This is a genomic window from Trinickia terrae, from assembly GCF_005144415.1.
In the GTDB taxonomy this organism is placed as follows: domain Bacteria; phylum Pseudomonadota; class Gammaproteobacteria; order Burkholderiales; family Burkholderiaceae; genus Trinickia_A; species Trinickia_A terrae.
In genome coordinates, this window is record NZ_SWJE01000004.1 from 167826 (window position 1) to 282913 (window position 115088).

A 115088-nucleotide genomic window follows, 5' to 3' on the forward strand; every position below is an offset into this window, starting at 1 on the left:
TGGTGGTCTCGAGAATGCGCTTGGACAGGTGGTGGCCGATGAAGCCATTGACGCCCAGAATCAGGACTTTTTTACCGGAACCTTCGATTTTCATGGAGTGCGGGAAGAGTGAATGAGCTGGACGAACTGCGAAGGGGTGACGACGGGTTGATCGCCGTCGCGCTGGTGGCGCAGTTCGGAAATGGCGACGGTCCGGCCGTCGCCGCAGACGCCGAAAAATGCATTATCGCTTACGTGCAGTCCCGGCGGCAAATCCGCCAGGCTCGCCGTGTGCGGCACGCCGGGACCTTCCAGGCGCGCCCTCGCGACGATGAAGCGCTCGCCGCCGATGTCGGTGAAGGCGCCGGGATAGGGCGGCGCGACCGCGCGGATCAGGTTGTAGACGCGTTGCGCCGGCTGTGACCAATCGATGCGGCCGTCCTCGGGCTTGCGTCCGCCGAAGTAGCTGCCGTGCGCGAGGTCGTTCGGCAGATGCGGCGCTTCGCCCTTGATGAGCGCGGGCAGCACGCGCCAGAGCGTCTGCTCGGCGGCGACCGTGACCTTGTCGAACACTTGCGCAGCGGTGTCGTCGGGCAGGATCGGCACCGGCGTCTGCGCGACGATCGCGCCGGCGTCGGGTTTGGCGGCCATCTCGTGCAGCGTCGCGCCCGTTTCGTTTTCGCCGTTGAGCACCGCCCAGTTGGTCGGCACCCGGCCGCGATACTTCGGCAAGAGCGAGCCGTGCATGTTGTACGCGCCGCGCGAGGCGATCGCGAGCAGGTCGGCCGGCAGCATGTGCCGGTAGTAGAACGAGAAGATGAAATCGGGCTGGGTGCGGCTCACGGCTTCGCGCAGCTCGGCGCTCTTTGGATCGGCGGGCGTGATCGTGGGGATGCCGTGCTCGGCCGCCACGGCGGCGACGCTGCCGAACCAGATGTTCTCGGCGGCGCTGTCTTCGTGCGTGACGACGAGCGCCACGTCGACGCCGCCCGCCAGCAGCACCTGCAGGCAGCGCACGCCGACGTTGTGATAGGCGAAGACGACGGCGCGCGGTTTCATCGGTTGACCCCTTGATCGGCGACGTTGGCGGCGACGGTCTGCGCGGGAATCCCCGCGACGTGCTCGCCGTTGCGCTCTTCGAGGATCGTCTGCACGAGATAGCGCGGACGGGCGCGCACTTGCTGGTAGATGCGTCCGATGTACTCGCCGAGCAGGCCGAGCGCGAAGATGATCACGCCGAGCAGGAAGAATGTGATGGCGAACAGCGTGAACACGCCCTGGACTTCCGCGCCGATCACGAAGCGGCGAATCAGGAGCAGCACGAACAGGCCCGCCGAGCCCAGCGACAGGATCACGCCGATGAACGACAGCCATTGCAGCGGCACGACCGAGAAGCCCGTCACAAGGTCGAAATTGAGGCGGATCAGGCTGTAGAGCGAGTACTTCGACTCGCCCGCGAAACGCTCCTCGTGCGCGACCTCGACCTCGATCGGGTTCTGCGCGAACGTGTAGGCGAGCGCGGGAATGAAGGTGTTGATCTCGCCGCAGCGGTTGATCGTGTCGATGATGTGGCGGCTGTAGGCGCGCAGCATGCAGCCCTGGTCGGTCATCTTGATGCGCGTGATGCGCTCGCGCAGGCGGTTCATCGCGCGCGACGCCTTGCGCCGCCACAGGCTGTCCTGGCGCTGCAGGCGGATCGAGCCGACGTAGTCGTAGCCCTCGCGCATCTTCGCGACGAGCTTGCCGATCTCCTCGGGCGGGTTCTGCAAATCGGCGTCGAGCGTGATGACGACGTTGCCGCGCGACTGCTCGAAGCCCGCGAGGATCGCCATGTGCTGGCCGTAGTTGCCGTTCAGCAGGATCACGCGCGTCGTGTCCGGCCGGGCGCGGAACTGTTCGGCGAGCATCGCCGCGGATCTGTCGCGGCTGCCGTCGTTGATGAGGATGACCTCGTAGGTCGTGCCGAGCGCATCGAGCGCTGGATAGAGGCGCGCGAAGAGCGCGGCAAGCCCCGCCTCCTCGTTGTATACGGGGATGACGATCGAGACTTCGGGGGGCGCCAAGCGATGTTCCGTGTGACTCATTTCCGCTTATTTTCCGTATCGTTCGCAAATTTCATTGACGGCGGCCGCCACGCGCGCCACATCGGCTTCGGTCATCTGCGTGAAGAGCGGCAGCGTGACCGTCGTTGCCCCGAAGCGCTCAGCGTGCGGGAACATGCCCGGCTTGAAGCCGCGCTCGCGGTACAGCGTGAAGAGATGGATCGCCGGGTAGTGCACGCCCGAGCCGATGCCGCGTTGTTTCAATTGCTCCATGAAGCCCGCGCGATCGAGCGTGAGGCGCGCTAGCGGCAGCGTGATCTGGAACATGTGCCAGTTGCTGTTCTCGAAGTCGGCGACCGGCAGCCCGGCGCCGAGCTTCACCGCCGCACCGCCTTCGAGCTGCGCGAAATAGGCGCGCGCGAGCTCCCGGCGCCGCGCGTTGAAGCGTTCGATGTGCGCGAGCTGGCCGAGTCCGACGCGCGCCGCGACGTCAGTGAGGTTGTACTTGCCGCCGAGCACGTCGCAGTCCATGCCGTCGAAGCCGGTGCGCGTGATGCCTTGCAGACGGTACTTGGCCGCGAGCAGCGCCTCTTCCTCGTTGTTGAGCACGAGCGCGCCGCCTTCGATCGAAGTCAGGTTCTTGTTCGGATGGAAGCTGAACGAGACGATGTCGCCGAACGCGCCGATGCGCTTGCCTTTCCAGGTCGAGCCGAGCGCCTGCGCGGCGTCCTCGATCACGCGCAGCTTATGGGTGCGGGCGATCTCGTAGAGCCTGTCCATGTCGACGGGCAGGCCTGCGAGATAGACCGGGATGATCGCCTTCGTGCGCGGCGTGATCGCTTTCTCGACGAGATCGAGGTCGATGTTGCGGGTGACGGGATCGATGTCCGCGAACACGGGGGTCGCCCCGACTTCGTAGATGACGTTGCTCGTCGCGACCCACGACGCCGGCGTCGTGATCACTTCGTCTCCCGGGCCGACGCCGGCGATCCGCAAGCCGATTTCGAGCGTCGCGGTGCCGGAGTTGAACGCGCGCACCGGGCGCCCGCCGAAGTACCCGGACAGCGCCGCCTCGAACTTCTGGTTCTGCGGGCCGGTCGTGATCCAGCCCGAGCGCAGCACGTCGGCTACGCCTTGAATCGTTTCCTCGTCGATCTCGGGCCGCACGAACGGCAAAAAGGGGAGTGATTCCTGACTCATGAGTGCCTGGCTCGTGTAAGGGTTGGCAAGCAATGCCCGCACCGCTTGTGGCGGCGCGGCAACGGTTTATGCATTTGCTTAAAGCACTGGCGGCCGAAACAGCGTTCCAGGCCGCCTTTCAATTTATACGCGCGAATCGCGTCCGGGAGCGCGCCACGCGCGCGGCCGTGCGCATGAATGGCGTGCATCAACTGCGCGCCAGCACGAACACGCCGATCAGGATGATGCCGATGCCGACGAGCCGCTGTATCGACAACACTTCGCCGAACAGGTACCAGGCCGCGAAGGCGTTGACGACGTAGCCGAGCGAGAGCATCGGATACGCAATCGACACGTCGACCCGCGACAGCCCGACGACCCACACGCCCACGCTGATCACATAGCACGCGAGACCGCCGATGATCGGCAATTGCGTCGCGAGCCTGAACCCGATGGGCAGAATGTTCGCACGGGTGAATTCGAAGTGTCCAACGGCATTCACGCCGGCCTTCAGGAGCAGTTGTGCGCCGGCGTTCAGGGCCACGCCGGTCAGGATGCAGATGAGTGAGATCGGGTTCATCGGTTAGATGGCGTCAGGCGAAGTGGAATCAAGGCTGGGCATTGGCGGCCGGCTTTTCGACGATCACGCGCCGCGCGTCCTGGGCGATCACGTGCATCGGCAGGCCGTCGGCGGCGAATCGCGGATAGAGGTTGGCCGGAATCAGCGCGAGCGCGTACTTGTCGGCCTTCCAGCGCGCTTCCCATTCGGCGATCGTGGGCACCCATTTCTGCGGCTCCTCCGTGACGCCGAAGCGCAGTTCGTCGGCATTCTCGACCATGATCATCGTGTGACCGACGTAGAACGGCACCGTATGGTCGAGCACGCCGACCGAGTAGAACGGCGTATCGGGCGGCAGCTTCGCGAGCGCGGCCTTGACGGGCGGCGCGAGCAGGGCGCCCGAGCTCTGGCGTCCGAACGCGTCGTGGCCGGTGCCGGCGATCGTGCCGAGCATGAGCCAGGCCGTGCCGAATACGATGACGGCGGGCAGCACGCCGGCGCGCTTGCAGCGGGTCATGGCGACGGCGGCGAGCGTCAGCGCGAGCGCGGCGCCGATGGCCGCCCACACCCACACCTGGTAGGCGCGATAGAGCGCGTTCGGCGTGCGCGCGTCGCCTTGCATGCCGAGGAAGATCGTCCCGAAGGCGGCGATCACGAGGAAGACCGCGTAGCCGATCCAATGGCGGCGCAGCGACTCGCGCTCGATGAGCGGCAGGTACATGCCGAGGATCAGCGCGAGCGCGGGCGCGACGGGCAGCACGTACGAAATCAGCTTCGAGTGCGAGGCGCTGAAGAACAGGAAGATGAAGGCGGACCAGAGAAGCAGCATCGTCGCCGGCGCGAAGCCGTTCGGCTGGCGCGGCAGCAGCACCGCATGGCGGATGCTTTTCCAGCTGATCGACAGCCATGGCAGGAAGCCGACCAGGATCACGATCGCGAAGTAGTAGAACGGACCGGGCCGGTTCTGCTCGGGCGTCAGGTAGCGCTGGAACTGCTGGACGATGAAGAAGAAGTTGAAGAACTCGGGATTGCGCTCCTGCACGAGCAGGAACCAGGGCGTCGCGATGGCGAAGAAGACGACGAGCCCGCTCACGAGATACAAACGCCTCCAGATCGCCCAATCGCGCGCGATCAGCGTATAGAGGACGAGCACCGCGCCCGGCAGGATCAGGCCGATCAGTCCTTTGGAGAGCACCGCGAGCGCCATCGACGCCCAGCAGGCCCACATCCAGAGCCGCGCCTTGGATGCCGGCAGCCCTGGCCGCTGCGCGAGCAGCAGCGAGCAGAGCGAGAGCTCCATCCAGAACGACAGGGCCATGTCGAGCGAATTGAAGTGGCCCATCAGGTTCCAGTACGGCGAGCAGGCGAGGATGGCCGCCGCGGCGAGGCCCGCTGCCGCGTTGAACACGCGCGCACCGGTGAAGCCCACGAGCAGCACGCCGGCAAAGCCGGTGAGCGCCGTATAGAGGCGCGCCTGCCAGTCGCCGATGCCGAACCACGCGAACGTGAGCGCGTTGGCCCAGGTTTGCAGCGGCGGCTTTTCGAAATACTTGTAGCCGTTGTAGCGGGGCGTGATCCAGTCGCCCGTGACGAACATCTCGCGTGCCATTTCGGCGTAGCGGCCTTCGTCGCTCGGCAGCAGGTGGCGCCAGCCGAGCGGCACGAACCAGACGGCGGCGAGCGCGAGGATGAGCAGCAGCAGGGTGGTGCGATTGAGCGGTAGCCGGTTAGGCGTATCGTTCATTTTGGTATGAGCCTGTCAGTCGATGCCGCGCGAGGCGGCGTGGTGGGCACGGTACTGCGCGAGCAGGTCCAGGGCGTGGGCGCCACGGACGGCGGGCGCAGCGAGGCCGGCGCCGGGCCGGGTGCGAGCCGCAATCGTCAGTCGGCGGCGCGGATGATACACGCGCCGGCTTAGCCGTGGCTTATGCCTCGATCAAGAGCGCGGCCGCCACCTTGCGGCCTTCGGCCATCAGGATGTTGTAGGTCCGGCAGGCCGCCATGAAATCCATGCTCTCGACGCCGATGCGCCTGGCGGCGAGCGCGGCGGTCAGGCGCGGATGCGGAAAGCGCAGGCGCGATCCGGTGCCGAACACGACGACTTCCGGGGCCGGCGCGATCAGATATTCGAAGTGCTCGGACGTGAGCGCATCGAACGACGACACGGGCCAGGGGATGACGGGGGCTTCGGGCAGCACGATGATGCTGCCTTCGTAGCGCTGCAGATTGACTTCGACATAGCCGGCGCCATAACCGGTCACGGTGTTGAGGGCGCCGCTCGAATCCTGATGTAGTTTCAAATTGGTTTTCCGTTGTGCCGATGGGTCTCGCGCCCGCCGGGTCCGCGTGCCGGACAGCCGGTCTCCCGGACCCGCGCGGCCGGGCCACGCAATAGGATGCCGGGGGGGCGAAGCACCGCGTACGGGACGAAGTCGAGCCGGGGAAAGATCAAAAGCAGGCCGAAAGCACTTGCCGCGCGCCGTTGGTGCATTGCGGAAGTCGGCCAAAATCCGCTAAATTATAGCTTTTTAGCCGCCTGGCTGCGGCTATTGCCTTGCGCGACGCCATAAGCGGCGCGCAACCCCATCAGACAAGTCCGACTTCGCATCAGACAAGTCCACCGTGAGCGTGCGCGGACCGGCCGCTCGCAGTGCCGCGCAGCACCGCCTAGCATCACCCAGCGCTTCCCCGTCTTCAGGCTTTCCCAGGAATAGTGCCCGCCGTGAAACCGATTCTGAAATCGAACAAGCTGCTCAACGTCTGCTACGACATCCGCGGGCCCGTGCTCGAGCACGCCAAGCGCCTCGAGGAAGAGGGCCACCGCATCATCAAGCTGAACATCGGCAACCTCGCGCCGTTCGGCTTCGACGCTCCGGACGAGATCATCCAGGACATGATCCGCAACCTGCCCATGTCGTCGGGCTATTCGGACTCGAAGGGCGTGTTCGCGGCGCGCAAGGCGATCATGCACGAGACGCAGCAGAAGGGCGTGCAGGGCGTCGAGCTCGACGATATTTACATCGGCAACGGCGCGTCCGAGCTGATCGTGATGGCGACCCAGGGGCTGCTCAACGACGGCGACGAGGTGCTGCTGCCGGCGCCCGACTACCCGCTCTGGACCGCCGCCGTGAGCCTGTCGGGCGGCACGCCCGTGCACTACCTGTGCGACGAGTCGAACGGCTGGATGCCCGATCTCGACGACATCCGCGCGAAGATCACGCCGAACACGCGCGCGCTCGTCATCATCAACCCGAACAACCCCACGGGCGCCCTTTATTCCGACGAACTGCTGCTGGACCTGATCGAGATCGCGCGCCGGCACGGCCTCGTGATCTTCGCCGACGAGGTCTACGACAAGATCGTCTACGACGGCAAGAAGCACACGTCGATCGCGGCGCTTTCCGAAGATGTGCTCACGGTCACCTTCAACAGCCTCTCGAAGAGCTACCGCTCGTGCGGCTATCGCGCGGGCTGGATGTTCCTCTCGGGCCTGACGGGCGAGAACCGCCGCCGCGCGAAGGACTATTTCGAAGGGCTCGGCATCCTCGCGTCGATGCGCCTGTGCCCGAACGTGCCGGGCCAGTACGCGATCCAGACCGCGCTCGGCGGCTACCAGAGCATCAACGACCTGATCGTGCCGGCGGGCCGCCTCTACAAGCAGCGCCAGATCGCCTACGACATGCTCACGTCGATCCCCGGCGTCACCTGCGTGAAGCCCGAGGCGGCGCTCTATATGTTCCCGCGTCTCGACCCGAAGATGTATCCGATCGAGAACGACCAGCAGTTCATCCTCGACCTGCTGCTCGAGGAGCGCGTGCTGCTCGTGCAGGGCACGGGCTTCAACTGGCCGAAGCCGGATCATTTCCGCGTCGTGTTCCTGCCGAACGCGGACGATCTCGCCGATTCGATCAACCGCATCGCGCGCTTCCTGGACGGCTATCGCAAGCGCCATTTCACCTGACGCGCCGGCTTCCGGCTTTCGCCCGGCAACGGTCCCTTATCATCAACGCTTCACTCACATAGAACACACACGCTGCATGGAACCGATCAAAGTTGGCCTGTTGGGCTTCGGCACGGTGGGCAGCGGCACCTTCACGGTACTGCGCCGCAACCAGGAAGAAATCAAACGACGCGCGGGCCGCGGCATCGAGGTCGCGCGCATCGCGGTGCGCAATCCGGCCAAGGCGCAGGCGGCGCTCGGCGATAGCGCGCTGTTTCCGCTCATTACCGATGACTTCGCCGCTGTCGTCGACGATCCGTCGATCGGCATCGTCGCCGAGATGATCGGCGGCACGACGATCGCGCGCGAACTGGTGCTGCGCGCGATCGCCAACGGCAAGCACGTGGTGACGGCCAACAAGGCGCTCCTCGCGGTGCACGGCACCGAGATCTTCGAGGCGGCGCGCGCCAAGGGCGTGATGGTCGCGTTCGAGGCGGCCGTGGCTGGCGGCATCCCGATCATCAAGGCGCTGCGCGAGGGGCTGACGGCCAATCGCATCCAGTACATCGCCGGCATCATCAACGGCACGACGAACTACATCCTCTCCGAGATGCGCGAGCGCGGGCTCGATTTCGCGACGGCCCTGAAGGGCGCGCAGGAGCTCGGCTACGCGGAAGCCGATCCGACCTTCGACATCGAGGGCGTCGACGCCGCGCACAAGGTCACGATCATGAGCGCGATCGCGTTCGGCGTGCCGGTGCAGTTCGAGCGCGCCTACATCGAAGGCATCAGCAAGCTCGCCGCGATCGACATCAAGTACGCGGAAGACCTCGGCTACCGCATCAAGCTCCTCGGCATCACGCGCCGCACCGAGCGCGGCATCGAGCTGCGCGTGCATCCCACGCTGATTCCGGCCAAGCGTCTGCTTGCGAACGTCGAAGGCGCGATGAACGCGGTCGTCGTGCACGGCGACGCGGTCGGCGCGACGCTGTACTACGGCAAGGGCGCGGGCGCGGAGCCGACGGCTTCGGCGGTGGTCGCCGATCTCGTCGACGTCACGCGCCTGCACACGGCGGACCCCGAGCATCGCGTGCCGCACCTCGCGTTCCAGCCCGAGAGCCTGTCGAACACGCCGATTCTCCCGATCGAAGAGGTGACGAGCGGCTACTACCTGCGTCTGCGCGTGGCCGACGTGACCGGCGTGCTCGCCGACATCACGCGCATCCTCGCCGATTCGGGCATCTCGATCGATGCGCTCCTGCAGAAGGAATCGGAGCAGGTCGACGACGGCGGCGAGACCGACGTCATCATCATCACGCACGAAACGCTCGAGAAGAACGTCAACGCGTCGATCGTCCAGATCGAAGCGCTCTCGACGGTCGTCTCGAAGGTCACGAAGCTGCGCATGGAAGCGCTGAACTAGGTCTGCGACATGAACTACATCTCCACGCGCGGCGCCGGCATCGGCGAGCGCCATACGTTCTCCGACATCCTTCTGGGCGGTCTCGCGAAGGATGGCGGCCTGTACCTGCCCGCCGACTATCCGCGCGTTTCGGCCGACGAGCTCGCGCGCTGGCGCACGCTGTCGTACGCGGACCTCGCGTTCGAAGTGCTGTCGAAGTTCAGCGACGACATCCCGGCGGAAGACCTGCGCGCGCTCGCGCGCCGCACCTACACGGCCGACGTCTATTGCAACGTGCGCGACGGCGAAAGCGCCGCGCAGATCACGCCGCTCAAGCCGCTCGGCGTCGAGTCGGGCGCGCCGCTGTCGCTGCTCGAGCTGTCGAACGGCCCCACGCTCGCGTTCAAGGACATGGCGATGCAGCTGCTCGGCAACCTGTTCGAGTACGCGCTGGCGAAGACGGGCCGCACGCTCAACATCCTCGGCGCGACCTCCGGCGACACGGGCAGCGCCGCCGAATACGCGATGCGCGGCAAGCAGGGCGTTCGCGTCTTCATGCTCTCTCCGCACAAGAAGATGAGCGCGTTCCAGACCGCGCAGATGTACAGCCTGCAAGATCCGAACATCTTCAACATCGCCGTGGAAGGCGTGTTCGACGACTGCCAGGACATCGTCAAGGCCGTCTCGAACGATCACGCGTTCAAGGCGAACTACAAGATCGGCACGGTCAATTCGATCAACTGGGCACGCGTCGTCGCGCAGGTCGTCTACTACTTCAAGGGCTATTTTGCGGCCACGAAGTCGAACGACGAGCGTGTGTCGTTCACCGTGCCGTCGGGCAATTTCGGCAACGTCTGCGCGGGCCACATCGCGCGCATGATGGGGCTGCCGATCGAAAAGCTCGTTGTTGCAACCAACGAGAACGACGTGCTCGACGAGTTCTTCAAGAGCGGCGTCTACCGCGTGCGCGGCTCGGCCGAGACCTATCACACGAGCAGCCCGAGCATGGACATCTCGAAGGCGTCGAACTTCGAGCGCTTCGTGTTCGACCTGCTCGGGCGCGATCCGGCGCGCGTGCTGCAGCTGTTCCGCGACGTCGAGGAGAAGGGCGGCTTCGATCTGGCCGCGAGCGGCGATTTCGCGCGCGTGCGCGAGTTCGGCTTCGTGTCGGGCAGCAGCACGCACGCGGACCGCGTCGGTGTGATTCGCGACGTCTATCAGCGTTATCACACGATGATCGACACGCATACCGCCGACGGTCTCAAGGTCGCGCGCGAGCACCTGCAAGCCGGGGTCCCGATGGTCGTGCTCGAAACGGCGCAGCCGCTCAAGTTCGGCGAAACGATTCGCGAAGCGCTCGCGCGCGAGCCCGAGCGGCCCGCCGCGTTCGCCGGGCTCGAAGCGCTGCCGCAGCGGTTCGAGGTCCTGCCGGGCGATGCCGGGCAGGTCAAGGCGTTCATCGCTGCGAACGTGCGCGGCTGAACGTCGGGTTGATCCCCCGGGTTGATCTCCCGGGCGATCCCCATGTCGAAGCGATCAAAACGGGCGCAGGCGCAGCTTCTCTATAAGCTGCGCCTTGCGCGGCCCGTCTGGCAGGCCGCTACAATGCTCTTTTAAGACTTGCCCGTCAGATCGATGTCCACGCCTTCCTCTCCGGCGCCGCGCGCGCCGATGCTGTCGACCGCCGAGGCGCTCGCCACGCTCCTCGCCGCAGCCCGTCCCCTCGCCGAAACGGAAACGGTCTCCACGCTCGATGCCTTGAATCGCGTGCTCGCCGTGGATGTCGTGTCGCCGCTCGACGTCCCGCCAATGCACACGAGTGCGATGGACGGCTACGCGGTGCGCACGGCGGACCTGTCGCACGGCGACCGGCGTCTGCCCGTCTCGCAGCGCATTCCGGCAGGCCATGCGCCCCAGCCGCTCGCAGCAGGCACGGCGGCGCGCATTTTCACGGGCGCGACGCTGCCGCCGGGCGCCGACGCCGTGGTGATGCAGGAGCAGACCCAGGCTGCGGGCGACGAAGTCGAAATCCTGCACACGCCGAAAGCGGGCGAATGGATCACCGCGCAAGGCGCCGACATCCGGCGCGGCGCCGTGATCCTGCCGGCCGGCACGCGTCTCGCGCCGCAGGCGCTGGGCCTTGCCGCGTCGATCGGCTGCGCGCAATTGACAGTCACGCGGCGCGTGAAAGTGGCCGTGTTCTTTACTGGCGACGAACTGACGATGCCGGGCGAACCGCTCAAGCCCGGCGCGATCTACAACTCGAGCCGCTTCACGCTGCGCGGCCTGCTCGAGAGGCTCGGCTGCGAGGTGACCGACTACGGCATCGTCCCCGACGATCGCGAGGCGACGCGCGCGACGCTGCGCGAAGCCGCTCGTGAGCACGATTTGATCCTGACCTCGGGCGGCGTCTCGGTCGGCGAGGAAGACCACGTGAAGCCGGCGGTCGAGGCCGAAGGGCGGCTCGCGATGTGGCAGATTGCGATGAAGCCGGGCAAGCCGCTTGCCTTCGGCGCGGTTCGCCGCGGGGACGGGGTAGGCGAAGCGTTCTTCATCGGCCTGCCCGGCAACCCGGTGTCGAGCTTCGTGACGTTCCTGCTGTTCGTGCGGCCGTTCCTGCTGCGCGTCGCGGGTGTCAAGCACGTCGCGCCGCGCGCCTTGTCGTTGCGCGCCGATTTTTCGCAGACGAAGGGGGATCGCCGCAACGAGTTCCTGCGCGCGCGCGTGAACCCGGCGGGCGGCCTCGACCTGTTCCCGAATCAGAGCTCGGCGGTGCTGACCTCGACGGTCTGGGGCGACGGCTTGATCGACAACCCGCCCAATCACGCGATCAGCGCGGGCGAAACCGTGCGATTCATTCCCTTTTCCGAGTTGCTGGGCTGACGAACGAGATGAAGATTCAACTGAGATATTTCGCCAGCGTGCGCGAGGCGCTGGGCGTGGCCGAGGAGTCGGCCGAGGCGCCTGAAGGCGTCGCGACCGTCGGCGACGTGCGCGCCTGGCTGCGCACGCGCGGCGGCGCCTGGGCCGACGCGCTCGCGGAAGGCCGTGCGCTGCGCATGGCCTGCAATCACGAGATGACCGACGCCGGCACCCGTATCACGGAAGGCTGCGAGGTCGCTTTCTTTCCGCCCGTCACGGGCGGCTGACGCGCAACAACCAGAGGCCGACGATGACAGTCCGAGTCCAAACCGCCGATTTCGACCTGACCGCCGAAGTGGCGGGCCTGCGCGCCGACAATCCGAAAGTCGGCGCGATCGCCTGCTTCGTCGGCACCGTGCGCGACTTGAACGAAGGCGAGCGTGTCGAGGCGATGGAGCTCGAGCACTATCCGGGCATGACCGAAAAGGCGCTCGAAGCGATCGCCGCCGAGTCGCGCCGCCGCTGGCCGGGGTCGGATGTCCTGATCGTCCACCGGGTCGGCAAGCTCTATCCGCTCGACCAGATCGTGCTCGTTGCCACGACGGCCGCGCATCGGGGCGATGCGTTTGCCTCGTGCGAGTTCGTGATGGACTACCTGAAGACCCAGGCGCCGTTCTGGAAGAAGGAAAAGACCGATGCGGGTGAGCGCTGGGTCGACGCCCGCTCGACCGACGATGCTGCGCTCGCGCGCTGGGGTATCGAGCCGGGCAATTCGGGCGCCGGCGCTTCGCCGAGCAACGCGGACCGCGCCGAATACGACGAGTAGAGCGCTGGCGCGCCAGCCGCGGCAGCAGTTAATCGCGGCGGAAGGGCGAGTCTACGACTCGCTGTCGTTGGCCGAACGGCCGATGATTTTCGCGGGAAACGGCTCGCCGCGCGGACGCGCGTCGTGCGCGTCGTCCCTGCCGCCGCGCTTGGGCGCGATCAGGTCGAGCAGCGCCTGCTGCTCCGGCGGCACCACGTAATCCCAGCCGAAGCGGCTCAACTGCAGGCTTTGCGCGATCCGCAGCGCGGGCTCCATGAAGCGCACGGCCGCCGCTGGCTCATAGCGGTTTTCGACGGTATCCAGAAACAGATGCAGCCAGCGGCTGAAATGGCGCGGCTCAACGCCTTCGAGCGGGGCATGCGCCTGTTGCACGTTGCCGCGGTATTGCTTCGCGCCGAGCACGAGACTGCCCCAGAAAATACACATCTTGGGCAGATGATCGTCCCAGCGGCCCGCGAGGACCGCGTCGAACACCGGGCCCAGCAGCGCATCGGCGCGCACGCGGCCGTAGAACGCGTACACGAGCTCGCGGATATTGGCCTCGGTGGGCTCGGCATAGCGGGCGGGCGAAGGAAGGTCGGAAGGCTGCGGAATGGACGTCGAATTCATCTGGCGAATCGCGCGAATCCGGTGAGCGGCCGCGCGCAGTAAAAAGGGTGAAAGCGGTGTTGACAATCGTTGAAACGAATTTCGCGCTTTCGAAACGTTAAATTGCGACACTAATCGCTCGATTGGGCGAAATTTGAAGCACAATGGCGTTCGGATCTCCGGATAACGTGTATATAAAATGCATGTTATGGCGAAGTCAGACCGTCGGCAACCCCGAGGCCGTTGCGGTCTTTTGCCCGATTTCATTGGCGCACCCGGGCGCACGCGGACGTCGGGGGCCTAGTCACCATTGCACTCATGAGACTAACCGACTATACCGATTACGCGTTGCGCGTAATGCTCTACCTCGCGGTGCGCGAAGACGGCCTGGCGACCATTCAGGATATTTCGGATGCGTACGGCATTTCGAAAAATCATTTGATGAAAGTCGTGCAGCGGCTCGGCGAATTGGGCTGGATCGAAACGATCCGCGGCCGCAACGGCGGTCTGCGGTTGTTTGAGACGTCGCTGCAATTGAGTGTCGGCGAAGTGGTGCGTGCCACCGAGAGCGATTTCGCGCTCGTCGGCTGCCTCGCGGATGAGGGCGTCGCGTCGCGCACCTGCGTCATCGAGCCGCACTGCCGGCTCAAGCATGTTTTTCAGGAGGCGCGCGGCGCGTTTCTCGCAGAGCTGGACCGCCACACGCTCGCCGAGCTGGCGCAGCCGGCGGCTCCGCTCTCAGCGCTGCTCGCCATCCGGACCGTGGTGCCGATCGCCGTCGACGACGCAGCGCCGTCCGGCTGAGCGGGCTTCACTCCCGCCTGTGTCGCTTCTAAATAAAAGCTGCCTGTCCGTGTGAAAAAACGACAAAAAAGCGCTTGAAACACGCGGCGAACGCCTCATTTTGGTGATATTCGAAAATTGGAGATCTCTTGATGAGAATCGACAAACTCACCACCAAATTCCAAGAGGCACTGGCCGACGCTCAGAGCCTGGCCGTCGGCCGCAACAATCAGTACATGGAACCGGTGCACGTGCTCGCCGCGCTCGTCGCGCAAGAGGACGGCTCCGCGCGCTCGCTGCTCTCGCGCTCCGGCGTTCACGTCCAGGCGCTGCAAACGGCGCTGAACGAGGCGATCTCGCGCCTGCCGCAAGTGCAGGGCACCGACGGCAACGTGCAGCTGAGCCGCGAGCTCAACGGCTTGCTGAACCAGGCCGACAAGGAAGCGCAGCAGCTTAACGACACCTATATCGCGAGCGAAATGTTCCTGCTCGCGGTGGCCGACGACAAAGGCGACGTGGGCAAGCTCGCGCGCCAGTACGGTCTCACTCGCAAGGCGCTGGAAGCGGCGATCGCCGCCGTGCGCGGCGGCGCGCAGGTGCACAGCCAGGATGCCGAGAGCCAACGCGAGGCGCTCAAGAAATACACCATCGATCTGACCGAGCGCGCCCGCGCGGGCAAGCTCGATCCCGTGATCGGCCGCGACGACGAGATCCGCCGCTCGATCCAGATCCTGCAGCGCCGCACCAAGAACAACCCGGTGCTGATCGGCGAGCCGGGCGTCGGCAAGACGGCGATCGTCGAAGGGCTCGCGCAGCGGATCGTCAACGGCGAGGTGCCGGATTCGCTCAAGAGCAAGCGCGTGCTGTCGCTCGACATGGCGGGGCTGCTCGCCGGCGCGAAGTATCGCGGCGAGTTCGAGGAGCGTCTGAAGGCCGTGCTGCACGACATCGCCAAGGACGAAGGCCAGACCATCGTCTTCATCGACGAAATCCATACGATGGTCGGCGCTGGCAAGGCCGAAGGCGCGATGGACGCGGGCAACATGCTGAAGCCGGCGCTCTCGCGCGGCGAGCTGCATTGCATCGGCGCGACCACGCTCGACGAGTACCGCAAGTACATCGAGAAGGACGCGGCGCTCGAGCGCCGGTTCCAGAAGGTGCTCGTCGACGAGCCGTCGGTCGAGGCGACGATCGCGATCCTGCGCGGCCTGCAGGAGAAGTACGAGCTGCACCACGGCGTCGAGATCACCGACCCGGCGATCGTCGCCGCGGCCGAGCTGTCGCATCGCTACATCACAGACCGCTTCCTGCCGGACAAGGCCATCGACCTGATCGACGAAGCCGCGTCGAAGATCAAGATGGAGATCGATTCGAAGCCGGAAGAGATGGACAAGCTCGATCGCCGCCTGATCCAGTTGAAGATCGAGCGCGAAGCCGTCAAGAAGGAGAAGGACGAAGCATCGCAGAAGCGCCTGCAGCTGATCGAGGAAGAGATCGATCGCCTGAACCGCGAATATTCGGATCTCGAAGAAATCTGGACCGCCGAGAAAGCGGCGGTGCAGGGCAGCGCGCAGTTGAAGGAAGAGATCGACAAGATTCGCGCGGAAATCACGCGGCTGCAGCGCGAGGGCAAGCTCGAGAAGGTCGCGGAGCTGCAGTACGGCAAGCTGCCGGAGCTCGAGGCGCGCCTGAAGCAGGTGACGCAGGCCGAGGCGAAGGAGCAGAACAACCCGACGCGTCCGCGTCTGTTGCGCACGCAGGTCGGCGCCGAGGAGATCGCGGAGGTCGTGTCGCGTTCGACAGGCATCCCGGTGTCGCGGATGATGCAGGGCGAGCGCGAAAAGCTGCTGCAGATCGAAGAGAAGCTGCATGAGCGCGTGATCGGCCAGGACGAGGCGATCAACGCGGTGGCCGATGCGATCCGCCGTTCGCGCGCGGGGCTGTCCGATCCGAACCGCCCGTATGGCTCGTTCCTGTTCCTCGGGCCGACGGGCGTCGGCAAGACGGAGCTGTGCAAGGCGCTGGCGTCGTTCCTGTTCGATTCGGAGGACCACCTGATCCGCATCGACATGAGCGAGTTCATGGAGAAGCACAGCGTCGCGCGTCTGATCGGTGCGCCGCCGGGCTACGTCGGCTATGAGGAAGGCGGCTATCTGACCGAGGCCGTGCGTCGCAAGCCGTACAGCGTGATTCTGCTCGACGAGGTCGAGAAGGCGCACCCGGATGTGTTCAACGTGCTCCTGCAAGTGCTCGACGACGGCCGCATGACCGATGGCCAGGGCCGCACCGTGGACTTCAAGAACACGGTGATCGTGATGACGTCGAACCTGGGCTCGCAAGTGATCCAGGCGATGGTCGGCGAGCCGCAGGAAGCGGTGAAGGAAGCGGTCTGGGTCGAGGTGAAGCAGCAGTTCCGGCCCGAGTTCCTGAACCGGATCGACGATGTCGTCGTGTTCCATTCGCTCGATCGCTCGAACATCGAATCGATCGCGAAGATCCAGTTGCAGCGACTGCATGACCGTCTTGCGAAGCTCGACATGCAGCTTGTCGTGTCGGATGAGGCGCTCGAGCAGATCGCCAAGGTCGGCTACGATCCGCTGTTCGGCGCGCGGCCGCTGAAGCGCGCGATCCAGCAGGAGATCGAGAATCCGGTCGCGAAGCTGATCCTCTCCGGCAAGTTCGGTCCGAAGGACGTGATTCCGGTCGAAGCGGAAGACGGCAAGCTCGTGTTCGAGCGCGTCGTGCACTAAGCGGAACGCCGCTGGCGTCAGCGTCCGACCTTAAAGCAAACACCCCGCGCGAGCGGGGTGTTTGCCATTCACGCAGCGAACGCGTCCGATCGGGCGCCCGCCGCGTTGCTGAAGTGCGGCGCTATCAGGCGTCCTTCTTGCCGAACAGGCTGCCCGCAAGCGAAGCCAGACCGCCGGCGCCGCCGAGCGAGCCCAGCACGCTCGACACATCGAGCTGGCCGCCCTCCGGGACTTGGCCATCCGGCGTCGCGCTGTTGACGACGTGCGGCAGCACTTGCGCGAGCAGTCCCGACACTTGGTCGGGCGACACCCCGGCCTTCTGCGCGATGCCGGAGAGCGCGTCGGAGCCGAGCACGTTCTGCAGCGTTTCCGGCGAAATGGCCTGGTTCGCGCCGTTGCTGATCCACGAGCTGACGATCTCGCCGGCGCCGTTTTCGTGGAACTTCTGGACCAGGCCGCTCAAGCCGCCGGGCTGGTTGTTGACGAATTCCAGGGCGGCCTGGATCAGGTTCTGGCTGCCTTCCGGCGACGCATTGTTGCCGAGCAGGGAGGAGACGGTGTCGAGCAAGCTCATGACGGACTCTCTTGGGGAGCGGCATCGCGCGTGGCGTTGGATGCCGGTGGGTGGAAGGCGCCGCGCGGGGCGGCGCGGCGGGATCGAGCGACTATCGGCAGTGGGCGATCAGCCGGCCGACGCGGCCGAAGCCGCCTTGCCCTTCTTCTTCGAGGCTTTGCCGCCCGATGCGGCCATCGGCGCGCTCGCGGCGGCGCTGGATGCCGCGGCCGTCGCCGACGGCGCAGCACTCTTCGACGCGGCTTTGGCGGCCGGCGCCGAAGTAGCTGTGGCGCTCGTGCTCTTGGCGCCCGCGCCGGTCGGCGGCGCCGACGATCCGCCGATCGTCAAACCTTCCGCTTCGAGCTTCGTCACCGATTTCGTGCCGAGACCCTTGACGCGGTTGGCGAGGTCGTCGGCGTCCTTGAACGGACCGTTCTTGGTGCGCTCGTCGATGATCGCCTTCGACTTGACGGGACCCAGGCCCTTCAGGCTTTCGAGCGTGGTCTGATCGGCCGTGTTGACGTCGACGGAGGCCGCGAACGCCGCGGACATCGTCAGGAAGCAAGCAACGCACAGCAATAACAGCTTCTTCAGCATGGCAATGACTCCATTGAGGGCAACGGAAAAAACGGCCGGGAACGGACGACGCATTGCAGCAGGCGCTGCCGATAAGCATAGGACAAAGTGCGGGCCCTTTTTGTGACGCGGTCAGAGTTTGCCCGCGCCGTATGAGCGGTGTAAAGATCTTCTGACAATTCCTGAGGTTTTCTTCGGCTGGCGTATCGGCATTAGAGAGGCATCAGCGCGGCGTCGGCGCCGATGCGCCGGCAAGCGGCTTTGCGCCTTTTGCACCATGGGAGCCGCCGCTCGCGGCGGCTCGCTTGACGTTCGCTCCGCGCACCTCGAAGCGCACGGTGTCGGCGACGTTGCCGCGCGCATCGATCAGTTCCAGCTTGTGCATTCCCGGCCACGGCAGCCAGGCGACGCGCGCCGCGCCGCCGAGCGCGCGGCCGTCGAGCCGCCAGGCGCTGCGCGCCGGCGAGCCCGGTGCGCGCTCGAACCAGACGCGCTGGCGCTCCACAGGGATGTCCGGGTCGAGCGCGAAGATCGTGCCGTCGGTCGGGCCGGCGATTTGGGGCGCGGCGGCTTGGGCGTTGCCTTTGGCATCGGCCGCATTTGCGGCAAGGCCGACGAACGGCATTTGCGTGCCAGCGAGGAACCAGTCGTCCCGCGCGGGCTCGAGCGCATTTTCGAACACGACGCGTGTGCGCACGACGCCCGGCGGCGCAGCGGGCGCGATGCTCGGCGCATTCCGGTGCAGATAGCCGGCGATCGCCGCCCACACGGGCGCCGCGCCGGAGACGCCGGAGACGTCCCACATCGGCGTGCCGTCCGCATTGCCGACCCACACGCCGATCGTGTAGCGCGACGTGAAGCCGACGGTCCAGTTGTCGCGCATGTCCTTGCTGGTGCCGGTCTTCACGGCCGAGAAGAAGCGCGTCGCGAGCGGGCTGTCGAAGCCGAAGGTGCGCGTGCGGGCGTTGTTGTCCGAGAGCACGGTCGTGACGATGAAGCTCGCGTCGCGGCTGAAAACGCGCGTTTCCGGCTGGTTTGCCGAAACGCGCGCGGGTTGCGAGCCGCGCGGCAGATCGTACGTCGGCCGCGGCACGCCGCCGTTGGCGAGCGCGCGATACGCGTTGGCGAGCGTGATCAGGCTCACGTCCGCGCTGCCGAGCGCGAGACTGTAGCCGTAGTAGTCGCCTTCCTGCGTCAGCGGCAGGCCGAGCGCGGTGAGTGTCTTCGCGAAGCGGTGCGGCGTGACCATCACGAGCGTGCGCACCGCCGGCACATTCAGCGACGAGCCGAGCGCCGTGCGTACGCTCACCCAGCCCTTGAAGCCTTTGTCGTAGTTCTGCGGCATGTAGAGGCCGCCGCCGGCGGCGAGGTCGAGCGGCGCGTCGTCGAGGAGCGAAGCGGTCGTCACGCGCCGCTCGTCGATCGCCTCGGCGTAGAGGAACGGCTTGAGCGTCGAGCCGGCCTGCCGCAGCGCGAGCACCGCGTCGACGTCGCGCGCCTTCGACAGCGCGCCTGACGAGCCGACATAGGCGAGGATCTCGCCCGAGACGTTGTCGATGACGATGGCCGCACCGTCCTGCACGTTGCGCCGGTGCGGCGGGGCGTTCAGCTCGATCAGCGTGCGCGTGAGCGTGTCGCGCGCGAAGCGTTGCAGGCGCGCGTCGAGCGTCGAGCGCACGCGCATGCCCGCGCCCGGGTGGAGCTCGTTCGCGATGCGCCGTGCGAAGTGGGGGGCGAGGGTGTCGGAATCGGTTGCCGAGGACGTGGCGGACGCCGCCAACGAGGCCGCCGGCCGCGCGAATGCCAACTGCACGAAGCCGTCGAGATTCGCGCAGCCGCTCGCCGAGTCCATGTCGCGCAGGATGCGGCAGGCGCGCTCGGCCACTTTCCGGTAAGGGGCGTTCGGCGCGCGGATCAGCGCGGCGGCGATGGCCGCTTCGCGCTCGTCGAGGCCGGACGGCGCCTTGCCGAAGAGCGTCTGCGAGATCGCCGCGAGACCGACCGTCTCGCCTCGGAACGGCACGAGGTTCAAGTACGCCTCGAGGATCTGGTCCTTACGCCAGCTTCGCTCGAGCCAAAGCGCGTTCGCGGCCTGGACGGCCTTTTGCGCGATCGATCGTTGTCCCGAGCGTTTCGGGTCGTCGTCGAGCAGGCCGGTGAGCTGCATCGTGACCGTCGACGCGCCGCGAGTGCGCGTGTTCCACAGGTTGCCCCACGCCGCGCCCGCGACGCCGCGCCAGTCCACGCCGCTGTGCGCGTAGAAGCGCTTGTCCTCGGAGACGACGATCGCCTCGCGCAGCGCGGGCGATACATCGGCGAGCGCGACCCAGTCGCCGCGCCGCTCGCTGCGATCGGCGCGCGTGCGCGCAAGCGGCTCGCCGTCGCGGGCGAGCAGGATCCAATCGGAGCTGCGCCAGTCGTTTTTGACGGTGTCGAAGGTGGGCAGTGCGTGAGCGCAAAGTGGGAGCACGGCGAGCGCGGCCGTTGCAGCCCAGCGCGACATGGACCGCAACGGCATGCGCAAGCGCTTCCTCGCAACGCATGAGAGCGCGTCTTGCAACGGCTGCGCAACAGCGAACATCGATCTCGACATCACGCGCTCACTTCACACTTCGGTCTCACTTCGCCGCCGGCGCCGGTTGCACGACGAGCTGCGCATTCGGCAGCACGCCGAACGTCGACGGCGCATACAGCGCCTCGACGCGCGTCGGCGGCAGGCCGAACGTGCCGACGTTGTTGAGCCGCGCCGTGTACTCGACCGAGAACTTGCCCTTCGGCACGTACTCGTAATACGCGCGATAGCCGTCGAAGCCGCGCTCGACGAACGCCGGCCACGTGTCGCCGCGCTGCTTTTCGCCTTGTGCCGCCGACTCCGAATCGCGCCCGAGGCCCGAGCCGAGGATCGTCGCGCCTGCCGGCACCGGATCGTTGACGACGACCCAGGTCATGTCGGTCTGCGCGTCGATGTCGAGGTGTACGCGCACGATGTCGCCGCGCGTGTAAGCGCCCTTGACCGCTGGTTCGAGCGCCGTCACCGTCTTGGTGATCCGGTACCCGGCCGCGAACGGCGCCTTCAGCGCGACGGCGGCGAGGCTTTCGATCGTCGCCCACGGCTTGCCCGTGCCTTCCTGCGTCAAGGTGAGCGGCGTCGCGGCGTTTTGCGCCGCCGGCCACGGAAGCAGCTCGCTGCGGACATTCACGGTACGGGTGACGGGCGAAGCGGCGACGCTCGAAGCCGCCGAAGCGGCGGCCGCGCCCCAGCCGATCGTCCTGGTCGCGCCGTCGAGCTGGATCTTCGTCTGCCCCGTGACCGGCGCGCTCTCGAACGCGCGCGAGAAGCGCTCGACCGCGAGCGATCCGTAGACGTTGGCCGTCGTCGTCTGCCATGCGCCGTTGCGTTGCAGCGCGAGCATGCCCGCCACGAGCCGTGGCATCTCGTCCTTCCAGCCGGGGTTGTCGACGAACGCGAGCGCCATGCGCGCGGCGTTGACCTCGTTGTCGGTCATCAGCCACCACAGGTTGTCGTCCGTTTCGGTCGAGAACGTCAGGCGCGTGCCCTGATAGGTGAGCCGCGCGCGCAGGATCTGCTCGGCCTGCGCGAGCTTGGCGTCACGGTCGGGCGCGTTCTTCAGCCGCGACAGGATCTGGTAGTAGTCGAGCACCGCCGAGGTCGGCCACTGGTTCGGCGCGATTTCGATCGAGCCGAGCATGCGCGCGTTGGCCGCGCCGTAGCGCGAGAGCGCTTCGATCGCCGCGAGCTTGCGCAGGTCTAGATCCTTGCGCGGCGCCCAGAAGTTGCGCGCGATGCGGCCCTCGACAAAGCCCGTCAGGCCCGCTTCCAGCTTGCTGCGCAAGTCGTCGGAGAGGGCGAGGCGCGCATCGAGCTTCGACGCCTCGTCGGTGACGGCGAGCAGGTAGGCGGAGAGAGCCGGGCTGCCGCGATTGTCCGCGTCGTCGGCGGGCGGGAAGTAGTTGGCGAGGCCGTCGCGGTCGAGATAGACGGGCATCCGCGCGAGCATCGCCTGCCATTGCGCCGCGTCGCGCAGGCCGATCGCGCGCGAGGTCTGCTGCTCGAGGCAGCTGTACGGATAGCGCTGGAACCAGCGCGTGACGCCCGGCATGCCGTCGGAGAGCTTCGGCTGCAGCGAGACGGCTATGCCCCCGCGCAGCACGCCTGCTTGCGCTGGGGTTGTGTATGCGGCGGCGTTTGCGGGGGCCGCAATCGGGATCGACAGCGTGCCGTCCACCTGCGCGAGCGTCGCCTGCTGGACCGTGACGGGGACCGCCGCGGTCACGCGTTGCGAGAGCTTCATCGCATCGGCCGCGTGGGCGCCGCCTTGCTCGGCGGCGTTCACGGTCCAGGCGAGCGCGGGCGTCGGCGCATCGGCGAGGCCGTCGGGCGCCGTGACGGTCCAGGCGATTTCCTGAGCCGAATCGGGCGCGAGCTCGACGGTTTGCGGCGAGAGCGCGAGCGGCGCGGCATTCGGGGTGACGACGACCTTCATCGCGCGCGCGGTCGTATTGCGCACCGTGAACTGCGCGCGGAACTGGTCGCCCTCGCGCACGAGCGGCGGCAGGCCCGAGATCAGCTGCAAGTCCTGCGTGCTGCGGATCGATGCGCTGCCGGTGCCGAACTGGCCCGTGCCGACCGCGCCGATCGCGACGATGCGGAAGCTCGTCAGCGAGTCGTTGAGCGGCACTTCGACGCTCGCCTGGCCGTTCGCATCGAGCGTCACGCGCGGATTCCACAGGAGCAGCGTGTCGAACAGCTCGCGCGTTGCGCTGTGTCCGCCGCCGCCGCCCGCCGGCACCGCCTTGCGGCCGAAGTGGCGGCGTCCGACGATCTCCATTTGCGCGGTCGACGTCTCGACGCCATAGGCGCGCCGCTGCAGCATGGCATCGAGCACCTCCCAGCTTTGGTTCGGCATCAGCTCGAGGAGCGCTTCGTCGACCGCCGCGACCGCGATCTGCGTGCCCGCCGGCGCGGGCTTGCCGCCCGGCAGCTGCACGCGCACGGTGACGCGCGCCTTGTCGCGCACGGGGTAGGACTTCGCATCGGGCGTGACCGTTACCGCGAGCCGGTGCGCCGCGGTGCCGACCTTGATCTCGGCGAGCCCGTAGCGGAACGCGGGCTTCGAGAGATCGACGAGCGGCGTCGGCGCCTCGTATTGGCGGCCTTCGTACCAGAACGCGCGCACCCATTCGAGCGGCGCCTTCCAGCCCCAGGTGAAGAACGAGTACCAGGGCACCTCGTGGATGCGTCCGCGCAGCGCCAGCACCGACACGTACACGTTCGGCCCCCACGCTTCGTTGACCTTGAGCTCGACGGTCGGGTCCTTGCCGTCGAGCTGCACGACGTGCGTCTCGACGATGCCTTCGCGCTCGATGGCGACGAGCGCCGTCGCGAAGCGGAACGGCATGCGCACCTGGAAGCGCGCGGTCTCGCCGGGCTCGTAGCTGGTCTTCTCCGGGAGGACGTCGATGCGGTCGGTGTTCTCGCCGCCGAACCAGAGCTCGTCCTCGCGCGTGACCCAGACCGACGTGCTCGCCGTCGACTGATGTCCGTCGCCGTCCTTCGCGATGGCGATCAGGTCGACGTTGCCGGCTTCGCGCAGCTTGGCGTCGCAGGCGAGCAGGCCGTGGTCATCGCTCTTGCCGCTGCACAGCGTGCCGAGGTCGCGCGTTTCGGTGTGGTTGTCGTACGCATAGAAGCCGCCGACCATGCGCTTGCGCGAGGTCGTCATGATGCGCGCGACGCCGCGCACTTCGAGGGCGACGCCTGCGCGCGGCTTGCCTTGCAGGTCGACGGCGAGCGCCGTGACGGGCACCGTGTTGCCGACCGACACCCAGCGTCCCGACTTGATCCCGGCGACGACCGCCGCGGGCCACAGCGTGGCGTTGCCGCCGATCGTCTGCACTTCGCCGTTCGGGTCGGCGAAGGTGGCCTCGAGCGCGAGGCGCTTGGGCGCGTCCACCTCGGGCAGGTTCTTCAAGACGAGGCTGCCCGAGCCGTTGCGATCGAGCGTGAGGGGCGCCTTGTCGGCGACGAGCTTGGCGACTTCCTCGGCCTCCTGCGTGTCGCTGTTTTCGTCGGAGGAGGCGTTCTCGTCGCCTGAGGCATTCTGGTCCGCGTGACGGCGGTAGGGGACGAAGCTGAAATCGGGGAAGCGGTCGGTGAAGGCGGGCGTCGTGGGCTTGACGAGCGCCGACACCTGCACGGGCAGATTCGATGCCGCACCGCCCGAGACGTAGTCGATCTGCACCGCAACCGGCGCTTCCTTCGCGGCGACGAGCGGGCTCGGTTTCTCGTTGCGCACCGCGATCGAGCCTTTGAACACCGGCAGGCGGAATTCCTCGACGCGGAAGCTGCCGCTGTCGTAGCTCATATGCGGGGCGTCTGCGTTGCTGCTGTCGTCGTCGTCGTTTTTATCGCTTTGGCCGCCGCCGGCGCTCGTGTCTGCTTTCGCGCCGCCGTCGTCGAGCGACACGCTGTATTCGCCGAGCTTGGCCGCCGCTGGAATCGTGAACGTCGAATCCGCGGTGTGATCGGCGGCCCACGTGAGCGGCAGACTGTAGGTCTGCCCGCTGCCGAGATGGCGGATCGTGACGCGCGTCGGGTACTGCTTTGGAAACGCGAAGCCATGCAGCGTCTCGACGCGGATCATGTGCTTCATCGACACCGTCTCGCCCGCGCGCAACAGCGTGCGGTCGAACACCGTATGCGCGCGCACGCTCTGCTCGGCGCTGAAATCGGTCGGCACGTTGAAGCGCCACGATTCGATGCCTCGATTCCAGTCCGATTGGACGAAGGCCATGTCGGGGCCGGTCTTGGGATCGTCGATGCGCGCCGACGCGAAGAAGCCATAGAAGCGTGAATCATCGCAGCGCTTGGCCGGCTCGAGCGGCCCGTCGATGGTCAAGAGGCCATGCGCGTCGGTCTTGCCCGCGGCGACCTGGTCGCCGTTGCAATCGGAGACGCGCACGTCGGCGTTCGGCACGGGCTGGCCTTTATCGAGCGTCGTCACCCAGACGACGCTGTTCTCGCGGCCTTGCTTGAAATGCACGCCGAGGTTCGTGACGAGCACCGCGGTGCGCACGTACATCGGCACGCGCTTGCCGAGCAGCGACGCGCCCAACGCGGGCGACGCCAGCTCGATCACGTAGAAGCCCGGCTTCGCGACCGGCACGCCGACGACCTCGAATGGCCGCAGCGTCTTCGGATCGGCCTTCGGCAGGCTCAGCGTCTCGACGCCTTGTTGCCCGGCGAGCAAGGACAGCGAGCGGACGTCGATCTGCGGGTTCTTGCGGTTTTCGCGAGCGCCGGCATTGGCGGCTTGGTCGCCCTCCGCATCGTCGCCGTTGCGCGGCGGCGGAATGATCACCGCGTTCTTGTTGCGCGCGAGCAGGCCGGGCATCAGCTTGTCGATCGACGACTTGTCCATGCCGTAGCTGTCGAAGCGCTCGACGAGCTGCATCCAGCGGCGGATGTCGCTGTCCGCGCCGACCTGCAGCGTCGCGAACTGCGCGAGGCCGCCCGAGTTGAGGCCGGCGACATGCAGGTCCGCTTCGACGTTGCGCAAGGTGACCGGCACGAGCGGGGGCATGTGCGGTTCCGCGTAGCGCTCGATGATGCCGAATGTCGACGAGGAGAACTTGGCGAGCGGCGGCATTGGCGCCGTGCGCGTTTTCAGCGGGAACAGGTCGGCGTTGACGAGCGGCCTGCCGCTCACGTCGTGCAGCGATTTGGGGACGTCGACGGTGAGCTCCGCGCTCTCGGGCAGCGGCGCGGCGAATTCGACCGCCGCGGTTTCCGGGTCCTTGTCGTCGGGCGCGAAGGTCGGGGCGATCGCGCCGTTGGGGCCTTGCACGCGGATCTGCTCGGCGTCGGCGCGCTTGATCGGCGCGTTGAATTGCAGGCGGATCGGCCGCAACGGCGTGCAGGGCGCTTTCGCGTTCTCGCGCTCGCACGAAAAACTCGCGGCAAACGGCTCGCGCACCGTGTAGTCGAAGCGCCGCTCGACATCGTTCGCGATGCCGCTCGGACTGGCGACACCCTTGCCGTACACGAGCTGCATCTTCGTGTTCGACGGCAGGGCTTGCTGGCAGGCGAGCGTCAGCAAGCGGTCGCTTTCTTTCTTCAAGCGAAAGCGCTCGATGAGCGCACGGCGCGTCGCCGCATCGGCGTATTGGACGGGAATGCGATTGCCGAGACCGTTCGATTCGCACCAGACATGCTCGCGCACCGACGCTTCGTTCGCCGGGCCGTTGAGCGTCAGGATGAAGACCTGGTTCTCTTCGATCTCTCCGCTGCCCGGCCTCACGTCGACAGGAAAGGGGCCGCCCGTCTCGAACATGAAGCGGCGCGTGCCTGTCACGGCATTGCCGGCGCTCGACTTCAGGCCGCCGTTGAGGTCGAGCGTGCAGCGCACGCCGGGCGGCAGGTCGCTGGCGAAGTCGTAGGCCCAGGTTTTCTCGTCGATCCAGCGGCCCTGGCCGCTCGTCGCCGCCGCGTCGCTGCAATGAAGCTGCGCTGGGTTCGGCAAATCAGGCGCGCCGAACGGGACCATCGCCTCATCGAACTTGACGACGGCCTGCCGCACTTGCGTGACCTTGCCCTGCGGCGACACGCTGACGGTGCGCGCTGCATCGGCGCGCCACGCCGTGGCGCCGAGGAGACCGATGACCGCGGCCGCCGCGACGGCCCACATGCATGCTTGTTTTGATTGACTGCTTCGCATCGACCGCGCTCCTGAAGGCTTTCAGAGTGGGGCGATTCTACCTGAGCGCAGTAAGCGCCTGTAAGGCAGACAAGTGACACGCTGACAAGCGAAGGCGCTTGACTTAGAGTGCACTCGAACTCCTAACCTTGGTGCTGTCATGTCAAACGCACTCACGATCGGCCAGATGGCCGCGGCCACCGGCGTCTCGACGCATACGCTGCGCTACTACGAGCAGGCCGGCTTGATCCGGGCTGTCGCACGCACGGAGGCGGGGCACCGGCTCTATTCGGGCGCCGACCGCGACTGGCTCCTGTTCCTGATGCGCCTGAAGGCGACCGGCATGCCGATCGCGGGGATGCAGGCCTTCGCGGAACTGCGTGCCCGCGGCGACGCGACGGTGCACGAGCGGCGCGAGATGCTGGCCGCGCATCGCGATGCGGTGCTGGCGCAGATCGAGCAGTTGCGGACCAATCTCGAGGCGATCGACGAAAAGATCGTGTATTACGCCGCGCTCGAGGCGGACATGACAGGTACGAACGACAACCCTCAAACCGTCAAGGATTCGCCATGGAAAACACGAATGCACACGCTCAAGCCGACCGCTACTCACGAGGATGGGACAAGCTGAAGGAGATCGACGGCGCGGCCGGCGAGCGCGTCGCCGCGGCGCTCGCGCCGATCGCGCCGGATTTCGCCCGCCTCATGGTCGAGTTTGCGTTCGGCGACATCTACAGCCGGCCGCAACTCGACTTGAAAGCGCGTGAGATCGCGACGATCGCCGCGCTCGCGGCGCTCGGCAATGCGCTGCCGCAGTTGAAGATCCATATCGAAGCCGCGCTGAACGTCGGCTGCACGCGCGACGAGATCGTCGAGGTGTTCATGCAGATGGCCGTCTACGCGGGTTTTCCGGCGGCGCTGAACGCGTTGTTCGCGGCGCACGAGGTGTTCGAGCGGCGCGACGAACGCGAACGGGTGTGATGCGTGCACCGCGCCGCGTGGGCAATGCTCAGGCGGCGTCTGTCGATGCTGCCTGAGCGGCATGCACGTGGCGCGAGCTGACGCGGCGCCAGTAGAGAAAGAGCCCGCCGCCCGCCACCGCGAGGCTGGCGGCGTTGGCGGCCCAGAAGCCGCGCGCGCCGGTGAGCCAGTGCGGCACGCCGCCGCCGATGTCGAAGCCGAGCCAGTAACCGCCGCCGAGCCCGACGCCCCATAGCGCGACCGCATAGATGATCGTCGGCACGATCACGACCTTGTACGCGCGCAGCACGAATGCGGTGCTGACCTGCAGCGCGTCGAACAGGTGATAGACGGTCACGATCAAGACGAGCGGCATCGCCGCCTCCGCGACGTTGGCGTTCGGCGTATAGCCCGAGACGATGAGCGGCCGCAGCAGCGCCACCGCGAGACCGAAGCAGCAGGCGATCGCGCAGGCCATCGCGATGCCGTGCCGCGAGAGCGTGCGCGCCGCTTCGGGCTTGCGGGCGCCGAGTGCCTGCGCGACGAGTGTGGAAGCGGCGATGCCGATCGACAGCGGCATCATGTAGAGCACGGCGCCGATGTTGCCGGCGATCTGGTGCCCGGCGAGCGTGGTCGTGCCGAAGCGCGCGATGAAAAGCGCCATGAAGGTATAGGACGTCACTTCGATCAGGTACGACAGGCCCATCGGCAAGCCGAGCTTCAGAAGCTCCGCCTGGCGCCGCCAGACCGGCCAGCAAAAGCGCGAGAAGATCGCGAACGGCCGGAACACATCGAGCCGCGCGAGGAGCGCCATGCCGGTCGCGGCGAGCGCCCAGTTGATCGCGATGCTCGCGAGCGCGCAGCCGGGGCCGCCGAGCGCCGGCACGCCGAGCCCGCCGAAGATGAACCACGTATTGAGCGGAAACTTGACGATGAGCGCTGCGACTTGCAGGAACATCACGAGCCGCGGCTTGCCGACGGCGTTCGTGAGCGAGTTGTAGATGCGGAACACGAGTGCGGCCGGCAGGCCGAACGCGAGGATGCGCAGATAGGCGACCGTGCGGTCGTGGAGCGCTTGCGGCGCACGCGCGATGCGCAGCAGCGGCTCGGGCGAGTAGAGAATCCAGAAGCCGACGGCGGCGAGCGCCGCGGCGAGCCACAGCGCCTGCCGGACTTCCTCGCCGATCTCGGCCTCGCGGCGCGCGCCGAAGAGCTGCGCGGCCACCGGCTGCAGCGCAACGAGGATGCCGGTCAGGCCGATGTAGACCGAGACGTAGATCGACGCGCCGAGCCCGAGCGCGGCGAGATCGATGGCGGAGTAGCGGCCGACCATCGCCGTGTCGATCACGCCGAACGCGATGATCGCAAGCTGGCCGACCAGCACCGGCCATGCGAGATTCGAGATCTTGCGCACGTCGGCGAGCATGGCCGGCATCAATCCTTCGGATGACGGTAGAGGCGGCGCTTGATGGTCGCCGGCGGCGGCTTCGGACGGTCGACGCGCACGTAGAGGCGGAAGCGCTCATCGCGGTCGGCCGCGCGCCGGCCTTCCCAGACGAGCTTCCAGACGTAGCTCAGCATCGGGCTCGGGGCGCTGAAATCCTGCGTGTCCTGGCGCAGGATCACGTCGCAATCGTCGGCGAACGAGAACTGCATGTCGCCGAAGTAGGCGAAGGTGGCGATTTGCGCGTCGCCGAGGCGGATCGGCGAGATGCAGGTGTAGTCCTCGGGCAGGTGCGCGGCGATTTGCAGCGCGACGTCGCGATAGGTCCGGCTGTAGTTGACGATCGGCAGCCACAGTGTCATCAGGAGCACCCACATCAGCGTCGTGCCGGCGCTCGAGAGCACCACGCTGCGCCATAGCACCTTCGGATGCCGCGCCAGCCGCCAGCGCACGAGCGCGAACCAGCTGAGCGTCACGGCCACGGCGCAGGCGAAGCTGATCGCGCTGAATTGTCCCGTGTAGCCAGGCACGAGCCGCGCGAGGTTGTGCGCGAGCTGTTGCGGGTGGCCCGTCAGGCTGGCGAGCCACACGAGCCAGACGAAGGTGCCGAGGATCGTGAAGGAGAGCAGCGCGAACCAGTCGATCGCGTTGATGGCGCCGCGCTTCAAGGTGGGCAGCGCGAAGGCCGCGAGCGTCGCGAGAGGCGGCAGCAGCAGCATGTAGAGCAGGTTGCTCTGGTGGCTTTGCAGCACGACCAGCACGAGGAGCGGCGCGATCACGAGCAGCGGGATCGCCACGTGCGGTTTGCGGCGCAGGCCGCTCCAGCTGAACCATGTCCAGATCGCGAGCGGCCACGCGGGCCAGGTGAAGAGCGGCAGGTTCTTCAGCGCGTAGACGAGCACGTAGCCGGGCGGCGCGGAGAAGCGGTAGAAGCTGCCGTTCACCCATTGGTTCAGGAACCAGGTGGCGTCGGCGGGATAGGTGGAGAGCGCGGCGATCGGCCACGAAATCGCGAGCGCGACCGCGAGCGGCAGGCCGACCAGTGGCCGCCAGACGGTGCGTACTTCGGGCACGATGACGACCATCGCGAACGTGCCGACGAGGAGTGCGCCGACCACGAGCGGATTGCTCGTCAGCGCGGTGAGCCCAAGCGCTGCACCCCACCAGAGCGCGCCTTGCAGGGGCTTGTCGATGCCGCGCACGAGCCCGTAGACGAGCATCCCGATGCAGACGAACTGCGCGAGCTGCGGCGTCGTTTCGTGGCCGCGCTCGGCGAGCCCGAAGCAGGCGAGCAGGATCAGGAGCGCGCCGTCGGCGAGCGTGCGGCCATAGTCGCGCGGCTCCGGCTCGCCGCCGAACGCGTACTTGAACGGCTGCACCTCCGCGCGGCGGCCGAGCAGGTAGGCCGTGTACCAGACGAACGCGCAGGCCGCGCAAAAGAGCAGGCCCGTGAAGACGCGCGAGGCGTTGCTCGCATCGACCCACGGACTGAGCGCGCGGATCGACGCGGCGCCGAGCCAGTAGCCGAGCGGGCCGTTGTCGGTAATGTACTTGCCGACGAGATTCGGCAGCAGCCAGTCGTGCGTGCCGCCGTTGGCCATCGTCCACATCACGCCGAAGCCGGCCGCGTCTTCGTTCTTCCACGGATCACGGCCGAAGAGGCCGAATGCGGCATAGACGATGGTCAGCGTGAGCAGGAGCCAGCGCGGCAGCGCGCGGGTGGCGGAGGCAGTGAGGCGGACAACGGGTCTCATGCAGATCGGGCGGATATCGGTAGGCGGTTCTTCCCGCCTGAAGTGCGGCGCGGGCTTTTTTGAGCATCCGGCATTGTAGACGGGGCGGCTCTTCTGGGGCAGCACACCTTACAGCCCGCAATGAAAGGATGCGTTTGGCAATGCCTGGAAAGGTCCGGAAACAGGAAAGCGGGACAACCTGCGGATATCGCACCTTGCCGGGCGCGATATGCGTATTTGTGTTTGCAATGTGCGACAAAAAGGGCAGCCCGAAGCTGCCCTTTTCTGTTTCGAGCCGGAGCGGGCCTGCCGTGAGCGAGTGCCCGAACCTGCTGCGGTATTACTTCGCTGCCTTGGCGGAAGCGCGTGCACCGAACTTCTTGTTGAACTTCTCGACGCGGCCTGCCGTGTCCATGATCTTTTGCTGGCCGGTGTAGAACGGGTGCGATTCCGACGACACTTCGATCTTCGCGAGCGGGTAGGTCTTGCCGTTGAATTCGGCCGTTTCCTTGGTCACGATGGTCGAGCGCGTCACGAACTTGAAGTCGTTCGACATGTCGATGAACAGGACTTCGCGGTAATTCGGGTGAATGCCTTCTTTCATGGTCTTTCCTTTTAGTCTGGCGGTAGCCAGCCCGCTGACGCCTGTGTGACGTTCCCGCGCGAGCCACTTGCCTAAGGTCGAAAAACCGCGATTATGCCACAAAATCAGGTGGTTGACGAATTTTTGGGGCCTGTGCCGATTTCGCCGCCTGGCGTGCCCGGCGCCGCGCCCAGCACGCCGGTGCGGGCCGGGTCCTGCCGGTAATAGCGCGCGAGCAGCCGGTACAGCTCGGGGTATTCGGCTTCGAACTGTCGCGGCTTCACGAACAGCGCCTCCGTGCAGACGGCAAAGAATTCCGACGGATGGTCGGTCGCGTACGGATCGATCAGCGATTCGCGCTCGAAGCGCGCCCAGCGCCGCTCGGGCACGGCGTCGACGCGGGCGCAGAACTGGTCGTAGGCGTGATCGAACACGTCGGCCCAGCCGGCGGCGTCGAGCGGTGCGTGCCAGCGTCTGAAGAGCGGAGGATGGCCGTCGGTCTCGCCCGTCAGCATGTCGATCTTGTGCGCGAACTCGTGGATAACGACGTTGTAGGCGTCCTGGCCGTCGGTCATCTGCGCGTCCTCCCACGACAGGATCACCGGACCGCCTTCCCAGGCCTCGCCGCTCGCGTCGTGCTCGACTTCGTGCACGACGCCGTCCTCGTCCTCGACGGTCTTGCGGATGACGAATTCGCCCGGATACACGACCACGCCGACCCAGCCGCGATACAAGTCTAGGCTCAGGTTAAGCACCGGCAGGCACGCCTGCACGGCGATCGCGACCGTCATCGCGTCGGTCAGCTCGAGCTCGTGCGCCGTCGAAAACTCCTTCTGCGCGATGAAGAGGCTCGTCAGTTCGCGCAGGCGCGCGAGATCGGCTGCATCGAGGTGCGAGAGGAAGGGCAGGCCGTCGAGCGTTGCCTGCCAAATGTCGTCGGCAATGGCGTGTTCGCGAAGCGCACGGCTGCGGCGCCGGTCGCCGAACCACTGGGTGAGTTTGGATAGCATCGTCGAAGCGAAACGTAACTCAATTGATCTGCTTTTGCCACGCTGTGTATAGACCGGGGACATGGTTGACACACGTGCGAGGACATCGTTGACACATTAGGTTGTGGTGTCCAGTCGGCGCAAGTCAAGTGTCATGAGCCGGTGGTGGGCGAGATAAAAGTCGTAGATGCCGTCAGCACCGGCGCGTTCGCGCGCGGCGATATCGAGCTGGTAGAGCGCCTTTATTTGCTCGGCCAAGGCGTCGCGGATCTGCCGCAGCGACTGCGTCGGATAGCGATTGCGTCCGCCTTCGACGCTCTCCAGCGGCCGCTTGAGCATCTCGACGATGCCGGTCAGTGAAAATCCGAGCGAGCGCAGCCGCAGGATGCGCCCGAAGCGTTCGAGATCGCGCTCGTCGTAGAGCCGGTAGCGTCCTTCGCTGCGAGACGGCGTGACAAGCCCGCGTTCTTCGTAATACTTGAGGGTTCGAGGTGTGACGCCGAGCCGTTCGGCGGCGTCGCGAACCGTGAGGAGCGTGGCGGGTTCTTTGTCCATGGATGGCGTGCCGATATGAACGAGTGTCGGCAGTTTGGCGGAACGTGAACGTTCACGTACAGGTTGGCGCATGCCTTGGCGAGACAATGAACCATTGCGCACAGGCGAAAAAAAACCGCCCGCTGTGCGGACGGTTTCGTGTTGCGAGCGGGGCGGGGAGTATCAGCCGCCGCGGCGCATCAGATCGAAGAACTCGGAATTGCCCTTCGTCTGGCGGATCTTGTCGAGCAGGAATTCCATCGCCTCGACTTCGTCCATGTCGTGGATGAACTTGCGTAGCACCCAGATCTTCTGCAGCACTTCGGGCTTGATCAGCAGCTCTTCGCGGCGCGTGCCCGACTTGTTCAGGTTGATCGACGGGTACACGCGCTTTTCCGCGAGACGCCGTTCGAGGTGCACTTCCATGTTGCCGGTGCCCTTGAACTCTTCGTAGATCACGTCGTCCATGCGGCTGCCGGTTTCGATCAGCGCCGTGCCGATGATGGTGAGCGAGCCGCCTTCCTCGATGTTGCGCGCCGCGCCGAAGAAGCGCTTCGGACGCTGCAGCGCGTTGGCGTCCACACCGCCCGTCAGCACCTTGCCCGAGGCCGGGATCACCGTGTTGTAGGCGCGCGCGAGACGCGTGATCGAGTCGAGCAGGATCACGACGTCGTGCTTCATCTCGACGAGACGCTTGGCCTTCTCGATCACCATTTCGGCGACCTGCACGTGACGCGTGGCCGGTTCGTCGAACGTCGAGGCGATCACTTCGCCCGCCACCGAGCGCTGCATTTCCGTCACTTCTTCGGGGCGCTCGTCGATCAGCAGCACGAACAGGACGACATCGGGATGGTTCTGCTTGATCGCGTGCGCGATGTGCTGAAGCATCACGGTCTTGCCCGATTTCGGCGATGCGACGAGCAGGCCGCGCTGGCCTTTGCCGATCGGCGCGATCATGTCGATGATGCGGCCGGTGACGTTCTCTTCGCCGCGCATTTCGCGCTCGAGCAGCAGCGGCTTGTTCGGGTGCAGCGGCGTGAGGTTCTCGAACATGATCTTGTGTTTCGAGGCCTCGGGCGGCTGCCCGTTGACTTTGTCGACCTTTACCAGCGCGAAGTAGCGCTCGCCGTCCTTCGGTGTGCGGACTTCGCCTTCGATGGTGTCGCCGGTGTGGAGGTTGAAGCGGCGGATCTGCGACGGGCTGATGTAGATGTCGTCGGTGCTCGCGAGGTACGACATTTCCGGCGAGCGGAGGAAGCCGAAGCCGTCGGGCAGCACTTCGAGCGTGCCGTCGCCGAAAATGGTCTCGCCGGTCTTGGCGCGCTTCTTGAGAATGGCGAACATCAGTTCCTGCTTGCGCAGGCGGTTCGCGTTTTCGATCTCGAGGCCGTTCGCCATCTCGATCAATTGCGACACGTGCTGAGACTTGAGCTCGGATAAATGCATACGGAAATCCCGTCGGGGAAAGAAGGTGCGACGAAATGAAATCTGGGAGGAGGAATCGAGCGGAACCGCTCAGGGACTTACATGTCTTCTTGAAGTCTTATGATTCTAGCATAGCACACGCAAAAACCCGCCCGGGCGGCGGATCGACGTGCGCGCCGCGCGTGTTGTCCACTCACAACACGCGCGGTAAATGACGATTAAAGGTTGCTGTCGAGGAACGCCGTCAGTTGCGACTTCGACAATGCGCCGACCTTCTGTGCGGCAACCGCGCCGTTCTTGAACAGGATCAGCGTGGGAATGCCGCGCACGCCGAACTTCACCGGCGTCGATTGATGTTCGTCGACATTGATCTTCGCGATTTGCAGACGGTCGCTGTAATCCTTGGCGACTTCGTCGAGGATCGGGGCGATCATTTTGCAGGGACCGCACCACTCGGCCCAGAAGTCGAGCAGGACGGGTTTATCGGATTTCACGACGTCCTGTTCGAACGATGCGTCGCTAATGTGCTTGATTTGTTCGCTCATGTATGAAATACCTCTTTTGGTTCGAGGCCCGCCTGAAAAATTGCTCGCCACGATACACCAAAACTGGGGAAAGTTCCGTTCGCGCTAACGCTCAATGATTACCGGAAGAAACGCGGCGAGGCGATGCTTCGAAGCGCTTTCGACGTACCGGCAACCGCAGTTTGCGGGTCATCCGTGCGTCATATTAGCTTAAATTGCTATGCGTTGCCGCTGGCGATAGTACTCATTCGCACAGTAGGGTTGTATGCGCCGCAACGTCTCGCCCGGACCTCACCAAGCCTTTATGGGCCTTCGGTTACGGCTCCAAAGTGGAGGCTCTGCTGGCAAATGCAAGTGGCGTCGCGAGCTGGATTCTCGCGATTTCATTCGCGCTGTGTCTCGACCGATGATAGAATGCGCCGTGACGGGCCTCCTCGCATGGAGGGGCGGTCAACCTGGTCAGGTCGGGAACGAAGCAGCCACAGCCGTTTTCCACCAGTGCCGAGGGTCGGGCTCGTCACCTTCCGCTTTTCCTTTCCCCCGCTTTCAATTCCCCCATCGGCTGTCACTTGTCGTCCGTCGGCGTTGGTGCGTCGCGTCTTTCGTTGTCGCGCTCGAAGCTCGGCGCCGGGCGCGCATGAATCGTCTTGGCGCCACAGCGTTGCTGATACAATTTCCGGATGACCTATCAAGTTCTCGCACGCAAATGGCGACCGAAGGATTTCGCTTCGCTCGTCGGACAAGAACACGTCGTGCGCGCGCTCACGCACGCGCTCGACGGCGGGCGTCTGCACCACGCCTATCTGTTCACCGGAACCCGCGGCGTAGGCAAGACGACGCTCTCGCGCATCTTCGCCAAGGCGCTCAATTGTGAAACCGGCGTGACCGCGACGCCGTGCGGCGTGTGCCGTGCGTGCCGCGAGATCGACGAGGGGCGCTTTGTCGACTATGTCGAGATGGATGCGGCGAGCAACCGCGGCGTCGACGAAATGGCGGCGTTGCTCGAGCGGGCGGTGTATGCGCCGGTCGATGCGCGCTTCAAGGTCTACATGATCGACGAAGTGCACATGCTGACCAACCACGCGTTCAATGCGATGCTGAAGACGCTGGAAGAGCCGCCGCCGCACGTCAAGTTCATTCTCGCGACCACCGATCCGCAAAAGATCCCCGTGACGGTGCTGTCGCGCTGCCTGCAATTCAATCTGAAGCAGATGCCGGCCGGGCATATCGTCTCGCACCTCGAGCGGATTCTCGGCGAAGAGCAGATCGTGTTCGAGCCGCAGGCGTTGCGGCTGCTTGCACGTGCGGCCGAAGGCAGCATGCGCGATGCGCTCTCGTTGACCGATCAGGCGATTGCCTATTCGGCGAACCAGGTGACCGAGGACGCGGTTCGCGGCATGCTCGGGGCGCTCGATCAAAGCTACCTGATTCGCTTGCTCGACGCGCTCGTGGCCGGCGACGGCCCGCAGGTGCTGGCGGTCGCGGACGAAATGTCGCTGCGCAGCCTGTCGTTTTCGAATGCGCTGCAGGATCTGGCGGGCTTGCTGCACCGGATCGCGTGGGCGCAGTTCGCGCCGTCGTCGGTGCTCGACGAGTGGCCCGAGGCGAGCGACCTGCGCCGTTTCGCGGATGCGCTGACGCCCGAACAGGTGCAGCTCTTCTATCAAATCGCGACGATTGGCCGAAGCGAGCTGGGTCTCGCGCCCGATGAGTATGCGGGCTTCACGATGACCTTGCTGCGCATGCTCGCGTTCGAACCGGCAGGGCCGGGCGGCGGCTCGACTCCGGCGCCGCGGGCGGCGAAGCCAGGCGTTGCCGGTAGTGCCGACCGGAGGCCGGCTGCCGCGCCGACGGTTGCCGCACAGGCGGCGCAAGTTCCGCGATCGGCAACTGCGGAGCAGCAGGGCGCGGGGTCTATGCGCAGTGCGCGGTCTGCAATAACACAGCCGGAAGCCGGCAACGCGCCGAAAGCCACTGAACCCGAGCCTCCTTCGGAGAAGTCCGGGAGCGCAGCGAGTGCGAATTCCGCAACGGTCACGCCCGCTGCCGTGCCGATCGAGCAGCAGATTTCTTCCGGTACGACCACGTCGACCGTGCTGGAGATCGCTGACACACAAGCTTCTGCGACTCAGGAGGCAGCTGGCCAGCCCGCCGGGCAGGCTCCGCTCTCCACTGCATCCCCTGCGCCTGAGCCAACGCCCGCATCCGACGCCGCGCCACGCCAGCGCGCAAGCGGCGCCAGCGCAGCACTGGATGTGCTGCGCAACGCCGGCATGCGCGTGTCGACGGAGCGAGGCCGAGCCGCCAATGCGGCGCCGGCCGCCGTTCCGAAGGGCGCTGCGCCGCAAGTCAAGGTCCCGGTGCCCACGCCGCGTGCCGTGCGGCGGGAGGAACCGGCAGGGTCATCCCCCGGCGCAAACGCCTCGCCGACGCCTCCCTGGGACGACATCCCGCTCGACGACTACGTTCCGGCTTCCGCCGAGGACGCCTACTTTGCGCCGCCCGACGACAACTTCGTCCCGGCCTTCGACAGCGGCCGCGACGACGCGCGGGCGGAAGCAAAAAGCGCCCAGCCCGCATTGCCGGTGGTCGATTTGCGCTCCCTGCCGCCGCCTGTCCCGCTAGACGCAATCGGCTTCGAAGGCGACTGGCCTGCGCTTGCCGCCAGCCTGCCGCTGAAAGGCATTTCCTACCAGCTCGCGTTCAACAGCGAATTGACCGAAGCCGCGGGCAACTGCTTGAAGCTGAGCGTGCCCGTGCCGCAATACGCGGAAAGCTCGCAGGTCGCAAAGCTCAAGGCGGCGCTTGCGGAAAAGCTCGGCAAGCCGGTCGATGTGCAAGTCGAAGTCGGGCCGGCGCGCCGCACCGCCGCGGCGCTCGATGCCGCGGCGCGCGCCGAGCGCCAGCGCGAAGCGGAGCGCGAGATCGGCGCAGATCCGTTCGTGCAATCGCTGATCCGCGACTTCGGCGCGAGCATCGTGCCGGGCTCGATTCGGCCGATCCTGCCGGATGCCGGGGCGGGCGCCGGCAGCGCCGCGCGCTGAACCCGATACAACGCACCGTTTCCACACATTCGCGGGGTGTCGCCCATGACGCGCCGCCATGAAAACCCAAACGATCACGAAGGAGCAAGTCCATGATGAAAGGTCAACTCGCCGGGCTGATGAAGCAGGCCCAGCAGATGCAGGAAAACATGAAGAAGATGCAGGAGCAGCTTGCCCAGATCGAAGTCGAAGGGCAGTCGGGCGCCGGTCTCGTCAAGGTCACGATGACCTGCAAGAACGACGTGCGACGCGTGCAGATCGACCCGAGCCTGCTCGCCGACGACAAGGACATGCTCGAAGACCTCGTGGCCGCGGCCTTCAACGACGCCGTGCGCAAGGCCGAGGCCACAGCGCAGGAAAAGATGGGCGGCATGACAGCAGGCCTGCCGCTGCCGCCGGGCTTCAAGCTGCCGTTCTGAGCGGCAGCCGCATCTGATCGACAGCGCCGATTCGCATGAAACCACCTTCCGCCTTGTCGGCGCTCGTCGAAGCGCTGCGTGCGCTGCCCGGCGTCGGACCCAAGTCCGCGCAACGGATGGCGTACCACCTGATGCAGCACGATCGCGAAGGCGCCGAAAAACTCGGCCAGGCGCTGCTGTTCGCGACCGAGCATCTGCAGCACTGCGAGAAGTGCAACACGTTCACCGAAGCGCAGATCTGCGAAGTCTGCAGCGACGAGGAGCGCGATCCGACGCTCTTGTGCGTCGTCGAAACGCCCGCCGATCAGATCATGCTCGAACAGACGCTGACCTATCGCGGGCTCTATTTCGTGCTGATGGGGCGGCTGAGCCCGCTCGACGGCATCGGCCCCAAGGAAATCCATTTCGACCGGCTCGTGAAGCGCGCCTCGGACGGCATCGTCAAGGAGGTTGTGCTCGCAACCAACTTCACGAATGAAGGCGAGGCGACTGCGCACTACCTTGGGCAGACGCTGAAGGCGCGCGGCCTGTCGGTGACGCGGCTCGCGCGCGGCGTGCCGGTCGGCGGCGAGCTCGAGTATGTCGACGCCGGCACGATTGCCCGCGCGATGCTCGACCGCCGCGCGCTCTAGCAGGAAACGCCATGACCGCACCCACCACCGGCCCGCTCGCGGGCATCAAAGTCCTCGAGCTCGGCACACTGATCGCGGGACCGTTCGCCGCGCGCTTTCTCGGCGAATTCGGCGCCGACGTGATCAAGATCGAAGACCCGAACGGCGGCGATCCGCTGCGCAAATGGCGCAAGCTCTATCCGGAGGCCGGCGGCACGTCGCTGTGGTGGGCGGTGCAGGCGCGCAACAAGAAGTCTGTGACGATCAACCTGAAGGCGGAAGAGGGCAAGGAGATCGTGCGGCGGCTCGCCAAGGAGGCGGATGTCGTCGTCGAGAATTTCCGCCCGGGGCTTCTGGAAAAGCTCGGGCTCGGCTACGACGTGCTTTCGGCGCACAACCCGGGGCTCGTGATGGTCCGCTTGTCGGGCTACGGGCAGACGGGGCCCTACCGCGATCGTCCCGGCTTCGGCGCGATCGCCGAGTCGATGGGCGGGCTGCGTCATATCACCGGGTATCCGGATCTGCCGCCGCCGCGCATCGGCATCTCGATCGGCGATTCGATCGCCGCGCTGCATGGGGTGATCGGCGCGCTGATGGCGCTGCATCACAAGCAGGTCAACGGCGGCAAGGGGCAGGTCGTCGACGTCGCGCTCTATGAAGCCGTCTTCAATATGATGGAGAGCGTCGTGCCCGAGTACGGCGTATACGGGATGGTGCGCGAGCGCACCGGCGCGTCGCTGCCGGGCATCGTGCCGTCGAATACCTACCCGTGCAAGGACGGCAGCATCGTGATCGGCGGCAACAGCGATCCGATTTTCAAGCGCCTGATGACGGCCATCGATCGTGCCGATCTCGCGGACGAACCCGGTCTTGCACACAACGACGGCCGCGTGCTGCGCACCGAGGAAATCGACGGTGCGATCGCCGCGTGGCTGTCGAGCCGCACGATCGACGAAGCGCTCGAGGTGCTCAATGCGGCCGACGTGCCGGTCGGGCGCATCTACAGCGTCGCCGATATGTTCACCGATCCGCAGTACGCCGCACGGCAGATGATCCAGCATTTCAAATGGCAGGACGGACGCGATATCGCGCTGCCGAACGTGACGCCGAAACTGTCGGAAACGCCGGGCGAAACGCGCTGGCTTGGGCCCGAACTCGGCCAGCACACGGACGAAGTGTTGCAGTCGCTGGGTTATGACGCGGACCGTATCGCTGCGTTGCGCGAGCAGAAAATCATCTGACACGCAGCCTGAGCGCGTTTACGGCGTGATGACAATCTTGCCGGTCACGCGCCGTTCCGCCATGTCGCGCAGCGCGCGCGGCGTGTCTTCGAGCGCATAGCGCGCCGAGACGAGCGGGCGCAGCTTGCCTTCCCGCATCCAGCCGATCATCTGCTCGAAGGCCGCCGCGTTGCGCTGCGGCTCGCGTTTCGCAAACTCTCCCCAGAATACGCCGACGAGGCTCGCGCCTTTGAGCAACGCCAGATTCAGCGGCAGCTTCGGAATCTCGCCATTGGCGAAGCCGACGATCAGATAACGCCCGCGCCAGCCGATGCTGCGAAACGCCGGTTCAGCATAGACGCCGCCGACCGGGTCGTAGATCACGTCCGGGCCTTGGCCGCCGGTCAGCGCCTTGATACGTTCGCGCAGGTCTTCGCGCGCATAGTTGATCGTCGCATCGGAGCCGTGCTCGGCGCAGACGGCGAGCTTCTCGTCGCTCGACGCTGCAGCGATCACGCGCGCGCCGAGCGCCTTGCCGATTTCGACGGCGGCCAGCCCGACGCCGCCTGCCGCACCGAGCACGAGCATCGTTTCTCCGGCCTGCAGCGCGGCGCGATCGACGACCGCGTGATGCGAGGTGCCATACGCCAGCGTCAACGCCGCGGCGACCGCGAGATCGGCCTCGTCGGGCAGCGGCACGCAGGCGCCTGCCGGCGCGAGCGCTTGCTCGGCGAAGCCGCCCAGCGCGGTGTAGGCCGCCACGCGCATGCCGGGCCGCAAGTGCGTCACGCCGTCGCCCACCGCGCGCACGATCCCGGCGACTTCCGCGCCCGGCGTAAACGGCAGTTCCGGTTTGAGCTGGTACTTGTTCTCGATGATGAGCACATCGGGAAAGTTGACGCTGGCAGCTTTTACGTCGATCACGACCTGACCTGCCTGCGGTTGCAAGTCGGGCAGCGTCTCGACGGTCAGGCTTTCCGGCGGTCCGAACTGGTTGCAGCGGATGGCGCGCATCGTGTGTCTCCTATGCTGTGCAGCTTGGCGAAAGCGTGGCGAATCCGGGGGGCGGGAATTCGGCTCGCTGCAGTGTAAACCACGGCGAACGGCCGTACGTTTCCCGACGCGCCGCGCATGCCGCCAAGCGCCCCCTGGACTGTCGTTCGCGTGCCTTCTTTCCTCGGTTACAATCGCCGCATGCGAATCCTACTGAGTAACGACGACGGTTATCTGGCGCCCGGGCTCGCCGCGCTCTACGAGGCGCTCAAGCCGCTGGCCGATATCACGGTGATGGCGCCCGAGCAGAATTGCAGCGGCGCATCGAACTCGCTGACGCTGTCGCGGCCGCTGTCCGTGCTGCGCTCGGCCAACGGCTTCTACTATGTGAACGGCACGCCGACCGACTCCGTTCACATCGCGCTCACCGGCATGCTTGACGACAAGCCCGATCTCGTTGTGTCGGGCATCAACAACGGCCAGAACGTCGGCGAAGACACGCTGTATTCGGGGACCGTCGCCGCCGCGACGGAAGGCGTGATGTTCGGCGTGCCGGCCATCGCGTTTTCGCTCGTCGACAAAGATTGGGCGCATCTGCAAGACGCCGCTCGCGTGGCGGTCGACATCGTCCGGCATTTCCTCGCCAATCCGCTGCCTGGCCATCCGCTTCTGAACGTGAACATTCCGAACCTGCCGTATGAGCAGTTGAGCGATTGGCAAGTGACGCGCCTCGGCAAACGCCATCCTTCGCAGCCGGTGATCCGCCAGACCAACCCGCGCGGCGAGCCGATCTACTGGATCGGTCCTTCGGGCGCCGCGCTCGACGCGAGCGAGGGCACCGATTTTCACGCGCTGGCTAACGGCCAAGTGTCGATCACGCCGCTGCAACTCGATCTCACTCATACGCACATGCTGTCCGCGACGCGCGAATGGGCGCGCGCCGGCCGTCACGCTTCATGACCAGCGAACGCGCGAAGCGTTTTCCCCTGGATCTCGCCGATCTCAAGCGCGAGCCGCGCAAGCCGCAAGGCCGCGTGGGCGAGCGCGTGTCTGCGGCGAGGCCGGAGCCCGCTCGCGCGCCAGCGCGCACGCATGATGCGCGCGTCGAACGCCACGCCGCCAAGACGGCGGACAAGGGCAGCACGCCGAACGTCGCTTTGAACGGCGCGCTTGCGCTGACATCGGAACGGGTTCGCGAGCGGATGGTCGAACGCCTTCGGGCGAACGGCGTGACCGATCCGCGCGTGCTGAACGCGATGTCGGTCGTGCCGCGCCACATGTTCGTCGATCCAGGCCTCGCGACTCAGGCCTACGAAGATGCGGCGCTGCCAATCGGCCATCACCAGACGATTTCGAAGCCGTCGGTCGTCGCACGGATGATCGAGCTTGCGGCTGCGGGTCGCAATCTCGACCGCGTGCTCGAGATCGGCACCGGCTGCGGCTATCAGGCCGCCGTGCTGAGCCAGGTGGCGCGAGACGTGTATTCGATTGAACGCATCAAGCCGCTTTACGAACGCGCGAAGACCAATTTGCGTCCGCTGCGCGTGCCGAACATCCGCTTGCATTACGGCGATGGCCGCATCGGCCTGCCGATGGCGGCGCCGTTCGATGCGATCGTGATCGCCGCGGCGGGGCTCGATGTGCCGCAGGCGCTGCTCGAGCAGCTCGCTGTCGGCGGACGCCTCGTGGCGCCGGTCGGCGCGCAGAGCGGACAGGCCCAGGTGCTCACGCTCGTCGAGCGTCTCGGGCCCAGCCAGTGGCGCGAGTCGCGGCTTGATCGCGTTTTCTTTGTACCCTTAAAATCCGGAGTGATTTGACACCGATGAGTATGTTGCGCGCGATGCAAAGTAATAGTTCGAATGTGCCGTTGACCGTAGCTCAGCGTGCCGTCTGTGTGGTGGCGCTCTCTGTGCTCACGGCTTGCGCGACGCGGCTCGATAATGCGCCGGTCGTCGACCGCTCCACCGGCCAGCTGGGCGCCGCGCCTGCCGCTGCCGCTCCGGTCCCGCTCGGCCCGCCGCCTCCCGGCTACTACCGCGTGAAGCCGGGCGATACGCTTTACCGGATCGCGCTCGAGAACGGCCAGAATTATCGCGACATCGCAACCTGGAACAATCTCGCCAATCCGAATCAGATCGAAGTCGACCAGTTGCTGCGCGTCGCGCCGCCGGGCTCCAATCCGGCGGCAACGACACCGGGCGTCGCGACCGCGCCGATCGGCGGCGGCGCGGTGCAGAGCGCGCCGCTCGCGAACAACGCGCCGGCTCCCGCGGCTGGCGCGAACGCGGCCCAGCCGCCGATCTACGGTTCGGCTCCCGCCGTGACGACGATTCCGCCGCAGCCCGGCGCCGGCGATACCGGTGCGGCGCTCGCCAACATCGCTTTCGCGTGGCCGGCGCGCGGCCCGATCCTCGGCACGTTCGACGATGCGAACAACAAAGGCATCAACATCGGCGGCCCGGCGGGTACCCCGGTGCAGGCGGCGGCGGACGGACGCGTCGTCTACGCCGGAAATGGGCTGCGCGGCTACGGCAATCTCATTATCATCAAACATGACGCAACTTATCTCACCGCGTATGCACACAACCGTGCTTTGATGGTAAAAGAGGGGGACGCGGTGACCAAAGGGCAGAAGATCGCCGAAATGGGCAATAGCGATTCGGACCGCGTGATGTTGCATTTCGAAGTTCGACGGCAGGGCAAACCTGTCGACCCGATGAAGTACCTGCCGCCGCAATAAGCGAAACGATCATGCCGAAATCGAAGCGCCGCCCGCCGCAAGATGAGACCGAAACGCTCAGCCGTGTAGCGCACGCACTGGAGCAGGACTCCGGCGCTTCGACGAGCGAGCCCGATGACGAAGTCGTCGAGAACGAGCGCGAGCTCGAAGAGCATCACAACGGCACGGACGATTCGGGCGAGATGGCAGATTCGGCCGGCGAAGCCGCACCTGATCCCGACGACTTCCGCGCACTGCTTCAGGCCGAGCTGACTGCCGACACGATTCAGCACTATCTGAACCGTATCAGCGTGAAGCCGTTGCTCACCGTCGAGGAAGAGCAGCGCTATTCGCGGCTCGCGAAAGCGGGCGAGTTCGAGGCACGGCAGGTGATGATCGAGCGCAATCTGCGGCTCGTCGTCAGCATCGCGAAGGGGTATCTGAATCGCGGCGTGCCGCTGCTGGACCTGATCGAAGAGGGCAACCTCGGCCTTATGCACGCGATCGAGAAATTCGATCCGACACGCGGCTTCCGTTTCTCGACCTACGCGACTTGGTGGATCCGTCAGAGCATCGAGCGCGCAATCATGAACCAGGCGCGCACCGTGCGCCTGCCGGTGCATGTGATTCGCGAGCTGAACCAGGTGCTTCGCGCCAAGCGCCATCTGGAAAAGAATTCGATGAATTCGAGCGAGGCCGCCGACCGCCGCGACGCGAGCATCGACGACATCGCCTACCTGACCGGCAAGACGACCGACGAGGTCACCGATATCCTCGCGCTGAACGAGCATACGGCGTCGCTCGATGCGCCGCTCGACCTCGATCCGGCGAGCAGCCTTCTGGATCTGCTGTCGGACGACCAGAGCCAGTCACCCGACGCCGAAGTGCAGCACCGCGAGCTTGAAACGTTGACGCGCGCGTGGTTGTCGCGTCTGTCGGACAAGCACCGGCATGTGATCGAACGCCGCTTCGGCCTGAATCACATCGAGCCCGCGACGCTCGAAGAGCTCGCGGACGAAATGGGCCTCACGCGCGAACGCGTGCGGCAGATCCAGCAGGAAGCGCTCGTGCGCTTGAAGCGCTTTTTCGCGTCCAACGGTGTGCGCAAGGACGCAGTTCTCTAATGAGCAGCCCCCACGCTCTCTTCGTTCGCTGCCCCCGAGGGGGCGGTCAGTACGCTTGGGGCGGCCCGGCGCGCACTGACTAATCGATGATTCCCATTCTTGTTTTCGACATCGAGACGATTCCCGATGTCGGCGGCATTCGCCGTCTCGAAGATCTTCCCGCCACGCTGACCGACGCCGAAGTTGCTGAATACGCTTTCTCTGCGCGCCGGGAAAAGACCGGCAGCGATTTCCTGCCGCACCACCTGCAACGCGTCGCGGCGATCTCCTGCGTGTTCCGCGACCGCACCGGCTTGCGCGTGCGCTCGCTCGGCACACCCGAGGACGACGAGGCCGCGCTGATCCAGTCGTTCTATCGCGTGATCGAGAAGTACACGCCGCAGCTCGTTTCGTGGAACGGCGGCGGGTTCGATTTGCCGGTGCTGCACTACCGGGCGCTCGTCCACGGCGTCCCTGCGTCGCGCTATTGGGATCTCGGCGAGGACGATCGCGAATTCAAGTGGAACAACTACATCAGCCGCTATCACTCGCGCCACACGGACTTGATGGACGTGCTCGCGATGTATCAGGCGCGCGCGAACGCGCCGCTCGACGCGCTCGCGAAACTGTGCGGTTTTCCCGGCAAGCTCGGGATGGACGGCGGCCAGGTCTGGACGGCGTTCCAGGACGGGCGCATCGAGGAAATCCGCAACTACTGCGAGACGGACGTCGTCAACACCTACCTGCTGTACTGCCGCTTCCAGCTGATGCGCGGCGCGCTTTCGCAAGACGAATACGCCGACGAGATCGCGCTGGTCAAAAGTACACTGGCGCAGGAGCCGGCGCCGCACTGGGCCGAGTATCTGGCCGCCTTCGAGAGCTGAGATCTCTTTTTTGCCGGGATCGTTTTAGTCGAGTTCCAGCAGCACGGGCTGATGATCCGAGGCGTGCGTGGCGCTGTCGATTTCGCAGCGCCGCAAGCGCGGCCGCAAGTCTTCGGTGACGAACACGAAGTCGCATGCCATGGGACCTGACGACCACTGTTTCGTATCGTAGACCCCGGCCGTCATCGGCGGCGTTTTGCCAGGGTGCGACTCGGTCCAAGCGTCGACGAAGCTGGGAGCGTGGTGTGGATTGTCGTCCAATGGCGCGATGAAGCGACGGTACGCTTCGCTGTCGAACTCGCTGTTGAAATCGCCGCAGACGATCGCGCTAACCGGACGCGCGGTGGCGGCGAACGGGCCAGTCGCGTTTTCCGCTGGCGCCGGGCGTGCGGCATGTGCGGCGGCTTCCAGATGGAACGCGCGTAACGCATCGACCTGTGCGAGCCGCTGTTCGAGCGAATAGAACTCCAAGTGCGTCGTCACGACGCGCACAGACCCGCCGGGCGCTTGCAGCACCGCCTCCAGCGCCACACGCTGCATCGACGGCGCGGCGGGATCCGCCGGCCACGGCAACGCATGACGGAATACTTGCGCGACAGGCAGGCGCGTTGCGATCGCATTGCCGAATTGCCGCCTCGGCGCACTGGGTGCGAGCGGCGGCAAATCGGCGCCGATCGCCTCGATCACGGTAAATCCCGGCAGTGCGGCGGCCAGCTCCGCGAACTGGTCGCTCGAGGGGCCGCCCGGCAGTACGCCGAAACCGCGCGTGATTTCCTGCAGGCAGAGAACGTCGAAATCGGCAATCCGCTTTGCTTCGCCGAGCGTGCGGGGCAGATCGACATCGCCGCTCGCATCGCGTCCCCACTGGACATTCCAACTGATCAGTCGCATCGTCAAATCTCCGTCGCAGTTAGCCGTTCGTCTACAATCTCGCCTTTGTCCATGTCGGTGTGCGCCGGGCTGTCCCAGGCGTATCGACGCCCCCGCGCGGGGTCTCATCTCTGTCAGGAATTAGCTGGTGTCCGAATCTCCCAACCGTAACGTGCGCAAGCTGAAAAGCGCGTCGGCGCCGTCCGGCGCTCCCGTTAGCGCCCCGATTCTCGAAATCGAATCGCTCGATATGGAAGCGCGCGGCGTCGGCCGTCTCGTCACGGAAACCGGCGAGCCCGGTAAGGTGATCTTCGTCGAAGGCGCGTTGCCGGGCGAGCGCGTCACCTATTCGAGTTACCGGAAGAAGCCGAGTTTCGAGCAGGCGCAGATCGTCGACGTGCTGCGTGAAAGCGTGCTGCGCACGAAGCCGCAATGCCGCTTCTTCGGTACCTGCGGCGGTTGTTCGATGCAGCATCTGGATGTGCGGGCGCAGGTCGCCGTCAAGCAGCGGGTGCTCGAGGATAACCTGCAGCACCTCGCGAAGCTGCGCGCCGAGACGGTGTTCCGGCCGATTCACGGCCCCTCGTGGGGGTACCGCTATCGCGCGCGGCTGACTGTGCGCAACGTCGCGAAGAAGGGCGGCGTACTGGTCGGTTTCCATGAGCGCAAGAGCAGCTATGTCGCTGACATGACGAGTTGCGAAGTCCTGCCGCCGCACGTTTCGGCGATGCTCGTGCCGCTGCGCCGGCTCGTCGAGGCGCTGTCGATACGCGATCGGATGCCGCAGATCGAGTTGGCGGTCGGGTCGCAAGTGACCGCGCTGGTTCTGCGCGTGCTCGAGCCGATTAACGCCGCCGACGAGGCGCTGCTGCGCGAATTTGCGGATACCCACAAGGTGCAGTTCTGGCTGCAGCCGAAGGGGCCCGATACCGTCGTGCCGTTCTATCCGCTTGACGTCGAGCTCGACTACACGCTGCCGGAGTTCAATATCCGGATGCCGTTCAAGCCGACCGATTTCACGCAGGTGAACCATCAAATCAACCGCGTGCTGGTCGGTCGTGCCTTGCGGCTGCTTGCGCCGACGCGCGGCGACCGCGTGCTGGATCTCTTTTGCGGCATCGGCAACTTCACGCTGCCGCTCGCGCGCCTCGCGCGGGAGGTGGTGGGGATCGAGGGCAGTGAAGCGCTGACGACGCGCGCGCTGGCGAATGCCAAGGCGAATGGCGTCGACGGACATACGTCGTTCGCATGCCGCAACCTGTTCGAGGTGACGGCCGACGATATGCGCGCACTCGGAGCGTTCGACAAATTCCTCGTCGACCCGCCGCGCGAGGGGGCGCTGGCGGTGTCGAAGGCGCTTGCCGAGATCGCGCAGAGCGGCGACGGGCCGCTGCCGGCGCGCATCGTCTACGTGTCTTGCAATCCCTCGACGCTGGCGCGCGACGCCGGGCTGCTCGTCCACGAGGCCGGCTACCGGTTGAAGGGGGCGGGCGTCGTCAACATGTTCCCGCATACGTCACACGTGGAATCGATTGCGTTGTTCGAGCGGGACTGAAGCGCGCTCGATTCCGCGCATAAAAAAACCGGCCTGAAGGCCGGTTTTTTTGCGCTGCAGCAGACGGCAGCCGGGACTAGTTACGATTGCCGCCAAAGATGCCCAGGAGCGCCAGCAGATTCACGAACACGTTATAGAGGTCGAGATAGATCGCCAGCGTGGCCGTGATGTAGTTGGTTTCGCCGCCGTTCACGACGCGCTGCACGTCGAACAGCATGTAAGCGGAGAAGATCGCGATCGCGAGCACCGAAACCGTGAGCATCAGCGCTGGCAACTGCAGGAACATGTTCGCGACCATCGCGAGCAGCAGCACGATCACGCCGACGAAGAGCCACTTGCCGAGGCCGGAGAAATCACGCTTGCTGACGGTGGCGACCGTCGCCATCGTCGCGAAGATCACACCAGTGCCACCGAACGCGAGCATGATCAGCGATGGCCCGTTCGAGAAGCCGAGGATGAAGCTCAGCATGCGCGACAGCATCAGGCCCATGAAGAACGTGAAGCCGAGCAGCACGACGACGCCTAGGCCGCTGTCCTTGGTGCGCTGGATCGCGAACATGAAGCCGAAGGCGATCGCGAAGAACGCGAGCATGCTCATCGCGGGGCTGGTGGCGGCGAACAGCGAGAAGCCGGTCGCGACGCCCACCCACGCGCCGAGCACGGTCGGCACCATCGACAGCGCGAGCAGCCAGTAGGTGTTCCGTAGCACGCGGTTGCGGGTTTCAGCCGTGGTGACGGTGCCGCCGCGGCCAAAGTTGTAGGGATACTCGTTCATGGTTTCTCCTTGCGTCAAACGCGGTGATGCTCTGTGATTTGTGCCGCGGCGCCAGCACGATGCGGCGCCGCGCGGATCGAGCCGGACCACTTCCTAAGATATGCGCGGCCGTCTGTAGTTTCAACGCCTGGCGCTGGGCTGCAAAGAGCGGTCCGGATCCTTTCCTTGGAGCCTTACGGTGGAGTAAGGGTTCAATCGCAATAATACATGGGATCATGGTACAATTGCGGATTCATTTGAATCTGTAACCTCTTAATTTTCTGGAGTTTTTATGGCGATCGAACGCACCCTGTCGATTATCAAGCCGGACGCAGTGGCCAAGAACGTGATCGGCCAGATCTACAGCCGTTTCGAAAACGCTGGCCTGAAGATCGTGGCTTCCCGCATGGTGCACCTGTCGCGCGCCGACGCGGAGAAGTTCTACGCGGTTCACGCTGCGCGTCCGTTCTTCAAGGATCTCGTCGAATTCATGATCTCGGGCCCGGTAATGGTGCAAGTGCTCGAAGGCGAGAGCGCGATCCTGAAGAACCGCGATCTGATGGGCGCGACCGATCCGAAGAAAGCTGAACAGGGCACGATCCGCGCCGATTTCGCCGACAGCATCGACGCCAACGCCGTGCACGGCTCGGATGCGCCGGAAACGGCTGCCGTCGAGGTCGCATTCTTCTTCCCGCAAGTCAACGTTTACTCGCGCTAATCCTCTAACGTAAGTACTAGAGTAGAAGCAGAACTCGCAAGACTGGCGCGAACGGCACCGTGCATGCGGTCTAGTGTCCAAGGGCAGTTTGATGGGCGCGGCGGCACGCACGGTTTTTCGCACTGAAATGGCAGGATTCGACATGACGAGCAGTTCCACCGTCAACCTTCTCGACCTCGACGCCGCAGGCCTCGTCGCATATTGCGACAGCCTCGGCGAGAAGCCGTTTCGCGCCAAGCAATTGCAGCGCTGGATCCATCAATACAACGCTGCCGATTTCGACGGCATGACCGATCTCGCGAAGTCGCTGCGCGAAAAGCTCAAGGGCCGCGCCACGATCACGATGCCGGGCATCGTCAGCGACCACGTTTCCACTGACGGCACCCGCAAGTGGCTCATTGACGTCGGCAACGGCAACGCGGTCGAAACCGTGTACATCCCCGAGGAAAACCGCGGCACGCTGTGCGTGTCGTCGCAGGCGGGGTGCGCGGTCAACTGCCGGTTCTGTTCGACCGGCAAGCAAGGCTTCTCCCGCAATCTGACGACCGGCGAAATCATCGGCCAGTTGCGGATGGCGGAATTCTCGCTGCGCGCCGCGCGCCGCGAGGCAAACGGGCTCGATGTCGCCGAGGAAGGCAAGGGCGAGCGCGTGGTCACGAACGTCGTGATGATGGGCATGGGCGAACCGCTGCTGAATTACGATGCGGTCGTGCCGGCCATGCGCCTGATGCTCGACGACAACGCCTACGGCCTGTCGCGCCGGCGCGTCACGCTGTCCACGTCCGGCGTCGTGCCGATGATGGACCGGCTCGGCGCCGATCTGCCGGTGGCGCTGGCGGTCTCGCTCCATGCGCCGAACGATGCGCTGCGCGACGTGCTGGTGCCCCTCAATAAGAAGCATCCGCTGCGCGAGCTGATGGCGGCTTGTGAGCGCTATCTGAAAGTCGCGCCGCGCGATTTCATTACGTTCGAATACTGCATGCTCGACGGCGTCAACGACAGTGAGGCGCACGCGCGCGAACTGCTGGCGGTGACGCGCGACGTCCCGTGCAAATTCAATCTAATTCCTTTCAATCCGTTTCCCGAATCCGGGCTGATTCGCTCCAAGCCGGAGCAGATCAAGCGTTTCGCACAGGTGTTGATCGACGCAGGTGTTGTGACCACGGTGCGCAAGACTCGTGGTGACGATATCGACGCGGCGTGCGGCCAACTCGCGGGCGCGGTGAAGGACCGCACGCGTCTCGCCGAGCGTACAGCCGGAGCGCATGCGGGCAAGATCATTGAAGTGCGGCAGGTGCATTGAGTGGTGTGGATGGCGAGGCATTGCCCGTCGAAAACGGGGCGGCGGGCAGTAAAACAGGCAGCAAATCGATCGGAAGCGGCACGCGAGCCGTGCATTTTGTTATAAACGGTCTGCGAATCCGGGCTCTGACGACTGGTCGAAGCCGGAACGCACAGGTCAAAAAGAGAATCGACGCGAGGATTTGGGATGAGTGAGCCGCAGCATCCGCAGCCACACGACAATGGTACGAGCGCAGAGCGTGCTGCGTCGGCTTCCGGGCAAGGCGTGGCGTCGCAGCCCGCAGGCGGGCAGGCGCTTGACTCGCTGGCGGCGGTAGGGGCGCGTTTGGCGCAGCTTCGGCAGGCCAAGGGCTGGTCGATCGACGATGTCTCGGCCAGGCTCAAGGTGGCATCGCAAAAAATGCGCGCCCTGGAAGGGGGTGACATCAGCCAGCTCCCGGGCACGACGTTCGCAATCGGCGTCGTGCGCAGCTACGCGAAAATGCTGGGCGTTGATCCGGCACCGTTTACTCAGGCGCTGCGTCGCGAAAAAGGCGTGCCGGAGCCCGATTTGTCGATGCCGGCTTCGGCTGGCACGGGCCTGCCGCGTGGCAAGGTGTCCGTTTCGCTGGGCGGTGGTCCGAAGCATCGCTCCTGGTTGTGGGGCGTCGCTGCGGTGATCGTCGCCGTGATTGCGCTGGCGATGTGGCATACGGGCGGCGGCGATTCGTCGGCGTGGCTTGCGCGCTTGAAAGCGGGCGCGGCTGGCGCTGCGAGCGGGGCGTCGGCGACTGCGGCCGAAGGGCAGACGGCGGCTTCGGCTGCGGTGTCGGGTGAGAACGAGGCATCGGCAGGCGCCGCGGCATCCGCCGCACCGCCGGCCAGCGATGCAAACGGCGCAAGCGATGCGGCCGTGACGGCGGGCAGCGCGGTGCAGCAAGTGCCGGTGCCCGTTCCGGCGGCTCCGCCGGTGACGGCGCCTGCGTCGGCAGCGCCTCCTGCGGCGGTCTCGTCACCGTCTCCCGTGGTCGTGCCGAGCGCGAGTGCGCCGCAAGCGGCGGCGCCGGCGGCCAAGCCAAGCTCGGCCGCCGCGGCAGCGTCGGCTGCCGATCCGGCGTCGTCCGCCGCCGATTCCTCGGCGGGCGAATCGATCGTGACACTGCGTGTTACGCAAGACAGCTGGTTCAGCATGCGCGACAAGAGCGGGAAAGAGGTATTCTCCGGTCTCGTTCACGCTGGCGACGCCAAGGAGATTTCCGGCGAGCCGCCGTTCAAGGTGACGGTCGGCAACAAGGCGGGGCTCGAATCGATGACGCTTGACGGTCAGCCGGTCGATTCCGCGAAGTATTCGGCAGCAAAGGGCAACGTCGCTCGCTTCTCGCTGCCTTGACGGCAGGCGCCTGGCTGGCGGCCGCGGCGCTTTTTCAATTCTGGCGGCGTGCCTTCGGGCGCGTCGCATCCGGTGTCAATGGGTCTTTCGATGCACTCCGAAGCACATTCCGAAAGCAGCAGTCAGATTTGCTCCTCCGAACCGATTTTCGGCGGACATGCGTCGCGCCGCGTGTCGCACGCGGTCGACGTCCGCTGGGGCGGCCAGCTCGTGACGATCGGCGGCGACGCGCCTGTGCGCGTGCAGTCGATGACGAATACCGATACCGCTGACGCGATCGGCACTGCCATCCAGATCAAGGAACTCGCGCAGGCGGGTTCGGAGCTCGTGCGCATCACGGTCAACACGCCGGAAGCGGCGGCGGCCGTGCCGGCGATTCGCGAGCAGCTCGACCGGATGGGCGTGACGGTGCCGCTCGTCGGCGATTTCCACTACAACGGCCACTTGCTGCTGCGCGACCACCCGGCTTGCGCCGAGGCGCTGTCGAAGTACCGGATCAACCCGGGCAACGTCGGCCAGGGCGCCAAGCGCGACACGCAGTTCGCGCAGATGATCGAAGCGGCCATCAAGTACGGCAAGCCGGTGCGGATCGGCGTGAACTGGGGCAGTCTCGACCAGGACCTGCTTGCGCGGATGATGGACGAGAACGGCGGGCGTGCCGAGCCGTGGGAAGCGCAGAGCGTGATGTACGAAGCGCTGATCCAGTCGGCGATCGGCTCGGCCGAACGCGCGGTCGAGCTGGGCCTCGGGCGCGACAAGATCATCCTGTCGTGCAAGGTGAGCGGCGTGCAGGACTTGATCGCGGTCTACCGCGAGCTCGCGCGCCGCTGCTCGTTCGCATTGCACCTCGGGCTCACCGAGGCGGGCATGGGTTCGAAGGGTATCGTCGCGTCGACCGCGGCGCTCGGCGTGCTGTTGCAAGAGGGTATCGGCGACACGATCCGCATTTCGCTCACGCCGGAACCGGGTGCGTCGCGCACAGGAGAAGTGATCGTAGGCCAGGAGATCCTCCAGACGATGGGCCTGCGCTCGTTCACTCCGATGGTCATCGCATGCCCGGGCTGCGGGCGCACGACGAGCACGCTGTTCCAGGAACTCGCCTCGCAGATCCAGACTTACCTGCGCACGCAGATGCCCGTTTGGCGCGACCAGTACCCCGGTGTCGAGAAGATGCACGTTGCTGTGATGGGCTGCATCGTCAACGGTCCGGGCGAGTCGAAGCAAGCGAACATCGGCATCAGCCTGCCGGGCTCTGGCGAAAACCCCGCCGCACCGGTGTTCATCGACGGCGAGAAGGTCAAGACGCTGCGCGGCGATGGCATCGCCGAAGAATTTCAGCAAATCGTGAGCGACTACGTCGAGCGCCGTTACGGCCGCGCGAGCGCCACCAATTAATTCGTCAACCGAACACAGATGACAGAACAGAAGAGAAAGCTCGAAAAGCTGACTGGCGTAAAGGGCATGAACGACATCCTCCCGCAGGATGCCGGATTGTGGGAATTCTTCGAGACCACCGTGCGTTCGATGCTGCGCGCGTACGGGTATCAGAACATCCGCACGCCGATCGTCGAGCATACGCAACTGTTTACGCGTGGCATCGGCGAGGTGACCGACATCGTCGAGAAGGAAATGTACAGCTTCACCGACGCGCTGAATGGCGAAAACCTGACGATGCGTCCGGAGAACACTGCGGCCGTCGTGCGCGCCGCCATCGAGCACAATCTTCTGTACGACGGCCCGAAGCGCCTCTGGTACGTCGGGCCGATGTTCCGTCATGAGCGTCCGCAGCGCGGCCGTTACCGGCAGTTCCACCAGGTCGGCGTCGAGGCGCTGGGTTTTGCGGGCCCGGATGCCGACGCGGAAATCATCCTGATGTGCCAGCGTCTGTGGGATGACCTGGGACTGACGGGCATCCGTCTCGAGCTCAATTCGCTGGGCCTCGCCGAGGAGCGCGCCGCGCACCGCGTCGAGCTGATCGCGTACCTCGAGAAGCATGTCGACGCGCTGGACGAGGACGCCAAGCGGCGCCTCTACACGAATCCGCTGCGCGTGCTCGATACCAAGAATCCGGCGCTGCAGCAGATCGCCGAGAATGCGCCGAAGCTGATCGATTTTCTCGGCGACGAATCGCGCGCGCACTTCGAAGGGCTGCAGCGCATCCTGAAGGCGAACAACATTCCGTTCACGATCAATCCGCGTCTCGTGCGCGGTCTCGACTACTACAACCTGACCGTGTTCGAGTGGGTTACCGACAAGCTCGGCGCGCAGGGCACCGTCGCGGCCGGAGGGCGCTACGATCCGCTGATCGAGCAGCTGGGCGGCAAGCCGACGGCGGCGTGCGGCTGGGCGATGGGCGTCGAGCGGATTCTCGAGTTGCTCAAGGACGACGGCCTCGTGCCGGACGACGACGGGTGCGACGTTTACGTCGTCCATCAGGGCGACGCGGCGCGCGAACAGGCGTTCATCATCGCCGAGCGTCTGCGCGACACCGGGCTCGACGTGATCCTGCACTGCAGCGCGGATGGCGTATCGGCGAGCTTCAAGTCGCAGATGAAGCGCGCCGATGCCAGTGGCGCCGCGTTCGCGGTGATTCTCGGCGAGGACGAGGTCGCGAACGGCACGATCGGCGTGAAGCCGTTGCGTGATCTGTCGCAAAGCGGTGAAAAGAACGCGCAACATAACGTGCCGGTCGAAGACTTGACCGAATTCCTGATCAATGCGATGGTTGCAACCGCCGAAGAGGGCGACGACTGAATAATGGGCGTCGCTCGATAAACACACGGCACGTAGAAGAAGGAATCGCTTAGCGATGAGTTACCACGACGAACAAGAATCGATCGAAAGTTTCAAAGCCTGGTGGGCACAGTGGGGCAACGCCACCACGTGGATCGTGCTCATCGCGCTGGTCGCCGCGGCCGGCTGGAACGGCTGGAATTTCTGGCAGCGGCGCCAGGCAGCGGAAGCCGCTGTTTTCTATGAACAAGTTCAGCAGGCGGTCGCCTCAGGCGACAAGGCGAAGGTAGCCCGTGCCGCGGCGGACATGGAAGACCGCTACGGCGGCACCGCCTACGGGCAAATGACGGCACTTGCCGCGGCGAAGGCGCTCTATGACGCCGGTGACGAAGCGGCGGCCAAGGCGCAGTTGCAATGGGCAGTCGATCACGCGAAGGACGACGAGTACAAGGAAATCGCCAAGCTGCGCCTGGCCGGGTTGCTGCTCGACGAGAAAGCGTACGATCAGGGCCTCGCGCTGCTAGGCGGCACGCCTCCGGATGCGTTCAAGGGCCTGGTTGCGGACCGCCGCGGCGATCTGCTGACGGCCCAAGGCAAGCGCGACGATGCCCGCGCAGCCTATCAGCTCGCACTCGAATCTCTGACGAAGGGCGATCCTTCGGCGCGCCAACTGATCCAGTTCAAGCTGGACGCGCTGGGCAGCTGACGAGCGCCCTGAGCGCCGCGTCCGGACCATCCCATTGATCAATCTTACCTAGCTTGCCCACCGATGAATCTGCTGAAACGTTACGCTGTGCCCGTTGTCTGTGCGATGACTGTCGTCGCGATGGCGGCTTGCTCATCCACGAAAGATGAGCGCCGCGTGCCGACGCCGCTCACCGACTTCAAGCCCGTTCTGAACGTTCAGCAGGCTTGGAAAACGAGCGTCGGCAAGGGCGGGCGCTATCTGTTCTCGCCGGTCGCGGTCGGCGATGCGGTATATGCGGCGGGTGCGAACGGTTCCGTGGCCAAGATCGACGCGAAGACCGGGCAAGAGGTGTGGCGCACGAAGGTGGGTGTGGACCTGACGGCCGGCGTCGGCAGTGACGGCACGCTGACGGCCGTCGGCGCGGAAAAGGGCGGCGTCTACGTGCTGGGCGCGGACGGCAAGCTGCTGTGGAAGGCGTCGGCGCCGGGCGAAATCATTTCGCCGCCGCTCGTCGGCAACGGTCTCGTTGTCGTGCGGACGATCGATGGGCAAATCAGCGCGTTCAATGCGCAAACCGGCGAGCTGAAGTGGGTGTACCGCAACCGCGCCGTACCGCTGAATCTGCGCGTCTCGGCCGGCATGATCTTCGCGGGCGATGCGGCGGTGCTCGCCGGCTTCCCTGGCGGCGGTCTCGCGGCGATCAACCTGCATACCGGCGACGAGTATTGGGAAGCTCCCGTGTCGTATCCGAAGGGCGTCACCGAAGTCGAACGGATCAACGACGTGACGGGCGCGCCGGCGCTGGTCGGCGCTGAGACCTGCGCGGTGACGTTCCAGGGGCAGATTGGCTGCTTCGACGCGAATTCGGGGCGTCCGCTCTGGCAGAAGTCGTTCTCGAGCGCGAGCGGCGTGGCGCAGGACGACGCGGTCGTCGCGGCGCCCGACGATTGGTCGGTGATGAGCGCGTTCGACGTGCAAACCGGCAAGAAGCTCTGGAGCAACGACAGGCTGAAAAGCCGCAATCTCGGCGTGCCGTTCCTGCTGGGACCGTCGATTGTGGTCGGAGACTATGAGGGTTACGTGCATTTCCTGTCGCGTGACGACGGCTCGTTCGTCGCGCGGATGAAAACGGACGGCAGCGCGATCACGTCGGCGCCGGTGATGGCGGGCGACACGCTCGTCGTGCAGACGCAAGGCGGCGATTTGTACGGGTTCAAGCCGCGCTGAGCGCGGGCTGCCCGTAACGGTTCGCCACTGTCTTTCGTTGTTCGCCGTGCAGGCCGGCTCTCGCCGGCCTGCACGCGTTTTGTCGGCAGTGCGAATGCACGGCGTGGCGCGCATTGTCCATGCGCGGCCGCTTCTTCGGCCGAACTATCGCCGGCTTGCGACACGGCGGTCTGCAGGTGCCGGGTCGCGACGAATACGTGATAATTTTTGTCAAACGCAGCCGGTCGGTTGCTGGGCGGGATCGCCGCGGCATCAAGGGGACTACGTCCTGCGCTTCACTTTAGACAACATCAGATGAAACCCGTAATTGCCCTCGTCGGGCGCCCCAATGTGGGGAAATCCACTCTGTTCAACCGGTTGACGCGCTCGCGCGACGCGCTCGTCGCGGACCTGCCGGGCCTCACGCGCGATCGCCACTACGGCGAGGGGCGCGTCGGCGACCGGCCGTACCTGGTCGTCGACACGGGCGGCTTCGAGCCGGTCGCGAAGGACGGCATCCTGCACGAGATGGCGCGCCAGACGCGCCAGGCGGTCGAGGAGTCGGACATCGTCGTGTTCATCGTCGACGGGCGCAACGGGCTCGCGCCGCAGGACAAATCGATTGCCGACTATCTGCGCAAGACCGGCCGACCGATCTTCCTCGTCGTCAACAAGTCCGAGGGGATGAAGTACACGGCGGTGGCCGCCGATTTCTACGAGCTCGGTTTGGGCGATCCGCGCGCGATTTCGGCGGCGCACGGCGACGGCGTCACGGAGATGATCAACGAGGCGCTCGGCGTCGCCTACGCCGGTCAGCCGGAGGAAACCGAAGAGGACAAGGCGCATCGCGGTGTGAAGATCGCGATCGTCGGGCGGCCGAACGTCGGCAAATCGACGCTCGTCAATACGCTGATCGGCGAGGATCGCGTGATCGCGTTCGACATGCCCGGCACGACGCGCGACTCGATCTACGTCGATTTCGAGCGGCAGGGCAAAAAGTACACGCTGATCGACACGGCTGGCCTGCGCCGCCGCGGCAAGGTGTTCGAGGCGATCGAGAAGTTCTCGGTCGTGAAGACGCTGCAGTCGATCGCGGATGCGAACGTCGTGATCATGCTGCTCGACGCGCAGCAGGATATTTCGGATCAGGACGCGCACATCGCCGGCTTCGTCGTCGAGCAAGGCCGCGCGCTCGTGGTCGGCGTGAACAAGTGGGACGGGCTCGATGCGCATGTGCGCGAGCGCACCAAATCCGACTTGACGCGCAAGCTCAAATTCCTCGAGTTCGCGAAATTCCACTACGTTTCGGCCAAGGAGAAGACCGGCATCGGCGCGCTGATGCGCTCGGTCGACGACGCCTATGCCGCCGCCATGGCGAAGCTGCCGACGCCGAAGCTTACGCGCGCGCTGATCGAGGCCGTCGATTTCCAGCAGCCGCGGCGCCGCGGCCCGGTGCGTCCGAAGCTGCGCTACGCGCACCAGGGCGGGCAGAATCCGCCGATCATCGTGATCCACGGCAATGCGCTCGATGCGGTGACGGAAACTTACAAGCGCTACCTCGAAAACCGCTTCCGCGAAACTTTCTCGCTGACAGGGACTCCATTGCGCATAGAGTTTCGTTCGTCAACGAACCCTTACGCGGACAAAGGCTGAAACCCGCGTGCATCAAGGGTTTGGCCGAATGGCCAGCCCGCTGGTGCGATAACGAAAATCGGCTATAGTGTAGCGATTGACGGCGGATTTCTTTTTCTTCGCCGCTCAATCTAGATCAACCTGCAAAAAAATGACGGAGTTTGCTATGAGCAACAAAGGGCAATTGTTACAAGACCCGTTTTTGAACGCGCTACGTAAAGAGCATGTGCCGGTGTCGATCTATCTCGTCAACGGCATCAAGCTCCAGGGGAACATCGAATCGTTCGACCAGTACGTCGTGTTGCTCAGGAATACCGTGACCCAGATGGTGTACAAGCACGCAATCTCGACTGTCGTGCCCGCACGTCCGGTCAATTTCCACCCGGATTCCGAACAATCCTAAACCCATCGTCGCGGCCGGCATTGCGTCGCCGTCGGCGATACATGCCGGTCGCTTCATTTTGACATCCACCAATTTGATCAACGCTGCACTCGTCGGCATCGACTTTGGAAAGATCGATTTCCAAGCCAGTCTAGAAGAACTCAGCCTGCTCGCGCAGAGCGCGGGCGCCCATCCCGCCGTTACGCTCACCGGACGACGTTCCAGCCCCGATGCCGCGATGTTCGTCGGCAGCGGCAAGGCCGAAGAACTGCGCCTTGCCTGCGAGGCGAACGACGTCGAAATCGTCATCTTCAATCACGCTCTCGCGCCTGCCCAGCAGCGCAATCTGGAGCGTGCGCTTAACAGGCGCGTGGTTGATCGCACGAGCCTCATTCTCGATATCTTTGCGCAGCGCGCCCGCAGCCACGAAGGCAAGCTGCAGGTCGAGCTCGCGCAATTGCAGTACCTGTCGACGCGGCTGATTCGCGCGTGGACCCACCTCGAACGGCAAAAAGGCGGTATCGGCCTGCGCGGCCCCGGCGAAACGCAGTTGGAAACCGACCGCCGGCTGATCGGCGAGCGCATCAAGATGCTGAAGTCGCGGCTCGACAAGCTGCGCCGCCAGCACGGCACGCAGCGGCGCCAGCGCGAGCGCAACCGGACGATGTCGGTGTCGCTCGTCGGCTATACCAACGCGGGCAAATCGACGCTCTTCAACGCGCTGACGAAGGCGCAGGCCTACGCGGCCGACCAGCTTTTCGCGACGCTCGACACCACGTCCCGCCGCGTCTACCTGGGCGACGAAGCGGGGCAGGTGGTGGTGTCCGACACGGTCGGTTTCATCCGTGAACTGCCGCACCAGCTCGTCGCGGCGTTTCGCGCGACGCTCGAAGAGACGATCCACGCTGATCTGCTGTTGCACGTCGTCGATGCGTCGAGCGCGGTGCGGCTCGACCAGATCGATCAGGTGAACGACGTGTTGCGCGAGATCGGGGCCGACTCGATCCGCCAGATTCTCGTCTTCAACAAGATCGACGCGGTGCCCGAATTGGCCGCACGCGGCGAGGCGGTCGAAAGGGATGAGTATGGTAATATTTCGCGCGTCTTTTTGAGTGCGCGCACGGGGCAAGGATTGGACACGTTGCGCGCCGCGATCGCAGAGATCGCGACTTCAGACAATCTTCCAGACTCCGGGCTAGCACTACCGGAAGAAAGCCGGTCGGCAGAACAACGCGAAGAATTCAAGGTAACGCTGGACACCGGAGCCGGGCCGCTGACCCGCTCCAATTTGCTTTGACCGGCACTCTCAAGAAAACGCCAGGCCGCCCCAAGTTTTCTTGACCCCCTCGGGGGGACTGTCGCGTAGCGACAGGTTGGGGGCCCTCTCACTCGAGTGAACGAACACAGGTGAACGAATACAAAGAGCGGAGTACCTGGCTGCGTTTGCGCGCCATGCTTTCGATCAACGATCCTCGATGGGGACGCAGCGAAGGCAACGGCGACAAGCAGCGCCCGAACGAGCCGAAGCGTGGGCAGGGCGATGGCGACGGTCCGCCCGATCTCGACGAGATGTGGCGCGACTTCAATCGCCGCTTGAGCGGCCTGTTCGGCGGCAAGGGCAAAGGGCGAGGCGTGGGCCCGGGCGGCCGCCCCGATAACGGGCGCGCTGCGCGCGTCGGCGTGGGCATCGTGATCGGCGTGCTCGTCGCGATCTATCTCGGCAGCGGCATCTTCATCGTGCAGGACGGCCAAGCCGGCGTCGTGCTGCAATTTGGCAAGTACCGCGGAACCGTCGGGCAGGGTGTGCATTGGCGACTGCCGTATCCGTTCGAAACGCAGGAAATCGTCAACATCGCGCAAGTGCGTGCCGTGGAAATCGGGCGCAATAATGCGGTGGCGGGGGCGAACGTGAAGGATTCGTCGATGCTGACGCGCGACGGCGACATCCTCGACGTGCGCTTTGCCGTCCAATATCAGGTGAAGACGCCCACCGATTATCTTTTTCACACCACCGATCCCGATCAGAGCGTGACGCAGGCCGCGCAGGCGGCGGTGCGCGAGATCGTTGGCGCGCGCAGTACTGAAGAAATGCTTTATCAGGATCGCGAAGCAATGCGCCAGCAGCTGCAGGACGCAATCCAGCATACGCTCGACCAATATCGCACGGGTCTTGCCGTCACCGGCGTCACGATCGAGAGCATGACGCCGCCCGCGCAGGTGCAGAGCGCGTTCGACGATGCCGCCAAGGCGCGTACCGACCGTGAGCGCGCGAAGCACGACGCGCAGGCGTACGCCAGCGCGCTGGTGCCGCGCGCGCAAGGTGACGCGGCGCGCATGATCGACGATGCGAAGTCCTACGCGGACCGCGTCGTGGCCGAAGCGCAGGGCGATGCGGAGCGCTTCGAGCAGGTCTACGCGCAGTACTCGAAGGCGCCCGCCGTGATCCGTCAGCGGATGTATCTCGAGACGATGCAGCAAATCTATTCGAACGCGACCAAGGTCTATGTCGGGGGCAAGACCGGCGCCAACGTGATCCTGCCGCTCGACAAGATCGTCGAGGAAGGCCGTCAGCGCGCCAGCGAAGCGGCGAATGGGGCTTCAGGCGCACAGGCGCCTTCGGCGTCGGCGGGTCCGAGCACGGCTGCGAGCGGCGCTGCTGCGCCGTCTTCCGCGGTATCGGCGCCGAATCCGGCAAGCCAGGCCGCGGCGGCAAGCGATGCCCTGCGTTCGCGCGATGCGTTCCGCAGCCGCGGCCGCGAAGACGAACTGTCGCAATAAGGAGCGCAAGAACATGAATCGAATCATTGCGCTCGTAGTGGTCGTCGTAGTGGTGCTGTTCGCCGGTTCGTCGATGCTTTATGTCGTCGGTCAGCAGCAAACGGCCGTGGTGTCATCGCATGGCGGGACGAATCCGCTTGTCGAGGGCCCGGGGCTTCACTTCAAGCTGCCGCCGCCCTTGCAGACCGCGACCTTGGTTGATACGCGCATCCAGACGCTCGACGCTGCGGATGCCGACCGTGTCGCGACCTCCGACAAGGTCGATCTGCTGGTGAACCCGGTGCTGAAATTCCGAGTCGCCGATCCGCTGAAGCTCTTCGTGGAAACGAAGGGCGATCCACAAAGCGTGTCCGAGCAGCTCGTCACGCAACTGGGCGATGCGCTTGGCGATGCGTTCGCGAAGCACGCGCTTCCGGACGCGCTCGGCAAGCAGCAGGCGATCGCCGACGAGGCGCGCGACGTGATGCGGAAGCAGGCGAGCGCGCTTGGCATCGATATCGTCGATATCCAGTTCACGCGCGTCGATTTCCCGGCGGCGATGACGGATACCGTCTACAAGCGGATGATTGCGGCCCGCGAGCAGGCGGCGGACCAGGAGCGCGCCCAGGGTGCGGCCGAAGCCGAGCAGATCAAGGCCGATGCTGGGCGGCAGCAGCAGGCGGTGCTGGCGGAAGCGTACAAGCAGGCTCAATCGATCAAGGGCGAAGGCGACGGCAAGGCGGCGGTCATCGCGGCCGAGGCGTTCAGCCGCGACCCGCAGTTCTATCAGTTCTACCAGAGCCTGCAGGCGTACCGGAGCATCTTCAAGCCGAACGACGTGATCGTCGTCGATCCGGACAGCGACTTCTTCCGTTTCATGCGCAGCCCCGAGGGCAGCGCTCCCGCGCCCGCAGCGGCCTCACGCAAACACTGATTCAGGAGCGCCGCACGCGAGTTGCGGCGCTGGCATTCGTATGGACATGGCTGGCTCGTTACTGCTTGCGATCGCACTGATGCTCATCATCGAAGGGATGTTCCCCTTCGTGTTTCCCACGGCGTGGCGCGACACGTTTCGTAGAATAGCGGAGCGGCCGACCAACCATATTCGGATTGGCGGGCTGATCGTCATGGCACTGGGGCTGTTGCTGCTGCTTGCGGCGACCTGAGCTGACCGGAGCTGACCTGAGTAACAGCGCCTTGCTCGCGAGCCGCGCAGGGCCGCTGGTGCGCGAGCGCGGGTGCGCACTGCCCCTGCGGGCGATCCCGTCGAATCTTCATACTTTGGCACGCCCTGCGTGCCGCTCATTAACGCCGTAGGACTGTACCGATGTCGACCTGGTTGCTTCCTGAGAATATCGCCGACGTGCTGCCGTCGGAGGCGCGCAAGATCGAGGAGTTGCGCCGCGCGCTGCTCGACCGTTTCCGTGCATACGGCTACGAAATGGTGATGCCGCCGCTGCTCGAATACCTGGAGTCGCTTCTGACGAGCGGCGGCAACGATCTGAACCTGCGCACGTTCAAGCTCGTCGACCAGCTCTCGGGCCGCACGCTCGGCCTGCGCGCGGACACGACGCCGCAAGTGGCGCGCATCGATGCGCACCTGCTCAACCGCCAAGGCGTGACGCGCCTGTGCTATGCGGGCAACGTGTTGCATACGCGTCCGCGCGGCCTGTATGCGACGCGCGAGCAGATCCAGGTCGGCGCGGAGATTTACGGCCATGCGGGCCTCGAAGCGGACCTCGAAATCCAGCAACTGACGCTCGACGTTCTGCGACTTTGCGGGCTCGCCAAGATTCGTCTCGATCTGTGCCACGCGGGCGTGCTGTCCGCGATTTTCGCGCAGGATGCAGCCGCCGCTGCGATGGGCGAGGCGCTCTATGAGGCGCTCGCGGGCAAGGACGTTGCGCGCCTGAGCGAGCTGACGCTGGGCTTGAGCGATGTCGCGCGCGAGGCGCTGCGCGTGCTGCCCGCGCTGTACGGCGACGCGTCGGTGCTCGCGATCGCGCGGCAGCGCCTGCCGAACCTGCCGGAGATCGCGAGCGCGCTCGACGACCTCGAGTTTCTCGCCGCCCAGGCTGCCCAAGTCGATGGTGCCGAGGTCACGATCGACCTGGCCGACCTGCGCGGCTACGCGTATCACAGCGGCGTGATGTTCTCAGCCTATGTCGACGGCGTGCCGAACGCAGTGGCCCGAGGCGGCCGTTACGATCACGTCGGGCAGGCGTACGGCCGCGCGCGTCCTGCGACGGGCTTCTCGCTGGATCTGCGCGAAGTCGCGCGCATCTCGCCGATCGAGGCTCGCAGCAGCGCGATCCTCGCCCCGTGGAAGCACGACGATGCGTTGCGTGCGAGCGTTGCATTGCTGCGCGATGCGGGCGAAGTCGTGATTCAGGCGCTGCCCGGCCACGATCATGCCTTGGATGAATTTGCTTGCGACCGGGTGCTCGTCGAGCGCAACGGCGCGTGGGTCGTCGAAAGCCGCTAGGCGCCGATAGCCTCGCAGCGCTGCGGCGGGCTTTCGGGCATCGGCGAGAGCGTTGCGAAAATGGCCCATGCCGTTGAGCCGAAACGGAAAAATTCGGAACCTTCGGCGAACATGGGTAGAATACGTTTTTAACCAGCTAACGAATCAACATGTCTGCCAGTGCAGTGAATGTGACCCCCGGCCGCAACGTCGTTGTCGTCGGGACTCAGTGGGGTGATGAGGGCAAAGGCAAGATCGTCGACTGGCTGACGGACCACGCCCACGGCGTCGTGCGTTTCCAGGGCGGTCACAACGCCGGCCACACGCTCATCATCGGCGGCAAGAAAACCATCTTGCGCCTCATTCCGTCGGGCATCATGCGCGCAGGCGTCGCCTGCTACATCGGCAACGGCGTCGTGCTGTCGCCGGAGGCGCTCTTCAAGGAAATCGGCGAGCTCGAAGCCGCCGGCCTCGATGTCCAGAAGCGTCTATTCATCTCCGAAGCCACTACGCTGATCCTGCCGTATCACATCGCGATCGATCAGGCGCGCGAAGCGCGCCGCGGCGCGGGCAAGATCGGCACAACTGGCCGCGGCATCGGGCCGGCGTACGAAGACAAGGTCGGCCGCCGAGCGCTGCGCGTGCAAGACTTGTTCGAGCCCCAGGCATTCGCCGATCGCCTGCGCGACAACCTCGATTTCCACAACTTCGTGCTGACCCAGTACCTGGGCGCGGCCGCCGTCGATTTTCAGCAAACGCTGGATACCATGCTCGGCTACGCAGAGCGTCTCGCACCGATGGTTACCGATGTCTCGCGCCGCCTGTACGACGAAAACGCCGCGGGCCGCAACCTGCTGTTCGAAGGTGCGCAGGGCACGCTGCTCGACATCGACCACGGCACCTACCCCTTCGTCACGTCGAGCAACTGCGTGGCCGGTGCGGCGACCGCGGGGGCCGGCGTCGGGCCGCAGAAGCTTAATTACATCCTCGGCATCACCAAGGCGTACTGCACGCGCGTCGGCTCGGGCCCGTTCCCGAGCGAGCTCTACGACGCCGACAATCCCAACCGCCAGGACCAGGTCGGTGTGACGCTCGCAAACGTCGGCAAGGAATTCGGCTCGGTCACGGGCCGTCCGCGCCGCACGGGCTGGCTCGATGCAGCCGCGCTGCGCCGCTCGATCCAGATCAACGGCGTCTCCGGCCTTTGCATCACGAAGCTCGACGTGCTCGACGGCCTCGACGAAGTGAGGCTCTGCGTCGGCTACAAGGTCGACGGCAAGGATGCCGACATCCTGCCGCGCGGCGCATCGGAAGTCGCACGCTGCGAGCCTGTGTACGAAACGTTCGGTGGCTGGAAGGAAAGCACGATCGGCATCACGCAGTGGAGCCAGTTGCCCGCCAACGCGCAGGCCTACCTGACACGGGTGCAAGAGGTGGCGGGCGTGCCGATCGATATGGTTTCGACCGGCCCGGATCGCGATGAAACGATCCTGCTTCGCCATCCGTTCAAGGTTTGACGATGGCGCAGAGCATGACGATGATTGCGATGACGGACCCGCGCAACGACGACAAGAACCTCTGGGTGGGCTGGAACGAGTACCATCGGCTGATCGAGCTGCTTGCGCTGGCGGTGCACGAGTCGGGCTGGAAGTTCGACAAGATCCTGTGCCTGGCGCGCGGCGGACTGCGCGTCGGCGACCAGCTCTCGCGGATCTACGATCTGCCGCTCGCCATCCTCGCGACGAGTTCGTATCGCGAGGCGGCGGGCACCCAGCAGGGCGACCTCGACATCGCGCAGTACATCACGATGACGCGCGGCGAGCTGTCGGGCAACGTCTTGCTCGTGGACGACCTGGTCGATTCCGGCGTGACGCTCTCGCGCGTGCAGCAGCATCTGAAGGAGCGTTATCCGGCGATTACCGCCGTGCGTTCCGCAGTGCTTTGGTACAAGGGCTGCTCGAAAGTCAAGCCCGATTACCATGTGCAATACCTGCCGACCAACCCGTGGATTCACCAGCCGTTCGAGGAATGGGATACGGTGCGCCCGCACAATCTCGGTGCATGGATCAAGCGCGGCACGGCGCGCGATTCAACGCCAAACGAATGACGCCGGGCGCGACTCGACGTACCGATGGTCTAGCGGAGTCTGCCGACTCCGCTTTTTTTATGCGCCGGCGCCACGCCACGAATGCTGACCGACGTCATGTTGCGATGCAGAAAAAGCATCAGACTTCGCCTCGCCGCGATGCTACACTTCGCGGGCTGCCGCCAGGTGGCGTTCGCACAACACCTCAAGCAGCGCAATTGCCTGCTCCGCTAGAATAGCGCTCGTTTTTTCCGCCCCTGCGAGAACGGATTTACCCCGCGTTTATGACAGATAACAACCAGGCACATACGCATAAGCAGCCTTTGCATTCTCTTGCCATTGCGGCAATCGGCGTAGTTTTCGGCGACATCGGCACCAGCCCGCTCTATTCGCTGAAGGAGGCATTCAGCCCGGCGCATGGCATTGCGCTCACGAATAATTCGATTCTCGGCGTCATTTCGCTGCTGTTCTGGGCGATCGTGATTGTCGTCGGCATCAAATACGTGTTGTTCGTGATGCGCGCCGACAATAACGGCGAGGGCGGCGTGCTCGCGTTGATGGCGCTGTCGCTGCGTTCGTTCGATTCGAGAAGCAAAGCCGCCGCCGTATTAATGGCGCTGGGGATTTTCGGCTCCTGCATGTTTTATGGGGACGCGGTGATTACGCCGGCCATTTCCGTGATATCGGCTGTCGAAGGCCTCGAGATCGCCACGCCGCAGTTCTCGCATCTCGTGCTGCCGATCACGATCGTCATCCTGATCGCGCTCTTCTGGATTCAGCGGCACGGCACGGCGCTCGTCGGCAAGCTGTTCGGGCCGATCATGATTCTCTGGTTCATCACGATCGCTATTCTGGGCGTGTATCACATCGCTCGTGCGCCGGGCGTCATTGCCGCGCTCAATCCGTACTACGCGGCGTCGTTCATGTCGGCGCACATGCTGCAGGCCTATGTCGTGCTCGGTTCGGTCGTGCTGGTGCTGACCGGGGCCGAAGCGCTCTATGCGGATATGGGCCACTTCGGCGCCAAGCCGATCCGGATGGCCTGGTATGTGCTCGTGATGCCGTCGCTCGTGCTGAACTACTTCGGCCAGGGTGCGCTGCTGATGCAGAACCCGAAAGCCATCGAGAACCCGTTCTTCCTGCTCGCGCCCGACTGGGCGCTGCTGCCGCTCGTCGTCCTGTCGACGGTGGCGACCGTGATCGCTTCGCAAGCCGTGATTTCGGGCGCCTACTCGCTGACGGCCCAGGCGATCCAGCTCGGCTACGTGCCGCGGATGAAGGTGCTGCACACCTCGGAGCTCGCGATCGGCCAGATCTACGTGCCGGTCGTGAACTGGATGCTGCTCTTCATCATCCTGTGCATCGTGATCGGCTTCAAGAGCTCGGACAACCTCGCCGCGGCGTACGGCATCGCCGTGACGGCGACAATGGTCATCACGACGGTGCTGGCGTGTGTCGTGATGGTGAAGGTCTGGAAGTGGAACAAGGCGCTTGTGGCGTTCATCATCGGCGCATTCATGATCGTCGATCTGGGCTTCTTCGGTGCGAACCTGCTGAAGGTCGAAGAGGGCGGCTGGCTGCCGCTCGGCATTGGCGCACTGCTGTTCTTCCTCCTGATGACCTGGCACAAGGGCCGGATGATCGTGAAGGAGCGCACCGCCGCCGACGGCATTCCGCTCGCGCCGTTCCTGCAAGGCTTGCTTGCGCATCCGCCGCATCGCGTCTCGGGCACCGCGATCTACCTGACGGGCAGCGACACGCTCGTTCCCGTGAGCCTGCTGCACAATCTGAAGCACAACAAGGTGCTGCACGAGCGGACCATCTTCCTGACTTTCGTCACGCGCGATATTCCCTATGTGAAGGACGAGGAGCGCGTCACGGTGCGCGACGTCGGCGGCGGGTTGTTTGTGGTGAGGGCCGCCTACGGTTTCAATGAGACGCCGGACGTGAAGGCGACGCTGCTCGAAGTCGGTCGCATGTACGACCTGACGTTCGAACTGATGGATACGTCGTTCTTCCTTGCACGTGAGACCGTTGTGCCGACGCAGTTGCCGGGGATGTCGGTGTGGCGCGAACGGGTGTTTGCGTGGATGCACCAGAACGCCGCGAAGCCGACGGACTTCTTTGCGATTCCTGCCAATCGCGTGGTCGAGCTGGGGACCAAGATCGAGATTTGACCGGGCGCAACGGCGGTTCCGTTCGTTGCGCGCACAACAGAAAGCCCACGCTTCGGCGTGGGCTTTTGTTTGCGGGGCAGGCCGGCAGTGCGCGACTGCTGGCCTGTGGTGATGCTTAGCGCTGCTTGAGCTTCGCGAATGCCGCGGCAATGGCGCCTGCCGGTTCCGGATCGCGCGGGCGCTGCGGACGTGCGCCGCCCGAACGGCCGCCGCGGTCCTGCTGCTGCGGGTTGCCGCGCGACGACGGGCCAGCGGACGCGTCGTCGTCGAGCCGCATTGTCAGCGCGATGCGCTGGCGCTTCACGTCGACGTCGAGCACCTTCACCTTCACGACCTGGCCGGCCTTCACGACTTCGTGCGGGTCCTTGATGAACTTCGTCGACATCGCCGACACGTGCACTAGGCCGTCCTGATGCACGCCGATGTCGACGAACGCACCGAATGCCGCCACGTTCGTCACGACGCCTTCGAGCACCATGCCCGGCGCCAGGTCGGAAACCTTTTCGACGCCTTCGCGGAAAGTTGCCGTCTTGAACTCGGGACGCGGGTCGCGGCCCGGCTTCTCGAGCTCGGAGAGAATGTCGCGCACCGTCGGCAGGCCGAAGCGGTCGTCGACGAACTCCGCCGGCGACAGGCCCGCGAGCGCGTCGCGGTTGCCGAGCACGTCGCCGATCTGCTTCTTGATCTTCGCGAGCATGCGTTCGACGACCGGATACGCCTCTGGGTGCACCGAGGAGCGGTCGAGCGGATTTTCACCGCTGTTGATGCGCAAAAAGCCCGCGGCCTGCTCGAAAGTCTTGTCGCCGAGACGCGGCACCTTGCGCAGATGTTCGCGCGACGGAAACGGACCGTTCGCATCGCGGTAGTCGACAATGTTGCGCGCGAGCGTCGCGTTCAGGCCCGACACGCGGGCGAGCAGCGCGACGGACGCGGTGTTCGCATCGACGCCGACCGCGTTCACGCAATCCTCGACGACCGCGTCGAGCGAGCGCGCCAGTTCGCGCTGGTTCACGTCGTGCTGATATTGCCCGACGCCGATCGCCTTCGGCTCGATCTTGACGAGCTCGGCGAGCGGGTCCTGCAGGCGGCGTGCGATCGACACCGCACCGCGCAGCGAGACGTCGAGTTCCGGAAACTCCTTGGCCGCCAGCTCGGAAGCCGAATAGACCGACGCGCCGGCTTCCGACACAACGATCTTCTGCAATTTCAGCTCCGGATGGCGCGAAATCAGCTCGCTCGCGAGCTTGTCGGTTTCGCGCGAGGCCGTGCCGTTGCCGATGCTGATGAGCTCGGCCTGCGTTTGCGCGGCGATGCGCGCGAGCTTGGCGAGCGAGCCGTCCCAATCGCGGCGCGGCTCGTGCGGGTAGATCGTGTCGGTGGCGAGCAGCTTGCCGGTGCGATCGACGACGGCGACCTTCACACCCGTGCGCAGGCCTGGATCGAGGCCGAGCACGGCCTTGGGTCCCGCCGGCGCGGCAAGCAGCAGATCCTTCAGGTTGCGCGCGAAGACGCGAATCGCCTCATGCTCGGCTTCGTCGCGCAACTGCGTCAGCAGCTCGTTTTCGAGGTGCGGCTGGACCTTCACGCGCCAGCACCAGCGGCAGACGTCGGAGAGCCATTTGTCGGCGGGACGGCCCTGGTTCGCGATGCCGAAATGGCGCGCGATCGTCGCTTCGCCCGGATGCGGCACTTGCGCGTCGAGCTCTTCGCCGAGACCGAGCTTCACCATCAGCACGCCGGCGTTGCGGCCTCGGAAGAGGGCGAGCGCACGATGCGACGGAACGGTCTTGATGGTCTCCGAATAATCGTAGTAGTCGCGGAATTTCTCGCCTTCTTCGCCTTCTTTCCCTTCCACCACGGTGGACGACACGACGCCCTGGCTATGCAGGTAATCGCGCAGCCTGCCGAGCAGCTCGGCGGTTTCGCCGAATTGTTCCGAGAGGATGTCGCGGGCGCCGTCGAGCGCGGCTTTCACGTCGGCCACGCCTTTTTCCGCATCCACGTAGGCGGCGGCTTCGGCCTGGGGATCGAGCAGCGGATTGGCGAGCAGCGCCTGCGCGAGCGGCTCCAGGCCGGCTTCGCGCGCGATCTGCGCTCGCGTGCGGCGCTTCGGCTTATAGGGCAGGTACAGGTCTTCGAGGACTTGCTTGCTGTCGGCAGCTTCGATCGCCGTGCGCAATTCGTCGGTGAGCTTGCCTTGCTCCTCGATGCTCGCGAGAATCGCCGCGCGGCGGTCTTCGAGCTCGCGCAGATAGAGGAGCCGCTCTTCGAGCTGGCGCAGTTGGGTGTCGTCGAGATTGCCGGTCACTTCCTTGCGGTACCGGGCGATAAACGGAACGGTCGCGCCTTCATCGAGAAGTTGCACCGCCGCCGCGACTTGGCGCGGCTGGACGGTCAATTCGGCGGCGATGCGCTGGACGATCTTGAGTGCTACGGTTTCCGTCATGTGATGTACGTCTAGCCTGCTAGGCTCAATCGGGGCTCCAGGCCCGGAATCCGCGGCCGTCAGCGGCGCGGGAGGCGGGAGCCGGGGTTGTCGAAGCGGGGCATTTTGCCATAAATGCCAGAGCCCTCAAGCTTGGGGTGTTAGAATTTCACGCATGTCCCGATGCCTTTCTACGACGTTGCCAACTTCCCGTTTCTTGCTTGCTTCGCGCGCCGCGTGGGTCAGCGCGGCGCTGTTTGCGTTGCCGCTCGGGCTGCCGTCAGCGGCCTTCGCTCAAGACATGCCGGCTTCGGCGGCGAGTGCCCCGGCGCCCGCCGCTGCGCCCGCCAGCGATTTCGACGCCCGCCAGAAAGCGCTCGATCGCCGTTCCGCACAGAACGACTACGAGTATGGCGTCGCCTCCCACAATTGCTATAGCAAGTTTTTCGTGAACGCTTGCCTGGGCAATGCCCGCGACAAAATGCGCGACGTGCGCTCGGAGATTCGCAAGGAGCAACTGGCGCTCAACGACGAGGAACGCGCCTCGCGTGCGCAGCAGCGCGACGAGCAGGCGGCGGTGAAGCGCGCGCAGGACGAAGCCGAAGCGCCGCAGCGCACGGCCAACGATGCGCACAACCAGCAGCAATTCGAAGACAAGCAGCGCCAGCACGAACTCGATCAGGCCCGGCGCAACGCCGAAGCGCCGCAGCGCGCGGCGAACGAGGCCACGTACAACCAGAAGCAGGCCGATTACCAGCGCAAGCTCGACGAGGCCCACGCGCAGGCGGCGCAAAAAGCGCAGCAGCGCGCGGAGAACGCGCAGCGCTACCAGCAAAAGCAAACGGACGCCGCGCAGCACAAGGCAGATGTCGAAGCGCGCCAGAAGCAGGCTGCCGATAAGCAGCAACAACAGCAACAGCAGCAGTTGCAGGAACAACGACAGCAGCAAGAGCAATTGAAGCAGCAACAAGAAAGCGAGTAACGCGTTTTTTGCCGTACAGCAACCTCAGGCGCAGCGGCCGCAAAACGCGGCGCGGCGCCTAACCGACCGAGGAGGCGAGCATGCGCGAGCAGCAAGCGATCAACCCTGATGTGCTTCGTGACCGCATTTTGCAGTTGCAATCGGAGCATAGCGAGCTCGATCGCATGATCGGCCAGTTGGCGACCTCGCCGGACATCACCGACTTCGAGCTGCGGCGCCTGAAGAAGCGCAAGCTCAAGGTCAAGGACAACATCATCTTGCTGCAGTTGCAGCTCGAACCGGATACGCACGCGTAAGCATGACCTGGCAAGCGCCGGTGTCGCGCCGGGTGCGCCGGTCTTCGCAGGACAGGAACCGCTTGCCTTGAATTCACCGCTCGATGCTTCTACCGACCAACCGCGCGCCGGCGCGTCCGGCGCGCGGCCGTCCGTCCGCGAGGCGCCGGTTTTAAATCCCAAGCGCGGCGCCGAGCTCGACGCGATTTTCGCTGCGGACGGCCTCCTCGCGCAGCGGATCGACGGTTACCGGCCGCGCGCGTCGCAGATCGAAATGGCGCGCGCCGTTGCTGCGGCGATGGAGGCATCGGGCCGCGCGATGCCGGAGCCGGCGATGTTCGAGGCGCAGGCGCGTCCGGCGCGCCGTCTGCAGAAGAGCGGCGATGCCGCCGAGCGGACCGCCGAGATCGCGCGCGAAGTCGCTGACGATACCGGGGACAACACGCTGATCGTCGAGGCCGGCACCGGCACCGGCAAGACCTACGCATACCTTGTCCCGGCGATGCTGTGGGGCGGCAAGGTCATCGTCTCGACCGGCACCAAGCACCTTCAGGATCAGCTCTTCCAGCGTGACATTCCGACCGTGCGCGACGCGCTCGCGGTGCCGGTTTCGGTCGCGATGCTCAAAGGGCGCGCCAATTACCTGTGCCACTACTACCTGCAGCGCACCGCGGACAACGGCCGTCTGCCGTCGCGGCAGGATACGGCTTATCTGCAGGACATCGTCCGCTTCGCCAAGATCACGCGCACCGGCGACAAGGCCGAGCTCGCGAGCGTGCCGGAGACGGCGCCGGTCTGGTCGATGGTGACTTCGACGCGCGACAACTGTCTCGGCCAGGAATGCCCGCGCTATAAGGAATGCTTCGTGATGCAGGCGCGCCGCGAAGCGCAGCAGGCGGACATCGTCGTCGTCAACCACCACCTGTTTTTCGCAGACATCATGCTCCGCGATACGGGGATGGCGGAGCTGCTGCCATCGGCGAACACCATCGTTTTCGACGAAGCGCACCAGTTGCCCGAGACGGCGACGCTTTTTTTCGGCGAAACGCTTTCCACCGCGCAGTTCCTCGAGCTCGCCCGCGATTCGGTGGCGGAAGGCTTGAGCCACGCGCGCGACGCGGTGGAATGGGTGAAGCTCGGCGCGGCGCTCGAGCGCGCGGCGCGCGATGTGCGGCTCGCGTTCAAGGAGGACGCGGTGCGGCTGTCGCTCAGCCAGTTGCCCGGCGATCACCCGCTGTTCCCCGCGCTCGACGCCCTGGAAGCCGCGCTCGACGCGCTCGCCGCGGCGCTGGCCGGGCAGGCTGAGCGCGCGGAATCGATCGGCGCCTGCCAGCGGCGTGCGCGTGAGTTGCAGGATTTGCTGAAGGGCTGGACGGTGCTACCGGATGCCGAGCCGCCGAGCAACGAATCGGAAGCGAAGAAGGACAAAGCCGACGATCCAAACGAAAAGGTGCGCTGGATCGAGGTGTTTTCGCACACGGTCCAACTGCACGAGACGCCGCTGTCGGTCGCGCCGATCTTCGCGAAGCAGCGCGCCGGCGTGCCGCGCGCGTGGATCTTCACGTCGGCGACGCTCTCGGTGCGCGGCGACTTCACGCACTATGCCGCGCAAATGGGCTTGAGCGCGAAGCGTTCGATGACGCTGCCAAGCCCGTTCGACTACGGCACGCAAGGTTTGCTTTACGTGCCGCGCAACCTGCCGCAGCCATCCTCTCCGATGTTCACCGATGCGGTGTTCGACGCCGCGCTGCCGGCGATCGAGGCATCCGGCGGCGGCGTCTTCATGCTGTGCACGACGCTGCGCGCCGTCGACCGGATCGCCGCCAAGCTGCGCGATGCGATCGAAGCGCGCGGCTGGGACATGCCGCTCCTCGTGCAGGGCGACGCGAGCCGCACCGAGTTGCTCGATCGATTCCGAGCCTACGGCAACGCGATCCTGGTGGGCAGCCAGAGCTTCTGGGAAGGCGTCGATGTGCGTGGCGATGCGCTCTCGCTCGTCGTGATCGACAAGCTGCCGTTTGCGCCGCCCGACGATCCGGTGTTGTCCGCGCGGCTCGACGCGCTGGCGAAGAAAGGCCTGAGCCCGTTTGCGGTCCATCAGCTCCCGCAGGCGGTGATTACGCTCAAGCAGGGCGCGGGGCGCCTGATTCGCGCGGAGACGGATCGCGGGGTGCTGATGATCTGCGATACGCGGCTCGTCGACAAACCTTATGGCCGGCGCATCTGGCAGAGCCTCCCGCCGTTCAAGCGGACGCGCGAAATAGACGTGGTAAGGGAGTTCTTCGACGATCGCGCATTGTCGAAGTGATCGGCGCCTCCAAGCGGATTACTCCGCGTCAGGCGTAAAAAAACCCGGCCTCGGTGGCCGGGTTTTTCATTGGGCGGTATATCGGAGGAGGCAGATCACCAGATCTGCCACCACGATTTCGCCGCACCCTGGCGCGCGTGGCCGGTGATGTAGGGGCTGTCGGGGAAGGTGGCGGAGAGCACGCGCTTCGTATCTTCGGCGAGCTGCGGCTCATTGAGCTCCGTGTACGACAGAATCATGATGTGCAGCGCATCCTCGATCGCAGGCGCGTTCTTGTATTCCTTGATCGCGAGCTGCGCCCGGTTGATCGCCGCCACATAGGCGCCGCGGCGATAGTAGTAGTCGGCGGAGTGCACCTCGTGCGAAGCGAGCGCATTCACGATATAGCGCATGCGAGCGGCCGCATCGGGTGCGTACTTGCTGTTCGGGTATTTGTCGACGACGACCTTGAACGCGTCATACGATTCGCGCAGCGACTTCGGGTCGCGCTCGCTCATGTCCTGGCCGGAAAAGCGTCCGAACAGGCCGAGGTCGTCGTTGAAGTGGATCATCCCCTTCAGGTAGTGCGCGTAGGCGATATCGGGGTGATCCGGATGCAGCTGGATGAAGCGGTCGATGGCGGTGTCTGCGGCGGCCGTTTCGTTATCCTTCCAGTCGCAGTAGGCGACGTTGATCTGCGCCTGCTGTGCGAAGTGGCCGAACGGGTCGCGGCCTTCCAGCGCTTCGAAGTATTTCGCGCACTTGCCCCAGTCGCCGCCGGTCAAGGCGTCCTGGGCCTCCGAGTATAATTTGTTGTTCGACCAGGTCGCCGTCTCGTCGGTCTTTTGCGGCAGGCCGTGACAGGCCGCCATCAGCGCTGCAGCAGCGCCCAGTGCCAGATAGGTGCTCGCGGGTTTGATGGCGCGCTTTGCTGCATGGACGGCCGCGCTGAGGGCCGATTTGATGATGGTGTTCAGGGCTCGCATTTCCTAGCTATAAGTCTCAGTGACCCAGTCTAAATGACCCGCTCAAGTGCTTCAGGCGCCAATTCACGAAACAACAAGTCCGGCCCCAAAGATCGCGACGAAGATTATAGCCCAAGCGCAGACCCCGCCGACGCGTCGGCCGGGCCGCGCCTCGCGCAGGTGCCGCCCGAGCTTGCCGGCGAGCGGCTCGACAAGGTGCTCGCGAAAGTCTTTCCGGAGTTTTCGCGCAGCCGCTTGCAAAGCTGGATCGAGGCGGAGCGCGTGCTCGTCGACGGAGCGCCCGCCAAGATCCGTCAGCCGGTCCCGCTGGGCGCCATGATCGAGCTCACGCCCGACCTGCTGCCCGAGCAGCTCGCCTTCGCGCCCGAGCCTGTGGCGCTCGACGTCGTCTACGAAGACGACACGCTCGTTGTCATCAACAAGCCTGCGGGGCTCGTCGTGCACCCGGCAGCCGGCAACTGGAGCGGCACGCTCCTGAACGGCCTCCTTTATCGCTATGGCGAGGCGGCTGCCGGGCTGCCGCGCGCGGGCATCGTCCATCGGCTCGACAAGGAGACCTCGGGGCTCATGGTGGTCGCGCGCACGCTCGAGGCGCAGACCGACCTCGTGCGGCAACTGCAGGCGCGCACGGTCAAGCGCCGTTATCTGGCGCTCGTCTGGGGCAACATGCCATCCGAGGGCACCATCGACGCGCCGATCGGCCGCGACCCGCGCGAGCGCACGCGCATGGCCGTGGTGACAGGCGCAGCGGGCAAGCCTGCGCGCACGCATTTTCGTACGGTCGACGAAGCGCTCTGGGAGCGCCAGCCCGTATCGGCGATTCACTGCGATCTCGAGACCGGCCGCACCCATCAGATTCGCGTTCATTGCGCGCACATCGGCCATCCGCTGCTCGGCGACCCGGTCTACGGACGCGCCCGCGGCAAGCGTTCGGTCACGCCGCTGCCGGGCGGCTTTGCGCGCCAGGCGCTGCATGCGTGGCGGCTCGGCTTGATCCATCCGCGGACGGGTCGCGCGATGCAATGGCGCGCCGATCCGCCCGAGGACATGGCCGCGCTCGCCGAGGCGCTCGGTCTTGGCGGAGAGTCCGAACTCGATGAGAGCTACGATGTCTACGACGACGAATTCGACGGTGTGGAGGTGTCGTATGAATCGGAATACGAAGACCCCTCCGACGATGACGACGATGAGGCCGAGGACGCGTAACACCCTGTGCCCGGCCTTTGACGACAACAACAACGAGGAACCATCCGCATGACCTTGCCGAACCTGACGTTGGCCGACTGCCTGCAGCCGGCTTGGCGCGTGTCGCCGCGCGTGCGCGCGCTCGTGACGACACGCAACGGCGGAGTCAGCGCGCCGCCGTATGGGCGATGGACGCAGCAGGGCGCCGATGAGCCGGGCGGCTTGAACCTCGGCCTGCATACGGGCGACGATCTTGTCGCCGTCGAGGCCAATCGCGCGCGCTTGCTGTCGCTCGCCGGCGCGCGCGCGGCGTGGCTCGAGCAGGTGCACGGCAGCGATGTCGTGGCGGCCGGCGACGTGATCGCCGCTGCGGCAAGCGGCGCCGCGCCGGTGCGCGCCGACGCGAGCGCGACGGCGATGCCCGGCGTCGCGTGCATCGTGATGGTGGCCGATTGCATGCCGGTGCTGCTGTGCGATGAGGCAGGGCGCGCGGTCGGCGCGGCGCATGCGGGGTGGCGCGGGCTGGCGTCGGGTGTCGTCGAGAAGACGGCGCAGCGCGTTGCCGACCTCGCCGGCGCGAAGCTCGACGAGCTATGCGCTTACCTTGGGCCAGCGATCGGTCCCGCTGCGTTCGAAGTCGGACCGGATGTGCGTGACGCCTTCATGACGCAAGCCCACTCGAGCGACTGCGATGCCGTCGTGCGCGCCTTCGCCGACCATCCGCACACGCCCGGCAAGTACCTCGCCGATCTCGCGGCATTGGCCCGCGTCCGGCTTGCGCGCCTGGGCATCACACGCGTCGCAGGTGGCGATCTGTGCACGGTCGCCGACCGGGAACGCTTCTATTCGTATCGGCGTGACCGCGTGACCGGCCGTATGGCCGCGATGATCTGGCTTGCCGACTGATAACGATTTCGTGCTGCCAAATTTTTGCGGACTCTGCAAAACGCATTTACGCAGCGCACCGGCTTAAACCCTCGAGAATAGGCAACCGTCTGAGTCTGATTGACGGCGGCGGCTTTTGCTGCGACGCGCTGCGTATCGCGACGTCGATGCCAAATCGCGCATGGCCCGCCGATTCGCTGCGCAACAGCCTTTGTCGATCATGTGGGAAGCCCGTCGGGATTGCCTTGGCGACAGGCTTCGAGAGGCGCTGAAAGGGCACAAAAACGCCTGGCAGGCACCTATCAATCGACATGGGGAAAACGATAATTAAAAAACTATCGCACTGCGGCAAAATCGGAATGAAGCATTGACACGCCTTGTCTAGGGGCGCAAGAATGACCCCTCGCAAGGGCGAGCGTGTCGTAGGTTGCGAGAATTCGCCCGCGTGCGCGAACGCCCGCCTCTCAATCAGTCTTCCGAGACTCTCAGGTCAAACGCGGGTATGACTGCATCAAAAAAATCATCGACTTCCTCTCACACGGATACCTCCTCGGGCCGCGCGCAGCAGCAAGCCGGAACAGGCGCAACCGACATGCGGCAAATGTTCGACGCATGGATGAACACGTGGCGCTCGCTTGCGAACCCCGCCGATTGGCAGCAAGCCGGACAGCAAGCTGTCGCTCAGATGGGTGCGATGGGCAATGGCGGGTCGTTTCCGTTCGCGATGCCGCAGATGCCGTCCATGCCGGCGATGCCGGGAATGCCGAATTTCGGGGGAGCTTCCTTTGGCGAGGCCGCCTCGCAAATGCTGACCGGCTTGAAGCTGCCGACCGCGGCTGTGCCGCCGGCGCGCCTGCAGCAGTTGCAGTCCGATTACTCCCGCGATTGCCTCGAACTGCTGAAGCGCGCCAGTGCAGCGAATGCCACGACGCCTGAGCTCAAGGACCGGCGCTTCAGCGCGGATGCCTGGAAGAGCACGCCGGCTTATGCCTACACGGCAGCCTGGTACCTGCTCAATGCCCGCTATCTGCAGGAACTCGCCGATGCGGTCGAGACCGACCCGAAGACGCGCGAGCGCATTCGTTTCGCGGTCCAGCAATGGACGGCGGCCGCCGCGCCCAGCAACTTCTTCGCGCTCAATCCCGAGGCGCAGAAGACCTTGCTCGAAAGCCAGGGCGAGAGCCTGCGGCAAGGCATCCTGAACCTGCTCGCAGACCTGCAGCGCGGCAAGATTTCCCAGAGCGACGAGTCGCGCTTCGTGGTCGGCAAGAACCTGGCGACGACCGAAGGCGCCGTCGTCTTCGAAAACGATCTGTTCCAACTGATCCAGTACAAGCCGCGCACGCCGAACGTGTTCGAGCGGCCGTTCCTGATCGTGCCGCCTTGCATCAACAAGTACTACATCCTCGATTTGCAGCCCGAAAGTTCGCTTGTCGCGCACGCGCTCGACAACGGGCATCAGGTGTACCTGATTTCGTGGCGCAACGCCGATGCTTCGCTGGCAAGCAAGACCTGGGACGACTACATGGAAGATGGCGTGCTCGCCGCCATCGATGTCGTCAAGCGGGTGAGCGGCCGCGAGCAGCTCAATACGCTCGGCTTTTGCATCGGCGGCACGATGCTCGCGACGGCGCTCGCCGTGCTGGCCGCGCGCGGCCAGCACCCCGCGGCGTCGATGACGCTGCTCACCGCGATGCTCGACTTCTCGGATACCGGCGTGCTCGACGTGTTCGTCGACGAGCCGCACGTGCAGATGCGCGAGCAGACGATCGGCGGCAAGAACGGTACGCCGCCGGGCCTGATGCGCGGCATCGAGTTCGCCAATGCGTTTTCGTTCCTGCGTCCGAACGACCTCGTATGGAACTACGTCGTCGACAACTACCTGAAGGGCCGCACCCCCGCGCCGTTCGACCTGCTGTTCTGGAACGGCGATTCGACCAATCTGCCCGGCCCGATGTACGCGTGGTACCTGCGCCATACGTACCTCGAGAATCGCCTGCGCGAGCCGGGCGCGCTGACCGTGTGCGGCGAATCGGTCGACCTGTCGCGCATCGACGTGCCCACCTTCATCTACGGTTCACGCGAGGACCATATCGTCCCGTGGCAAACGGCTTATGCCTCCGCGCCGCTCCTCACCGGGCCGCAGCGTTTCGTGCTTGGCGCATCGGGCCATATCGCGGGCGTGATCAATCCGCCGGCCAAGAACAAGCGCAGCTACTGGGTGGTCGAAAACGAAGAGACGCAGCTGCCAGAGAATCCGGACGAGTGGTTCGGCCTCGCCACTGAAAAACCCGGCAGCTGGTGGCCTGAGTGGGTCAAGTGGCTCGATCAATATGGCGGCAAGAAAGTGAAGCCGTCGGCGAAGCTCGGATCGGCGGAATTTCCCGTCATCGAGGCGGCGCCGGGGCGTTACGTGCAGCAGCGCGACTGAATGCTGCGGCCGGTGAGGCCGGGTCGCGTAGGGATGGGTTTTTAACTGTGCGAGTGGCGGCGCGACGCGCCGCTTGGCTCGGAGGACTTGGAAATGACTGACGTAGTGATCGTATCGGCTGCCCGCACCGCGGTCGGCAAATTCGGCGGTTCCATCGCGAAGATCGCGGCGCCCGAACTCGGCGCGACGGTAATCCGCGCGGTGCTCGAGCGCTCCGGCATCAAGCCCGAGCAAGTGAGCGAAGTCATCATGGGGCAGGTATTGGCGGCCGGCTCGGGGCAGAACCCGGCGCGGCAGTCGCTCATCAAGGCCGGCCTGCCGAGCGCAGTGCCGGGCATGACGATCAACAAGGTGTGCGGCTCGGGCCTGAAGGCCGTGATGCTGGCAGCCAACGCGATCATCGCGGGCGATTCGGAAATCGTCGTCGCGGGCGGCCAGGAAAACATGAGCGCCGCGCCGCACGTGCTGCTCGGCTCGCGCGACGGCTTCCGCATGGGCGATGCGAAGCTGACTGACACGATGATCGTCGACGGCCTGTGGGACGTCTACAACCAGTACCACATGGGCATCACGGCGGAAAACGTCGCGAAGGAATACGGCATCACGCGTGAAGAGCAGGACGCGTTCGCGGCGCTGTCGCAGAACAAGGCCGAAGCCGCGCAGAAGGCTGGGCGCTTCGACGATGAAATCGTGCCGATCGAAATTCCGCAGAGGAAAGGCGAGCCGCTGCGCTTCGCGACCGACGAGTTCGTGCGCCACGGCGTGACGGCCGAGTCGCTTGCTGGCCTGAAGCCGGCGTTCACGAAGGAAGGCACGGTGACGGCGGCCAACGCGTCGGGCCTCAACGACGGCGCCGCGGCGGTCGTCGTGATGTCGGCGAAGAAGGCCGAGGCGCTGGGACTGACGCCGCTCGCGCGCATCAAGGCTTACGCGAGCGCGGGCGTCGACCCGAAGGTGATGGGCATGGGCCCGGTGCCGGCGTCCAAGCGCTGCCTGGAGCGCGCGGGCTGGTCGGCGTCGGATCTCGACCTGATGGAAATCAACGAAGCGTTCGCAGCGCAGGCGCTCGCCGTGCACAAGCAGATGGGCTGGGATACGTCGAAGGTCAACGTGAACGGTGGCGCGATCGCGATCGGCCACCCGATCGGGGCGTCCGGCTGCCGGATTCTCGTCACGCTGCTGCATGAAATGCAAAAGCGGGACGCCAAGCGCGGTCTCGCGTCGCTGTGCATCGGCGGCGGGATGGGCGTGGCGCTCGCAGTGGAACGCGTCTGATTCGCGAACGAACGGGCGGCGGTTTGCCGCCCCAGACAACGATAATGGAGAGTGATTCATGACTCAGCGTATTGCGTACGTAACTGGCGGGATGGGCGGTATCGGCACGAGCATCAGCCAGCGCCTGCTCAAGCAAGGCTTCAAGGTCGTCGTGGGCTGCGGGCCGAATTCGCCGCGCAAGACGAAGTGGCTCGAGCAGCAGAAGGCGCTCGGCTTCGACTTCATTGCGTCGGAAGGCAACGTCGGCGACTGGGAGTCGACGAAGCTGGCCTTCGAAAAGGTCAAGGCCGAAGTCGGCGAGGTCGACGTGCTGGTCAACAACGCGGGCATCACGCGCGACGTCGTGTTCCGCAAGATGACGCATGAAGACTGGACAGCCGTGATCGACACGAACCTGACGAGCCTCTTCAACGTGACGAAGCAGGTGATCGACGGGATGGTCGAGCGCGGCTTCGGCCGGGTCATCAATATTTCGTCGGTGAACGGCCAGAAGGGCCAGTTCGGCCAGACCAACTACTCGACGGCCAAGGCCGGCATCCACGGCTTCACGATGGCGCTGGCGCAGGAAGTGGCGACCAAGGGCGTGACAGTCAACACGGTGTCGCCGGGTTATATCGGCACGGACATGGTGAAGTCGATCCGTCCCGATGTGCTGGAAAAGATCGTTGCGACGATTCCGGTGCGCCGCCTGGGCACGCCGGACGAAATCGCATCGATCGTGGCGTGGCTCGCTTCGGACGAATCGGGGTTCTCGACGGGCGCCGATTTCTCGCTGAACGGCGGGCTGCATATGGGCTGATCCGTGTTGCGCCGCCCCGGTTCGCCGGGCGGCGCAGCCGCGTCAGAGGGTCTAGGGGGCGCCTCCCCCCTGCGAGCGTTGCGCTCGCGGAGTTCGATGGCGCCGCCATTGCGCTTCGTTTGCGCTCAAAGGCGTTACATGTCCACTACTACTACAAAGAAAACAGCCGAACGACTGATCAAGAAATATCCGAATCGTCGGCTCTACGACACTGAGACGAGCACCTACATCACGTTGAGCGATGTGAAGCAGCTTGTGCTCGAGCAGGAGGACTTCAAGGTCATCGATGCGAAGAGCAACGAGGACCTGACGCGCAGCATCCTGTTGCAGATCATTCTCGAAGAGGAGAGCGGCGGCGTGCCGATGTTCTCCTCTCCGATGCTCTCGCAGATCATCCGTTTCTACGGACATGCGATGCAGGGAATGATGGGAACGTACCTGGAAAAGAACATCCAGGCGTTCATCGACATTCAGAACAAGCTCGCAGACCAGTCGAAGAGCCTGTACGAGGGCAATACGCTGAATCCGGAAGTCTGGTCGCAGTTCATGAACATGCAGGCGCCGATGATGCAGGGCATGATGACGAGCTACATCGAGCAGTCGAAGAACATGTTCGTGCAGATGCAGGAGCAGATGCAGAACCAGGCGAAGAACATGTTCAGCACGTTCCCGTTCAAGCCGAATCCCGAGCCGGAGAAGAAGTAACGGCGGTTGGGATGGAAGGCGACAGCGCCGGCCCGATGGCCGGCGCTTGTCCATTAGGGGGTGATTCCCCGGGGCCGCCTTCGCATGAGGCGGCGCCGATCAAGGCCTGGCGCGGTACAATAATGGGTTTTCGCGCGACATGGCGGATCGGGCCGCAAACTCGATGTTCCGTCCCCGTCGCGAGCGATGCGACGGCGGCCTCGCGCCCTCCATCGCCCTTGCAGCGCCAGTGCGCATCGATGCCGAGTTCGTCTGAGGCATTCCCCCTGTGCGTTGCCCGATTGTCGTCACTCGCCGGACCATCCTTATGTCGCAAACTTCCGCTTCAAACACGCCGAAAGTCGGTTTCGTCTCACTCGGCTGCCCGAAAGCCCTTGTCGATTCCGAGCAGATCATCACGCAGCTGCGTGCCGAAGGCTACGAGATCTCGGGCACCTATGACGGCGCGGATCTCGTCGTCGTCAATACCTGCGGCTTCATCGACGAGGCGGTTCAGGAAAGTCTCGATGCGATTGGCGAAGCGCTGACCGAGAACGGCAAGGTGATCGTCACCGGCTGCCTCGGCGCGAAAAAGAGCGCGAGCGGCTCGGGCCTCATCGAGGAAGTGCATCCGAAGGTGCTGGCCGTCACCGGGCCGCACGCCGTCGGCGAGGTCATGCAGGCCGTGCACAGCCATCTGCCGAAGCCGCACGATCCGTTCGTCGATCTCGTGCCGCCCGCCGGCATCAAGCTCACGCCGCGTCACTACGCCTACCTGAAGATTTCCGAAGGCTGCAACCATCGCTGCACGTTCTGCATCATTCCGTCGATGCGCGGCGATCTCGTCTCGCGTCCGGTCGCGGAAGTCATGCTCGAAGCCGAGAACCTGTTCAAGTCCGGCGTGAAGGAGCTGCTCGTGATCTCGCAGGACACGAGCGCCTATGGCGTCGACGTCAAGTTCCGCACCGGCTTCTGGAACGGCCGCCCGCTCAAGACGCGCATGACCGAGCTCGTCGGCGCGCTCGGCGAGCTGGCCGCGCAATACGGCGCGTGGGTGCGGCTCCACTACGTGTATCCGTATCCGCACGTCGACGAGATCATTCCGATGATGGCCGAAGGGCCGTTCAAGGGCCACGTGCTGCCGTATCTCGACGTGCCGTTCCAGCACGCGCATCCGGACGTGCTCAAGCGCATGAAGCGTCCCGCCAATGCCGAGAAGACGCTCGAGCGCGTCCAGGCGTGGCGCGAGATCTGCCCGGACCTGACGATTCGCAGCACCTTCATCGCCGGCTTCCCCGGCGAGACCGAAGCGCAGTTCGAGACGCTCATCGACTTCATCCGCGAGGCCGAGCTCGATCGCGTCGGCTGCTTTGCGTACTCGCCGGTCGAAGGCGCGAGCGCGAACGAGCTCGACGGCGCGCTGCCCGACGAAGTCCGCGAGGAGCGCCGCGCGCGCTTCATGGAAGTCGCCGAGGAGGTGTCGGCCAAGCGCATGGCGCGCAAGGTCGGCAAGACGCTCAAGGTGCTCGTCGACGAAATCAATGCCGACGGCGGCATCGGCCGGACCGCGGCCGACGCGCCGGAGATCGACGGCGTCGTCTACGTGGCGCCCGCGACGAAGGCGTCCAAGCGCTACAAGGCCGGCGATTTCATCTCGGTCAAGATCACCGGCGCCGACGGGCACGACCTCTGGGGCGAGGTCTGAGCGTGAGCAGCGCACTCGCTTCGGCTACGCCCGACATCCTCGCGCTCGGCGAGGCGATGGTCGAGTTCAACCAGTCGTCGCCGGGGCGTCCCGACTACCTGCAAGGCTTCGGCGGCGATACGTCGAATTTCTGCATCGCCGCGGCGCGCCAGGGGGCGCGCACCGGTTTCGTGTCGGCCGTCGGCGACGATCATTTCGGGCAATTGCTGATCGAGCTGTGGCAGCGAGAGGGCGTCGATACGTCGATGGTGCGCGTCGATCCGCATGCGCCGACCGGCGTCTATTTCGTCTCGCACGGGGCGCTCGGGCATCGGTTCGATTACCTGCGCGCCGGGTCGGCGGCGAGCCGCTACGCGCCGCAAGCGCTGCCGCTCGAGGCGATCGCGGCGGCGAAGGTCATCCACTTGTCCGGAATCAGTCTCGCGATCGGCGTCGATGCCTGCGATGCGGCCCTGGCCGCCATCGAGCACGCTCGCGCCCACGGCGTGCGCGTGAGCTTCGATACCAATTTGCGCCTGAGGCTCTGGCCGCTCGCGCGGGCGCGCGCCGTCATGCTCGAGGCGCTCCGGCAGACCGACATCTGCCTGCCGAGCTGGGACGATGTCACGGCGCTGACGGGCCTTACCGGCCGCGACGAGATCGTCGACTTCCTGCTCGCGCGCGGGCCGCGTGTCGTCGCGCTGAAGCTTGGCCGCGACGGCGCCTATGTCGCGACACCCGGCGAGCGCCGCGTCGTGCCGGGGCGCACGGTCAATGCCGTCGATGCCACGGGCGCGGGCGACTGCTTCGGCGGGGCGTTCATCGCGCGGATCGTCGCGGGCGACGATCCGTTCGCGGCCGCGCGCTATGCGAACGTGGCGGCGGCCTTGTCCACGCAAGGCTTCGGCGCTGTCGCGCCGATTCCCGCGCGGGGGGATGTCGAGCGGCTGCTCGCGGACTAAGGTCGATCGGCCGCTCGCCGATTCGATATCGATCGCAAAGCGGCTGGTTTCCAGCGGCGCAACGGGCTGTTCGATACCGATCCATAACCGAAACCTGCACTGGAGACACAGCGATGCAACGTGAAGTGGTGGTGGCAAGCGGCGTGCGGACCGCAATCGGCGACTTCGGCGGCAGCCTCAAGGACTTCTCGCCGACGGATCTTGGCGCACGCGTCGTGCGCGAGGCGCTCTCGCGCGCCCAGGTGAGCGGCGATGAGGTGGGACACGTCGTGTTCGGCAACGTGATCCAGACCGAGCCGAAGGACATGTACCTCGCGCGCGTCGCAGCGCTCGACGGCGGGGTTGCGCAGCACGCGCCGGCGCTGACCGTCAACCGCTTGTGCGGCTCGGGGCTGCAGGCGATCGTTTCGGCGGCGCAGAGCGTCCTGCTCGGCGACGCGGATATCGCGATCGGCGGCGGGGCGGAGAGCATGAGCCGCGCGCCCTATATCGCGCCCGCAGCGCGCTTCGGCCAGCGCATGGGCGACGCCCGCATCGTCGACATGATGCTCGGCGCGCTGCACGATCCGTTTCAGTCGATTCACATGGGCGTGACGGCGGAAAACGTCGCGCGGAAATACGGCATTACGCGCGGCGACCAGGATGCGCTCGCGCTCGAATCGCACCGCCGCGCGGCGCGTGCGATTCAAGAAGGCCGGTTCAAGGAGCAGATCCTGCCGGTCGCGATCGCCTCGAAGAAGGGCGAGATCAGCTTCGATACCGACGAACATGTGCGCCTGGACGCAACGGCCGAAGACTTCGCCAAGCTCAAGCCGGTATTCGCGAAGGAGAACGGCACGGTGACGGCCGGCAACGCGTCCGGGATCAACGATGCCGCCGCGGCCGTCGTGCTGATGGAGCGGAGCGTCGCGCAAGCGCGCGGCGCCAAGCCGCTCGCGCGGCTCGTCGCCTACGCGCACGCGGGCGTGGACCCGGCCTACATGGGCATCGGCCCGGTGCCGGCCACGCGCAAGGCATTGGAGCGCGCGGGCATCGCGGCGGCCGATCTCGACGTGATCGAAGCAAACGAAGCGTTCGCGGCGCAGGCCTGCGCAGTGACGAAGGAGCTGGGGCTCGATCACGCGTTGGTCAATCCGAACGGCTCGGGCATTTCGCTCGGGCACCCGATCGGCGCGACCGGCGCGCTCATCACGGTGAAGGCGCTTTATGAGCTGCAGCGCATCGGTGGGCGCTATGCGCTCGTGACGATGTGCATCGGCGGCGGGCAGGGCATCGCCGCGATTTTCGAGCGGATTTGACGGGGCCGCCTAGGTGGGACCGCCTAGGCGGGGCCGCCCAGGTGGAGCAGGCGTGGCGCTCGCCGCGACATCCCGGCGCAATCGATTGAATGGCAGGACAAGGATGGAACGGATGCAAGGATCGAAGTCGTCCGCGACGCAGACGCCGCGTGCGGCGAGAACCGAAGCCGGCTCACCGGCATTGCGGCGAGTCGCCTCGTGCGGCGCGGTGGCGCTGCTGCTCGCTTGCGGCGCATGCGCCCAGGTATCGGCGCAAAGCGCGGCAGTGGGCGACCCGGTGAAGGAACTGGCCGCGCCGGCCGCCATATCGCTGCCGCTCAAGCCGAACCGCGAGTTCGCGAAGTTCCCGAGCTATACAGGCACGCTCGGCTCGCGCCGGATCGTGCTGCGGCTCGGCGCGAAAACCGACGACCCGTCGGGCGTGCACGGCGAATACCAGTTCGCCGACACGGGCGAAGTCATCCTGATCGCGGGCGACCGCGATGGCGACACGCTCGAGGTCGAGGAGTCGAACGACGGCACGCACATCACGGGCAACTGGGTCGGCAAGTTCGCGCCGGACGGCTCGCTCGAAGGCGACCGGATGAACGTCGACGATTCCGATCCTCAGCCGTTCGATCTGCATCTGGCTGGCGGCGCGCCGGCGGCGGCTCCTGGCGCCAAACCCGCGCCTGCCGCAGCGGCTCCGGTTCCTGCTCCAGCCCCGGCTCCGAATGCTCACGCCGTCGGCGGCGTGAGCAACCTTTCGACGGGCGATTAGGGCCAGCGCAAGCCTGTAACGAGTGTGAACAGGCCCTGACACCCACATCAATATCGACGACCGACACGACATGACCGAGTCAACTTCCAAACGCGCCCTGCAGACCCGCATCGTTCATCCCGAAGACAAGCTGACGCCCGGTTTCGCGTCGTTCTCGACGCCGGTGGCGCGTGCGTCGACGATTGTGTTCCCCGATCTTGCGACGATGCGCTCGCTCGACTGGCGCAACGACGCGCAATGGCGCTACGGCCTGCACGCCACGCCGACCTCGCTTGCGCTCGCGCAGCGCCTCGCCGGGCTCGAAGGCGGCGAGCACGCGCTCCTTCAGCCGTCGGGCCTGGCGGCGATCTCGAACGTCTACTTCGGCATCGTCAAGACGGGCGACGACGTCCTGATTCCGGACAACGTCTATTCGCCGAACCGCGAGCACGGCGACTGGCTCGCGCGCGACTTCGGCATCACCGCGCGCTACTACGATCCGCTGATCGGCGCGGGGATCGCGGACCTGATTCGCCCGAACACGCGCCTCATCTGGATCGAGGCGCCGGGCTCGGTGACGATGGAGGTGCCCGACGTGCCCGCGATCACCGCCGTGGCGCGCGCGCGCAACATCGTCACGGCGATCGACAACACCTATTCCGCGGGCCTCGCGTTTCGTCCGTTCGAGCATGGCGTCGACATCTCGGTGCAGGCGCTGACCAAATACCAGTCGGGCGGCAGCGACGTGCTGATGGGCGCGACGATCACCGTCGACCCTGCGCTGCACCTGAAGCTCAAGCGCGCGCGTATGCACATGGGGATCGGCGTGTCGGTCGACGATTGCTCGCTCGTGCTGCGCAGCCTGCCGAGCATGAAGGCGCGCTTCGAGGCGCACGACCGCAGCGCGCTCGCGCTGGCGCTTTGGCTCAAGACGCGCCCCGAGATCGCGGCGGTGCTGCACCCGGCGCTGCCGGACTGTCCGGGGCATGCGTCGTTCATGCGCGACTTCGCGGGCGCGGGCGGGCTGTTCTCGGTCGTGTTCGATGCGCGCTACAGCGCGGCGCAGATCGATGCGTTCGTCGAGGCGCTCGAGCTGTTCGCGATCGGTTGGAGCTGGGGCGGCGCGCATAGTCTGGCGATGCCATACGACATCGCCGCGATGCGCACCGCTTCGCAGTGGCCGCATCGCGGCACGCTGGTGCGCTTCTATGTCGGACTGGAAGACGAGGCGGATCTGCGCGCGGATATCGAGCGCGCGCTAAGTGGTTTAAAACAGTCGTAGCAACCCATCGAGCCCGACGTGATCGAACGCGACGCTCGCCGCGGCGCGCACGACGGGCTTCGCGCGGAACGCCACCGACAGGCCGCCTTCCGCCATCATCTTCAGGTCGTTCGACCCGTCGCCCATCACGATCGCTTGCGTGCCCGGAATGCCGAGCTTCGCGCACGTTTCGCGCAGCGTGCGCGCTTTCACGCCGTCGTTGACGATTTCGCCGAGCACCTTGCCGGTCAGCTTGCCGTCGACGATCTCGAGCGTGTTCGCATTCGTGAAATCGAGGTTCAAGCGCGTCTTCAGCTTCTCGGTGAAGAACGTGAAGCCGCCCGACACCAGGAGCGTGCGCAAGCCCGCTTCCTTCGCGCCGGCCAGCATCGCCTCCGCGCCGGGCGACAGCCGCAGCCGCTCCTCGTAGACCCGCTCCAGCGCGCTCGCTTCGAGCCCTGCGAGGAGCGCCACGCGCCGCGTCAGGCTCTCGTTGAAATCCTTGATCTCGCCGCGCATCGACGCCTCGGTGATGGAGGCGACTTCCGCCTTCAAACCGCAGAAATCGGCGATTTCGTCGATGCATTCGATCGTGATGAGCGTCGAATCCATGTCCATCGCGACCAGCCCGAAATCGCGCAGCGCCGCGCCCGGTTTGACGAACGCATAGTCGAGCGCGTGCGTGCCGCAATAGACTTCGAGGTCCGCGCGCTGGTCCGGGTCGGCGCCTTCGATGCGAATCGCGAAGGCGTCGATCGGCGTGGAGCCCGTGCCGCGCGAGAGCGCGACGAGCGGTTTGACGTGGGCGGCGGACAGGGGCTCGGGGCTTTGGATGACGAGATTCATGGGGAAGCGCTTAAGAGCGGAGGGCGCGAGCGGCGCGTGGAAAATCCGGCTATTGTAGCGGCTCGGTGCGCCGACTCTCGCAGCGGCGCATCGCCACGACGAAACGGAGAGCGCCGATGCGTCCCGAGCCCTCATCGCTGCCGCCTGAACGCGCCCGCGAACTGGCGCGCGATTTCGACCTGCGGCATCTGCCGCCGGCGTTCTACGCCGACCCATATCCGGTCTACGATGCCCTGCGCACGTTCGAGCCCATCAAGCGGATGCCGGACGGCTCGCTCTTTCTTACGCGTTATCGCGACGTCCAGGCGGTCTACCGCGATCCGAAGACGTTCAGCTCCGACAAGACCGTCGAATTCAAGCCGAAGTACGGCGACTCGCCACTCTATGAGCATCACACGACGAGCCTCGTCTTCAATGACCCGCCGCTGCACACGCGGGTGCGCAAGCTGATCGCCGGCGCGCTGACGGCGCGCGCGATCGCGGCGATGGAGCCGGATCTCGTGCGGCTCGTCGACGGCTTGCTGGACCATGCGCAGGCGCGCGGCCGCCTCGACCTGATCACCGAATTCGCCGCCGCGATTCCCGTGGAGATCATCGGCAACCTGCTGGTTGTCCCCCACGACGAGCGCGGTCCGCTGCGCGACTGGTCGCTGGCGATACTCGGCGCGCTGGAGCCGGCGCCGAGCGCCGCGCAGCTCGAACGCGGCAACCGCGCGGTGACGGAGTTCGTGGCGTACTTGCAGGGCCTCGTCGCGCAGCGCCGCCGCTCGCCCGGCGATCCGCAGCACGACGTGCTCACGCGGCTCATCGCGGGAGAGGGAGAGGGAGAGGGAGAGGGAGAGGGAGAGGGAGAGGGAGAGGGAGAGGGGGCGCGCCTGTCGGAAAAGGAGCTGCTGCAAAACTGCATCTTCATTCTCAACGCCGGACACGAGACGACCACCAACCTGATCGGCAACGGGCTCGTCACGCTTGCGCAGTGGCCCGAGGAGCGGGCGTTGCTGCTGCGCGAGCCGGAACTCATCGAATCGGCCGTCGAAGAGTGCCTGCGCTTCGAAAGCTCGAATCAGCTCGGCAACCGGATCGCGACTGCCGATGCGGCGATCGGCGAAGTCGCGGTGGCGCGCGGCACGCCGGTCACGCTGTGCATCGGTGCGGCCAATCGCGATCCCGCGCAGTTCGAGGAACCCGCGCGTTTCTCGATTCGCCGCGCGCCGAACCGGCATCTGGCGTTCGGGTTCGGCATTCATCAATGCGCGGGGTTGTCGCTTGCGCGGCTCGAGGCGCGTGTCGCGATCGGGCGCTTCGTCGCACGGTTTCCCGAGTACCACATCGCGGGCGAGCCGGTGCGGGGCGGCCGGGCGCGTTTTCGCGGGTTTGCGTCGGTGGCGTGCGAGGTGGGGTGAGCGCGCCGTCGATCACGCGGAAGCCGCCGTGTTCGCGACATCCCAATACGGCGGATCCCCGAAATGCGCAGCGAGGAAGTCGATGAAGGCCGTCGTCTTCGCCGGCACGAACGCGCGCGTCGGATAGACCGCCCAGATCGCCACCGTTTCCGCGAGCGGGTAGCCGTCGAGCACGGTCACGAGCCTGCCGCTCGCGAGATGCGCGGCGACATCCCAGGTCGATTTGATCGCGATGCCGAAGCCGTCGAGGAGGGCGTCGCGAATCACTTCGCCGTTGTCGGTGGCGAGCCGTCCGCCGACGCGCACGTTCACCTGTCCCGCGGGCGTCGCGAACGACCAGTCGCGCTGCCCCGACAGCACGATGCACTCGTGCCGCGCGAGCTCCGCCGGGTGATGCGGCACGCCATGCGCTTCGAGGTAGGCGGGCGCGCAGCAGATCACGCGCCGGTTCACCGCGAGCTTGCGCGCGACGAGCGACGAGTCCTTCAGCGCGCCGATCCGGATCGCGACGTCGATCCCTTCGTCGACGAGATCGACCACGCGGTCGGAGAGCCGCAGATCGACCGAGACGCCCGGATAGCGCCGCAGAAACGCGGGGATCGCCGGCGAGATGTGCTGGCGCCCGAACGACGACGTCATCGACACACGCAGCCGGCCTTGCGGCTCGTCGCGCGCGGGCCCGACCGAGGCGCGGGCGGCGTCCGCCGCGTCCAGCAGCGCCTGCGCGTGCTTGATGAATGCCTCGCCTTCCTGAGTGAGGCTCACGCGGCGGGTGGTCCGGTGCAGGAGGCGTGCGCCCAGCACGCGTTCGAGACCGGCGAGCCGCGCGCTCGCGACGGCCGCCGACAGCCCGAACTCGCGTCCCGCCGCCGACACGTTGGCGAGCAGCGCGGCGCGCAGGAACAGGGCGACATCGAGCAGATCGAGACGGCCACTACTGCCGCCGTGAAGCGAGGGGGATTCCATTCTTCTGAAAATCAAGAAAATGTTTCAGTGATTATGGCGCTTTTCGGAGATTACGGATCGCCCTACGATGCGTCCAGTCCAACTCGCCATGCGCAGCAGCCGCGCAGAAACCACCCGTAATCAGGAGCCGTCATGAAAGCCGTAGGCCTTTATCGTTATCTGCCGATCGACCATCCCGAGTCGCTGATCGACGTCGAAATCGCCAAGCCGCAAGCCAGCGGGCGCGACCTGCTCGTCAAAGTCGAGGCGATCTCGGTCAATCCGGTCGACTACAAGGTGCGCGCGCCCAAGGACACCGTCGAGTCCGCGCCGCGCGTGCTCGGCTGGGATGCGGCGGGCGTGGTCGTTGCGGTCGGGCCGGAGGTCACGCTCTTCAAGGTCGGCGATCCGGTTTTCTACGCGGGCAGCATCACGCGTCCCGGCGCCAACAGCGAGTACCACCTCGTCGACGAGCGCATCGTCGGCCGTAAGCCCGCGTCGCTCGATTTCGCGCAGGCCGCCGCGTTGCCGCTCACCGCGATCACCGCGTGGGAGGCGCTGTTCGACCGGCTGCGCGTGTCGCCGCAAGGCGCGGATGCCGGCAAGTCGGTGCTGATCGTTGGCGGCGCGGGCGGCGTCGGCTCGATCGGCATTCAGCTCGCCAAACAGCTCGCGAAGCTGACCGTGATCGCGACGGCGTCGCGCCCCGAGTCGGCGAAATGGGCGCGCGAGCTGGGCGCGGATCATATCGTCGATCACTTCGGCGACATTCCGGCGCAATTGAATCAGGCCGGGTTCGCCGAGGTCGATTACGTGCTGATCTTCAACGACACCGACAAGCATTTCCGCGCCGCGGCGCAGGCGATCCGCCCGCAGGGCGGCATCTGCACGATCGTCGAGAACGCGAGGCCGCTCGAGGTGGCGCTGCTGAAGACGAAGAGCGGGGCGTTTCACTGGGAGTTCATGTTCACGCGCGCGATGTTCGGCACGCCCGACATGATCGCGCAGCACAAGCTCCTGACCGAAGTCGCGCGGCTCGTCGACGCGGGCACGCTGCGCACGACGGTCGGCCAGAATCTCGGCACGATCAATGCCGGGAACGTACGGCACGCGCATCGTTTGCTCGAAGAGGGGCGCGCCATCGGCAAGCTGGTGCTGAGCGGATTTTGAGGCGAACGCAAGCGGGGTAATACCTGAGCGCGGGCGGCAACCTGGCGGCTGCATTGGCGCTAGACTGGAAGCGCATCATGCAACCGGCTCGCGCGGCCCGCGCCGCGTGTCGTGCGGCCGTACAACGAGGAGGTCACAGCATGAGCCGTCGCCGCAAACCGCTTGCCGTTCCCGCTTGGCGTTCCGCTGTCGCCGCCGCTGCCGTCGCTCTGGCTGCGGGCCTGTCCCCCATCGCCGCCCACGCGGCGCCGCCGATCACCGTGACCTCGCAGGTGCCGTTCGACGGGCCGATCCAGTACACCGTGAAGGTCGCCTCGAAGCAATTCGGCAATTCGCAGGAGACGCGCACGATCCGCTCCGGCCAGACCGACGACTTCACCTGGAAGACCGTGCCGCCGGGCGGCCCGGTCGCCGCGACCGATCAATGCCCGAACTACGCGTCGCTGCCGCTCGATGTCAACGGCGCGATGATCCGGCAGACGCAGATCCGCTTCGCGCCCGTCGTCGCGCAGGACGGCACGGCGACCGTGCAACTGAGCTTCCAGGCTCAGACGCCGCACGGCACGGCTCCCGTCAAGGCGGGCGGCAAGCAGATCCAGTGTCCGAAGAGCGCCTCGCTGAGCCAGATCCTGCGCTTCACGATGCCGACCAACGGCAGCGTGAAGACGCTCACGCTCTCCGACGGCTCGCAGGTGTCGGTCTCCGCCAAGCGGTGAAGCCGGCGACGAGCGGTGAGCGCGGCCCGCTACCTCCGCGCGCCGCGCTCGATGAGCCGCGCAGCCAGGAACCGGTGCTCCGCCGAGAAGAGCCGCCGGTAGGTGAGCAGCACCGCCCCCACGGTGCCGAGCGCGGATGACGCGGCGATCAGGAACATGATCACGATCTGATAGCGCACGGCCTGCAGCGGCGACTGCCCGGCCAGCACCTGGCCTGTCATCATCCCCGGCAGGCTGACGACGCCGACCACGGCCATCTGGTTGAGCGTCGGGATCATCCCCGCGCGCACCGCCTGGCGCGCCGGCCCCTGCGCCGCCTCCCAGCGCGTCGCGCCGAGCGCCAGCGCCATGTCGACGCGGTCGCGCCGCGCCGTCAATTCCTCCGTCATCCGCTCGATGCCGAGCGACACGCCCGTGAGCGTGTTGCCGAGGACCATGCCGAGAATCGGGATCGCGTATTGCGGCTCGTACCACGGATGGATGCGGATCACGACGAAGAGCCCGACGGCCGCGACGAGCCAGGTGCTGACCCAGATCGACAGGACGCTGTCCGCGAGCTGCCCGCGATAGGTGCGCGCGCCGCGCTGCGAACCGGCGAAGCCGGCGATGACGGTCATCAGCGCCATCAGCGGCAGCACCACGTACCAGCGGGCGTTGGCGAACACCCAGCCGAGCACGTAGCCGATCGCGAGAAGCTGGACGACGGTGCGCGCGGCGGCCCAGGCGAGCGTGCGCTCGAGGCCGAGCGACAGCGCGACCGACGCCGCGCCGTTCACGACGATCAACAGCGCCGCGATCGCGACGTCCCAAAGACTCAGGTCTTGCAGCACGCCGTTCATCGGACCGTCTCCGGCAGGGGGCTCAGGATGCCCGCGCGCATCGACACACTGCGCTCGCTCATGCGCTCGGCCTGCGCGGGATCGTGCGAGACCCAGATATAGGCGCGCTCGGTGCGCGCGGCGTCGAACCAGGTGGCGACGAGCCGCTCGATCTCGCGCGCGGCTTGCGGGTCGAGCGACGCCGTCGGCTCGTCGAGCAGCAGCACTTCGGGCTCGAGCTGCAGGACGCGGATCAGCGCGGCGATCTGCGCCTCGCCCCCCGAGAGCTCGCTCGCCTGCTTGTCGAGGAAATCGCTCGCGCGCCCCGCCTGCGACGCGAGCGCCGCCGCGCGTTCGCGATCGAAATGGACGTCGTGATAGGCGGCAAGCGTGTACGGGTAGCGCAGGTTGTCTTCGACGGTGCCGTCGAGCATGGCTGGCCGCTGGCGAATATAGGCGACATTGCGCCGGTAGCGCGGAATCGCCGCGCGCTCGATGGGCCGGCCGTGCCAGGCGATGCGCCCGGCGTCGAGCGGATCGAGCAGCGCCAGCGCGCGCATGAACACACTCTTGCCGGAGCCCGACGGACCGTTGATCGCAAGCCGCTCGCCCGCGCGCAGCGCGAAGCCGGTGGGGGCGAGCAGCGTCAGCCCGCGCTGCGCATCGCGGCGGGCGATGCCGTGGGCTTCGACGAGGGCGGCATCGGCTTGTTCGGGGGCCGGGTAGCGAGAGGGGGCATGGAGAGCGTTCATGACGTCGTGAATGGGGCCTTCGCGAGGTATGTCAACGGCGGTGGACGGTGCGGCGGCCAAGCCTTGTGGCAGTGCGTCATAATAAGCGCCCTTGGCCGCGCACGGTTATTGCGGCACTGTATGTCAACCTGATTCGCCCGGGCGCCGATCGAGCCCGCCCCCTCATGTCACAAGAACAGAAAGAAGAAGGCAGCGCGCGCGCCGAAGCGCGCCGAAGCGTGCCGCGAACCATCGGCAAGGTTGCCGCGTGGCTGCTGGCGGTGGTCGCCGTGGCGATCGCGGCGACGGTGGCTTTCGCGCTGACGTTCGACTGGAATCGCGCCCGCCCGTGGATCGATGACAAGGTCACGCAGGCGATCGGCCGGCCGTTCGCGATCAACGGCGACCTGAAGATCGGCTGGCAGCGGCCGCAAGGCGAGACGGGCTGGCGCTCGTGGGTGCCGTGGCCGCGCTTCACGGCGCAGAACATCACGCTCGGCAATCCGGACTGGGCCAAGTCGCCGCACTTCGCAACGCTCGACGAGATCGGCTTCGAGGTCGAAGTGCTGCCGCTGATCGCGCACACGATCGTGATTCCGTCGATCGATCTCGTGAACCCGTCGATCGACGTCGAAAGGCTCGTCGACGGGCGCGACAACTGGACCTTCAAGGTGGCCTCGTCCGGCGGGCCGAGCACCTGGACGCTGCAGCTGCGCAACCTCGCGTTCGCCAAGGGCGGCGTGGCGGTGTCGGATGCGCAGAGCCAGGTCGAGATGCAGATCGGGATCGACACGCTCGGCGGCGCGATCCCGCTCGGCGACGTGCTGAAGCAACAGGAGGAGTCGTCGCGCGCGGCGTCGGCACAGATGGTCGGCAAGCGCGGCGCGAGCCAGCTCGCGGCGCAGGCGAGCGTGGCCTCGGCGGCGTCCGCGGCTTCGGCCGCCTCTGCTGCTTCGGGCGCGCCCGCCGCCGCGCCGCCCGCGCTGACCTACGCGCTCGGCTGGACCGCGAAGGGCAGCTACAAGGGCGCGGCGATCCAGGGCTCCGGCAAGCTCGGCAGCGTGCTCGCGCTGCAGGGCTCCGACCGGCCGTTCCCGCTGCAGGCCGACGTGCGGATCGGCGATACCCATCTCGCGCTCGTCGGCACGCTGACCGACCCGGCCCATCTCGCTGCGCTCGATCTGCGGCTCTGGCTCGCCGGCGCGAGCCTTTCGCATCTGTACGCGATCACCGGCATCACGCTGCCGCAGACGCCGCCCTATGCGACCGACGGCCGCCTCGTCGGCCGCCTCAAGCCCGGCGCCAACGTCTTCACCTACGAGAACTTCACGGGCCGGGTCGGCGGCAGCGACATCAACGGCTCGCTGACTTTCACAGGGCGCGAGCCGCGCCCGCTCCTGCAAGGCGAGCTGGTATCGAACGTGCTGCAGTTCTCGGACCTGGCCCCGATCATTGGCGCCGACAACAGCGCGAGCAAGGCCAAGCGCGGCGACACGACGAAGCAGCCCGCCAACCGCGCGCTGCCCGTCGAGCCGTTCGAGACCGGCCGCTGGAAGGCGATCGACGCCGACGTGAAGTTCACCGGCAAGCGCATCGTCAAGGATCAAGACCTGCCGATCACCGACCTCGATACGCATGTCGTGATGAATGACGGCGTGCTGTCGCTCGATCCGCTGAACTTCGGCGTGGCGGGCGGCACGCTGTCGTCGAGCATCCATCTCGACGGAAGCGCCGCGCCGTTGAAGGGCCGTTTTTCGACCTCGGCCCGGCACCTGAAGCTCAAGCAGCTGTTCCCGACCCAAAAGACGATGCAGTCGGCGCTCGGCGAGGTCAACGGCGACGCGGCGCTCTCGGCCACCGGCAACTCGCCGGCCGCGCTCGCGGCGAGCGCCAACGGCGAGGTGAAGGCGGTCGTGACGCAGGGGACGATCAGCCGGTTCCTGATGGAAGCGGCGGGGCTCAACGTCGCCAATGTCGTCTACGAGAAGATGTTCGGCACCGAGGACGTGAAGATCAACTGCGCGGCGGCCGATTTCGTCGCGACCAACGGCGTGCTCGATTCGCGCGTGTTCGCCCTCGACACCGAGGATGCCGTCATCAACATCGACGGCCACGTCGATCTGCGCGACGAGTCGATGGATCTGGGCATCCATCCGCACACGAAGGGCTTCCGGGTCTTCTCGCTGCGCTCGCCGCTCTACGTGAAGGGCACCTTCAAGGACCCGCACGTCGGCGTGAGCGCCAGCGCGCTTGCGCTGCGAGCGGGCGCGATGGTGGGGCTCGGTCTCATCAACCCGTTCGCCGCGCTGATTCCGCTGATCGCGCCGAGCAACAATGAGCCGCTGCCTTGCAGCGAGCTGCTCGGGCAGATGAAAACAGCGCCGAACGCGCCGCCGCCAGGGAAGACGCAAGCGCCGAAGCCGCCGCTGGCGATTTCCGGCGCGGCGGCTACCCACGGCGGCGCGGCTAGCGGCGCGCGCAAGGCGCAGGCAGCGTCAGGCAGGAACGCGCTGAGTCCGGCCGAGGCATCCGAGTACAAGGGAAGCTGACTTGGCCCGGCTTGCTCGTCACGCGCTTGCCTCACACCTTCTCCACATTGACTGACTCGCGGCCGCCCTCAGGGCGGCCAAGGCGCCCGTTTGCGCCAAAAGCTTGCTAAAATACCCGGTTTTTCGCCGATCTATCATTCAAAGGTACGCGCCGTGCTGTCTACTGCCAACATCACCATGCAATTCGGGCCGAAGCCCCTGTTCGAGAACATCTCGGTCAAATTCGGGGGAGGCAACCGCTATGGCCTCATCGGTGCGAACGGCTGCGGCAAGTCCACGTTCATGAAGATCCTGGGCAGCGACCTCGAACCGAGCGCGGGCAACGTGATGCTCGAGCCGAACGTCCGCCTCGGCAAGCTGCGCCAGGACCAATTCGCCTACGAAGACGTGCGAGTGCTCGACGTCGTGATGATGGGCCACACCGAGATGTGGGCCGCGATGAGCGAGCGCGACGCGATCTACGCGAACCCCGACGCCACCGACGACGACTACATGCACGCCGCCGAGCTCGAGGCGAAGTTCGCCGAGTACGGCGGCTACACGGCCGAGGCGCGCGCGGGCGAACTGCTGCTCGGCATCGGCATTGCGATCGAAGACCACAACGGCCCGATGAGCAACGTCGCGCCGGGCTGGAAGCTGCGCGTGCTGCTCGCGCAGGCGCTGTTCTCGAACCCCGACGTGCTCTTGCTCGACGAGCCGACCAACAACCTCGACATCAACTCGATCCGCTGGCTGGAGAACATCCTCAACGAGTACAACTCGACGATGATCATCATCTCCCACGACCGGCACTTCCTGAACCAGGTCTGCACGCACATGGCGGACATGGACTACGGCACGCTCAAGGTCTACCCGGGCAACTACGACGACTACATGCTCGCGTCGACGCAGGCGCGCGAGCGCCAGGCCGCCGCGAACGCGAAGGCGAAGGAGCGGATCTCCGACCTGCAGGACTTCGTGCGCCGCTTCTCGGCCAACAAGTCCAAGGCGCGCCAGGCCACGAGCCGCCTGAAGATGATCGACAAGATCAAGATCGAGGAATTCAAGCCGTCGTCGCGGCAGAACCCGTTCATCCGCTTCGAATACGAGAAGAAGCTGCACAACATCGCGGTGGTCGCGGAAAGCATTACGAAGAAGTACGACCGCACGATCTTCCAGAACTTCAGCATCAGCGTGCAGCCGGGCGAGCGCATCGCGATCATCGGCGAGAACGGCGCGGGCAAGACGACGCTCTTGCGCACGCTGCAAGGCGGCGTGCAGGCCGACAACGGCACCATCAAATGGGCCGAGAACGCGAACGTCGGCTACATGCCGCAAGACACTTACGAAGAGTTTCCGAAAGACGTCACGCTGACCGACTGGATCGACACCTACCGCAAGGACGGCGACGACGAGCAGATGGTGCGCGGCACGCTGGGCCGGCTGCTGTTCAACGCCGACGACATCAAGAAATCGGTGAAGGTGCTCTCGGGCGGCGAGAAGGGGCGCATGATCTGGGGCAAGCTGATGCTCGGCCGCCACAATGTGCTCCTGATGGACGAGCCGACCAACCACATGGACATGGAGTCGATCGAGTCGCTGCAGATCGCGCTCGACAAGTACGAAGGCACGTTGATCTTCGTGTCGCACGACCGCGAGTTCGTGAGCGGGTTGGCGAACCGGATCATCGAAGTGCGCACCGACGGCACCCTGTATGACTTCGGTGGGAATTACGAGGACTTCCTGGCAAGTCAGGGTGTGCAGTAACCGTCGTCCCAGGAGGCCCTTTGCGGGCCTTTGGTTGTCCCCCTGCGCGATCGTCAACGGCATGGGGCGAGCGCAGATGTAGCTTGTTGACCACCTGATCCAAATCAATACGGCGCGTGCGATACCTCGCACGCGCCGTTTTCTTTGATTTGGAGCAAAATGCGCCCCGCTCGAACCCCGATCATCAGGCCTTTCCATCGCTATACCGAAATAAGAGGCCTTCGATGATCTCCAATTCCTCGTTCCCCCCGCTCAAGATCCGCGGCCGTACGCTGCTGCCCATCGTGCAGGGAGGCATGGGCGTCGGGGTATCCGCGCATCGTCTGGCGGGCAGCGTCGCGCGCGAAGGCGCGCTCGGCACGATCTCCAGCATCGATTTGCGCCATCACCACACGGATCTCATCGAGATGTGCAAGGTGAGACCCGAGCGCGAGACGCTCGAGCGCGCGAACCTGATCGCGCTCGAGCGTGAGATCCGTGCGGCCAAGGCGCTCTCTGAAGGGCGCGGCATGATCGCCGTCAACGTGATGAAGGCCGTCCGCTCGCATGCGGACTATGTGCGCACGGCCTGTGAGCACGGCGCCGACGCGATCGTGATGGGCGCGGGCCTGCCGCTCGATCTGCCCGATCTCACGCAAGGCTGCGATGTCGCGCTGATCCCGATCCTGTCGGATAGCCGCGGCATCGCGCTCGTGCTCAAGAAGTGGATGAAGAAGAACCGCTTGCCCGACGCCGTCGTGATCGAGCATCCCGCGCACGCGGGCGGTCATCTCGGCGTGACGGACCTCGCCGGCATGAACGACGCGCGCTTCGGCTTCGCGCGCGTGATCGAGGAAACAGCGCAGACGATCGAAGCGCTGGGCCTCGTGCGCGAAAACATTCCGCTGATCGTCGCGGGCGGCATCAACAGCCACGAGGCCGTGCGCGCGTGTCTGGCCGCGGGTGCGAACGGCGTGCAGGTGGGCACGCCGTTCGCCGTGACGGAGGAGGGCGATGCGCACCCGAACTTCAAGCGTGTGCTCGCCGACGCCAAGCCGGAGGACATCGTCGAATTCGTCAGCGTGACCGGACTGCCGGCGCGTGCCGTGAGGACGCCCTGGCTCGATCGCTATCTGCGCAACGAGACGCGCATTCGCAACAAGATCGGCGCGATCAAGAACGCCTGCCCGACGGCGCTCGAATGCCTGTCCGTCTGCGGCCTGCGCGACGGCATCGAGAAGTTCGGCCACTTCTGCATCGATACGCGGCTCGCGGCAGCGTTGCGCGGCGACGTCAACAACGGTTTGTTCTTTCGCGGACGCGAAGCCTTGCCGTTCGGTCGTGCGATCCGCAGCGTGCGCGACTTGCTGGACCTGCTGCTCACGGGAGCTGCGCGTCCTGCGGTCGAGACGCGGTGCGCATACTCGATTAGTTAAACGAATGATTGAGAAAAATCAAGGTATGCGTAGCGCTGCGTTTCGTAATTGATCGGCATCAACATGACCTCTCCGTTCTGTCAGGACAATACCCAAAGTCACTACGGCAACGGAGAAAAACATGAACAAGTGGTTTCGCGCAGCGCTATGCGCAGCCTGTGTCGCGGCAGTGCCCGCTATTGCGAATGCCGACGCCTCGTCGGGCGGCGGCATCCATCAAGGCGATATCCTCGCGCGCCTGCGCGGGATCAGCATCCAGCCGAACATCGGGCAGAGCGACATGTTGTCGTCGCTGGGCGTTCAAGTGAACAACGCGATTGTTCCGGAACTCGACTTCACCTACATGATTCGCGACTCGATCGGCGTCGAGCTGATTCTCGGCACGTCGCGGCATCAATTGACGTCGACGGCGCTCGGCAATCTCGGCGGCGTGAACGTGCTCCCGCCGACGCTCCTTCTGCAATATCACTTCAACCATGCCGGCAAGATTCGTCCGTACCTCGGCGCGGGCCTGAACTACACCTACTTCTATAACGATGGGCTGCACGTCGGCGATCAGGGCATCCAAGTGACGCGCAGCAGCTTCGGTCCGGCTTTGCAGGCGGGCGTCGACTTCCAGGTCGCGAAAAACCTGTTCGTCAACGCCGACATCAAGAAGATCTGGATGCGGACCAACGCTACGCTCGGCGACACCAACCTCGGCACGCTGCATATCGACCCGGTCATCGTCGGTGTCGGCGTCGGCATGAAGTTCTAAGCCCAGCCGCGCCCGCAACGAAAAGGCCCTGTGCGGAGGCTCTCGAGAGTCTCCGCACAGGGCCTTGTTGTTATTACGCCGCCTTTCAGAGCTTGTCGTACTGAAAGCGCATCGCCGTGCCCTCGCGCTCGATGCGCTCCCACACCGCGCGCTTTTCGTCGTCGCTCATGAAGACCCAGTTCGAGACTTCGGCGGCCGTGCGTCCGCAGCCTTTGCAGACTTCGTCGAAGAGCGTCGAGCAGACGCCGATGCAGGGGCTGTCGGGCAGGGCGTGGAGGTTGGAGGGCATCGAGGACCTTTTGATCGAGCGCCGTGGGCTTGAAGTAAGTGCTCTGCATGGGACCAGAGTAAGCGCTGAAGCGCCAACTCCAAGCAACCACAGCATGGGACGGGAGTAGGCGCTAGAGCGCCAACTCCCATCGACCGCTGAGGGCTTGGAGTAAGTGCTGAAGCACTAACTCCAAGCAACCACAGCATGGGACGGGAGTAGGCGCTAGAGCGCCAACTCCCATCGACCGCTGAGGGCTTGGAGTAAGTGCTGAAGCACTAACTCCAAGCAACCACAGCATGGGATGGGAGTAAGCGCTAAAGCGCCAACTCCCATCGACACGGGAAGGACGCCATGTTAACGCATCCGCAGGTTCGCCCGGCATCCCTGAAAGCAAACCGAAGGCATCGGCGGCGCGCCGCCGCACCCAAAGCCTGCGCGAGGCCTGCTGCCGCCCGGCCAAAAGCGCCTCAAATTGCCGATTCTTCGGCCAGCGCCTTTTTTGACGGTGGACAGGCGGCCATAACCCGATAAAATTGCGCGGCTTCGCCTCGGACGCCGCGCAAAGGAGCGGGGAACAAGCGTGACCAGCGGCAGGGTCTGCCACGCGCTGTACCCTTTGCGCGACACCTTGGCGTTTTTTTAAAAAAGCACGATATTTAATGGTAGTTTTCGATGTTTCAAAGGGAGGCTGCCGCGCGTAGCTGGCTTGCGGCAGCACGGGCAAGGGTGTAGACGTCGACCCGGTTCGAACGGGATGGAGAAGCGAATGAAAGTAAAAATGGCGGCACAACTGGCGGCAATGGCGTTGTGCGCGACCGCGGCCTTGACGGCGAGCGCGAAGGATACCCAGTTGAACGTGTACAACTGGTCGGACTACATCGCCAAGGACACGATTCCGAACTTCGAGAAACAGACCGGCATCAAGGTCAAATACGACAACTACGACAGCGACGACACGCTGCAAGCCAAGCTCCTGACCGGCAACTCGGGCTACGACATCGTCGTGCCGACCAGCAACTACGCGGGCAAGCAGATCGCCGCCAACATCTTCGCGCCGCTCGACAAGTCGAAGCTGCCGAACCTCAAGTATCTCGATCCGTCGCTGATGGCGCTCGTCGCCGGCGCGGACCCGGGCAACAAGTACGCGGTGCCCTGGGCGTACGGCACGACCGGCCTCGGCTACAACGTGACGAAGGCCCAGCAGATCCTCGGCAAGGACGTCGCCCTCGACAACTGGGACATCCTCTTCAAGCCGGAAAACATCTCGAAGCTGAAGACCTGCGGCGTGTCGCTGCTCGATGCGCCGGACCAGGTGTTCTCGGCCGCGCTGCACTACATCGGCAAGGACCCGAACAGCACGAACCCGGACGACTATCGCGCTGCGCTCGCGATGATGAAGAAAATCCGTCCGTACATCACGCAGTTCAACTCGTCGGGCTATATCAACGACCTGGTCGGCGGCGACATCTGCTTCGCGTACGGCTGGTCGGGCGACGTCGTGATCGCCAAGCACCGCGCGGTCGAGGCGAAGAAGCCGTACAAGGTCGAGTACTACATTCCGAAGGGTGGCGCTCCGGTCTGGTTCGACGTGATGGCGATCCCGAAGGACGCCCAGCATAAGGACGCCGCGCTGCAGTGGATCAACTACATCGAGACGCCGCAGGTCCACGCGGCGATCACGAACGCGGTCTACTACCCGAGCGTGAACGCGGAAGCGCGCAAATACGTCGACAAGGACGTGGCGAACGATCCGGCGGTCTATCCGAGCCCGGACGTCATCAAGACGCTGTTCCTGTTGAAGCCGCTGCCGGCCGATATCCAGCGGCTCGAGACGCGGCTGTGGACGGAGTTCAAGTCGGGCCGCTGATGGTGGGCCACTGAGCAGATAGCCGCAAAGCCGGCATGCAGTCATGAAGCCCTCGGCGCCCGCCGGGGGCTTTGTTCGTCAAACGTGTGGAGTGAAGCAGCAGATCATGAGTGACCAGTCGAGCGCGCTGGCAGGGGCCGGCACGCCGTCCTTCGCCAATTCGTCCGCCGCGTCGGCGGCAGAAAATTTCGTGCAGATCGTCGATGTCGTGAAGAAGTTCGGCGAGACGGCTGCCGTCAAGAACGTCAATTTGTCGGTCAAGAAGGGCGAGCTGTTCGCTCTGCTTGGCAGTTCGGGCTGCGGCAAGTCGACCTTGCTGCGCATGCTCGCCGGACTGGAGACGGCCACCTCGGGCAAGATCCTGATCGATGGCGAGGACCTCGCGCAGATGCCGCCCTACCGGCGGCCGGTCAACATGATGTTCCAGTCTTACGCGCTCTTTCCGCACATGACGGTCGAATCGAACGTCGCGTTCGGCCTGAAGCAGGAAGGCGTGCCGAAGGCGGAGCTCAAGGAGCGCGTGCAGACGGCGCTCGAGCTGGTGCAGATGGGGCGCTTCGCCAAGCGCAAGCCGCATCAGCTTTCGGGCGGGCAGCAGCAGCGCGTCGCGCTTGCGCGCTCGCTCGTCAAGCGCCCCAAGCTCCTCTTGCTCGACGAGCCGATGTCGGCCCTCGACAAGCAGATCCGCCAGCGCACCCAGATCGAGCTCGTCAACATTCTCGACAGGGTCGGCGTCACCTGCATCATGGTCACGCACGACCAGGAAGAGGCGATGACGATGGCGAGCCGCCTCGCGGTCATGAGCGAGGGGCAGATCGTCCAGCTCGGCACGCCGCACGAAGTCTACGAATTCCCGAACACTCGCTTCTCGGCCGAGTTCATCGGCTCGACGAACCTGTTCGACGGCCACGTCGTCGAGGACGAGCCCGATCACGTGTTCGTCGAGACCACCGATCTGTCGACGCGTCTTTACGTGAACCACGGCATCACCGGTCCGCTAGGCATGCCCGTGACGATCTCGGTGCGCCCCGAGCGCATCGCGCTTACGCGCAAGCCGCCCGAGGGCGCTTTCAACTGGGGCCGCGGCACGATCTCGAACGTCGCCTACATGGGCGGCTACTCGCTCTATCACGTGAAGCTCGATTCGGGCAAGACCGTGATCGCCAACGTGTCGAGTCTCGCGCTCACCGAAATCGATTCGCCGAGCTGGGGCGATGAAATCTACGTGCGCTGGAGCGCATCGGCCGGTGTGGTGCTGACGGCATGAAAGGCGCTCTTGCTTCGTTCCTCGTGTGGCCGGCGCGGCGCTTCAAGCTGACGGGCGGCACCGCCGTGGTGGCGGGCCCGTTCATCTGGCTGCTGCTGTTCTTCTTCGTGCCGTTCCTGCTGGTCGTCAAGATCAGCTTCGCCGAGCTGCAGCTCGGCATCCCGCCGTATACGGAGCTCGCTCAGTTCAAGGACGGCGTGGTGCAGATCTCGCTGAACATCGCGCACTACGCGTTCCTGCTGAGCGACAGCCTGTACTTCGCGACCTACGTCAACTCGGTCGTGGTGGCGGCGATCTCGACGCTCCTGTGCCTGTTGCTCGGCTATCCGATGGCGTACTACATCGCGCGCTCGAATCCGGCGACGCGCAACGTTCTGATGATGGCCGTGATGCTGCCGTTCTGGACCTCGTTCCTGATTCGCGTGTATGCGTGGATCGGCATCCTGAAGAACAACGGCCTGCTCAACAACTTCCTGATTTGGGTTGGCATCATCCATCAGCCGATCGAGCTTTATCACACGAACACGGCGGTCTATATCGGCATGGTCTATTCCTACCTGCCGTTTCTCGTGATGCCGCTCTATGCGCACCTCGTGAAGATGGACCTGACGCTGCTCGAAGCCGCCTACGATCTCGGCGCCAAGCCGTGGAAGGCGTTCCTGACGATCACGCTGCCGCTCTCGAAGAACGGGATCATCGCGGGCTGTCTGCTGGTGTTCATTCCCGCGGTCGGCGAGTACGTGATTCCTGAGCTGCTCGGCGGCGCGAATACGCTGATGATTGGCCGTGTGATGTGGAATGAATTCTTCAACAACGCGGATTGGCCGATGGCGTCGGCCGTGACCTGCGCGATGGTGGTGCTGCTGCTCGTGCCGATGGCGATGTTCCAGCACTTCCAGGCCAAGCAGTTGGAGGAGCGCCGATGATCAAACCGAATCGCTCTCTGCAAGTCACCGCGCTCGGCATCGGCTTTGCCTTCCTCTATATCCCGATCCTGAGCCTGATCGTCTACTCGTTCAACGAGTCGCAGCTCGTGACCGTCTGGACGCGCTTCTCGACGCGCTGGTACGAGGCGCTCATGCAGGACGACGAGCTGATCACCGCGGCGTGGCTGTCGCTGCGCATCGGGCTCATGACGGCGTTCGCGTCGGTGATCATCGGCACCTGGGCCGGCTTCGTGCTCGCGCGCATGGGCCGCTTTCGCGGCTTCACGCTCTATACGGGGATGATCAACGCGCCGCTCGTGATTCCCGAGGTGATCCAGGGCATTTCGCTGCTGCTGCTCTTCATCGAAATGGGCAAGTGGCTCGGCTGGCCCGAAGGCCGCGGCATCGTCACGATCTGGATCGGGCACGTGATGCTTTGCATTTCCTATGTCGCGATCATCGTGCAGTCGCGCGTGCGCGACCTGAACCCGTCGCTCGAGGAGGCCGCGCTCGATCTCGGCGCGACGCCGTTCAAGGTGTTCTTCGCGATCACGCTGCCGTTGATCTCGCAGGCGCTCGTCTCGGGGTGGCTGCTGTCGTTCACGCTGTCGATCGACGATCTGGTGCTGTCGGCGTTCCTGTCTGGGCCCGGGTCGACGACGCTGCCGCTCGTCGTGTTCTCGCGCGTGCGCCTCGGCTTGAATCCGGAGATGAACGCGCTCGCGACGCTCTTCATCCTCGTCGTGACGATCGGCGTGATCGGCGCCAACTACTTCATGCTGCGCGCCGAGAAACGGCGCATGGCCGAGGTGTTGTGATCCAGGCGGTCGATCCGCCTATCTATTGTTGGACATCGCGGTTCGATTGCGGCTTCCGGCGGTTTCCCGCGCCGAAAGCCGCAATGTCATTTCCCGGTCCGTAAGCGGACGTCTCAATCCTTCTTCGCCAAGCGCTTCTCCGAGTCGTCAGCGCTCGCGGGCGGCTGGCCCATCGCCTGGAACAGCGCGGCCGTGTCCGAGAGGCGCGTGCTCATGTAGCGGATCTCGTCGAGCCGGGCGTTCTGGTATTGCTGCTCGCCCGAGCGGGCCGTCGAGACCGGCACGGCGCCGAGCCGGTAGCGCGCGGCGGTTTCGTCGTACGCCTGCCGTGCGGCGCGCGCTGCGGCATTGGCCGCATCGAGCGCCTGCGCGTCGTGCTCGAGCGAGGCGAGCGTATCGGCGACGTTCTGGAAGGCCGCGAGCACCGTCTGCTTGTACTGCAGCACGGCGGCGTCGTAGGTGTCGGCGGCCGCGCGCCGCTGCGCGGCCAGCGCGCCGCCGTGGAAGATCGGCTGCGTGAGCGACCCGCCGAGGCTCCATATCGCGCCCGCGCCCGAGAGCGCGAGCGGCCAGCTGAACCCGCCTTGCCCCATCGACGCCGTCAGCGACAAGCTCGGGAACATCTGCGCCGTCGCCACGCCGACCTCGGCCGCGGCCGCCTTCAGCGCCGCGTCGGCGGCCTGGATGTCGGGCCGCGTGCGCAGCAGGTCCGACGGCACCACCACGGGCACGGTCTCGGGCAAGCGCAGGCTCGCGAGGTCGAGATCGGGCGGGGCGGCGTCCGGCGTGCGGCCGAGCAGGACGGCCAAAGCATGCCGCGTCGCCGCCTGCTGCTGGCGCAAGCCGGGCAGGCCGGCCGCGAGCGTTGCCGCGCTCTGCTGGACATTCAGCGCGTCGGCGTGAGACAGCGAACCCAGCTCGTAGCGCCGCTGCGCGTCCTGCGCCTGTTCGTTCGCGAGCTGGATCAGCCGCTCGGTCGTCGCGATCTGCGCATCGAGCGCTGCCGCGCTGATCGCCGCGCTCACGATGTTGGCCGCCAGCGCGCGCCGCGCGGCATCGAGCTGGTAGGCCTGCTCGTTCACGCGGGAGGCGAGAGCGGCGTTGGCGAGGCGCGACGCGCCGAACAGGTCGAACGTATAGCGCGCCTGGACCTGCCCGACGAACGTGTTGTAGAGAACCGTGTTCGGCCCGGCTTCGGGGATGCCGAGCGCGCGCTGGCGCGTGGCCTGTCCGCCGGCATCGATCTGCGGCAAGAGCAAGCTGCCGATCTGCGCGCGCAGCTGCTCGTGCGCGGAGGCGAGCAGCTTGTCGGTGGCGGCGAGCGTCGGGCTGTTGGAGAGGCCTTCGTCGACGAGCGCATCGAGCGCGTCGGATTGGTACAGGCGCCACCATTCGGGCACCGGCTGCGCGCCCGTCTCGAAGCGCTGCGCGACGCCCTGCGCGGCGACCGTCTGCGCGGGCTGCGCAGCGGCACCGTAATGCGCGGGCGAGGGCATGGCGGGTGGCTCGCCAGACGGGCCGAACGAGCAGGCCGCAAGCGCGAGCGCCGCGGTTGCAACTGCGGTTGCGGCAATGGCGGTGTGATTGACGAGTCCCATGATCAATTCCCCGTATGCTCGGCCGATGCGGGCGGCGGATCGCGCTCGTCGCCCCGCACGCGGAACGACGCCGCATAGAGCGCGGGCAGATAGAAGAGCGTCAGCACGGTCGCGCTCGTGATGCCGCCCATCAGCGCGGTCGCCATCGGTCCGAAGAAGTTCGAGCGCAGCAGCGGAATCAGCGCGAGCACCGCGGCGGCCGCCGTCAGCGTGATCGGCCGGAAACGCCGCACCGTCGCGCCGACGATCGCGTCGAAGCGCTTGTGGCCGGCGGCGATGTCCTGCTCGATCTGGTCGACCAGAATCACCGAGTTGCGCATGATGATCCCGAACATCGCGATCACGCCGAGCATCGCGACGAAGCCGAACGGCTTGCCGAACATCAGCAGCGTGCCGACCACGCCGATCAGCCCGAGCGGCGCGGTCAGCACCACCATCATCACGCGCGCGAAGCTCTGCAGCTGGATCATGAGGAGCACCAGCACGGCGATGACCATCAGCGGCATCTGCGCGTTGATCGAGGTTTGACCCTTGGCGCTTTCCTCGACGGAGCCGCCGATCTCGATCCGGTAGCCGAGCGGCAGCGCGGCGCGCACCGGCGCGAGCGCCTGATCGAGGCTCTTGGTCACGTCGATGCCTTGAGCTTTGCCAAGCACATCCGACTGCACCGTGATCGTCGGCTGGCGGTCGCGCTCCCAGATCACGCCGTATTCGAGGTCGTCGCGCAGGTGTCCTAGCGAGCCGAGCGGCACGGGGCCGTTCGGCGTCGGCATCGCGAGGTTCACGATCCGCGAGGGATCGACGCGCTCGGTCCTGGGCGCGCGCAGGTCGACGCTGATCAGCTTGTCACGCTCGCGATACTGCGTGACCGTATAGCCCGAGAGCGTCAGCGCGAGGAAGCTCGACACGTCTTGCGACGTGACGCCCACTTCGCGCGCTTTCTTCTGGTCGATCTCGAAGCGCACCGAGCGCTCGGCCGGCTCGTCCCAGTCGAACTGGACGCCCGTGGTGCGGCGGTCGGCGCGCATCGTCGCCGCGACTTTCTCGGCGATCGAGCGCACGGTCGCGATGTCGTCGCCGCTCACGCGGAATTGCACGGGATAGCCGACCGGCGGGCCGTTCTCGAGCCGCGAGAGGCGCGTGCGGATCGCCGGGAAGTTTTCGCGCAAGGTTCCGTCGAGCCAGCGTGCGAGCTTCTCGCGATCCTCGACGGATTTTGCCGTGATCACGAACTGCGCGAAGTTCGGCAGCGTGAGCTGCTGGTCGAGCGGCAGGTAGAAGCGCGGCGCGCCGCTGCCGACGAAGTCGGCGTAGTGATCGATCTCGGGGCGGCCGGCGAGCGTTTTTTCGAGCCGCTCGGCCTGGCGCAGCGTCGCGTCGAATGATGCGCCCTCGGGCAGCCGCACGTCGACGAGCAATTCAGGCCGGTCCGAACTCGGGAAGAACTGCTGCGGCACGAGCGTGAAGCCAGCGAGCGCGGCGATGAAGAGCGCGACGGTGATCGCCAGCACGACGAAGCGCCGCTCGACGCACCACGCGATCCAGCCGCGCAGGCGCGTGTAGAAGCGCGTGCCGTAGATGTCGTGCTCGTGGCCGTCGGGTTCGTGCGCATGGCGCTTGCGCTCGGGCAGCAGGTGGTAGCCGAGCAGCGGAATCAGCACGACGGCGGCGAACCACGACGCGATCAGCGCGATCGCCGAGACCTCGAAGATCGAGCGCGTGTACTCGCCGGTGCTTGACTTCGCGAGCGCGATCGGCAGGAAGCCCGACACGGTGACGAGCGTGCCCGTCAGCATCGGAAAGGCGGTGCTGGTATAGGCGTAGGCCGCGGCGTGCGTGCGTTTCCAGCCTTGCTCGAGCTTCACGGCCATCATCTCGACGGCGATGATCGCGTCGTCGACGAGCAGGCCGAGCGCGAGCACGAGCGTGCCGAGCGAGACCTTGTGCAGGCCGATGTCGAACAGGTACATGCAGAGCGCCGTCACGGCGAGCACGACCGGAATCGAAATCACGACGACCATCCCCGTGCGCACGCCCAACGACACGAGGCTCACGATCAGCACGATCCCGACCGCTTCGGCGACCGCCTCGAGAAAATCGTCGACCGAATGCGAGACCGCGTGCGGCATGCTCGACACCTCGACGAGCTCGAGCCCCGCGGGCAGGTGCGCGCGCAGCTCCGAGGCCTTGGCGTCGAGCGCGTGGCCGAGCTCGAGCACGTCGCCGCCCGGCCGCATCGTGACGCCGATGCCGAGCACCGCCTGGCCGTGAAAGCGCATCTGCGTCGAGAGCGGGTCGTCGTAGCCGCGCTTGATCGCCGCGATGTCGCCGAGACGGAACGAGCGGCCGTTGATCGTGATGAGCAGATCGGCGAGCGCGTTGACGTCGGCGAACTGGCCGCTCGGGCGCACGAAGACGCGGTCGTCGTAGGTCGTGAGCGTGCCGGCCGGAGCGACCGCGTTCTGCGCGTTGATCGCCTGCGCGAGCTGCTGCGGCGAGATGTTCAGCCGCGTGAGCTGCGCATTCGAGATCTCGACGTAGATGCGCTGGTTCGGGTCGCCGAAGTAGTCGACCTTCGCGACACCCGGCACGCGCAACAGCACGGTGCGCAGTTCATCGGCGTAGTCGTGCAGCTGCGCGGGCGAGAAGCCGTCGCCTTCGAGCGTGTAGATGTTGGTATAGACGTCGCCGAACTCGTCGTTGAAAAACGGCCCCTGGACGCCGGCAGGCAGCGTCTGGGCGATGTCGCCGACTTTCTTGCGCACCTGGTACCAGGTGTCGGGCACGTCCTTGGCGGGCGCCGAATCCTTCATGTTGAAGAAGATCAGCGATTCGCCGGGGCGCGAGTAGCTGCGCAGGAAGTCGATGTTCGGCGTCTCCTGGAGCTTGCGGCCGATGCGGTCGGTGACCTGGTCCTGCAGCTGGCGCGCGCTCGCGCCGGGCCAGAAGGTCTGGATCACCATCACGCGGAACGTGAACGGCGGGTCCTCCGATTGCGCGAGCCGCGTGTAGGCGAGGATGCCGGCGAGCGTCGCCAGCGTGATCAGGAAGATGACGAGCGCCTGGTGCCGCAGCGCCCAGGCGGAGAGATTGAAGCGGCCTTCTTCGCCGCCGGCGGACGCGGGCGGGCGGGCCCGTTCGTCCGGGCCGTCGCGATCGAGCGTGCTCATGATGCGAAGTCCTCGGGATGGAGCGGGGCGAGGACGCGCACGTGCTCGCCGGCGCTGACGGTATGCACGCCTTGCAGCACGACGCGCTCGCCGTCGTGCAGGCCGGCGGAGATGGAGACCGTGCGCTCGTCGTAGCGTGCGATCTGCACGCGGCGCAATTCGAGCGTGCCGGGGTCTGGCGCGGCTGCGGCCGATGCGGCGGCGGTCGATGCGTTTTCACCCGGACGCACGACCCAGACCGCGGGCTCCGTGCCGTCGTGAAAGAGCGCGGTGGCGGGCAGCGTGAACGGATGCGCATCGTTCGCCATGCCGTCTGACGCGACCCGGTCTGACGCGACCCGATCGAATGCGACGTCGGCGGTCATGCCGAGGCGCACCTCGGGGCTTGGTGCTTCGAGCGTGAGCTTCGTGCGATAGGTCCGGCTCTGCGGATCGGCCGCGGGCGACACTTCGCGCACGCGCGCGGTGAAGCGCTTGCCGGGCAGCGCGGGCAGGGTGATCGTCGCGGTCTTGCCGATCGCGAGTGCCGCGAGCGCGCTTTCGGGCGCGTCGCAGACGATGTCGACATCGCCCGACCAGGCGAGCTGGTAGACGGCCTGGCCCGACGAGACGTTCTGCCCCGTGTCGGCGTTTTCGGCCGTGATGACGCCCGCGTGATCGGCCGCGAGCGTTGCGTATTGCAGCTGGTTTTTTGCAAGCGCGAGCTGCTGCTGCGCCTGATCGCGCTGGGCGGCGGCCGACGCATACGCATCCTGAGTCTGCTCGAGCTGCGCGGGTGCGATCAGCTTTTCCTGCGCCTGTGCGCTGTCGCGGTCGAGCTGCTGCTTGGCGTAGACGAGCCGGTGCTGCGCGGCGTCGAGCTGCGCCTGCGCGCTCGCGACGTTCTTCCGCAGGTCGTCGGGGTCGAGCCGTGCGACGATCTGTCCGGCCTTCACGGTGTCGCCGAGGCGCACCGTCCGCTCGACGATCTTGCCCGCGACGCGAAACGACAGCGGCGTCGAGTAGCGCGCATCGACCTCGCCGGGCAGCGACGCGAGCGCCGGACGTCCGTCCGGATGCACGGCGGCGGCGACGACCGGCCGCAGCGCGGGCGCCGCGGCCTCCTTCGGGTGACACCCGGCGAGCGCCATCGCGCCGCCCAGGGCGAGGGCGATGGCGCACTGACGAACGCGGCTGACGGAGAGGAGGCGAGGATGACGACTCGGGCGGGATTGCAGACGCGCCGCAGGCGACGCGTGAAGACCAGGACGATTCACATTGACACCATGACTTACGAAAGCGAACGGGATCGACAGGCCGGGAAGGCCTGTCGCAGAGGCTTGCGGTAAGCGTTTCAAACGCAGCGCGGCCTCTTGCCTCAGGATGCGAAGTGAATTCTAATACATACCTGTATCTGAATGCAAAGCTGAATCTTTGCGTCCCCGGATGCTAAAATCCGTCCTATGAAACGACAACGATTGACCCGCGAGCAGAGCAAGGACCAGACGCGTCAGCGCCTGCTCGATGCTGCCCTGACCATCTTTTCGAAGAAGGGATATGTCGCCGCGAGCGTGGAGGACATCGCCGCCGCGGCCGGCTATACGCGCGGTGCGTTCTATTCGAATTTCCGCGGCAAGCCGGAGATTCTGCTCGAGTTGCTCAGGCTGGATCACGAGCGCATGCAGGGCGATCTGGAAGGCATCGTCGTGGAGGGCGCGACGCGCGAGCAGATGGAAGCGAACGTGCTCACCTACTACAGCCGCATGTTTCGCGACAACCAGTGCTATCTGCTGTGGGGCGAGGCCCAGCTGCAGGCGAGCCGCGACGCCAAGTTCCGTACGCGCTTCAATGCGTTCATGCACGAGAAGCGCGAGGAACTGACGCTCTACATCCGCGCATTCTCGGAGCGTGTCGGCACGCCGCTGCCGCTGCCGGCCGAGGTGCTTGCGATCGGTTTGATGGGGCTATGCGACGGCCTGCAATCGCTGCACTTGTCGGATCCTCAGCATGTGTCGGCCGAGTTTACGGAGTCGGTGCTGGCCGGATTCTTCGCGCGCGTGGTGTTCGGGCGCAATCCGGACTGAGCGTGCCTGATGGCCGATTCAGACGCTGATGCCCGGCCCGAAATTACCGCCGATCAGCCGCGTCACCGAATCGATGTCCGGGTAGTCCTGCTCGGGCAGGCCGTCGAGAATCGACAGCAGCTCGTTGCTCGCGCCCGCGTCGCGCGCGATTTCCACGAGCTGGTCCTTGTTCGCCGGATACGGGACGGCGCGCAGGACGTCGGTGATTTGCAGGTCGATCGCCTCGGCCGGGATGTTCGATTTCGTCATGTCCGCTCGATTCAAGTCTGCGCCCGCCGCTCGTGCGCGGCGAACTTGTGCGCGAGTCCCGTCGGTTTCGGCAGCGTGATGCGGGCCCAGCCGTCCGGCCGGATCGCGACGGCGGCCACGCCCGGGGCGGGCGGGGCAACGGGGGCGGCGTTGGCGCGTTGGGCCAGGGCGGCGTAGCGCGCGGTCAGGCTGTCGAGCGCGGTCGTGTGGACCGGCGCCGCGAAGCACGACGGAAAGACCAATGCCATGGCTGTCAATGTCGAGATTTTCATCGCTCGACCTCCTTCTCAATGCGCCGCCGCCAGTGCCATCCCGGACAGCATGCGCCGTGCCCGACGCCTATTGTTCGATCCCCCCTGTTTTGCATGGGACCAGACTAAGTGCTAAAGCACTAACGCTGGTCGACACACTCGCTGCGTTGCTCCGCTTTATCGCAGCACTTCGAAACGCGTCCACGGCCACGACGGCCGGTCGCGCATGTATCCGTTGAGCCAGTTCCATTGCGGATGGCGCTTCATGAACGCCTGCGCGTCGAACGGCCGCCCGCAGGGATGCCCCCAGCGCGCCCAGAACGCGAGGCCGCGCGCCATCTCGCTGTCGACCACCTTGCCGTCGTTCGCGCCCCACGGGTTGAACGGCCCCTGGTCCGAGCCGCCGAAGCGCGCGTCGTCGAGCTCGAGATGCCCGCAGATCGTGCGCGAGCAAGGGTTGTCGGCGCGGTCGAGATAGACGTCGTGATGGTCGGCGATCATCTCCTTGGCGAGGTCGATGTCGATCTTGCCGTGGTGCATCTCCGCGAGCTGCATGAAGCGCAGGCGCCGCGCGCCGTTCTTGCGCACGTCGGTGTAGTCCTCGCCTTCGCCGATGCATTCCTGGTTGCGGATCTTGAGGTCCGCCGCCGTGTTGTAGCCGCTATAGAAACCGTCTTTCGTGCTCTCGAAGCCGGAGTAGTGCAGACCGAGCTCGTA

Annotated in this window: 99 protein-coding genes and 1 other RNA gene (2 of these 100 cut by a window edge); 65 read left to right on the forward strand and 35 right to left on the reverse strand. The window is 65.7% G+C overall.

The window, feature by feature from the left end:
• The 6 genes from FAZ69_RS08575 to FAZ69_RS08600 form a co-directional block, all read right to left on the reverse strand.
• On the reverse strand, positions 1-94 hold the 5' end (the start) of the coding sequence (locus FAZ69_RS08575; RefSeq protein WP_136893521.1) for a bifunctional UDP-4-keto-pentose/UDP-xylose synthase. It extends 977 nt beyond the left edge of the window; 94 of the gene's 1071 nt are visible here — the first part of the coding sequence; its start codon is at positions 92-94; its stop codon lies beyond the left edge, outside the window.
• Complete coding sequence (locus tag FAZ69_RS08580; protein ID WP_136893522.1) at positions 91-1038, reverse strand: formyltransferase; 948 nt, start codon at positions 1036-1038, stop codon at positions 91-93. Before FAZ69_RS08580 ends, FAZ69_RS08575 begins: the two co-directional genes overlap by 4 nt.
• Positions 1035-2063 carry a glycosyltransferase gene (locus FAZ69_RS08585; RefSeq protein ID WP_136893523.1) on the reverse strand — a complete coding sequence of 343 codons (1029 nt, stop codon included), beginning with the start codon at positions 2061-2063 and terminating at the stop codon, positions 1035-1037. Before FAZ69_RS08585 ends, FAZ69_RS08580 begins: the two co-directional genes overlap by 4 nt.
• Positions 2064-2069: 6 nt before the next feature.
• Entirely contained in the window at positions 2070-3221 is a 1152-nt protein-coding gene (locus FAZ69_RS08590) for a DegT/DnrJ/EryC1/StrS family aminotransferase (protein WP_136893524.1), read from the reverse strand.
• Positions 3222-3408: 187 nt separating this feature from the next.
• A complete protein-coding gene (locus tag FAZ69_RS08595) occupies positions 3409-3780 on the reverse strand; it encodes an SMR family transporter (RefSeq protein WP_136893525.1) in 372 nt (123 codons plus the stop codon).
• A 28-nt stretch (positions 3781-3808) separates the two neighbouring features.
• Entirely contained in the window at positions 3809-5503 is a 1695-nt protein-coding gene (locus tag FAZ69_RS08600; protein ID WP_136893526.1) for a glycosyltransferase family 39 protein, read from the reverse strand.
• Positions 5504-5509: 6 nt separating this feature from the next.
• On the opposite strand from FAZ69_RS08600, the gene FAZ69_RS33220 reads away from it, so the two are divergent.
• Positions 5510-5677, forward strand: a complete 168-nt coding sequence (locus FAZ69_RS33220; RefSeq protein WP_169708595.1) for a hypothetical protein — start codon at positions 5510-5512, stop codon at positions 5675-5677.
• 7 nt (positions 5678-5684) lie between these two features.
• On the opposite strand, the gene FAZ69_RS08605 is transcribed toward FAZ69_RS33220, so the two are convergent.
• A complete protein-coding gene (locus FAZ69_RS08605) occupies positions 5685-6059 on the reverse strand; it encodes an Mth938-like domain-containing protein (RefSeq protein ID WP_136893527.1) in 375 nt (124 codons plus the stop codon).
• 413 nt (positions 6060-6472) lie between these two features.
• On the opposite strand from FAZ69_RS08605, the gene FAZ69_RS08610 reads away from it, so the two are divergent.
• From FAZ69_RS08610 to moaE, 6 genes are all read left to right on the forward strand, one after another.
• Positions 6473-7720 carry a pyridoxal phosphate-dependent aminotransferase gene (locus tag FAZ69_RS08610; RefSeq protein WP_136893528.1) on the forward strand — a complete coding sequence of 416 codons (1248 nt, stop codon included), beginning with the start codon at positions 6473-6475 and terminating at the stop codon, positions 7718-7720.
• A gap of 76 nt (positions 7721-7796) precedes the next feature.
• Positions 7797-9122: a homoserine dehydrogenase gene (locus FAZ69_RS08615; RefSeq protein WP_136893529.1), complete on the forward strand. Its 1326-nt coding sequence runs from the start codon at positions 7797-7799 to the stop codon at positions 9120-9122.
• Between the two features lie 9 nt (positions 9123-9131).
• Positions 9132-10583 (forward strand): threonine synthase, encoded by a 1452-nt coding sequence (gene thrC / locus FAZ69_RS08620; protein WP_136893530.1) that lies wholly within the window; start codon positions 9132-9134, stop codon positions 10581-10583.
• Between the two features lie 153 nt (positions 10584-10736).
• The gene (locus tag FAZ69_RS08625) at positions 10737-11984 is read left to right on the forward strand and encodes a molybdopterin molybdotransferase MoeA (protein WP_136893531.1); all 1248 of its coding nucleotides are present in this window, start codon (positions 10737-10739) and stop codon (positions 11982-11984) included.
• Positions 11985-11992: 8 nt separating this feature from the next.
• Positions 11993-12250: a molybdopterin converting factor subunit 1 gene (gene moaD, locus FAZ69_RS08630; RefSeq protein ID WP_136893532.1), complete on the forward strand. Its 258-nt coding sequence runs from the start codon at positions 11993-11995 to the stop codon at positions 12248-12250.
• 23 nt (positions 12251-12273) lie between these two features.
• Positions 12274-12789 (forward strand): molybdopterin synthase catalytic subunit MoaE, encoded by a 516-nt coding sequence (moaE, locus tag FAZ69_RS08635; RefSeq protein WP_136893533.1) that lies wholly within the window; start codon positions 12274-12276, stop codon positions 12787-12789.
• A 51-nt stretch (positions 12790-12840) separates the two neighbouring features.
• Here the strand turns inward: moaE and FAZ69_RS08640 are convergent, their stop codons facing one another.
• On the reverse strand, positions 12841-13398 hold the full coding sequence (locus FAZ69_RS08640) for a group III truncated hemoglobin (RefSeq protein WP_136893534.1): 558 nt from the start codon (positions 13396-13398) through the stop codon (positions 12841-12843).
• A gap of 297 nt (positions 13399-13695) precedes the next feature.
• On the opposite strand from FAZ69_RS08640, the gene FAZ69_RS08645 reads away from it, so the two are divergent.
• Both FAZ69_RS08645 and clpB read left to right on the forward strand, forming a co-directional pair.
• Positions 13696-14181, forward strand: coding sequence for an Rrf2 family transcriptional regulator (locus tag FAZ69_RS08645; RefSeq protein ID WP_136893677.1), 486 nt, complete (start codon positions 13696-13698; stop codon positions 14179-14181).
• 131 nt (positions 14182-14312) lie between these two features.
• Positions 14313-16910, forward strand: a complete 2598-nt coding sequence (clpB, locus tag FAZ69_RS08650; protein ID WP_136893535.1) for an ATP-dependent chaperone ClpB — start codon at positions 14313-14315, stop codon at positions 16908-16910.
• Between the two features lie 124 nt (positions 16911-17034).
• Here the strand turns inward: clpB and FAZ69_RS08655 are convergent, their stop codons facing one another.
• From FAZ69_RS08655 to FAZ69_RS08670, 4 genes are all read right to left on the reverse strand, one after another.
• Positions 17035-17484, reverse strand: a complete 450-nt coding sequence (locus FAZ69_RS08655; RefSeq protein ID WP_136893536.1) for a YidB family protein — start codon at positions 17482-17484, stop codon at positions 17035-17037.
• Between the two features lie 108 nt (positions 17485-17592).
• A complete protein-coding gene (locus FAZ69_RS08660; RefSeq protein ID WP_136893537.1) occupies positions 17593-18063 on the reverse strand; it encodes a ComEA family DNA-binding protein in 471 nt (156 codons plus the stop codon).
• Positions 18064-18265: 202 nt separating this feature from the next.
• On the reverse strand, positions 18266-20560 hold the full coding sequence (pbpC, locus tag FAZ69_RS08665; protein ID WP_136893538.1) for a penicillin-binding protein 1C: 2295 nt from the start codon (positions 20558-20560) through the stop codon (positions 18266-18268).
• 100 nt (positions 20561-20660) lie between these two features.
• Positions 20661-26750 (reverse strand): alpha-2-macroglobulin family protein, encoded by a 6090-nt coding sequence (locus tag FAZ69_RS08670; RefSeq protein ID WP_240702156.1) that lies wholly within the window; start codon positions 26748-26750, stop codon positions 20661-20663.
• A gap of 169 nt (positions 26751-26919) precedes the next feature.
• Here FAZ69_RS08670 and FAZ69_RS08675 point away from each other — a divergent pair, with 169 nt between their 5' ends.
• Positions 26920-27390 (forward strand): MerR family transcriptional regulator, encoded by a 471-nt coding sequence (locus FAZ69_RS08675; protein WP_136893540.1) that lies wholly within the window; start codon positions 26920-26922, stop codon positions 27388-27390.
• Positions 27330-27740 (forward strand): carboxymuconolactone decarboxylase family protein, encoded by a 411-nt coding sequence (locus tag FAZ69_RS08680; protein WP_136893541.1) that lies wholly within the window; start codon positions 27330-27332, stop codon positions 27738-27740. Before FAZ69_RS08675 ends, FAZ69_RS08680 begins: the two co-directional genes overlap by 61 nt.
• A gap of 28 nt (positions 27741-27768) precedes the next feature.
• On the opposite strand, the gene FAZ69_RS08685 is transcribed toward FAZ69_RS08680, so the two are convergent.
• The 7 genes from FAZ69_RS08685 to trxA form a co-directional block, all read right to left on the reverse strand.
• The gene (locus tag FAZ69_RS08685) at positions 27769-29145 is read right to left on the reverse strand and encodes an MATE family efflux transporter (protein ID WP_136893678.1); all 1377 of its coding nucleotides are present in this window, start codon (positions 29143-29145) and stop codon (positions 27769-27771) included.
• A gap of 8 nt (positions 29146-29153) precedes the next feature.
• Positions 29154-30917, reverse strand: coding sequence for an ArnT family glycosyltransferase (locus tag FAZ69_RS08690; RefSeq protein ID WP_136893542.1), 1764 nt, complete (start codon positions 30915-30917; stop codon positions 29154-29156).
• A 319-nt stretch (positions 30918-31236) separates the two neighbouring features.
• Positions 31237-31500: a type B 50S ribosomal protein L31 gene (locus FAZ69_RS08695; RefSeq protein ID WP_136893543.1), complete on the reverse strand. Its 264-nt coding sequence runs from the start codon at positions 31498-31500 to the stop codon at positions 31237-31239.
• 104 nt (positions 31501-31604) lie between these two features.
• The gene (locus FAZ69_RS08700; protein ID WP_136893544.1) at positions 31605-32489 is read right to left on the reverse strand and encodes a M90 family metallopeptidase; all 885 of its coding nucleotides are present in this window, start codon (positions 32487-32489) and stop codon (positions 31605-31607) included.
• A gap of 96 nt (positions 32490-32585) precedes the next feature.
• Positions 32586-33023 (reverse strand): MerR family transcriptional regulator, encoded by a 438-nt coding sequence (locus FAZ69_RS08705; RefSeq protein WP_136893679.1) that lies wholly within the window; start codon positions 33021-33023, stop codon positions 32586-32588.
• Between the two features lie 162 nt (positions 33024-33185).
• A complete protein-coding gene (gene rho / locus FAZ69_RS08710) occupies positions 33186-34448 on the reverse strand; it encodes a transcription termination factor Rho (protein ID WP_136893545.1) in 1263 nt (420 codons plus the stop codon).
• A gap of 197 nt (positions 34449-34645) precedes the next feature.
• Entirely contained in the window at positions 34646-34972 is a 327-nt protein-coding gene (trxA, locus tag FAZ69_RS08715; RefSeq protein WP_136893546.1) for a thioredoxin TrxA, read from the reverse strand.
• A 402-nt stretch (positions 34973-35374) separates the two neighbouring features.
• On the opposite strand from trxA, the gene ffs reads away from it, so the two are divergent.
• The 5 genes from ffs to FAZ69_RS08740 all read left to right on the forward strand — a co-directional run bounded on the left by ffs (position 35375) and on the right by FAZ69_RS08740 (position 40266).
• An RNA gene (gene ffs / locus FAZ69_RS08720) (signal recognition particle sRNA small type) lies at positions 35375-35473 on the forward strand.
• A 158-nt stretch (positions 35474-35631) separates the two neighbouring features.
• Positions 35632-37995, forward strand: coding sequence for a DNA polymerase III subunit gamma/tau (locus FAZ69_RS08725; protein ID WP_136893547.1), 2364 nt, complete (start codon positions 35632-35634; stop codon positions 37993-37995).
• Between the two features lie 92 nt (positions 37996-38087).
• A complete protein-coding gene (locus FAZ69_RS08730) occupies positions 38088-38414 on the forward strand; it encodes a YbaB/EbfC family nucleoid-associated protein (protein ID WP_136893548.1) in 327 nt (108 codons plus the stop codon).
• 35 nt (positions 38415-38449) lie between these two features.
• Positions 38450-39046, forward strand: coding sequence for a recombination mediator RecR (gene recR / locus FAZ69_RS08735; protein ID WP_136893549.1), 597 nt, complete (start codon positions 38450-38452; stop codon positions 39044-39046).
• Between the two features lie 11 nt (positions 39047-39057).
• Positions 39058-40266 (forward strand): CaiB/BaiF CoA transferase family protein, encoded by a 1209-nt coding sequence (locus tag FAZ69_RS08740; RefSeq protein ID WP_136893550.1) that lies wholly within the window; start codon positions 39058-39060, stop codon positions 40264-40266.
• An 18-nt stretch (positions 40267-40284) separates the two neighbouring features.
• Here the strand turns inward: FAZ69_RS08740 and FAZ69_RS08745 are convergent, their stop codons facing one another.
• A complete protein-coding gene (locus FAZ69_RS08745; protein ID WP_136893551.1) occupies positions 40285-41259 on the reverse strand; it encodes an NADPH:quinone oxidoreductase family protein in 975 nt (324 codons plus the stop codon).
• A gap of 180 nt (positions 41260-41439) precedes the next feature.
• Between FAZ69_RS08745 and surE the strand changes: the two genes are divergently transcribed.
• The 5 genes from surE (at position 41440) to FAZ69_RS08770 (ending at position 45944) form a co-directional block, all read left to right on the forward strand.
• Positions 41440-42198 (forward strand): 5'/3'-nucleotidase SurE, encoded by a 759-nt coding sequence (surE, locus tag FAZ69_RS08750; protein WP_136893552.1) that lies wholly within the window; start codon positions 41440-41442, stop codon positions 42196-42198.
• Positions 42195-43055 (forward strand): protein-L-isoaspartate(D-aspartate) O-methyltransferase, encoded by an 861-nt coding sequence (locus FAZ69_RS08755; RefSeq protein ID WP_136893553.1) that lies wholly within the window; start codon positions 42195-42197, stop codon positions 43053-43055. The genes surE and FAZ69_RS08755 overlap by 4 nt, the downstream gene beginning before the upstream one ends.
• A 5-nt stretch (positions 43056-43060) precedes the next feature.
• Complete coding sequence (locus FAZ69_RS08760; RefSeq protein WP_136893554.1) at positions 43061-43978, forward strand: peptidoglycan DD-metalloendopeptidase family protein; 918 nt, start codon at positions 43061-43063, stop codon at positions 43976-43978.
• A gap of 11 nt (positions 43979-43989) precedes the next feature.
• The gene (gene rpoS, locus FAZ69_RS08765) at positions 43990-45081 is read left to right on the forward strand and encodes an RNA polymerase sigma factor RpoS (protein ID WP_136893555.1); all 1092 of its coding nucleotides are present in this window, start codon (positions 43990-43992) and stop codon (positions 45079-45081) included.
• 86 nt (positions 45082-45167) lie between these two features.
• Positions 45168-45944, forward strand: coding sequence for a 3'-5' exonuclease (locus FAZ69_RS08770; protein ID WP_136893556.1), 777 nt, complete (start codon positions 45168-45170; stop codon positions 45942-45944).
• 24 nt (positions 45945-45968) lie between these two features.
• On the opposite strand, the gene FAZ69_RS08775 is transcribed toward FAZ69_RS08770, so the two are convergent.
• Positions 45969-46835, reverse strand: coding sequence for an endonuclease/exonuclease/phosphatase family protein (locus FAZ69_RS08775; RefSeq protein ID WP_136893557.1), 867 nt, complete (start codon positions 46833-46835; stop codon positions 45969-45971).
• Between the two features lie 229 nt (positions 46836-47064).
• Here FAZ69_RS08775 and rlmD point away from each other — a divergent pair, with 229 nt between their 5' ends.
• Positions 47065-48369, forward strand: a complete 1305-nt coding sequence (gene rlmD / locus FAZ69_RS08780; protein WP_439654758.1) for a 23S rRNA (uracil(1939)-C(5))-methyltransferase RlmD — start codon at positions 47065-47067, stop codon at positions 48367-48369.
• Between the two features lie 76 nt (positions 48370-48445).
• Here rlmD and FAZ69_RS08785 read toward each other — a convergent pair whose 3' ends face one another.
• On the reverse strand, positions 48446-49144 hold the full coding sequence (locus tag FAZ69_RS08785) for a Bax inhibitor-1/YccA family protein (RefSeq protein WP_136893559.1): 699 nt from the start codon (positions 49142-49144) through the stop codon (positions 48446-48448).
• A 271-nt stretch (positions 49145-49415) separates the two neighbouring features.
• Here FAZ69_RS08785 and ndk point away from each other — a divergent pair, with 271 nt between their 5' ends.
• The 17 genes from ndk (at position 49416) to FAZ69_RS08870 (ending at position 68637) form a co-directional block, all read left to right on the forward strand.
• The gene (gene ndk, locus FAZ69_RS08790; RefSeq protein WP_136893560.1) at positions 49416-49841 is read left to right on the forward strand and encodes a nucleoside-diphosphate kinase; all 426 of its coding nucleotides are present in this window, start codon (positions 49416-49418) and stop codon (positions 49839-49841) included.
• Positions 49842-49983: 142 nt separating this feature from the next.
• On the forward strand, positions 49984-51144 hold the full coding sequence (gene rlmN, locus FAZ69_RS08795; RefSeq protein WP_136893561.1) for a dual-specificity RNA methyltransferase RlmN: 1161 nt from the start codon (positions 49984-49986) through the stop codon (positions 51142-51144).
• A 186-nt stretch (positions 51145-51330) separates the two neighbouring features.
• Positions 51331-52512 carry a helix-turn-helix domain-containing protein gene (locus FAZ69_RS08800; protein WP_136893562.1) on the forward strand — a complete coding sequence of 394 codons (1182 nt, stop codon included), beginning with the start codon at positions 51331-51333 and terminating at the stop codon, positions 52510-52512.
• 78 nt (positions 52513-52590) lie between these two features.
• A complete protein-coding gene (gene ispG, locus FAZ69_RS08805; protein WP_136893563.1) occupies positions 52591-53907 on the forward strand; it encodes a flavodoxin-dependent (E)-4-hydroxy-3-methylbut-2-enyl-diphosphate synthase in 1317 nt (438 codons plus the stop codon).
• 18 nt (positions 53908-53925) lie between these two features.
• Complete coding sequence (hisS, locus tag FAZ69_RS08810; protein WP_136893564.1) at positions 53926-55266, forward strand: histidine--tRNA ligase; 1341 nt, start codon at positions 53926-53928, stop codon at positions 55264-55266.
• A 55-nt stretch (positions 55267-55321) separates the two neighbouring features.
• The gene (locus FAZ69_RS08815) at positions 55322-55951 is read left to right on the forward strand and encodes a tetratricopeptide repeat protein (RefSeq protein WP_136893565.1); all 630 of its coding nucleotides are present in this window, start codon (positions 55322-55324) and stop codon (positions 55949-55951) included.
• 63 nt (positions 55952-56014) lie between these two features.
• Positions 56015-57160, forward strand: a complete 1146-nt coding sequence (bamB, locus tag FAZ69_RS08820; protein ID WP_136893566.1) for an outer membrane protein assembly factor BamB — start codon at positions 56015-56017, stop codon at positions 57158-57160.
• A gap of 294 nt (positions 57161-57454) precedes the next feature.
• Positions 57455-58792 carry a ribosome biogenesis GTPase Der gene (gene der, locus FAZ69_RS08825; protein ID WP_136893567.1) on the forward strand — a complete coding sequence of 446 codons (1338 nt, stop codon included), beginning with the start codon at positions 57455-57457 and terminating at the stop codon, positions 58790-58792.
• Between the two features lie 145 nt (positions 58793-58937).
• A complete protein-coding gene (hfq, locus tag FAZ69_RS08830; RefSeq protein ID WP_006051315.1) occupies positions 58938-59174 on the forward strand; it encodes an RNA chaperone Hfq in 237 nt (78 codons plus the stop codon).
• Positions 59175-59232: 58 nt separating this feature from the next.
• A complete protein-coding gene (gene hflX / locus FAZ69_RS08835) occupies positions 59233-60450 on the forward strand; it encodes a GTPase HflX (protein WP_136893568.1) in 1218 nt (405 codons plus the stop codon).
• A gap of 110 nt (positions 60451-60560) precedes the next feature.
• Positions 60561-61931: an FtsH protease activity modulator HflK gene (hflK, locus tag FAZ69_RS08840; protein WP_136893569.1), complete on the forward strand. Its 1371-nt coding sequence runs from the start codon at positions 60561-60563 to the stop codon at positions 61929-61931.
• A 13-nt stretch (positions 61932-61944) separates the two neighbouring features.
• Complete coding sequence (gene hflC / locus FAZ69_RS08845) at positions 61945-62844, forward strand: protease modulator HflC (protein ID WP_136893570.1); 900 nt, start codon at positions 61945-61947, stop codon at positions 62842-62844.
• Between the two features lie 40 nt (positions 62845-62884).
• Entirely contained in the window at positions 62885-63076 is a 192-nt protein-coding gene (locus FAZ69_RS08850; RefSeq protein WP_136893571.1) for a DUF2065 domain-containing protein, read from the forward strand.
• Between the two features lie 161 nt (positions 63077-63237).
• Positions 63238-64395, forward strand: coding sequence for an ATP phosphoribosyltransferase regulatory subunit (locus FAZ69_RS08855; RefSeq protein ID WP_136893572.1), 1158 nt, complete (start codon positions 63238-63240; stop codon positions 64393-64395).
• Between the two features lie 149 nt (positions 64396-64544).
• Positions 64545-65891 (forward strand): adenylosuccinate synthase, encoded by a 1347-nt coding sequence (locus tag FAZ69_RS08860; protein WP_136893573.1) that lies wholly within the window; start codon positions 64545-64547, stop codon positions 65889-65891.
• A 2-nt stretch (positions 65892-65893) separates the two neighbouring features.
• Entirely contained in the window at positions 65894-66481 is a 588-nt protein-coding gene (locus FAZ69_RS08865) for a phosphoribosyltransferase (RefSeq protein WP_169708597.1), read from the forward strand.
• Positions 66482-66744: 263 nt separating this feature from the next.
• Complete coding sequence (locus tag FAZ69_RS08870) at positions 66745-68637, forward strand: potassium transporter Kup (protein ID WP_136893574.1); 1893 nt, start codon at positions 66745-66747, stop codon at positions 68635-68637.
• A 115-nt stretch (positions 68638-68752) separates the two neighbouring features.
• Here FAZ69_RS08870 and FAZ69_RS08875 read toward each other — a convergent pair whose 3' ends face one another.
• On the reverse strand, positions 68753-71083 hold the full coding sequence (locus FAZ69_RS08875; protein ID WP_136893575.1) for a Tex family protein: 2331 nt from the start codon (positions 71081-71083) through the stop codon (positions 68753-68755).
• A gap of 154 nt (positions 71084-71237) precedes the next feature.
• Here FAZ69_RS08875 and FAZ69_RS08880 point away from each other — a divergent pair, with 154 nt between their 5' ends.
• From FAZ69_RS08880 to yoaA, 3 genes are all read left to right on the forward strand, one after another.
• Positions 71238-72044, forward strand: a complete 807-nt coding sequence (locus tag FAZ69_RS08880; protein WP_136893576.1) for a hypothetical protein — start codon at positions 71238-71240, stop codon at positions 72042-72044.
• Positions 72045-72124: 80 nt separating this feature from the next.
• On the forward strand, positions 72125-72340 hold the full coding sequence (locus FAZ69_RS08885; protein WP_136893577.1) for a DUF465 domain-containing protein: 216 nt from the start codon (positions 72125-72127) through the stop codon (positions 72338-72340).
• Between the two features lie 67 nt (positions 72341-72407).
• Positions 72408-74627, forward strand: coding sequence for a DNA repair helicase YoaA (gene yoaA / locus FAZ69_RS08890; RefSeq protein WP_136893578.1), 2220 nt, complete (start codon positions 72408-72410; stop codon positions 74625-74627).
• Between the two features lie 95 nt (positions 74628-74722).
• On the opposite strand, the gene FAZ69_RS08895 is transcribed toward yoaA, so the two are convergent.
• Positions 74723-75592: an outer membrane protein assembly factor BamD gene (locus FAZ69_RS08895; RefSeq protein ID WP_136893579.1), complete on the reverse strand. Its 870-nt coding sequence runs from the start codon at positions 75590-75592 to the stop codon at positions 74723-74725.
• Between the two features lie 33 nt (positions 75593-75625).
• Here FAZ69_RS08895 and FAZ69_RS08900 point away from each other — a divergent pair, with 33 nt between their 5' ends.
• The 11 genes from FAZ69_RS08900 (at position 75626) to FAZ69_RS08950 (ending at position 88816) form a co-directional block, all read left to right on the forward strand.
• Positions 75626-76798 (forward strand): RluA family pseudouridine synthase, encoded by a 1173-nt coding sequence (locus FAZ69_RS08900; protein ID WP_136893580.1) that lies wholly within the window; start codon positions 75626-75628, stop codon positions 76796-76798.
• 48 nt (positions 76799-76846) lie between these two features.
• Positions 76847-77683: a peptidoglycan editing factor PgeF gene (gene pgeF / locus FAZ69_RS08905; protein ID WP_136893581.1), complete on the forward strand. Its 837-nt coding sequence runs from the start codon at positions 76847-76849 to the stop codon at positions 77681-77683.
• Positions 77684-78164: 481 nt separating this feature from the next.
• On the forward strand, positions 78165-80093 hold the full coding sequence (gene phaC / locus FAZ69_RS08910) for a class I poly(R)-hydroxyalkanoic acid synthase (RefSeq protein WP_136893582.1): 1929 nt from the start codon (positions 78165-78167) through the stop codon (positions 80091-80093).
• Between the two features lie 93 nt (positions 80094-80186).
• Positions 80187-81368, forward strand: coding sequence for an acetyl-CoA C-acetyltransferase (locus tag FAZ69_RS08915; RefSeq protein ID WP_136893583.1), 1182 nt, complete (start codon positions 80187-80189; stop codon positions 81366-81368).
• Between the two features lie 58 nt (positions 81369-81426).
• Positions 81427-82167, forward strand: coding sequence for a 3-ketoacyl-ACP reductase (locus FAZ69_RS08920; RefSeq protein WP_136893584.1), 741 nt, complete (start codon positions 81427-81429; stop codon positions 82165-82167).
• A 138-nt stretch (positions 82168-82305) separates the two neighbouring features.
• Positions 82306-82872 carry a polyhydroxyalkanoate synthesis repressor PhaR gene (phaR, locus tag FAZ69_RS08925; protein WP_136893585.1) on the forward strand — a complete coding sequence of 189 codons (567 nt, stop codon included), beginning with the start codon at positions 82306-82308 and terminating at the stop codon, positions 82870-82872.
• 307 nt (positions 82873-83179) lie between these two features.
• Positions 83180-84556 (forward strand): 30S ribosomal protein S12 methylthiotransferase RimO, encoded by a 1377-nt coding sequence (rimO, locus tag FAZ69_RS08930; protein WP_136893586.1) that lies wholly within the window; start codon positions 83180-83182, stop codon positions 84554-84556.
• A gap of 2 nt (positions 84557-84558) precedes the next feature.
• Positions 84559-85497 (forward strand): sugar kinase, encoded by a 939-nt coding sequence (locus FAZ69_RS08935; RefSeq protein ID WP_439654755.1) that lies wholly within the window; start codon positions 84559-84561, stop codon positions 85495-85497.
• Positions 85498-85610: 113 nt separating this feature from the next.
• Positions 85611-86795: a beta-ketothiolase BktB gene (gene bktB / locus FAZ69_RS08940; RefSeq protein ID WP_136893587.1), complete on the forward strand. Its 1185-nt coding sequence runs from the start codon at positions 85611-85613 to the stop codon at positions 86793-86795.
• A gap of 103 nt (positions 86796-86898) precedes the next feature.
• Complete coding sequence (locus FAZ69_RS08945; RefSeq protein WP_136893588.1) at positions 86899-87555, forward strand: hypothetical protein; 657 nt, start codon at positions 86899-86901, stop codon at positions 87553-87555.
• A 70-nt stretch (positions 87556-87625) separates the two neighbouring features.
• Positions 87626-88816, forward strand: coding sequence for a cystathionine beta-lyase (locus FAZ69_RS08950; RefSeq protein ID WP_136893589.1), 1191 nt, complete (start codon positions 87626-87628; stop codon positions 88814-88816).
• Here the strand turns inward: FAZ69_RS08950 and serB are convergent.
• Positions 88802-89641, reverse strand: coding sequence for a phosphoserine phosphatase SerB (gene serB, locus FAZ69_RS08955; protein ID WP_136893590.1), 840 nt, complete (start codon positions 89639-89641; stop codon positions 88802-88804). The two genes, FAZ69_RS08950 and serB, sit on opposite strands and share 15 nt — an antisense overlap.
• Positions 89642-89757: 116 nt before the next feature.
• On the opposite strand from serB, the gene FAZ69_RS08960 reads away from it, so the two are divergent.
• The gene (locus FAZ69_RS08960) at positions 89758-91044 is read left to right on the forward strand and encodes a cytochrome P450 (RefSeq protein ID WP_136893591.1); all 1287 of its coding nucleotides are present in this window, start codon (positions 89758-89760) and stop codon (positions 91042-91044) included.
• Between the two features lie 12 nt (positions 91045-91056).
• On the opposite strand, the gene FAZ69_RS08965 is transcribed toward FAZ69_RS08960, so the two are convergent.
• Positions 91057-92010, reverse strand: a complete 954-nt coding sequence (locus FAZ69_RS08965) for a LysR family transcriptional regulator (RefSeq protein ID WP_136893592.1) — start codon at positions 92008-92010, stop codon at positions 91057-91059.
• A 132-nt stretch (positions 92011-92142) separates the two neighbouring features.
• Between FAZ69_RS08965 and FAZ69_RS08970 the strand changes: the two genes are divergently transcribed.
• Positions 92143-93159, forward strand: a complete 1017-nt coding sequence (locus FAZ69_RS08970; protein WP_136893593.1) for a zinc-binding alcohol dehydrogenase family protein — start codon at positions 92143-92145, stop codon at positions 93157-93159.
• Positions 93160-93299: 140 nt separating this feature from the next.
• Positions 93300-93875, forward strand: a complete 576-nt coding sequence (locus FAZ69_RS08975) for a DUF6013 family protein (protein WP_136893594.1) — start codon at positions 93300-93302, stop codon at positions 93873-93875.
• Between the two features lie 29 nt (positions 93876-93904).
• Here FAZ69_RS08975 and FAZ69_RS08980 read toward each other — a convergent pair whose 3' ends face one another.
• Positions 93905-94714, reverse strand: a complete 810-nt coding sequence (locus FAZ69_RS08980) for an ABC transporter permease (protein ID WP_136893595.1) — start codon at positions 94712-94714, stop codon at positions 93905-93907.
• A complete protein-coding gene (locus tag FAZ69_RS08985) occupies positions 94711-95445 on the reverse strand; it encodes an ABC transporter ATP-binding protein (protein WP_136893596.1) in 735 nt (244 codons plus the stop codon). The genes FAZ69_RS08980 and FAZ69_RS08985 overlap by 4 nt, the downstream gene beginning before the upstream one ends.
• Before the next feature lie 164 nt (positions 95446-95609).
• Between FAZ69_RS08985 and FAZ69_RS08990 the strand changes: the two genes are divergently transcribed.
• From FAZ69_RS08990 to FAZ69_RS09005, 4 genes are all read left to right on the forward strand, one after another.
• Positions 95610-97973: an AsmA family protein gene (locus FAZ69_RS08990; protein ID WP_136893597.1), complete on the forward strand. Its 2364-nt coding sequence runs from the start codon at positions 95610-95612 to the stop codon at positions 97971-97973.
• 153 nt (positions 97974-98126) lie between these two features.
• Positions 98127-99719 carry an ABC-F family ATPase gene (locus tag FAZ69_RS08995; RefSeq protein WP_136893598.1) on the forward strand — a complete coding sequence of 531 codons (1593 nt, stop codon included), beginning with the start codon at positions 98127-98129 and terminating at the stop codon, positions 99717-99719.
• A 224-nt stretch (positions 99720-99943) separates the two neighbouring features.
• A complete protein-coding gene (locus FAZ69_RS09000; protein WP_136893599.1) occupies positions 99944-101134 on the forward strand; it encodes an NAD(P)H-dependent flavin oxidoreductase in 1191 nt (396 codons plus the stop codon).
• A gap of 121 nt (positions 101135-101255) precedes the next feature.
• The gene (locus tag FAZ69_RS09005; RefSeq protein ID WP_136893600.1) at positions 101256-101891 is read left to right on the forward strand and encodes an OmpW/AlkL family protein; all 636 of its coding nucleotides are present in this window, start codon (positions 101256-101258) and stop codon (positions 101889-101891) included.
• Between the two features lie 85 nt (positions 101892-101976).
• On the opposite strand, the gene FAZ69_RS09010 is transcribed toward FAZ69_RS09005, so the two are convergent.
• The gene (locus FAZ69_RS09010; protein ID WP_136893601.1) at positions 101977-102180 is read right to left on the reverse strand and encodes a DUF1289 domain-containing protein; all 204 of its coding nucleotides are present in this window, start codon (positions 102178-102180) and stop codon (positions 101977-101979) included.
• A 748-nt stretch (positions 102181-102928) separates the two neighbouring features.
• On the opposite strand from FAZ69_RS09010, the gene FAZ69_RS09015 reads away from it, so the two are divergent.
• The 4 genes from FAZ69_RS09015 to FAZ69_RS09030 all read left to right on the forward strand — a co-directional run bounded on the left by FAZ69_RS09015 (position 102929) and on the right by FAZ69_RS09030 (position 107040).
• Positions 102929-104029: a polyamine ABC transporter substrate-binding protein gene (locus FAZ69_RS09015; RefSeq protein ID WP_136893602.1), complete on the forward strand. Its 1101-nt coding sequence runs from the start codon at positions 102929-102931 to the stop codon at positions 104027-104029.
• A 106-nt stretch (positions 104030-104135) separates the two neighbouring features.
• A complete protein-coding gene (locus FAZ69_RS09020) occupies positions 104136-105296 on the forward strand; it encodes an ABC transporter ATP-binding protein (RefSeq protein WP_136893603.1) in 1161 nt (386 codons plus the stop codon).
• Complete coding sequence (locus tag FAZ69_RS09025) at positions 105293-106222, forward strand: ABC transporter permease subunit (RefSeq protein WP_136893604.1); 930 nt, start codon at positions 105293-105295, stop codon at positions 106220-106222. The genes FAZ69_RS09020 and FAZ69_RS09025 overlap by 4 nt, the downstream gene beginning before the upstream one ends.
• Positions 106222-107040, forward strand: a complete 819-nt coding sequence (locus FAZ69_RS09030) for an ABC transporter permease subunit (RefSeq protein ID WP_136893682.1) — start codon at positions 106222-106224, stop codon at positions 107038-107040. The genes FAZ69_RS09025 and FAZ69_RS09030 overlap by 1 nt, the downstream gene beginning before the upstream one ends.
• Before the next feature lie 113 nt (positions 107041-107153).
• Here FAZ69_RS09030 and FAZ69_RS09035 read toward each other — a convergent pair whose 3' ends face one another.
• The 3 genes from FAZ69_RS09035 to FAZ69_RS09045 are packed head-to-tail and all read right to left on the reverse strand — an operon-like array spanning position 107154 to position 113064.
• Entirely contained in the window at positions 107154-108638 is a 1485-nt protein-coding gene (locus FAZ69_RS09035) for an efflux transporter outer membrane subunit (RefSeq protein ID WP_136893605.1), read from the reverse strand.
• Positions 108639-108640: 2 nt separating this feature from the next.
• Positions 108641-111808 (reverse strand): efflux RND transporter permease subunit, encoded by a 3168-nt coding sequence (locus FAZ69_RS09040; RefSeq protein ID WP_136893606.1) that lies wholly within the window; start codon positions 111806-111808, stop codon positions 108641-108643.
• On the reverse strand, positions 111805-113064 hold the full coding sequence (locus FAZ69_RS09045) for an efflux RND transporter periplasmic adaptor subunit (protein ID WP_439654756.1): 1260 nt from the start codon (positions 113062-113064) through the stop codon (positions 111805-111807). Before FAZ69_RS09045 ends, FAZ69_RS09040 begins: the two co-directional genes overlap by 4 nt.
• Before the next feature lie 186 nt (positions 113065-113250).
• Between FAZ69_RS09045 and FAZ69_RS09050 the strand changes: the two genes are divergently transcribed.
• Positions 113251-113871, forward strand: a complete 621-nt coding sequence (locus tag FAZ69_RS09050) for a TetR/AcrR family transcriptional regulator (protein WP_136893608.1) — start codon at positions 113251-113253, stop codon at positions 113869-113871.
• Positions 113872-113889: 18 nt separating this feature from the next.
• Here the strand turns inward: FAZ69_RS09050 and FAZ69_RS09055 are convergent, their stop codons facing one another.
• The 3 genes from FAZ69_RS09055 to FAZ69_RS09065 all read right to left on the reverse strand — a co-directional run.
• Positions 113890-114120, reverse strand: coding sequence for a DUF2795 domain-containing protein (locus FAZ69_RS09055; RefSeq protein ID WP_136893609.1), 231 nt, complete (start codon positions 114118-114120; stop codon positions 113890-113892).
• 11 nt (positions 114121-114131) lie between these two features.
• The gene (locus FAZ69_RS09060) at positions 114132-114392 is read right to left on the reverse strand and encodes a hypothetical protein (RefSeq protein WP_136893610.1); all 261 of its coding nucleotides are present in this window, start codon (positions 114390-114392) and stop codon (positions 114132-114134) included.
• A gap of 156 nt (positions 114393-114548) precedes the next feature.
• On the reverse strand, positions 114549-115088 hold the final stretch of the coding sequence (locus FAZ69_RS09065; protein WP_136893611.1) for a C45 family autoproteolytic acyltransferase/hydrolase. It continues 798 nt past the right edge of the window; only the last 540 of its 1338 coding nucleotides appear in the window; its start codon lies off the right edge, out of view; it ends in the stop codon at positions 114549-114551.

Bases quoted from the DNA above. Each gene is read 5' to 3' on its own strand.
- moaD (WP_136893532.1), top strand. From the start codon at position 11,993: ATGAAGATTCAACTGAGATATTTCGCCAGCGTGCGCGAGGCGCTGGGC.
- FAZ69_RS08580 (WP_136893522.1), bottom strand. From the start codon at position 1,038: ATGAAACCGCGCGCCGTCGTCTTCGCCTATCACAACGTCGGCGTGCGC.
- FAZ69_RS08800 (WP_136893562.1), top strand. From the start codon at position 51,331: ATGAGTGAGCCGCAGCATCCGCAGCCACACGACAATGGTACGAGCGCA.
- FAZ69_RS08865 (WP_169708597.1), top strand. From the start codon at position 65,894: ATGGCGCAGAGCATGACGATGATTGCGATGACGGACCCGCGCAACGAC.
- FAZ69_RS08700 (WP_136893544.1), bottom strand. From the start codon at position 32,489: ATGCTATCCAAACTCACCCAGTGGTTCGGCGACCGGCGCCGCAGCCGT.
- FAZ69_RS09040 (WP_136893606.1), bottom strand. From the start codon at position 111,808: ATGAGCACGCTCGATCGCGACGGCCCGGACGAACGGGCCCGCCCGCCC.
- phaR (WP_136893585.1), top strand. From the start codon at position 82,306: ATGTCCACTACTACTACAAAGAAAACAGCCGAACGACTGATCAAGAAA.
- der (WP_136893567.1), top strand. From the start codon at position 57,455: ATGAAACCCGTAATTGCCCTCGTCGGGCGCCCCAATGTGGGGAAATCC.
- hisS (WP_136893564.1), top strand. From the start codon at position 53,926: ATGACAGAACAGAAGAGAAAGCTCGAAAAGCTGACTGGCGTAAAGGGC.
- FAZ69_RS09035 (WP_136893605.1), bottom strand. From the start codon at position 108,638: ATGGGACTCGTCAATCACACCGCCATTGCCGCAACCGCAGTTGCAACC.
- ndk (WP_136893560.1), top strand. From the start codon at position 49,416: ATGGCGATCGAACGCACCCTGTCGATTATCAAGCCGGACGCAGTGGCC.
- FAZ69_RS08770 (WP_136893556.1), top strand. From the start codon at position 45,168: ATGATTCCCATTCTTGTTTTCGACATCGAGACGATTCCCGATGTCGGC.
- FAZ69_RS08705 (WP_136893679.1), bottom strand. From the start codon at position 33,023: ATGGACAAAGAACCCGCCACGCTCCTCACGGTTCGCGACGCCGCCGAA.
- bktB (WP_136893587.1), top strand. From the start codon at position 85,611: ATGCAACGTGAAGTGGTGGTGGCAAGCGGCGTGCGGACCGCAATCGGC.
- FAZ69_RS08640 (WP_136893534.1), bottom strand. From the start codon at position 13,398: ATGAATTCGACGTCCATTCCGCAGCCTTCCGACCTTCCTTCGCCCGCC.
- hfq (WP_006051315.1), top strand. From the start codon at position 58,938: ATGAGCAACAAAGGGCAATTGTTACAAGACCCGTTTTTGAACGCGCTA.
- FAZ69_RS08585 (WP_136893523.1), bottom strand. From the start codon at position 2,063: ATGAGTCACACGGAACATCGCTTGGCGCCCCCCGAAGTCTCGATCGTC.
- FAZ69_RS08920 (WP_136893584.1), top strand. From the start codon at position 81,427: ATGACTCAGCGTATTGCGTACGTAACTGGCGGGATGGGCGGTATCGGC.
- moaE (WP_136893533.1), top strand. From the start codon at position 12,274: ATGACAGTCCGAGTCCAAACCGCCGATTTCGACCTGACCGCCGAAGTG.
- pbpC (WP_136893538.1), bottom strand. From the start codon at position 20,560: ATGCCGTTGCGGTCCATGTCGCGCTGGGCTGCAACGGCCGCGCTCGCC.
- FAZ69_RS08725 (WP_136893547.1), top strand. From the start codon at position 35,632: ATGACCTATCAAGTTCTCGCACGCAAATGGCGACCGAAGGATTTCGCT.
- FAZ69_RS08625 (WP_136893531.1), top strand. From the start codon at position 10,737: ATGTCCACGCCTTCCTCTCCGGCGCCGCGCGCGCCGATGCTGTCGACC.
- rlmN (WP_136893561.1), top strand. From the start codon at position 49,984: ATGACGAGCAGTTCCACCGTCAACCTTCTCGACCTCGACGCCGCAGGC.
- FAZ69_RS08885 (WP_136893577.1), top strand. From the start codon at position 72,125: ATGCGCGAGCAGCAAGCGATCAACCCTGATGTGCTTCGTGACCGCATT.
- FAZ69_RS09010 (WP_136893601.1), bottom strand. From the start codon at position 102,180: ATGCCCTCCAACCTCCACGCCCTGCCCGACAGCCCCTGCATCGGCGTC.
- FAZ69_RS08695 (WP_136893543.1), bottom strand. From the start codon at position 31,500: ATGAAAGAAGGCATTCACCCGAATTACCGCGAAGTCCTGTTCATCGAC.
- FAZ69_RS08740 (WP_136893550.1), top strand. From the start codon at position 39,058: ATGACCGCACCCACCACCGGCCCGCTCGCGGGCATCAAAGTCCTCGAG.
- FAZ69_RS08670 (WP_240702156.1), bottom strand. From the start codon at position 26,750: ATGTGGGCCGTCGCGGCGGCCGCGGTCATCGGTCTCCTCGGCGCCACG.
- FAZ69_RS08690 (WP_136893542.1), bottom strand. From the start codon at position 30,917: ATGAGACCCGTTGTCCGCCTCACTGCCTCCGCCACCCGCGCGCTGCCG.
- rpoS (WP_136893555.1), top strand. From the start codon at position 43,990: ATGCCGAAATCGAAGCGCCGCCCGCCGCAAGATGAGACCGAAACGCTC.
- FAZ69_RS08915 (WP_136893583.1), top strand. From the start codon at position 80,187: ATGACTGACGTAGTGATCGTATCGGCTGCCCGCACCGCGGTCGGCAAA.
- FAZ69_RS08745 (WP_136893551.1), bottom strand. From the start codon at position 41,259: ATGCGCGCCATCCGCTGCAACCAGTTCGGACCGCCGGAAAGCCTGACC.
- FAZ69_RS09050 (WP_136893608.1), top strand. From the start codon at position 113,251: ATGAAACGACAACGATTGACCCGCGAGCAGAGCAAGGACCAGACGCGT.
- pgeF (WP_136893581.1), top strand. From the start codon at position 76,847: ATGACCTTGCCGAACCTGACGTTGGCCGACTGCCTGCAGCCGGCTTGG.
- FAZ69_RS08730 (WP_136893548.1), top strand. From the start codon at position 38,088: ATGATGAAAGGTCAACTCGCCGGGCTGATGAAGCAGGCCCAGCAGATG.
- FAZ69_RS33220 (WP_169708595.1), top strand. From the start codon at position 5,510: ATGAGCCTGTCAGTCGATGCCGCGCGAGGCGGCGTGGTGGGCACGGTA.
- FAZ69_RS08985 (WP_136893596.1), bottom strand. From the start codon at position 95,445: ATGAACGCTCTCCATGCCCCCTCTCGCTACCCGGCCCCCGAACAAGCC.
- FAZ69_RS09060 (WP_136893610.1), bottom strand. From the start codon at position 114,392: ATGAAAATCTCGACATTGACAGCCATGGCATTGGTCTTTCCGTCGTGC.
- FAZ69_RS08815 (WP_136893565.1), top strand. From the start codon at position 55,322: ATGAGTTACCACGACGAACAAGAATCGATCGAAAGTTTCAAAGCCTGG.
- FAZ69_RS08595 (WP_136893525.1), bottom strand. From the start codon at position 3,780: ATGAACCCGATCTCACTCATCTGCATCCTGACCGGCGTGGCCCTGAAC.
- ispG (WP_136893563.1), top strand. From the start codon at position 52,591: ATGGGTCTTTCGATGCACTCCGAAGCACATTCCGAAAGCAGCAGTCAG.
- FAZ69_RS08945 (WP_136893588.1), top strand. From the start codon at position 86,899: ATGGAACGGATGCAAGGATCGAAGTCGTCCGCGACGCAGACGCCGCGT.
- FAZ69_RS08760 (WP_136893554.1), top strand. From the start codon at position 43,061: ATGAGTATGTTGCGCGCGATGCAAAGTAATAGTTCGAATGTGCCGTTG.
- FAZ69_RS08675 (WP_136893540.1), top strand. From the start codon at position 26,920: ATGTCAAACGCACTCACGATCGGCCAGATGGCCGCGGCCACCGGCGTC.
- FAZ69_RS09020 (WP_136893603.1), top strand. From the start codon at position 104,136: ATGAGTGACCAGTCGAGCGCGCTGGCAGGGGCCGGCACGCCGTCCTTC.
- rimO (WP_136893586.1), top strand. From the start codon at position 83,180: ATGTCGCAAACTTCCGCTTCAAACACGCCGAAAGTCGGTTTCGTCTCA.
- surE (WP_136893552.1), top strand. From the start codon at position 41,440: ATGCGAATCCTACTGAGTAACGACGACGGTTATCTGGCGCCCGGGCTC.
- FAZ69_RS08980 (WP_136893595.1), bottom strand. From the start codon at position 94,714: ATGAACGGCGTGCTGCAAGACCTGAGTCTTTGGGACGTCGCGATCGCG.
- bamB (WP_136893566.1), top strand. From the start codon at position 56,015: ATGAATCTGCTGAAACGTTACGCTGTGCCCGTTGTCTGTGCGATGACT.
- hflC (WP_136893570.1), top strand. From the start codon at position 61,945: ATGAATCGAATCATTGCGCTCGTAGTGGTCGTCGTAGTGGTGCTGTTC.
- FAZ69_RS08880 (WP_136893576.1), top strand. From the start codon at position 71,238: ATGTCCCGATGCCTTTCTACGACGTTGCCAACTTCCCGTTTCTTGCTT.
- FAZ69_RS08785 (WP_136893559.1), bottom strand. From the start codon at position 49,144: ATGAACGAGTATCCCTACAACTTTGGCCGCGGCGGCACCGTCACCACG.
- FAZ69_RS08990 (WP_136893597.1), top strand. From the start codon at position 95,610: ATGTCACAAGAACAGAAAGAAGAAGGCAGCGCGCGCGCCGAAGCGCGC.
- thrC (WP_136893530.1), top strand. From the start codon at position 9,132: ATGAACTACATCTCCACGCGCGGCGCCGGCATCGGCGAGCGCCATACG.
- FAZ69_RS08965 (WP_136893592.1), bottom strand. From the start codon at position 92,010: ATGGAATCCCCCTCGCTTCACGGCGGCAGTAGTGGCCGTCTCGATCTG.
- FAZ69_RS08655 (WP_136893536.1), bottom strand. From the start codon at position 17,484: ATGAGCTTGCTCGACACCGTCTCCTCCCTGCTCGGCAACAATGCGTCG.
- FAZ69_RS08870 (WP_136893574.1), top strand. From the start codon at position 66,745: ATGACAGATAACAACCAGGCACATACGCATAAGCAGCCTTTGCATTCT.
- FAZ69_RS08775 (WP_136893557.1), bottom strand. From the start codon at position 46,835: ATGCGACTGATCAGTTGGAATGTCCAGTGGGGACGCGATGCGAGCGGC.
- FAZ69_RS08850 (WP_136893571.1), top strand. From the start codon at position 62,885: ATGGACATGGCTGGCTCGTTACTGCTTGCGATCGCACTGATGCTCATC.
- rho (WP_136893545.1), bottom strand. From the start codon at position 34,448: ATGCATTTATCCGAGCTCAAGTCTCAGCACGTGTCGCAATTGATCGAG.
- trxA (WP_136893546.1), bottom strand. From the start codon at position 34,972: ATGAGCGAACAAATCAAGCACATTAGCGACGCATCGTTCGAACAGGAC.
- FAZ69_RS08900 (WP_136893580.1), top strand. From the start codon at position 75,626: ATGACCCGCTCAAGTGCTTCAGGCGCCAATTCACGAAACAACAAGTCC.
- FAZ69_RS08950 (WP_136893589.1), top strand. From the start codon at position 87,626: ATGACCGAGTCAACTTCCAAACGCGCCCTGCAGACCCGCATCGTTCAT.
- FAZ69_RS09000 (WP_136893599.1), top strand. From the start codon at position 99,944: ATGATCTCCAATTCCTCGTTCCCCCCGCTCAAGATCCGCGGCCGTACG.
- FAZ69_RS09005 (WP_136893600.1), top strand. From the start codon at position 101,256: ATGAACAAGTGGTTTCGCGCAGCGCTATGCGCAGCCTGTGTCGCGGCA.
- recR (WP_136893549.1), top strand. From the start codon at position 38,450: ATGAAACCACCTTCCGCCTTGTCGGCGCTCGTCGAAGCGCTGCGTGCG.
- FAZ69_RS08855 (WP_136893572.1), top strand. From the start codon at position 63,238: ATGTCGACCTGGTTGCTTCCTGAGAATATCGCCGACGTGCTGCCGTCG.
- FAZ69_RS08960 (WP_136893591.1), top strand. From the start codon at position 89,758: ATGCGTCCCGAGCCCTCATCGCTGCCGCCTGAACGCGCCCGCGAACTG.
- FAZ69_RS08660 (WP_136893537.1), bottom strand. From the start codon at position 18,063: ATGCTGAAGAAGCTGTTATTGCTGTGCGTTGCTTGCTTCCTGACGATG.
- serB (WP_136893590.1), bottom strand. From the start codon at position 89,641: ATGAATCTCGTCATCCAAAGCCCCGAGCCCCTGTCCGCCGCCCACGTC.
- FAZ69_RS08645 (WP_136893677.1), top strand. From the start codon at position 13,696: ATGAGACTAACCGACTATACCGATTACGCGTTGCGCGTAATGCTCTAC.
- FAZ69_RS09015 (WP_136893602.1), top strand. From the start codon at position 102,929: ATGAAAGTAAAAATGGCGGCACAACTGGCGGCAATGGCGTTGTGCGCG.
- clpB (WP_136893535.1), top strand. From the start codon at position 14,313: ATGAGAATCGACAAACTCACCACCAAATTCCAAGAGGCACTGGCCGAC.
- FAZ69_RS08875 (WP_136893575.1), bottom strand. From the start codon at position 71,083: ATGACGGAAACCGTAGCACTCAAGATCGTCCAGCGCATCGCCGCCGAA.
- FAZ69_RS08685 (WP_136893678.1), bottom strand. From the start codon at position 29,145: ATGCTCGCCGACGTGCGCAAGATCTCGAATCTCGCATGGCCGGTGCTG.
- FAZ69_RS08895 (WP_136893579.1), bottom strand. From the start codon at position 75,592: ATGCGAGCCCTGAACACCATCATCAAATCGGCCCTCAGCGCGGCCGTC.
- FAZ69_RS08860 (WP_136893573.1), top strand. From the start codon at position 64,545: ATGTCTGCCAGTGCAGTGAATGTGACCCCCGGCCGCAACGTCGTTGTC.
- FAZ69_RS08975 (WP_136893594.1), top strand. From the start codon at position 93,300: ATGAGCCGTCGCCGCAAACCGCTTGCCGTTCCCGCTTGGCGTTCCGCT.
- FAZ69_RS08970 (WP_136893593.1), top strand. From the start codon at position 92,143: ATGAAAGCCGTAGGCCTTTATCGTTATCTGCCGATCGACCATCCCGAG.
- FAZ69_RS09025 (WP_136893604.1), top strand. From the start codon at position 105,293: ATGAAAGGCGCTCTTGCTTCGTTCCTCGTGTGGCCGGCGCGGCGCTTC.
- rlmD (WP_439654758.1), top strand. From the start codon at position 47,065: ATGGAAGCGCGCGGCGTCGGCCGTCTCGTCACGGAAACCGGCGAGCCC.
- FAZ69_RS08600 (WP_136893526.1), bottom strand. From the start codon at position 5,503: ATGAACGATACGCCTAACCGGCTACCGCTCAATCGCACCACCCTGCTG.
- FAZ69_RS08680 (WP_136893541.1), top strand. From the start codon at position 27,330: ATGGAAAACACGAATGCACACGCTCAAGCCGACCGCTACTCACGAGGA.
- FAZ69_RS08615 (WP_136893529.1), top strand. From the start codon at position 7,797: ATGGAACCGATCAAAGTTGGCCTGTTGGGCTTCGGCACGGTGGGCAGC.
- FAZ69_RS08590 (WP_136893524.1), bottom strand. From the start codon at position 3,221: ATGAGTCAGGAATCACTCCCCTTTTTGCCGTTCGTGCGGCCCGAGATC.
- FAZ69_RS09055 (WP_136893609.1), bottom strand. From the start codon at position 114,120: ATGACGAAATCGAACATCCCGGCCGAGGCGATCGACCTGCAAATCACC.
- phaC (WP_136893582.1), top strand. From the start codon at position 78,165: ATGACTGCATCAAAAAAATCATCGACTTCCTCTCACACGGATACCTCC.
- FAZ69_RS08755 (WP_136893553.1), top strand. From the start codon at position 42,195: ATGACCAGCGAACGCGCGAAGCGTTTTCCCCTGGATCTCGCCGATCTC.